The organism is Pseudomonas sp. 8 R 14 (genome assembly GCF_900005955.1).
Lineage (GTDB): Bacteria > Pseudomonadota > Gammaproteobacteria > Pseudomonadales > Pseudomonadaceae > Aquipseudomonas > Aquipseudomonas marginalis.
The window spans coordinates 422,519-516,900 of sequence record NZ_CVTH01000087.1 but is presented as its reverse complement, the minus strand read 5'-3'; the positions used below and the strand labels follow the sequence as shown (position 1 = coordinate 516,900).

The following is a 94,382-nucleotide window of genomic DNA, read 5'->3' as shown; positions in this document are numbered from 1 at the left end:
GGATCAGGCCATTGGGGTGGTAATCAAGTCGGTAGGTCTCGCCGACCTCGTTTTCGATCTCGGTCAGCAATAACCGCACGTTGTCGTAGCGGTAGTTGACCTGAGTGCCATCAGCGTTGATGCGGCGACTGATCAGGTGCAACCCGTCGGCGTATTCGTAGCGGGTGACATGCCCCAGCTCATCGCGTTCGGCGGTGATTTTGCCGTAGGGGTTGTAGCTGTATTCCCGACATGCACCGCCTGGTAATACGACGCGAACCAAGCGACCCACGCTGTCCCACTGATACTGGGTCAGCGCGCCATGCTCATCCTCGCGGGCAAGCTGCCGGCCAAGATCGTCATAGCGATACCGCTTGATCCCGCCGTTGGGCAACTGCTCCTCAACCAGTTGCCCCCGCTCATTCCACACCAGCCGCTGACAACTGTGATCCGGGTACCAAACCCCAACCAGTTGCCCGTATTTGTCGTAGCTGTAATCCGTAACATGTCCGTCGGGATCGATCTTACGAATGACGTCGCCCTGGTCGTTACGCTCGTACTTCCAGACCGCCAGACCCCGCCTTACAACCCGTACGAAGCCATTGTCATGCTCGTAGGACGTCGGCTCATCATCCCCGGGAAACAACGCCACCAAGTGTCCGGCGTCGTCGTACTGATACGCCGTCACCGCCCCCAGCGGATCCTGCTCAACCGTCAGCCGGCCTTTAGCGTCGTAGGATTTGAAATGCTGGGCACCGTCCGGATCAATCCGCTGTACCAGCCGCGCCCGGTCGTCATGGACATACACTTCCTGACTGCCATCGGCGTTGTGCAGCGTGACACGGCCGTCGTCCCCCCAGACATACCGCGTATCCATCTGCGAGAAACTGGCCCAATGCCGAACACATCGCGCCGTTTTGCCGGACCGTTCCCACGCCCAAAAGAAACTCGCCCCACCGGCCAGTCCACGTTCAAGAATCACGTGCTGATCGTCGTAGCGATAAACCTCGCTTTCACCTACCGCATTGGTCGCCGAGACCAGTCGGCCAGCATCGTCATAGGCGTAGGAAACAATGCTCTGCTCAGTAATCCAGACATACGGACCACGGTCTTCGGCCCGCTGCACCTGGTAGTCCACCGCCACGATGCGGTCCGATTCATAGCGCAGGAACAGCGCACACCCCGCACCGTTATCCAGCCGCTCGATACGCCCCAGAAAATCCCGAGCAATCCGCAACCGGTTGTCGTAGGCATCACTGATCGAGACCAGCACACCGTCGCGAAAGTGATAAAACCGCGACGCCTGGGACAACACCAGTTCGTCCGGCGATGCGCCCAAATAGATTGCGGCTTCGGCCAAGCTGTTGGTGATTGCAGGCCGAGCAACGGTCGGCATCGGAAACGAAGTACTGCGGTTCTCATGGTCCGTCCACACCACCGAATCGCCTGAAACAGAAAGCCGATGCGCCAGCGAATGACTCCAGCCAAAACCCAGCCCGCCATCCACTTCCACCGCACTGGTGCGATATAACCGTGTCCACTCGAACGGCAAGATCCCATCCAACGTGCCGTCGGTGAGGGTGAGCAATTCCTCCCCGGTAACCATCGACACGGGGCAGCCGTTGGTGACGGTCTTATCCGAAGGGGCCGCCGCATCCCCGTTCGGGTTCTTCCCTGAAACGGGCACATCATCGACAGGCTCCTGCCTGACCAACACCGTCTGCTGAGTCTTCCTGCGAACCGCCGGCACCGGGTTCGAAACCACATGCTCCCCAACCTTCAACGGCGCAACCGGTACAGTCTTGATCGACGTCGCAGGGCCACCCAGCAGAACCGGTTTGGCGAGCTCGACATGCTCATCCATGGGCGATTTTCCGAACTGCCCAGCCATGCGTTCCAACCATCGGCGCGCACGTTGAGACTTGATGCCGCCCAGCACGTTGGTACTTATTCGAACCGCCATCCCCATCCCGGCAGTGGCGAGACACAGCAACAAGTTGATCAATACGTCGGCGCTGATTTCCCCGAGCAACTCGTTCATATAGGGCGGTGGCAACAGACGCATCCAGCTGACCATTGCCGACAGATAGATGAACAGCAGCGGCTCGTCGCTGAGCACCAACAAGCCCTTGGCGAGGGCGTCGGCGCCGAGGCTCAGCAGCTTTTCAAGTTCGTCCGCTGACAGGTAGTGCAACAGTTGTTCGGCATAAGCCAGCGGGTCGCCAAGCCACTGAAACAGCTGCTTGACAGTGTCCCAGAGTGAATAAAGCGCTTCGCCGAAGCCGCGGGCATAGGCTTGATGCAGGGCGAGGTAGCGCTTGGGGAAGCTGGCTTCGGAGTAACCCTTCCACAACGGTTCGAAGGTGGTCTCCCATTCACTGCGCAACCAACTGTCCAGCGGGGCGATAACCGACTGATAAGAGGCATACAGCGCCTTGAAATGGTCTTTGGAGACGTTGGGGTAGAAGCTGACCCGGTACTGCTGGTTGCGATCACACTCGGTGATTTCGAGGATGCCGCTGGGGCCGATGGTCTTGTGGATCGGCTCGCCCAGGGGGCCGCCCTCTGGATCGATGCGTTGCACCATCACGGGCGTATTGCCAATGGGCACGAACCGAGCGCTCTGGAACATATGCACCAGGGTCAACGTGCCGTTTGCCTGGCACATTGCGGTCGTGCTGCTGGGAAGGATGGCGCGGTTGATCGGCGCGATGAGCGCCACTTCATCCCCGACCTTGAAGACCTGTTCGATATCCAGGGCCGAAAAGCTAAAGAAGCTTTCCGCCCAGGTCTCGTAGGTATTGAGGCAGCGCCCGAAGTCGCTGAGAACGGATTCGACGTCCCGCGTCTTTGAATCCATGGCGGCCAGCACCAGGTAGCCAATGGCTTGGCGGGTCACCTCGATCATGAAACAGCCCCTTCAACCGGGGCTTTAACGAAAACCACCATCTGCAATCCCTCGCACTGTGTATTCAGGCGAGGGACTTTGCAGCGGTTTTCAGGGCAGGGGAGTAGCGCTTATCCGGCGCTTACGTGGGGCGTTTCGACAATTTTTGTCTTCTCCCGCCCCAGCACCAGGCTGCACAGCGCCGGCAGAAACAACAGCGTCAACACCGTGCCCACCACCACCCCGCCAATCAGCACGAATGCCAGGGACGACCAGAACACCGACAACGTCAGCGGAATAAACGCCAGCGCCGCCGCCAGCGCGGTCAATATCACCGGCCGCGCGCGCCGCACCGTGGCCTCGACAATCGCCGCGTGGATCGCCATGCCATGCTCCTGGTTCTGGCGGATCTGGTCGGTAAAGATCAACGTGTTGCGCATCAGGATCCCGCCGATCCCGATCAAGCCCAGGATCGCGTTGAACCCGAACGGCTGGTTGAACAGCAGCAAGGTCGGCACCGCGCCAATCAAGCCCAGCGGCGCGGTGGCGAAGACCATGAACATCACGCCGAAGGAACGCACCTGGAACATGATCACCGTGAGGGTCAGCAGGATCATGATCGGGAACAGCGCCGCCAGCGCAACGTTGGCCTTGGCGCTTTCTTCCACCGGGCCGCCGATGTCGATCCGGTAACCGGCCGGCAGCCGGGCGATCAGCGGTTGCAGGTCTTTGTACACGGCCATTTCCACGTCGGGCGGTTGCACGCCGTCGATGATGTCGGCACGCACTTCCACGGTGCTCGCGCGGTTGCGGCGCTTGAGGATCGGCTCTTCCATCACCGCCTGGAACTGCCCGACCTGGGCCAGGGGCACCGACGTGCCGGCGCTGTTGGTCAGGGTCATGTTGTTGAGGTTGCCGAGGTTCTCGCGCTGGTTGCCCTGGGCGCGGGCGACCACGGACACGGTGCGGTTGCCCTCACGCACTTCGGTGATCGGGTTGCCGCTGAGCAAGGCGTTGAGCTGGGATTTGACCTCGTTGGGGGTAAAACCGAGCAGGCGCAGGCGGTCTTGATCCAGCACCAGGCGATAACCGCTGGTGCGCTCGCCCCAATCGAGAAAGGCGTCCTTGGTCAGCGCGTTGGCGGCAACGACCTTGCGCACGTCCTCGGACACGCCGCGCAGCACCTCCACATTCGGGCCGGACACGCGGAACACCACGGGGAAGGGCACCGGCGGGCCGAACAGCAACTGGGTGACCCGCACCCGCGCCGCCGGAAACTCACCGGCCGCAATTCGCTCACGCATGCGCAGCTTCAAGGCGTCACGGGCGTGAGAGTCCGGCGTCTGCACGATCAGCTTGGCAAACGCCGGGTCCGGCATTTCGGGGTTCAGCGACAGGAAGAAACGCGGTGCACCACCGCCCACATAGGTGTCGACCATGCTGGCCTGCGGCTCTTGCAGCAGCGCCTTTTCCAACTGCGCCGCCACCGCCTCGGTGCTCTTGAAGGCACTGCCGGGCGGCATATACACCTCAAGAATCAGCTCGGAACGGTCGGAGTTGGGGAAGAACTGTTTCTTCACCACGGCCATGCCCAGTACGCACAGTACAAAGGCAGCGATCACCAACCCGGTCACCAGCCAACGCCTGCGTACGCAGGCTTCGACCAAATCACGCAGTTTCTGGTAATAGCGCCCGGCGTAAATCGCGTCGTGGCCACCGGGCACCGGTTTGATCTGCGGCAGCAACTTCACACCCAGGTACGGCGTGAACACCACCGCCACCAGCCAGGACGAGATCAGCGCAAAGCCGACGATCCAGAAGATATTGCCGGCGTATTCCCCCGCACCGGACCGTGCAAATCCCACCGGCAGAAAGCCGATGATCGTCACCAACGTACCGGTGAGCATCGGGGCCGCCGTGGAGCTCCAGGCGAAGGTGGCTGCATGAATCCGGTCAAAACCTTCCTCCAGTTTTACCACCATCATTTCAATGGCGATGATGGCGTCATCCACCAGCAGGCCCAGGGAAATGATCAGTGCACCCAGGGTAATGCGGTCGAACTCACGCCCGGTGAGCAGCATGATCACAAACACCACCGACAAGGTCAGCGGCACCGCAGCCGCCACCACCAGGCCGACGCGAAAGCCCAGGGCCAGCAGGCTGATGAGCATCACCACCGCCAGGGCAACGAAGAATTTGAGCATGAATTCATTCACCGCCAGGCTGATGTTTTTCGCCTGGTCGGAGACTTTGGCGAAGTTCACGCCCAACGGCAGGTCCGCCTGGATCCGGGCTTCCTCGGCCTTGAGGCTTTTGTCCAGCTCCAGACCGTTCCAGTGTTTTTCCATGATCACGCCGAGCATCAGCGCCGGGTCGCCCTGGTGGCGGATGCGGTAGCTGGGCGGGTCTTCATAACCGCGGCTGACGCTGGCTACATCGGCAATGCGCAGCACGCGACCGTTGACTTCCAGGGGCACGTTTTCGATCAGCGCCAGGCTATCGAAGGCACCGTCGATACGGATATAGGCGCGCGCGCCTGCGGTTTCGACAAAACCTGACGGGGCCACGGCGTTCTGCGCGGCGAGGGCAGCGAAGATCTGCTCCGGCTTGATCCCCAGGGTCGCCAGGCGCTCATAGGAGAACTCGACAAAAATCCGCTGGGCCTGCTCGCCGAGGATATTGACCTTCTTCACCCCCGGCAGGTTGAGCAGGCCCTGGCGCAAGGCCTCGGCCATCTGCACCTGTTGCCGATGGGGCAAGTGCTCGGCCTCTAGGGCGTACAGGGCGAAGTACACATCGGAATATTCATCGTTGAAGAACGGCCCGATCACCCCGTTGGGCAGCCTCGCGGCTTCATCGCTGAGTTTTTTGCGCGTCTGGTAGAACAGCTCCTGGATTTCGCTGGGGCGCGTGGACTCCTTGTAGGTCATGCGCATCGACACAAAGCCTGGCTGGGCGATGGTCTCGACGCGGTCGTAGTAGTCCAGTTCCTGCAGGCGCTTCTCCAGGCGGTCGGCCACCTGCTCCTGCATCTCCTGGGCAGTGGCGCCGGGCCAGGCGGCGGTAATGGTCATGACCTTGACGGTAAACGAGGGGTCTTCGGCGCGTCCCAGTTTGCCGAACGAGAAGATCCCGGCGGCGAGGATCGCAATGATCAAAAACAGCGTGACTGCGCGGTGCTTGACCGCCAGTTCCGAGAGGTTGATGCCGCGCATGCTCATTGGTCCTGTTTGCGGTTGAGGGCCAGCACCTGGGCGGGCAACAGGCGCACCGCGTCGCCACCGTGCAACAGGTGCGCACCGAGGGCGACGACGACCTGGCCGGGGTTCACGCCGCTGTCGAGCAGGGCGTCTTCCTGGCCGAGGCTGGCGACCTTGACGGCGGCGAAGCTGACCTTGTCATCCGCGCCGATCAACCACACACCGGTGCCTTGCCCTGCATCGTGCAAGGCGCCGATCGGTACGCGGGTTTGTTGTGCCTGGCCGTCGCCTTGCAGGCGCACGGTGATGGTCGAGCCGAGGGCGAAGCGCTCGACGTTACCGTGCAGCACATAACGGGCGCGGTAGGTGCGGGTGGTGGGATCGGCGCTGGCCGACAGTTCGCGCAAGGTCGCCGTCACCGCCTGGTCCGGGGCGCCGAAGGGGAAGGCCAGGGCTTTTTGCGCGGCCTGGTCGCGCTGGTTTTCCGGCAGGTTGACGATGGCTTCGCGGGCACCGTCATGGGCCAGGCGCGCGACGATTTGCCCTTCGGCGACCACTTGGCCGCGGTCCACCCGCACGTCGGTGATGATGCCGTCGCCATCGGCCTTGAGCACCGAATAAGTGCGGCGGTTCTCGATCTGACTGGCGTCGGATTGCGCCGCGGCCAACTCGGCCTCGGCCACGCGCAAGTTAGTCGCCGACTGGTCGAAGATCTGTCGTGACACGGCACCGGTACTGGCCAGGCGCTGGTAGCGGTTTTCATCGTCACGGCGCTGACGCAGTTGAGCCTGGGCGGCGTTGACGCGGTTTTTCGCCGAACGCAGGGCCAGCTCGAAGTCGCCGATGTCGAGCACCAGCAGGGTGTCGCCACGGGAAACGTGCTGGCCGGGGTCGACCTTGCGTTCGATGACCTTGCCGCTGACCCGGAAGCCCAGGTCGCTTTCCGTACGCGCAGCCACCACGCCGGTATAGGCGCTTTGCTGAGTGCCGGCGGCTTCGACCTTGGCGGCGAGTACCGGACGCGGTTGCGGCGCTTGGGCGGCGGTGTCGGCCTGGCTGTTGCAGCCGCTGAGGATGATCAACAGGGCCAGGGGCGTGAGAAGGCGCGAGGGGAGAGGGATCATGTCGGGCTCCGGGGATTACCATTGGGCAAAAAATTATGGACATAATTTTTTACGCATATTATGGTCGAAATATAAATAAATCCAGCCTCGGATAATCCCCATGTCGAACGCCCCGGCCCCATCGCGAAGCTTGTTGTTTTTACTGGTGGCCCTGACGGCACTGGGTGAAGTCTCGACCCAATTGATCATTCCAGGCTTGGGTCTGATCGAGCACGCCCTGTTGGCGCCACCGGGTTCGGCGCTGATGGCACTGTCGGCGTTTGTCGCCGCCTTTGGCCTGGGGCAACTGCTGTTCGGCCCGCTGTCGGACCGCATCGGCCGCCGTCCGGTGCTGATCGGCGGGCTGTTGCTGTATGTGCTGGCGACCTTGTCGATGCTGCTGGTCAATGACATCCAGCAATTTATCGCCGCTCGCGTCGTGCAAGGCCTCGGCGCCTGCGCTGCGCTGGTACTGGCGCGTACCGTGGTGCGTGACGTGTGGAAGGCCGAGGCGGGGCCGGCGCTGGCGCTGACCATGATCGGCATGCTCTACGCCATCGTCGTCGCCCCGATGGTCGGTGGCCTGCTGATCAAGGTGCTGGGCTGGCGTGCGCCGATCCTGCTGGCACTGGTGATTGGCAGTGGGGTGCTGCTGCTGGCGCTGCTGTTCTTTCGCGAGAGCAACCACTTCCTCGACCCCAAGGCCGGCCACTGGCGCACCCTCGGCGGGCAATACCTGGACCTGCTCAAGGGCCGCCAGTACCGCGCGTTCGCCGTGGCGCTGGCGTGTACCTATGGCGCCATGTTCGCGGTGATCGCCGGTTCCTCGGCGGTGTATATCAATCTGTTGGGCTTGAGCAGCCTGGAGTACGGCATCAATTTTGGCCTGATCGTGTCGATGCTGATCATCGGTTCCACCTACACCCGACGCAACATCCAGCGCCTGGGGCCGCAACGGATTGTGGCGATGGGCGTGACGCTGGTAGCCATGGGCGGGATTGCCGCACTGGTGATTTATGCGCTGTTTGGCCTGTCGGTGCTGGGCCTGGATATTCCCATTGCGCTGGCGACCCTCGGCGGCGGCCTGGTATTGCCCGGGTCTGTGACCGGAGGGGTCATGCCCAACGCTCACCGTGCCGGTTTGGCGGCCGGCTTGATGGGCTTTGCGCAGATGTTCGGCGCGACCTGCAGCGGCCTGTTACTGAGCCATCTGCGTGACGGCAGTGCAACACCGATGATCGTGATCCAGGCGTGTTTTGCCGTGACGGCTTTCGCGGCCTTCCATCTGTTGCGTGAGCGCCGTACCGCAGAGGTCGCGGCGGCTTGAGCTGTCACACTTTGTCCAAGTTATTCGGGGCTGGATGATTACGATTCTCTTTTGAGTCTAATCCGAAGGTCTTCGCCCATGCTGCCTGCTTTTCGTTTCTCGCCCCTGGCCCTGCTGGTTGCCGCCAGTCTTCATGCCCACGCCGATGAGCCTGTTGCACTGGAACTCAATGATGTAGTGGTGACTGCATCCGGTTTTGCGCAAAGTGCGGAAGACGCACCGGCCTCGGTCACCGTGATCGATGGCGAGGCGCTGCGTCGCAAGTCCTACCGCGACCTCGGCGACGCGGTTAAAGATGTGGAAGGCGTGACCGTCAACGGCGGTGCGAATGAAACCGACATCTCCATCCGTGGCATGCCGGCCGACTACACCCTGATCATGGTCGACGGCAAGCGCCAGAGTGCGCGGGAATCGCGGGTCAACGGCAACAGTGGCTATGAACAGAGCTTCGTGCCACCCGCTGCGGCCATCGAGCGGATTGAAGTGGTGCGCGGGCCGATGTCGTCGCTGTACGGCTCGGATGCCATCGGCGGGGTGATCAACGTGATCACGCGCAAGGTCTCACCGACCTGGGGCGGCTCCATCGGGTATGACTACTCGGCGCGTCAGCACAGCGACCAGGGTAATGCACGCCAGACCCAGTTCTACCTCAGTGGTCCGCTCAAGGAAGATTTCCTCGGTTTGCAGGTGTGGGGCCGCTACCTGGATCGCCAGGCCGATGACGACATCGAGCAAACCAATGGCTTCAGCAAGGCTGACCACCGCGACCTCACCGCGCGCCTGGCCTTCACCCCCACTATCGACCACGACATCCTGCTGGAAGCCGGCGCCACGCGCTTGAAGAATGGCGACGGCATGAGCGCCAACTGGGCCACCCGCGAACAGGAAAACAACCGCGATCACTGGTCGCTGTCCCACCAGGGCCGCTGGGGCTGGGCCACCTCGGACATTGCCTTGTCCCAGGAAACCTCCAGCCGTGAAGGCAAGGCGACACCGGCGCAGACTGACATCTACGGGCGCAAACCCGAGATCAAGAACAGCGTGTTTGACGCCAAGCTGGTGGTGCCCACCGCCCATAACGTCAGCACCGTGGGCGTGCAATGGAATAAAAGCGAGCTCACCGACTGGAACCAGGGCCTCGGTGACCGCGTCGACTATAAATTCTCGGTGGTGCAAAAAGCCCTGTTCGCGGAAAACGAGTGGTCGATGACCGACAGCTTCGCCCTGACCACCGGCCTGCGCCTGGATGAGCACGAAGAGTACGGCGCCCACCTCAGCCCGCGGGTCTACGGGGTGTGGCGCGCCACCGAGCAGTGGACGTTCAAGGGCGGTGTTGCACGTGGCTTTAAGGCCCCCGAGCTGCGTGCGGTCGTCGAGGATTACGCCTACCTGCGCCGCAACCGCTTCGTGATGTTCGGCAACCCGGACCTCAAGCCCGAGACCAGCACCAACTATGAAGTCTCGGCGCTGTGGAGCAACCGCGACAACCTGTCCGGCGGCGTGACGCTGTTCTACAACGACTTCCAGGACAAGCTTTCCACCGTCACCACCGACCGGCGCTGGAACGGCTACACCATCATGGAGCGGGTCAACGTCGACAAGGCGATCATCCAGGGCGTTGAGCTCAACGGCCAATGGGACATCAACCCCAGCGTGCTGCTCAAAGCCAACTACACCTACACTGACTCCGAGCAGAAAAGCGGCGCCAACAAAGGCGCGCCCCTGGCCCTCACCCCTGAGCAAAAAGCCAATGTGCGTACCGAGTGGACCATTAACGATCGCACCCAGGCCTGGGCTTCGCTGAGCTACTACGGCGAGGAAACCGGCAACACCATCACCACCGACGAACCGGCGCCGGGCTACACCACCGCCGACCTGGGCGGCTCCTATGACGTGAGCGATTCGTTGACCCTCAACGCCTCCCTGAACAACCTCACCGACAAGCGCCTGGACGATGAAACCTATGGCACGGTGAACTACGGCCGCACCCTGTGGATGGGCGCCACGCTCAACTTCTAGAGCGCGGTGGGCAATCGCACCACCGCGCACAGGCCGGCCGGTGGGCGATTCTCCAAGACCAGTTCACCGCCATGGGCCTGGATGCACGACCGTGCAATCGCCAGGCCCAGCCCCACGCCGCCGTCACTGACACCCCGTTGTACGAAGGGCTCGAAGACTTTGCTCAACCACGCCTCGGGTAGACCTTGGCCGTGGTCGAGAATCTCGATGCGCAGCCAGCCGTTGTCCTCGCGAACCAGGCTCAGGTCGGCATCGCCGGCATGGCGCAGGGCGTTGTCAATCAGGTTGGTCAGTGCACGTTTGAGCGCCAGCGGGCGGCAGGTCAGCAGCAAGGACGGTGCGCCGGCCCAGGTGACGGGCTGCTGAAGGCGTTGGTAACGCTTGGCCAGGTCATCCAGCAGGTCGTTCAATGAAGTCGTAGCGGTAGGTTCCTGCACCGTGTCATCGCGCACGAAATTCAGGGTTTCACGCACCATGGCACTCAATTCCGCGAGGCTTTCGAGCATGTCATCGCGGGCTGCGCCGGGCTCCAGCAATTCCACTTGCAGGCGCAGTTCGGTGATCGGCGTATTCAAGTCATGGCTGACCGCTGCGAGCATCCGCGTGCGGCCTTCGACATGCCGTGCGAGGTTGGCCTGCATGGTGTTGAAGGCGGCAGTGAGGTCGCGGGCTTCCTGTGGGCCGGTTTCCGGCAGCGGGGCGATCCATTCACCGCGGCTGACGCGCTCGGTGGCCTTGGCCAGGGTCTTGATCGGGCGCACCACGCGGGCAATGAAAAACATCACGATCAGCAGCACCGGCAGGGTCGTCACCGGCAGGCTGTAGGCCAGGACGCGACCCCATTCATAGGCGCCGGCGGGGTATTGCACGGCATTCAGGTAGGTACCGTTGGGCAGCGGCACGCTGCTGCGCAGGCGCAACGGCGCCCAGCCGGCGGGGCTGAACACATGGGTGCGGGCGTCGGCGCCGCTGATGCGTTCCAACTGCATGCCGATGGCGGCGCTGTTATCCAGCTGTAATTGGCGCCGCAGCTCGTTGGCCAGGCGCTGTTCTTCCGGGCGTTGCGCAAACGGCGCCACCTCCGGCGTGGGGCCGATCCAGAAGCGCGTGTCGTCGGTGCTCATGCCGGCCAGCAGGTGCGCGGTTTCACTCGAGGTCAGGTCGATTGCCGTGTGATGGGCAATCCCCAGGCGTTCCAGGCTGAAACTGCGCGACAGCGGGTGGATCAGGCTGCCGGTGCGCTGCAGGAACAACATCGCAATGGCGTTCGACGCCAGCAGTGCCAGCAGCAACAACAGGCTCAACTGCCGTGCCAGGGTCCGCGGCCACAGCCGGTTCAGGGCGTGCATTCGCTGACCTCGGCGGCCAATAGATAACCGCCGCCCCAGATGGTGCGTAACAGTTCCGGGGTGGCATCGCCCTGGGCCAGCTTGCGGCGCAGGCGGCTGACTTGCCGGTCGATGGCGCGGTCGCTGACATCGCTGTCGGCGGCGGCGGTGAGGTCGATCAAGCGTTCGCGGGGCAACAGGGTGTTGGGGTGGGCGAGGAACACTTGCAACAGCCGGCTTTCGGCAGTGCTGAGCTGGATGGCCGGGCTGCCGTCGCGGCGCAAGGTGGCGCTGGTCACACTGAAGTGCCAGCCGGCAAACTCATAGGCCCGTGCGCCAGTGCCGGGCGCGGTGGGGCCGGTCGCGCGGCCCTGACGGCGCAGCACGCTGTTGATACGCGCCACCAGCTCCCGGGGCTCGAACGGCTTGGTGACGTAATCGTCGGCACCCAGGTCCAGGCCGCGTATGCGGTCGGCGGCAGTGTCGCGGGCGGTCAGCAGGATCACCGGGGTGTTGCTGCGCCGATGCAACTGGTTGCACAACTCAAAGCCATCGCCATCCGGCAGCAGCACGTCGAGCACCACCACATCGAACGCCTGGGTCTTGAGCAATTGCCACATGCCGGCCGCGTCTTCAGCGGTGCGCACCTCAAAGGTGTAACGTCGCAGGTACGTGGCCAAGGGTTCACGAATCTTGCGGTGGTCATCCACCACCAGTACGCGCGGTGCGGCAGGCGCAGGGGCAAACGGCATTGCAGCCCTCGAGGGTTGAGCGGGAGAGGGCGGATATTACTACGAGTCATTATCATTAACGCTGTTTTTGTGAGGCTGCAGTCGTAGATCGTCCTGCCGGTAGGACGATCAAGGTTATTTTTACCGTCTAGCGCCGAATTGCTGCGAGTTTTAAGGTGTATGCACTTTGGAGGACTACCATGAAAAAACTCATCGGCATCTACACCAGCCCTCGCGCCCATTGGGTCGGCGACGGCTTTCCCGTGCGTACGCTGTTTTCCTACGACTCGATGGGCAAGCACATCAGCCCATTCCTGCTCCTGGACCACGCCGGGCCGGCCGATTTCAACCCGACAGACCAGCGTCGCGGCGTCGGCCAGCACCCCCATCGCGGTTTTGAAACCGTGACCATCGTCTACGATGGCGAAGTCGAACACCGCGATTCCACCGGCGCCGGCGGCAAAATCGGCCCGGGCGATGTGCAATGGATGACCGCCGCCAAGGGCATCCTCCACGAGGAGTTCCACTCCGTCGCCTTCGCCCGCAGCGGCGGTGCGTTGGAGATGGTGCAACTGTGGGTCAACCTGCCCGCCAAGGACAAAATGGCCGACGCGGGCTACCAGACCATCGTCGACGGCGATATCCCCGTGCTGCCCCTGGCCAACGACGCCGGCCACCTGCGCCTGATCGCCGGTGAATTCGCCGGCACCCAGGGACCGGCGCGCACCTTCACGCCGATCGATGTGTGGGACCTGCGCCTCAACGCCGGCAAGCCCGTCACCCTCGACCTGCACGCCGGGCGCAACACTGCCCTGGTGATCCTGCGCGGCACGGTGCTGGTCAATGGCGAAGACGTCGCACGCCAAGGCCAACTGGCGTTGTTCGACCGCGATGGCCGCCAACTCATCCTGGAGGCCAACGACGACGCCAAGGTCCTGCTGCTCAGCGGCGAACCGATTGACGAGCCTATCGTTGGGCATGGACCGTTTGTGATGAATACCGAGCAGGAGATTCACCAGGCGTTTGCGGATTTCCAATCGGGTAAGTTTGGGCGGATGCAGGCCTGACGGATCACCTGAAAACCTGTGGATGCAGGTTTTCAGGGGTGAGTTGAGTGGTGGTGGCAAGCCGACTTGTTGTGGTGAGCGGGCTTGCCCCGCGCTGGGCTGCGCAGCAGCCCCAATAAACTCGACGCGGTTTTCCAGACGTTCCGAGGCAGATGGTTTCAGGGCCGCTTCGCGCCCCAGCGCGGGGCAAGCCCGCTCACCACAACAAGCCCGTTCACCACCGTTGCGCAGCAATACATTTTGTTTGCGCAACCCCCATTTCATGCGATCTTCCCGTCATTCGCCCTGGAGTCGCCTGGATGCCCTCATTTATCGCTGATCACCCGATGTTGTGCGCCGTGGCGCTGATCTTTATCGACATCGCCGTGTGGCGCCTGATCTCTGCCGACCTGGCCAATTGGAAGCTGGCTGCGCGGTTGGCGATTTTTGCCGTGTTCAGTGCCGTGCTGTTCAACGACGGCATGAACCCCATGCAACTTGCGCCCTATGCCGACAGTACCGCCTTGCACCTGGCCGCCACGGCCTTGCAGATCGGCTGGTGGCTGTTTGCGGCGCGCACGCTGACGGTGTTGCTGGGCGCGGTGATGATGCAGCGGGTGGGTCACACCGGGCGATTGTTGCAGGACCTGATGGGCGCGGTGATTTTCCTCATCGCGATCATCGCCGCCATGGCCTACGTGCTCGACCTGCCGGTCAAGGGAGTGCTGGCCACCTCCGGTGCGGTGGCGATCATCGTCGGCCTGGCGTTGCAAAGTACCCTGAGCGATGTGTTTTCCGGGATCGTGCTCAACACCACCAAGCCTTATCAGATCGACGACTGGATCTCCATCGACGGTACCGAAGGGCGGGTCACCGACATCGACTGGCGCGCCACGCGCCTGCAAACCTCCCAGGGCAGCCTGGCGGTGATTCCCAACTCCCTGGCGGCCAAGGCCAAGATCATCAACTTTTCGCGCCCGGCGGATATGTTCGGCCTGGCGGTCAGCCTGCAGGTCAGCCCCCATGCGCGCCCGCAAACCGTGATCGAGGCGCTGGAGCGTGCGATGCAGGGGTGTCGGCCACTGTTGGCCAAGCCGGCGCCGAGCGTGGCGTTCAAGACCTCTGCCAGTGGCGGCGTGGAGTATGAAATCAGCGGCTTCGTGCCAGCCATGGCCCTCAAGCGCGAGGTGCGCAACCAGCTCTATGACCTGGCGTTCCGGCACCTGCAAGCGGCGGGCGTGGCTGTGCTGTCCGCCACCGAAAGCAGCGCGCCGCCGGCCATGTCCGCCGCGCGGGCGTTGCTGGAGCGTTCATCGATTTTCTCCACCCTGCGCCAGGAAGAGAAAGACACCTTCAGCCAGAACATGACCCTGCACACCTACCGCGCCGGCGAGATGATCCTGCCGGCGGGGGAGGTCAGTGATCATTTGTTTATCGTCGAGTCCGGCGTGGTCTCGGTGATGTTGACCAAGGGCGGCCATGTATTCGAAGCCGGGCGCATGGGGCCGGGAGAAGTGATTGGCGAGGCCGGGATCCTGTCCGACCAGGCCGTGCTGGCGGACTTTTCCGCCAAGACGTTCTGCACGCTGTACCGCATCGAGAACGAATACCTGAAACCGTGCCTGGACGCGCGCCGCGACATTAGCGAGGCGATGAAGGCACTCTTGGAATTCCGCCTGCATGCCGCCCAGGTCCTGACCCAGGACGCGCCGGTGGTGCCGGTGAAGAAGGGCTTTTTGCAGTGGCTGCGCAAGCGCGGTCTGTGAGAGGCGAGGGCCTGGAAGTCCTGTACTCGAGGTCGAATGATCGCCAATGTGGGTTTTCTTGACTGTCTCTGACCACGTGAGGGCTCGACCTTGATTCGACTCACCGACTACATCGCCAACCTTGCTCAATCCCCCCTGGCCCCGTGGGCCGGCCTGGCGCCCTGGGCCCTGGTCGCCCAGGCGCCGGCCGTTGTTCGCCAGATGCTCGCCGAACTGCCGGTCGACGAGTACAGCGTGAAGGACGAAGTCGCCATCCACCGTACCGCCATCGTCGAACCCGGTGCCTTGCTCAAGCCGCCCCTGATCATCGGAGCCCATTGCTTTATCGCCAGCGGCTCGCTGCTGCGCGGTGGTTGCTGGGTGGATGAGCACTGCATCATCGGCCCCGGCGCCGAACTGAAAACCACCTTCATGTTCAGTGGCAGCAAGCTGGCCCACTTCAACTTTGTCGGTGATTCAGTGCTGGGCCATGGCGTCAACCTCGAGGCGGGAAGTATCGTCGCCAACTACCGCAACGAGCGGGACGACAAGGAAGTGCTGGTACGGGTTGACGGGGTATTGCAGCGCAGCGGCTGCGACAAGTTCGGCGCGTTGCTGGGGGATCAATGTCGGATCGGCGCTAACGCGGTGCTGGCGCCTGGGGCGCTGTTGGTGCCAGGCAGTGTCGTGGGGCGTGGGCACGTGTTTGATGCCGAGGCGTCTGTATAAACGCGAAGTTGAAAAGATCATGGTGTCCCGGCACGATATTAAATAGAATGAATCTCATTTGAGACTCAATCGCGCCGTGCAGGTTGTTGCCATGAATGATGCTGTTGTCCCCACGCACGCTCCTGAACTGACGCTATCGAGCTTGTACCGTGACCATCGCAGTTGGCTGGAAAGCTGGCTGCGGCGACGCCTGGGCAATGCCTGGGATGCGGCCGACCTGAGCCAGGATACGTTCCTGCGGGTGCTTGCCAGTGCGCAGCCGATTGCGCAGATGCAGGAACCCCGGGCGTACCTGGTGACAGTGGGCAAGCGCCTGCTGGTGAATTTCCATCAGCGCCGCAGCCTCGAACAGGCGTATCTGAATGCCCTGGCTACCTTGCCCGACACCTGTGTGCCGTCGCCCGAACAGCGCTGGCTGGTGCTGGAAACCCTGCAAGCCCTGGATGAATTGCTCGACGGCTTGCCCGTGCTGGTGCGCCGTGCGTTTCTATGGAGCCAGCTGGAGGGCCTGGGTTACCGCGAGATTGCCGAGCGCCTTGACGTGTCCGAACGTACGGTGAAGCGCTACATGGCCCAGGCCTACGAGCATTGCCTGCTGGTGGAGCTGTGAGCCGCGACGTCGCGCGCGCCGCCGCCCAGTGGCTGGCGCTGCTCGAATCCGGCGCGGCCACCGAGCGTGATCACGCCGCCTTGCAGCACTGGCGCGACAGCCATCCCCAGCATGAACAGACCTGGCAAAGAGCCCAAACCCTGCGCCAGCGTTTCAGCGATTTGCCCCAGGCGCTCGCCATGGCCAGCCTCGACCGCCCGCAACCGGGGCGACGTGCCGTGCTCAAGCGCGCCCTGGGGGTGGCGGCGCTGGTGCCGGCGGCCTGGCTGATCAGCCGCCAGTTGCCCATCGAAGCCTGGCGTGCCGATTTGCACACCGCTACCGGCGAACGCAAACGCCTGCCGTTGGCCGAAGGGGGCAGCCTGCAACTCAATACCGCTACAGCCGTAGACGTGGACCTGGCACAACGGCGCATCACCCTGGTCGACGGTGAGCTGGCGCTGAACGTTCCGGGTAAGGCGGCGATGACGGTGCAAACCCGCTACGGCCAATTGCTCGTCAGCCAGGCCGAGGTGTGCGTGCGGCAACTGCCTTCCGGCTGCCTGGTGTCGGTGCTCAAGGGCGCGGTGCAGGTGCGTGATTTGCGCGCAAACCTGGCGACATTGCAGGGGGGCCAGCAAGCGCCATTGAAAGCCGCCGGGCTTGGCGCCTCAGTGCCCTTCGATGTGCTGCAATTAGGCTGGCGCGACGGCGTGTTGACCGCACAGAACCAGTTGCTGGGGGATTTTCTGCGCGAGCTGGAACGCTATCGTCCGGGCGTATTGCGTTGGGATCCCAGCCTGGAAACGCTGCGGGTGACCGGCAGTTTTCGCCTGGATGACACCGACCGCATCCTCAGCCTGCTGGCCTCGACCCTGGGGTTGGAGATGCAATCTCGGACCCGTTATTGGGTGAGCCTGCGCAAGGCGGCATGATGCGGGTTTGTGGCCAGCCTGCTTGCTGTGGTGAGCGGGCTTATTGTGGTAAGCGGGCTTGCTGTGGTGAGCGGGCTTGCCCCGCGCTGGGCTGCGAAGCAGCCCCAATCAGGCTCCCTGTGTTCTGTCAGGTAAACCGCAGCGCCTGGTTTTGGGTCTGCTTCGCAGCCCAACGCGGGGCAAGCCCGCTCGCCACAGGTTAGGAGTAGTCCTCGATCACGTGGGGCGTGGAGGTGCAATCTCGAATGGGTTAGCGGGTGAGCCTGCGCAAGCTTATTGTATGAGCGGGCTTGCTGTGGTGAGCGGGCTTGCCCCGCGCTGGGCTGCGAAGCAGCCCCAATCAGGATGCCTGTGTTCTGTCAGGTAAACCACAGCACCTGGTTTTGGGTCTGCTGCGCAGCCCAACGCGGGGCAAGCCCGCTCACCACAGGTTAGGAGTAGTCCTCGATCACGTGGGGCGTGGAGGTGCAATCTCGAATGGGTTATCGGGTGAGCCTTCGCAAGCTTATTTGGGTGAGCGGGCTTGCTGTGGTGAGCGGGCTTGCCCCGCGCTGGGCTGCGAAGCAGCCCCAATCAGGATGCCTGTGTTCTGTCAGGTAAACCGCAGCGCCTGGTTTTGGGTCTGCTTCGCAGCCCAACGCGGGGCAAGCCCGCTCACCACAGGTTACGAGTAGTCGTCGATCACGTAGGCGCGTGGAGGTGCAATCTCGAATGGGTTATCGGGTGAGCCTTCGCAAGCTTATTGTGGTGAGCGGGCTTGCTGTGGTGAGCGGGCTTGCCCCGCGCTGGGCTGCGAAGCAGCCCCAATCAGGATCCCTGTGTTCTGTCAGGTAAACCGCAGCGCCTGGTTTTGGGTCTGCTGCGCAGCCCAACGCGGGGCAAGCCCGCTCACCACAGGTTACGAGTAGTCCTCAGATCACGTGGGGTGTGGAGGTGCACTCTCGAATGGGTTAGCGGGTGAGCCTGCGCAAGCTTATTGTGGTGAGCGGGCTTGCCCCGCGCTGGGCTGCGAAGCAGCCCCAATCAGCCTCCCTGTGTTCTGTCAGGTAAACCACAGCGCCTGGTTTTGGGTCTGCTGCGCAGCCCAACGCGGGGCAAGCCCGCTCGCCACAGGTTAGGAGTAGTCCTCAGATCACGTGGGCACGCTGCAACTCGGTCAAGGCCAGCGCCTTGAGCCGGGCCAGCAGCGGGTCACGCCGATCCCTCGGATGCGGCAGGTCGACCGTCAGCTCCTGGCGAATGCTGCTGGGCCGGTTGTCCATCACCAGTACCCGGTCACTCAGGTACAGCGCTTCGTCCACATCATGGGTCACCAGCAACAGGGCGATGGCGTGGTGCGCGGCCAGTTGCAGCAGCAAGTCCTGGAGCTTCATGCGGGTGAAGGCATCCACCGCACTGAACGGTTCATCCAGCAACAGCACCTGCGGACGTGAATACAGGCCGCGTGCGATCGCCACCCGCTGTGCCATGCCGCCGGACAATGCCTTGGGCAGCGCCTGGGCGAAGCCCTTGAGGCCGACTTCCTCGATCAATTGTGTGACCCAGGCCCTGTCGTAGCGGTTGTCATCGCTGAAACCAATGTTCTGCTCCACCGTGAGCCAGGGCATCAGGCGCGGTTCCTGGAACACGAACGCCACGTCGCCGTCAGGGCTGCGCAGTTCGCCCTGGAAGTCCTTTTCCAACCCGGCGACGATCCGCAGCAGGGTACTTTTGCCACAGCCGCTGGGGCCCAGCAGGCTGACCGCTTCGCGCGGCTGCAAGGCCAGGCGTACATCTTTCAATACGGTGGTGCTGGCAAAGCTTTTACGCTCCACCTGAATGTCCAATAACGGCTGCGTACTCATTGTTCCGCTCCTTGGCCGGTGAAGGTGTCGCGCCAGGCCAGGCAGCGTTTCTCCAACGCCGCGAGCAGGCCGTCGCTGACCTTGCCCAGTAGCGCCAATACGATAATGGCGGCCAGCACGATGTCGGGCCGAGAGGTTTCCCGCCCATCGCTGAGCAGGTAACCCAGGCCCTTGGTCGCCGCGATCAGTTCGGCCGCCACGAGGAACATCCACGCCAGGCTCAAGCCACTGCGCAACCCGGTAAACAGGCCGGGCAGGGCGGCGGGCAGCAGGATCCGGCGCACCAGGCGGCGGCGACTGAACCCGTACATTTGCCCGACTTCCACCAGCTTGCGATCAATATCGCGAATCGCCGCGACGCCATTGAGGTACACCGGGAAAAACGCGCCAATGGCGATCAGCACAATCTTCGAGGTTTCATCGATGCCCAGCCAAAGCAGCAGCAAGGGCACCCAGGCCAGGCTCGGGATCGAACGCAGGCCGGCGAAGGTCGGTTCCAGATAGGCTTCGGCTTCACGGCTCAAACCGACCCAGGCGGCGAACACCAGGGCCAGGCCGGCGCCGATGGCAAAGCCCAGCAGCACGCGGGCGAGGCTGGCGCTGATGTGTTTCCACAAGGCGCCCTCGGCGAGGTCGGTGAGGGTCACGGCGATCTCGCTGGGCGCCGGCATCTGGTAGGACGGCAGCCAGCCCACCCGCACGACCCCTTCCAGGATCATCAGGATCAGCACCGGCAAGACCAGGCCTTTGAACCGTCGTGGCCAGGCGCTGCGCTGGCTGACTGCGGGGACGGGAAGGGGCAATGCCTGGCTTTTGCTGGTCATCGCGCGCCCCTTATTGCTTCGACAGGGTTTGGCCGAACGAAGGGTCGATCAGTTGATCGATCACCTGGTCCACATTCACCCCGCGACGCACCAATTCCTCGGACACCAGGATCGGCGCCGCCGCCTTCGACGACTGCACATCCTTGGCGCTCAACAACGGCGTGCTCAGATCGGTGCGCGACAATTGCAGCTTGGCCACTTCCAGCGGCAGGCCGGATTCATCCGCCAGCAACCTGGCGAATTCATCGGGGTGCTTCACCGCCCAATCCCGGGCTTTTTCATACGCCCCGAGCACCTTGGTGATGGTCTGTGGGTGCGCCTTGGCGAACTGCTCGGTGACGCTCACCACGCCATAGCTGTTGAAATCCTTGTTGCGGTACAGCAGGCGCGAACCGGCCTGGATTTCACTCGCGGCCATGTGCGGGTCGAGGCCGGCCCAGGCGTCCACGTCACCTTTTTCCAGGGCGGTGCGGCCGTCCGGGTGTTGCAGGTGCACCAGTTCCACGTCGTCTTTTTTCAGCCCGGCCTGTTGCAGGCTGCGCAGGGTGAACAGGTACGGATCGGTGCCTTTGGTGGCGGCGATTTTCTTGCCCTTCAGGTCGCTGACGCTGTTGAGTGGTGAGTCCTTGCGCACCACCAGGGCGGTCCACTCGGCGCGGCTGTAGACGTACACCGATTTGATCGGGCTGCCATTGGCGCGGCTCAACACGGCGGACAAGCTGGCGGACGAAGCGAAATCCACGCCGCCGCTGTTGAGGTATTCCAGGGAGCGGTTGCTGCCCTGGCTCAGGACCCAGCCGACCTTGCTGTGGGGCAGGGCCTGTTCCAGCCAGCCGAAGTGCTTGAGCACCAGGCTGACCGGCGAGTAGTAGGCGTAGTCGAGGTTGACTTCGGCGGGATCGGTTTCGGCGGCATATGCCTGCGCCTGCAGGCTCAGGACGAGGGCGCAGGCGCCGAGTACACGCTGGGTGAAGGGTTTCATGGAACAGCTCCGGACAAGGCGTTGAGAGAAGGCTTTTCTTATATTCAGAAAACTGATTCGGCATGTTCCATCATGCTTTCCAGGAATATGCAGTCTCTATGCCAAGGCCAGCGCTCCCCCGCGTAGATAACGTCTTAACCGTAAATATCGCCTTATCCACATCCGTAGCAGCTGCCGAGCGCAAGCGAGGCTGCGTCAGGCGCGCTGCCGATTCAGGCTCGAGTCGCGGCCGACGCAGCCTCGCCGGGGCTCGGCAGCTGCTACCAGGGGAGCAAATTGTTGATCAGATGTTGGTAAGGCAACAGTGTTCATATGCGTTTATGGAATAAATAAAGAGTTATATATTCCTTTTAATATTCTACGTGATAGCGCACTTTGAGGGCCTGCGCATTCGTGCGGATTGACCCAACAGCCAAAAGGAAAGCCGACATGACTATTAAAGCGATCAACGTGCGCAACCAGTTCAAGGGCGTGATCAAGGAAATCCTGCTGGGGGAGGTGGTGTCCGAAATCGACGTGCAAACCGCGTCCGGCATCGTCACCTCGGTGATCACCACCCGCTCGGTGCGTGACCTGGAATTGAAGGTAGGCAGCGAAGTGATTGCCTTCGTGAAGTCCACCGAAGTGTCCATCGCCAAGCTGTGAAGCCCACCGGATGTGGGAGCGCTGCTCCCACATTCATAAAGTCTGCCTCAGCGCTGCTGCAGCGCACGCTCCATACGTTGCAGACCCTCTTCCAGCAAAGCCCGTGGGCAGCCGAAGTTCAGGCGCACGAACTGCTGGCTGTCGTCACCGAATTCGATCCCCGCACTCAGCCCGACCTTGGCCTGCTCCAGGAAGAACTGCTGTGGGTCGTCCAGGCCCAGGGCGCTGCAGTCCAGCCAGGCGAGGAAGGTGCCTTGCGGCGCATGCATCACCACGCCGGGCAAGCGGGTTTGCACGGCGTCGAGCAGGTAATCGCGGTTGGCTTGCAGGTAGTGCTTCAGCGCGTCGAGCCATTCACCGCACTGGCTGTAGGCGGCGCGGGTGGCTTCCAGGCCCAGGGGGCTGACGCTGTCGACCATGCCGCAGCGGGCCTGGTTGAAGCGCTCGCGGATCCCGGCGTTCTGGATCACCGCAAAGCAGGTCTTCAGGCCGGCCACGTTGTAGGCCTTGCTCGCCGACATCAGCGTGATGGTGCGCTGGGCAATCTCAGGGCTAAGGCTGGCGGTGGGGATGTGGCGGCGGCCGTCGAAGCACAGTTCGGCGTGGATTTCGTCGCTGATGATCAGCGCGCCGTTTTCCAGGCAGGCAGTGGCCAGGGCCAGCAGTTCTTCGCGGGGGAAGACCTTGCCGATGGGGTTGTGCGGGTTGCTCAGCAGCAGTGCGCCGGCGCCGGTCAGGGCCTTGCGCAGGGCGGGCATGGGGGTGATGTATTCGGCGTTGTTCAACTCGAACGGTACTTCGATGCGCGGCAGGTTCCAGTGGCCGGGCGCCAGGCGAATCGGCCGGTAGTTGGGGGTTTGCAGCACCACCGGCTGGCCCGGTTGGACGAAGGCGTGCAGCGCCATATTGAAGCCAGGCTCAACGCCAGGCAGGAACAGCAGGTCGTCGGGCTGCACGCGCCAGGCGTACTTGGCCCACAGGTCGGCCACGATGGCCTCGCGTACATCCGGGCCGGCCACGCTGTAGCCGAGAATCCGCTGGTCGAGGCGCGCGTGCAGGGCTTGCAGCACGGCGGGCGGCGCGGCGATGTCCATGTCGGCGATCCACATCGGCAACACATCGGCCGGGTAGCGATTCCATTTGGTGCTGCCAGTGCCGAGGCGGGGGTGGATCGTATCGAAATCAAAGCTCATGAAGGGGCTCGTGTCAGGGAGGGCAGGCGGGAATGGCGATGATTCTAACGGGATAAAATCCAGATGCCAGCCCCGTCCTTACAGGCCCTGGCTGCCCCGAATCAAGTCATACGCCTTGCGCGCAATGGGGTTCGCCGTATTCGGCCGAATCCACAGGTAATACGTGACCTCCGGCAACCTCGGCAACCCATCCGTTTCGCCCAGCACGCGCATGTCCGGGCCGAGCATTTCCATGCTGCGCGGCGTCACGCCCAGGCCCGCGCGAGTGGCCGCTTTAATCCCGATCAGGTTCGACGCCAGGTACGCCTGGCGCCAGGGAATGTTCGCCCGTTCCAGCGCCTCCAGCGCGTAGCGCCGGTAGATGCTCGGCTCATCCACCAGGATCAGCGGCAGCGGCTCGCTCGGCTGGTGGATGTACTGCGCCGAACAGATCCACCACACCGGCGACGTACGCAGCGCAAAGCCTTCCAGGTTCGGGTCGGCGCGGGTGGAGATCACCATGTCCACCTTGCCCCGGTGCAGGTCGTCCATCAGGAACGGACTGCGGCCCACGTCGATCTCCAGGCGCAGGCGCGGCGCCGAGCGGGCGATATGGCTGAGGATCGGCGGCAGGATGGTGTCGGCAATATCGTGGGGCGAGCCGATGCGCAGCACACCGCTCAGGCTGCTCTCGCGCAGGGAATTCAATGCATCGTCATTCAGCGCGAGCATCTGCCGCGCATGACGCAGCAGTTGCAGGCCGGGCTCGGTCAGTTGTTTTTGCCGGCCGCGCTTCTCGAACAGGCTGACCCCCACTTGCTGCTCCAGGCGCTGCATATGCTGGGTCACGGACGACTGGGTGCGCGCCAGGTGCGTGCCGGCTTCGGCGAAACTGTGGTGGTCGACCACGGCGATAAAGGTGCGCAGGAGTTCAAGGTCGAGGGTCGACATGGCCATTTCCAGGGGCGGTTTTATATCAAGGACGTGAAGTTAAACATTACAGATATTTATGCTTTTCTGAAGATTATTTTTTCGTGGTCCAATAAATAAAGGGTTATGCCAAAAACGAAGGCGGGGCAGATACGGCAAGTTATAACGATATGAGATATTTGCATTTCCGTTGCCCGCGCACTCTCCCTAGCATGCCCCTCCATCAGGTCGGGGTACGCCGATCATTCGCCAGGGGGAAGTCCAATGATGTTCAAGAAATGGTTGCCGGTGGCCCTGGGGTCGATGATCGCCCTGGGCGGCAGTGTGGCGGCGCAGGCCGATGCGACCCTGGACAAGATCGAGCAGCGCCATGTGCTGGTGGTGGGCGTGTTGTTGTCCGGCGGGCCGTTTGGCAGCATCGATCCGGCGACGCAACAGCCCAAGGGCTTGAACGTCGACCTGGCCAATGAGCTGGGTCGTCAACTCAAGGCCGAGGTGCAGCTGGTGCCGGTATTGCCAGCCAATCGCGTGCAGTTCCTGCAACAGGGCAAGGTCGACCTGCTCATCGCCAATATGGAATGGACCGCCGAACGCGGTGAAATCCTCGGCTTCGTGCCGACGCCGTTCTACCGCGTCGGCGGTGCGGCTGCGGTGCTCAAAGACAGCCAGTTCTCCCGCTGGGAAGACCTCAAGGACCAACCCGTGTGCACCTCCCAGGGCAGCAGCTACGTCAAGCCGCTGACCGAGTTCGGCGCGCAGCTCAAGGCGTTCAAGAGCTCGTCCGAATCGCTGCTGGCCCTGCGGGGCAACAACTGCGTCGCGGCGGTGCACGACTCTACCCTGATCAACCCATTGATCAACGACAGTGCCGAATGGAAGGACTACCGCGTCCTTGGTCCGGAGCTCAACCCGGCACCGTCGGTGATCTGGACCCGTCGCGGCGAGAGTGACACCCAGGCCAAACTCGACCCGATCGTCAAGGAACTGCACCGCAGCGGCTGGCTGATCGAGGCCCAGACCCGCAACCGCATCAGTCCGGCATCACCGGCCCTGGTGGAGTTGCAGAAACAGTTCAAGGGTGCTTGAGCCGGCAATGGAGATGAGCCATCTGCTTGAGCTGTGCGTCGATTGGGCCGCGCGTATCGGCCTGAACTACACCTTCCTGCTCGACGCCTATCAGCGCGGCAGCCTGGTCCAGGGCGCGCTGACCACCGGCCTGCTGTGCCTGTTCACGATCCTCGGCAGTCTGCTGGCGGGGATCACGCTGGCGGCGATGCTGACTTCAGGCAACCCGTGGCTGGCCAAGCCGGCGCGGGTGTTTGTGGAAGTCACGCGCAACACGCCGACGCTGGTGCAGCTGTATTGCGCGTTCCTGGTGTTGAACATGCTGTTGACCCAGGCGGTCGGCGCGGCCAACCCGCTGACGCCGTTCGCCTGGGTGGTGATCGTGATCTCGCTGCACAAGGGCGCGTTTCATGCCGAGGCCTTGCGTGCCGGCATCGAAGCGGTGCCTGCCGTCACGCTGGAGGCCGCCAGCTCCCTGGCCTTCAGCCGCCGCCAGTTGCTGTGGAATGTGCAGTTGCCCCTGGCGCTGCGCTTTGCCTTGCCGTCGTTGATCAACAACCTGATTGACCTGGTGAAGATGACCGCCGTGGCCTCCGCGATTGCGGTGGGCGACATCACCTACGCGGCGATCATGATCTGGACCCAGAGTGACAACGTACTGGAGCTGATGCTCCTGATCCTGAGCTTTTTCGGCCTGCTGAGTTTTATCGTCAATTGTGTGGGGCGCTGGCTTGAAGCGCGCCTGAGGATGCCCGGCTATGGCCATTGATTCATTTCCCGTGCTGTCGGCGTTGTGGCAGTGGTCGCCGGCGCTGGTCGCAGGCTTTGGCCAGAATATCCTGATCAGCCTGCTGGCGATCGGCATGGGGTCGGTGCTGGGCCTGGTGATCGGTGCGTTGGCGTTGTCGCCCCTGGGCTTTGTGGCGCGGCTGTGGGTGCAGGTGTTTCGCAATGCGCCGTGGCTGGTGCTGATCTATTTCACTACCTACGTGTTCCCGTTCGAGATTCGTATCGGCAGCAGCTATGTGTCGTTCCCCGATTGGGTCAAGGTCACTATCGGCCTGGCGTTACCGGCCAGCGCCAACGTGGCGGAAATCTTCCGGGGCGCCATCGGTTCGATCCCCAGCACCCAATGGGAAGCCGCGCGGTCCCTGGCATTCACCCGTGGCCAGCTGTTTCGCTCGATCATCCTGCCGCAGTGCTTCAAGCGCATGTTGCCGCCGTGGATGAACCTCTACGCGGTAGTCACCATGGGCACCGCGCTGGCCTCGCTGGTGGGTGTGCATGACGTGATCGACACCGCGCAGATCGCCAGCAACACCGTGAACATGACCGGCTTTACCGTGGTGATCTACCTGAGCCTGCTGGTGCTGTTCTTTGCCTATTGCTACCCGATTTCCCGCCTGACCCAACACCTGGAGCGCCGTTATGCCTTCTACTGAACCCCTGGTGAGCCTGCGGGATGTGCACTTGTCGTTCGGCGCCAACCCGGTGCTCAAGGGCATCGACCTCGACGTGCTGCGTGGCCAGGCCGTGTCGATTATCGGCCCGTCCGGCTCGGGCAAATCCACGATCCTGCGCTGCATCACCGGGCTGTTGCAGCCCCAGCGCGGCAGTATTCGCGTGGGCCAGACCCAGGTCGACAGCCTGGTCCAGGAAGCCCAGCGCATCGAGTTGCGCAAGCGCGTCGGCTTTGTGTTCCAGCAATACAACCTGTTCCCGCACTTGTCGGTGCTGGAAAACCTGGTGATCGCCCCGCGCAAGGTGCTCGGTCGCAGCCGTGCCGATGCGGAAAAAGACGCGCGGGCGCTGCTGGCCAAGGTGCGCATGGAGCACAAGGCCGATGCGTACCCCGGCCAGTTGTCCGGCGGCCAGCAGCAGCGCGTGGCGATTGCCCGCGCCCTGGCGATGCGCCCGGAGCTGATCCTGTTTGACGAAGTGACCTCGGCGCTCGACCCGGAAACCGTCGGCGAAGTGCTGACGGTGATTCGCGAATTGACCGAAGAGGGCATGACCTGCGTGCTGGTCACCCATGAAATGCGCTTCGCCGAAGAGATCAGCGACGTCGTGTACTTCACCGAAAACGGCGTGATTGTCGAGCATGGCAGCGCCACGCAGATCTTCCAGAACCCTGGCAACGAACGCACCCGGACGTTCCTGCGCCATGCCTTGGGCGATTCGGGGCGCCGTGGCCCCATCAACCATGACCCGTACCTGTTGACCCATTTGAGCCGTTACAGCCTGTCAGTCTGATAAGAGGAAAACCGTGATGAGCAACGCAAACCGTGCCGCCGTGATCGAGGCGTTTTTGCAGCAGATCCGCGTCATCAACCAGCGCGGCGTAGACCGCGCAGCCCTGGTGGACATCGTCGGCCTGCTGGAACAATTGGCCGAGCGCCGCGACCTGTTCAACTTCGAAGAATTCCCCGCGCCTGTGCCAGGGCAGGGCAGCACCGCATTCCGCTATCGCCTCAACGACGACGGCGATACGCCGACCCTGTACCTCAACTCGCTGTTGCCGGGCAAAAGCACGCTCCCGCACAACCATGAGACCTGGGCGATCATCAGCGCGGTGGAAGGCCAGGAGATCAACTACGTCTATGCACGCAATGACCAAGGCCACGAGCCGGGCTTCACCACCCTGAGCCTTGAGAAGGAAGTGATTGTGCAGCCGGGCACGTCGATCTCGTTCCTCGGTGAAGACCTGCATGGCATCAAGGTTGAAGGTGAGCAGGCCACGTTGCATTTCCACCTGTATGGCTTGCCGCTGGAATCCCTGAACGGCCGCTACGGTGTGGACGCGGACGGCCGCATCCTCAACTACAACGCTTCGCAGATGGCGCCGTCGATCAAGGCCTATGCCTGACGCGTTGCCGTCACTTTTCTCTTAATTGTTGGGACTTCCATGAGCCAGACCATCACCCCACGTCAACTGCAGCAATGGCTGTTCGATGGGCAGGAAATCGCCGTGTTCGACGTGCGCGAACACGGGCAATACGGCGAAGCCCACCTGTTCCATGGGGTGAACCTGCCCTATAGCCGCCTGGAGCTGGAGGTACGCCGCCTGGCGCCCAACCCGCAGGTGAGGCTGGTGATCTATGACCAGGATGGCGGCGAGGTGGCGGCGCTGGTTGCCGCGCGTTTGCAGGCGCTGGGCTACCGCCGCGCGCATGTGCTGGAGGGCGGTGCCGAGGGTTGGCAGGCGGCGGGGTTGCAGCTGTTTGCCGGTGTGCATGTGCCGTCCAAGGCCTTTGGCGAATTGGTCGAAGAGGCCAGCCATACGCCTCACGTCACCGCCCGGCAACTGGCCGATTGGCAAGCCAGTGGCGAGCCGCTGGTGGTGCTGGACGGGCGACCGTTCGAGGAGTACCGCAAGATGACCATCCCCGGTTCCATCTGCTGCCCCAACGGTGAGCTGGGCTACCGCGTACAGGATCTGGTGCCGGATGAACGCACGCCCATCGTTATCAACTGTGCAGGACGCACCCGCAGCATTATCGGCGCCCAGACGCTGATCAACCTGGGCCTTAAAAACCCTGTCTATGCCTTGGAAAACGGTACCCAGGGCTGGTACCTGGAAGATTTCCAGCTGGAACATGGCAGTACTCGGCGCTATGCCGATCAGGTCAAAGGCGACCTCGCCTCGCAGCGTCTGGCGGCACGGCAGTTGGCGGGGCGGGCAGGGGTGGTCGAGGTGTCAGCGGATCAAGTCCGGCTGTGGGCCGAGGACGCGCAACGCAGCCTGTTCCTGTGTGATGTGCGCACTGCTGAGGAATTTGCCCTCGGCTCGTTGCCAGGCGCGCAACATACGCCGGGCGGGCAGTTGATCCAGGCCACCGACCTGTATATCGGCGTGCGCCAGGCGCGCATCGTGCTGGTGGACAGCGATGGCGTGCGTGCGCCGATTGTCGCCAGTTGGCTGCGTCAACTCGGGCACCAAGCCTATGTGCTCAGCGGTGGTATCGACAGCAGTCTGGCGCTGCCGGTGTTGCCGACGGTGGCGTATGAGCCGTTGCCGCTGATCAGCGCCCAGGCCCTGGCGCTGGAATTGAGCGATGTGAACCTGATCGACCTGCGCCCGAGCATGGCCTACCGCAGGGGCCATATTGCCGGGTCCCGCTGGTCGATTCGTGCGCGGCTCAAGACCGACCATCGTCCCTTGGTGCTGGTGGCGGATGACCCGGCATTGGCGGCCTTTGCTGCCGAAGGCCTGTCGGCCCGGTTGCTCGACGGTGGCTTCGCTGCCTGGGCCTCGGCCGGCCTGCCGGTCAACCAGGATCCGCAGACACCGCCCGACGCCGAGTGCATCGACTTCCTGTTTTTCACCCACGACCGTCACAGCGGCAACAAGGACGCCGCGCGCCAGTACCTGGCCTGGGAAATCGGCCTGCTCGCGCAAATGAGCGAAGCGGAAATCGCCAGCCTCCAGCCGTTGGCACCTGTGTCGCGGGTGCGCACGCGCTTGATCCATGCCGCGCGTACCGAAAAAGGTCATGGCGGCCGCGCAGTCAATGTGCCGATTACGCGCCTGAGCACCGTGCTGTTCGACAACCTGGCGCAGATGCGCGACGCCCGTGCCCGCCGCGACAGCGAGCGGGTGCTGACCTACGGCGCGCGTGGCAACCCGACCTCCCATGCGCTGGAAGACCTGGTCACCGAGCTGGAGGGCGGCTTTCGCACGCGGCTCTACGGCACGGGCCTGGCGGCGGCGGCCCAGGTGTTCCTGGCCTACCTGCGCCCCGGCGATCATGTGCTGATCACCGACGCGGTGTATTCCCCGGTGCGCAAGCTGGCACGTGAATTCCTCCAGCCGTTCGGCATCGAGGTCAGCTACTTCGCACCCGATGGCAAGGGGCTGGAAGCGCAACTGCAAGCCAACACCCGGCTGGTCTACGCCGAAGTGCCGGGCTCACTGTTGTATGAGCTGTGCGATCTGCCGGCGATTGCCGCGTTGTGCAAGCCACGCGACATCCTGCTCGCCGTCGACAACACCTGGGGCTCGGGCTACCTGTACCGGCCACTGGCGTTGGGCGCGGATATTTCGATCATGGCCCTGACCAAATACCTCGGCGGCCACAGCGACGTGATGATGGGCAGCGTGTGCACCACACCAGCGGCCTGGCCGGCGCTGGGCAGGATGAGCGACACCTTCGGCAACGCGGTGAGTGCCGACGACGCCTACCTGATCCTGCGCGGCGCCCGCACCCTGGCATCACGCCTGGATGTGCACGAACGCCAGGCCGTGGACATCGCCCTGTGGTTGCAGGCGCAACCGCAGGTCAAGCGCGTGTTCCATCCGGCCTTGCCCGGGCATCCTGGGCATGGGTTGTGGCGCCGGGACTTCACCGGCAGCAATGGGTTGTTGTCGTTTGAACTGATGAATGCAGACGCCGCTTACGTCGAGCGGTTTATCGACGGCTTGCAGCTGTTCGGCCTGGGCGCTTCGTGGGGCGGCTATGAAAGCCTGGTCACCGTGGCCGACACCGGCGACCGCGACAGTGCGGCCGACCGTGGGCTGAACCCGGTGGTGCGCCTGCATATCGGTCTGGAAGATATGGCGGCGTTGATTGAGGATCTGCAACGCGGCTTTGTACGTGCCGTTCTGTGACCGACAGGTTCTGTAATAAAAACGCCATTGCGCTGGGGATTAAATTCGGGACGGGCTATTTTGGTGCATCTCAATAACTAGAGTAGCCATGGATGAAATACCAACCCTTCAGCCGCACACTGATTGCCACCGCCTTGGTGTTGACGGTCAGCGGCGTACAAGCCGCGTCCCAGGCCCCGGTGGCCGGTGAAAATGGCATGGTGGTGACCGCCCAGCATTTGGCCACGCATGTCGGCGTGGATGTACTCAAGGCCGGCGGTAACGCGGTGGATGCCGCCGTGGCGGTCGGCTATGCGCTGGCGGTGGTGTACCCGGCGGCGGGTAACCTGGGCGGCGGCGGGTTCATGACCGTGCAACTGGCGGATGGGCGCAAGACCTTCCTCGACTTCCGCGAAAAGGCCCCGTTGGCGGCCACCGCCGATATGTACCTGGACAAGGCCGGCAATGTCGTTGAAGGCCTGAGTGCCAAGGGTCACCTGGCCGTCGGCGTGCCCGGCACCGTCTCCGGCATGGAGCTGGCCCTGAGCAAGTACGGCACCCTCAAGCGCGCCCAGGTGATTGCCCCGGCGATCAAGCTGGCGGAAAACGGTTTTGCCCTGGAGCAGGGTGATATCGATCTGCTGCACACCGCCACCGGCGAGTTCGAAAAAGACAAGGATATGCGCGGGATTTTCCTGCACAACGGCCAGCCGATGCAGGTCGGCCAGAAGCTGGTGCAGAAAGACCTGGCGAAAACCCTGAAGGAAATCTCCGCCAAGGGCAGCGACGGTTTCTATAAAGGGTGGGTCGCCAAGGCCCTGGTGGATTCCAGCCAGGCCGGCAAGGGCATCATCACCCAGGCCGACTTGGACAAGTACAAGACCCGCGAACTGGCGCCCATCGAGTGTGACTACCGTGGCTACCACGTGGTCTCGGCACCGCCGCCAAGCTCGGGCGGTGTGGTGATCTGCCAGATCATGAACATCCTCGAAGGCTACCCGATGGCCGACCTGGGCTATCACTCGGCCCAGGGTCTGCACTACCAGATCGAAGCCATGCGCCACGCCTACGTGGACCGTAACAGCTACCTGGGCGATCCGGATTTCGTGAAGAACCCGATCGAGCATCTGCTGGACAAGAACTACGCGGCCAAGCTGCGTGACGCCATCGAGCCGCAGAAGGCCGGGGATTCCCAGGCGATCAAACCCGGTGTGTCGCCCCATGAAGGCAACAACACCACCCACTATTCCATCGTCGACAAGTGGGGCAACGCGGTCTCGGTGACCTACACCCTCAACGACTGGTTCGGTGCGGGCGTGATGGCGAGCAAGACCGGGGTGATCCTCAACGATGAAATGGACGACTTCACCGTCAAGGTCGGGGTGCCGAACATGTACGGCCTGGTCCAGGGTGAAGCCAACGCCATCGCACCGGGCAAGGCGCCGCTGTCGTCGATGAGCCCGACCATCGTGACCAAGGACGGCAAGGCCGTGATGGTGGTGGGTACACCGGGCGGCAGCCGCATCATTACCGCGACCCTGCTGACCATCCTGAATGTCATCGACTATAAGATGAACATCCAGGAAGCCGTGGACGCGCCGCGTTTCCACCAGCAATGGATGCCGGAAACCACCAACCTGGAGACCTTCGCGATCAGCCCGGACACCCAGAAGATTCTGGAAAGCTGGGGCCACAAGTTTGCCGGGCCGCAGGATGCCAACCACTTGGCGGCAATCCTGGTGGGGGCACCGTCCCTGGAGGGTAAGCCGGTGGGTAACAACCGCTTCTATGGGGCGAATGACCCGCGTCGTAACACCGGCCTGTCGCTGGGCTACTAACCACCCCGGTGTTGTAGTGAGCGGGCTTGCCCCGCGCTGGGTGGCGAAGCCGCCCCAATAAAAAACACCGCAGCCTGCCAGACAGGTCGCGGTGTTTGGTTTTAGGGCGGCTTCGCCACCCAGCGCGGGGCAAGCCCGCTCACTACAACAGCTGTTCTACCGCAGCAAAGGCGGCGGTGCGGCGCTCCTCCCAACTCCCCCTGATGACCACCACCGCCTGTCGATGCGCCTGCATCCACGCCAGGCTGTCCTGGAAAAACGCCTGGCGGTCGGCCAGTTCCGGTTGGCAGCGTTGACCGTCGGCGGTCCATTCCACATCATCCGGCGACAGCAGCAGGTGCAGGTCGTAATGCCGCGCCAGCAGTTCATCGTCGAGCCACGCCGGGTAGTCGCCGAACAAGGTCTGGCTCCAGAGTTTGTTGGTCAGCAGGTGCGTGTCGAGGACCAGCAGGCGCGGCTGCCGGGCGCGGGCGGCATCTTCCCAGGCCAGTTGGCCGTGGGCGATGGCCGGAATATCCGCCAGGCTGGTGTCGCGCTGGTGGCGGTCCATGAAATCGCGCACGTATTCACGCACCATCAGCCCGCCGAAATGCGCGTGCAACTCGGCGGCCAGCCAGCTTTTACCGCTGGATTCGGGGCCGGCCAGTACCACCACCTTCATGGTTGCAACGCCGGGTCGGCGCGCCATTCACGCCAGCCTTGCACGGCGATCACGGTGAACAGGGCGTAGAGCGCAGCGGTGAGGTACAAGCCCTTGTAGAGGAACAGCCCGACAAAAATCACGTCCACGGCGATCCACAGCGGCCAGCATTGCACGCGTTTCTGCGCCATCCACATTTGCGCCACCAGGCTGAAACCGGTGAGGGCGGCATCCAGCCAGGGTTGCGCGGCGTCGGTCCAGTGCGCCATCGCAGCGCCCAGCAGCAGGCTGCCGACCGCGCCGATGGCCATGCTGATCATGATTGCCGGCCAACCCAGGCGGGTGACCTGGCGCCCTTGCTTGACCTCGCCGGCGCGGGTCCACTGCCACCAGCCGTAGACTTGCAGGGCGGCGTAGACCACTTGCAGCAGCATGTCGGAATAGAGCTTCACGTCATAGAACACCCAGGTGTACAGCAACACCATCACCAGGCCGATGGGCCAGCACCAGGGGTTTTGCTTGACCGTCAGCCAGACAGCGATCACCCCCAGGGCGGCGGCGAACAGTTCAAGCCCGGACATGGCGGTTCCTTGGGAGAGTGGGAGAGGGCGGGGATTGTAACCAGAGGTGAGCGATCTTCAAAACATCGGAGGGCAAATGTGGGAGGGGCTTGCCCCTCCCACATCTGGAGCGGCGTCAGACCTTGAATTGGCGCAGCAGGCCGTCGAGTTGTTCGCTCAGCCCGCGTAAATGCACGCTGGCCACGTTGGACTGCTCGGCCGCCATTGCGGTGCTGTGGGACAGGCTTGCAGCCTGGGTGACGTTCTGGTTGATGTCTTCCACCACATGGGCCTGTTGCAGGGTGGCGCTGGCAATCGAGGCATTCAAACCGTTGAGGTTGTGCAGCGCCTGGCCGATGGCGGTGAGGCTGGCACCGGCCTGGCCGGCTTGTTCGATGGTCAGTTGCGAGGCGCTGTGGCTGTCGCTGATCACCTTGACCGCGGCTTCCGAGTGACCTTGCAGGCGCTCGATCATCGCCTGGATCTCGGCGGTGGATTTTTGCGTGCGCTGGGCCAGCAGGCGGACTTCATCGGCCACTACGGCAAAACCACGGCCTTGTTCCCCGGCGCGTGCGGCTTCAATGGCGGCGTTGAGGGCCAGCAGGTTGGTCTGGTCGGCGATGGAGCGGATCACTTCCAACACACCACCGATCTGCGTGCTTTCGCTGGACAAGGTGCGGATCACTTCGACGGCCTGGCTGATGGTGGTGGAGAGCTGGTCGATCTGCTGCAGGCTGCTGTCGATATTGACCTGGCCTTGCTGCGCCTGGGCCTGGGCATCGCGCATTTCGCTGGCGGCGTGTTCGGCGTTCTTGGCCACGTCCTGCACGCCGTAGGTGACTTCATTGATGGCGGTGGCCACCAGTTCCATCTGCTGGGACTGTTGCTGGCTGCGGTCATGGGCTTGGGTCGCGTTGTTGCCCAGTTCCGTGGAGGACTGGCCCAGGGCGTTGGCGCACACCTGCAACTGGCTGACGACCTGGCGCAGCTTGGCCGTGAAGGTGTTGAAGTGCTGGGACAGTTGGGTGACTTCGTCGCGGCCGTGGGTATCGAGGCTGCGGGTCAGGTCGCTTTCGCCGCTGGCGATGTTGCCCATGGCGTTCACCGCATCCTGCAGGGGGCGCACGATGCTGCGGGCAATCAGCGAGACCAGCAGGGCCATCACCAATGCGATGCCGAGGACGATAAACGAGGCCTTCCACACTTGGCTGTTGAACTCGGCCTGCACATCGTCCACGTAAACGCCGGAGCCGATGATCCAGCCCCACGGCTCGAACAACTGGATATACGAGGTTTTCGCCACTGGCGCCTCCGCACCCGGTTTCGGCCAGCGGTAGTTGATGATGCCGGCACCCTTGGCCTTGGCCAGGATCACGAACTCGTTGAACACGGCAAACCCGTCGGGATCGCGGATGGCCGAGAGGTTCTGGCCGTCCAGCTTGGGGTTGGCCGGGTGCATGATCATCACGGGGGTGAGGTCATTGATCCAGAAGTAGTCGTCGTGGTCATAGCGCAAGCCGCGCACCGCGCTCAGGGCTTGTTTTTGCGCGGCTTCGCGGGTCATCACCCCGGTGGTTTCGAGGCTGTGATAAAACGTCAGGATCCCGCTGGCGGTCTGGACCACGTGCTGGGTCTGCTGGCGCTTGGCCTGGTACAGGTCGTCGTGAATCTGCTTGAGCATCAGCAAACCCAGGGCCATCAGCATCAGCACGGCGACGATCAGGATCATCCAGAGGCGTCGGCTGATCGACATATTGCGCAAACTGTTCATCGTCCTGTCACTCCGGGCTTTTTATAATTGTGGGCGTCGCATCGACTTTTACGCCTCGTCTGATAGGCTTTCGGCCTGAAATCGCAAAACCTGAGTACTGCCTGATTTTTCACAGAATTTTTGCAGGCCGGCATTGACCATGGTCAACACCGGGCACTTGAGTGCGCTCGTCAGTGAACCATTAAAAGATTGATAAGGCATGCCACAGCGCATGACCTTTGGGGGAAGCATGGATTTTTGGACCGCCATTCAGGCATTGATTCTTGGCGTCGTGGAGGGGCTTACCGAGTTCCTGCCGATCTCCAGCACCGGACACCAGATTATTGTCGCCGATTTGCTCGACTTCGGCGGCGAACGCGCCATGGCGTTCAACATCATCATCCAGCTGGGTGCGATCCTCGCGGTGGTCTGGGAATTCCGGCGCAAGATCCTCGATGTAGTCACCGGCTTGCCCACCCAGCGCAACGCCCAGCGCTTCACGGTCAACCTGCTGATCGCGTTCCTGCCGGCCGTGGTGCTGGGGGTGATCTTTGCCGACCTGATCCACCATTACCTATTCAACCCGATCACCGTGGCCGCCGCGTTGGTGATCGGCGGCATCGTCATGCTGTGGGCCGAGCGCCGCGAGCATGAAGTGCACGCCGAAAGCGTCGACGACATCACCTGGAAAGACGCGCTCAAGGTCGGTTTTGCCCAGTGCCTGGCGATGATCCCGGGTACGTCGCGCTCCGGCTCGACTATCATCGGCGGCCTGCTGTTCGGCCTGTCGCGCAAGACCGCCACCGAGTTTTCATTCTTCCTGGCCATGCCGACCATGGTCGGTGCGGCGGTGTACTCGGGCTACAAATACCGCGACCTGTTCCAGCCGGCGGACCTGCCGGTGTTCGCCATCGGCTTCGTCACCTCGTTCATCTTCGCGATGATCGCGGTCAAGGGCCTGCTCAAGTTCATCGCCAGCCATAGCTACGCGGCGTTCGCCTGGTACCGCATTGCGTTCGGCCTGCTGATCCTGGCGACCTGGCAATTCGGCTGGATCGACTGGGCAGCGGCCAAGGCATGATGATTCAGCATCCGCGCCTGAAAGCGGCGATCTTTGTGCTGCTGTGCGCGGCGCCGCTGGTGGGGGCGGTATTGGTGTGGCAACGCGGCGAAACCGTGATTCCGCTGGTGGCCTATGGGGTGGTCAGCGTCATCGCGTTTTTCCTGTATTGGAGCGACAAGCGCAAGGCCCGCACCGACAGCTGGCGCACCCCGGAGAACATCCTCCACGCCGTGGAGCTGGCGGGCGGCTGGCCGGGGGCGCTGATTGCCCAGCAGGTGTTCCGGCACAAGACGCGCAAGGTGTCTTACCAGGTGCTGTTCTGGGTGATCGTGCTGTTGCACCAGGTGTTCTGGCTGGACCAGTTGTTCCTCGGTGGCACGCTACTGTCCGTTCTCTAGCAACAACCCCACCTGTGTGCGCTTGGGCAGTTTGCTCACCACCAACTGGTGGGAGCGCTGCAACAGGCTACGCAGTTCCTCGGCCCCCAGCGGGTAGGGCGTGTTCATGATGATCCACTGCGCGCGTGCCAGGTACGGCGCCGGGTGGATGCCGGGACGGTCCACATGGCCGAGGAACAATTCCTTGTCGACCTTGAACGCCAGCGAGTCGCCGCGCAGATTCTGCAGGGCGAACATCTTGTTGCCGGCGATCGAGAACACCCGCACGCCACCCCACTTGTAGTCTTCCCGCGCGCCGGGCAGGCTCAGGCAGAACGTCGCGACCTGTGCTTCGGTCATTTTCATAGCAGGCGGTCTCCGCAGCTTTTGAAGCCTTCTTCCAGGTAATCGATCCAGGCGCGAATCGCCGGCAGCACGCCGCGGCGATGCGGGTAGACGGCCTGCAGCCAGCCGCCCGGCAATGACCACTCCGGCAGCAACTGTACGAGCCGGCCGCTGGCCAGTTCTTCTTCGCAGTACATCAGCGGCAGCACGGTAAAGCCCAGGCCCATGATGGCGCTGGCCTTGCGTACGTTGAAGTCATCGACGCCCAGGCGCGCTTCCATCACCAGGTCGTGGGGGTTGCCTTCAGGATCGAGGATGCGTTGGTGCACCATGCGGTCTGCTTCCAGCGCGCCGAGTATCGGCAGTTGCTTGAGGTCGTCGAGGGTGTTGATGTGCCGACCGTGCAAAAAGTTCGGGCTGGCGACCAGGGCCGTCTGGGCGGGGCGCAGGCGCTTGGTGACCAGCAGCGGGTCTTCATCGCCCAGTTCGCGCACGCGCAGCGCCACATCGATGCCTTCGGCTACCAGGTCGACACGGCGGTTGACCAGGGTCATCTCCAGCTGCACCTGGGGGTGGGCAGCCAGAAAACCCGCAACCACATCCGGCATTATGTTTTGCGCCAGCCCCACCGGGCACGTCACCCTCAGCCGCCCGCGCGGTTCACTGGACATGCTGGCGACGGCCTCGTCGGCCATCTCTGCTTCCAGCAGCATCGCCTGGCAATGGCGCAGGTAGCGCTCGCCGACGGCGGTCAGGGTCAGTTGCCGCGTGGTGCGTTGCAGCAGGCGCGCGCCGAGGCGCTCTTCCAGCTCGGCAATGCGCCGCGACAGCCGCGACTTGGGAATGCCCAACAGCCGCCCGGCCGCCGCAAAGCCACCGGCTTCGACGACTTTGGCAAAATAGTAGAGGTCGTTGAGGTCTTGCATGGTCAGCCTATTGTCCTGTCAGTGGGACAAACTATCGCATTTCAGGCGTCTTATCGACTATTGGTTTCATGCGTAGCATCCACTTCATCTGATCGCCACTGTCGATCCCACACTCGGAGATCCACCATGAAACTGTTGCACATCGATTCCAGCATCCTCGGCGACAACTCGGCTTCCCGTCAGCTCAGCACTGGCGTGGTCAAGGCCTGGCAGGCGGCCGAGCCGGGTGTGGAAGTGACCTACCGTGACCTCGCCAGCGAAGGCATCAACCACTTCTCCGGCGCGACCCTGGGCGCCCTGGGCACCGCCGCCGAACTGCGTGACGCCGCACAACAGCACGAGGCCGACCTGAGTGCCAACAGCCTGGCCGAATTCCTCGCCGCCGACGCCGTGGTGATCGGTGCGCCGATGTACAACTTCACCATTCCAACCCAGTTGAAAGCCTGGATCGACCGCATCGCCGTTGCCGGACAGACCTTCCGTTACACCGAAGCAGGCCCTGAAGGCCTGTGCGGTAACAAGAAAGTCATCATTGTGTCCACCTCCGGCGGCCTGCATGTCGGCCAGGCAACCGGTGTGGCCCACGAGGAATACCTCAAAGTGATGCTGGGCTTCCTCGGCATTACCGACATCGAATTCGTCCGCGCCCATGGCCTGGCCTATGGCGATGAGTTCCGCAGCAAGGCCTTGAGCGACGCCAACGTGCTCATCAACGAACAATTGTTCGCTGCTGCGTAAGGCTTGTGTAAATTTCGCCTCTGCTCGGTTTCAATCCGAAGCCGGGCGCCTAAACTCTGTATTCTTGTCGCCTGAAACGACCGGAATACGGAGTTTTTTCGTTTACCCGCTGTCTTTACGTTGGCCCAGGTTATGCACGCATGGGTTTATCACCCGATGCGAGTGCCTTGAACCATGGACTTTTCATATAGACATGCCGCGGGTGTTGAACGTGGTCACGCAGCAAAGGTGGACATCCTCATGATGCGTCTTTGTGCCGTTATGGTTCTTTCCCTGCTGGGCGGCCTGATTTCAGTGCACGCCGCGCCCGCGCCGCACCCCCATTGGAGTGTGGGCTTCCATCGCATGACCTTTCTCGACCCGCTGGACCTGCAGCCAATGAAAGCCGTGGCCTTCTACCCGTCCACCGACGATGAACACAGCACGCAACTGGGTCCCTATCACGTCGCCGCCAGCGAAGATTCCAAGATCGCCATTGGCCGCTTTCCGATGCTGATGCTGTCCCATGGCAACACCGGTACGCCGCTGGCCCTGCATGACCTGGCCACTTCCCTGGCGCGCAAAGGCTTTGTGGTGGTCGCGGTGTTGCATCCCGGCGATAACTACAAGGACCACAGCCGCCTGGGCACGGTGAGTAACCTGTACGGCCGGCCGATCCAGATTTCCGAAGCGATCACCGCGACCCTGGGCGACCCGATGCTGTCGCCGTTCGTCAACGTCGATCAGGTGGGCGTTATCGGCTATTCGGCCGGTGGCGAAACCGCGTTGATCCTGGCGGGGGCCAAGCCGGACTTCGACCGCCTGCGTCGCTATTGCCAGGAACGCCCCGAAGATCGTGATGCCTGCACCACCAAGGGCGAACTGGTGGTGGACCGTGACGACCTGCAACCGCAATCCGACCCGCGCATTCATGCCTTGATGTTGATGGCGCCGTTGAGCCTGATGTTCGGCCGCCACACCCTGGCCGATGTGCATGTGCCGGTGCTGCTCTACAGCGGCGACGGCGACAAGCTGGTGGCGGTCGACAAGAACGCCGCCGCCCTGGCACGCAAACTGCCGGAGCCACCGGACTTCAAGCTGCTGGCGGGGGCAGGGCACTTCGTGTTCATGGCGCCGTGTGACAGCGACCAACTGGCCGCGATGCCGGCGATCTGCACCGATGCCGATGGCGTCGACCGCGAAGGCATCCACCGCGACCTGATCTCCGAGGCCGGGCGTTTTTTCACCCACACCCTCGGCCAGGCTACCCGCGCCGGTTTGCAGACCGCCGATCAGTAAGCGCGGCGCTTGAGCAGCAAGGTCACGCCCAGCGCCGTGACCGATAACAGCGCTGCGCAGAAGAAAATCCAGCTGTAACCCAGGTTCAACGCCACGGCGCCCATCAACGGCCCGGCAATCGCCAGGGCCAGGTCGAAAAACACCGCATAGGCACTCAGGCCCGCACCGCGGCTGCTGTTGGGCACCTGCTTGATGGCCTCCACGCCCAGCGCCGGGTACACCAGCGACAAGCCAAAGCCGGTCAGCCCTGCACCGATCAAGGCTACGCCGGTGGAGGGTGCCAGCCACAGCAGCGTCAGGCCCAGGGTCTCGATGATCATGCAGGCAATCGCTGCCCTGAAGCCGCCAAACCGGCTGATCGCGGAGATGAACAGCAGCCGCGAGAGGATAAAACACACGCCAAACACCGTGAGGCAGTACGCCGCGCCGGCCCAGCCGCGATTGAGGTAATACAGGGTGATAAAGGTGGTCAGGGTGCCGTAGCCGATGGACGCCAGGCACAGGCTGGCACCAAAGGGTGCAATGCGCCCGAACACCGCCCAGAACGGCAGGCGCTCGCCGCGTACCACCGGCACCGAGGGTTTATTGCGGATCAGCACCAGGCCCAGCGCCGCCAATACCGACAGCGCGATACCCAGGCTGGTGTAGCCATATTCGGCGACCATCACCACTCCGAGCGGCGCGCCGATGGCGATGGCGCCGTAGGAGGCAATGCCATTCCACGAAATCGACCGCGCCGTGTGCTCCGCCCCGACCTGGCCCATGCACCAACTGATGGTGCCCACGCCGATCAGGCCTTGGGCCACGCCCAGCAACAGCCGGCCGAGTATCAGAATCCCCAGGCTCAGGCTGGGCAGGCTGTCCACCAGGGTGGCGAAGAACGTCAACACACCGCTGACCAGGATGCCCGCCAGCCCCAGCACAATCGCGCGCTTGGTGCCGACGTTGTCGGACATGCGCCCGGCCATGGGACGGCTGAGCAGAGTTGCCAGGTACTGCGAGCCGATGGTAATCCCGGCCACCACCGCGCTGAAGCCCAGTTGCTCATGGACATAGCCCGGGATTACCGCAATCGGCAGGCCGATGCAGATAAAGGCGATGAAGGTGTAGAAGACGATGGAGACGATCTGCAGGGTGATCGACAGGGAGGAGGAGGCGTTGGACATGGGCACTCGTTCGCGGGCGGGCGGTGAACGCATCATGGCAAGGGCTTGGGGGAAAAGGAAGCAGGCTAACTACTTTGGCTGAGAAACCGGCTTACTGTGGCGAGCGGGCTTTTGTGGTGAGCGGGCTTGTTGTGGTGAGCGGGCTTGCCCCGCTCACCACAACAAGCCCGCTCGCCACAACAAGCATGCTCCCAGGGTTTCAGGTCGCTACTGTTAGAACACCACGCCTTGGCTGCGCAGGTAATCGTCGTAAGTGCCGCTGAAGTCGATCACGCCGTTGGCGCTCAACTCGATGATGCGGGTGGCCAGGGACGATACGAACTCACGGTCGTGGCTGACGAAGATCAGCGTGCCTGGGTAGTTCTCGAGCGCCAGGTTCAGCGCCTCGATGGATTCCATGTCCAAGTGGTTGGTCGGTTCGTCCATGATCAGCACGTTCGGCTTTTGCAGGATCAGCTTGCCGAACAGCATGCGGCCTTGCTCACCACCGGAGATCACCTTGACCGACTTGAGGATCTCGTCGTTGGAGAACAGCATGCGCCCCAGGGTGCCACGGATCACTTGCTCGCCTTGAGTCCACTGGCCCATCCAGTCGAACAGGCTCATGTCGTTTTCGAAGTCGCTGGCGTGGTCCTGGGCGTAGTAGCCCAGTTCCGCGGCGTCGGTCCACTTGATGCTGCCGGCATCCGGGGTCAGTTCGTTGACCAGGGTGCGCAGCAGGGTGGTCTTGCCGATACCGTTCGGGCCGATGATCGCCACGCGCTCGCCGGCTTCAACCTGGAAGCTGAAGTCCTTGAACAGCGGCTTGCCGTCGAAACCTTTGGCCATGCGCTCGACGATGACCGCCTGGCGGTGCAGCTTTTTGGTTTGTTCGAAACGGATGAACGGGCTCACGCGGCTCGAAGGCTTGACCTCGGCCAGCTGGATCTTGTCGATCGCCTTGGCACGGGAGGTCGCCTGCTTGGCTTTCGAGGCGTTGGCCGAGAAGCGGCTGACGAAGGACTGCAGCTCGGAGATCTGCGCTTTCTTCTTGGCGTTGTCCGACAGCAGTTGCTCGCGGGACTGGGTCGCCACGGTCATGTACTCGTCGTAGTTGCCCGGGAACAGGCGCAGCTCGCCGTAGTCCAGGTCAGCCATGTGGGTGCACACGCTGTTCAGGAAGTGACGGTCGTGAGAGATGATGATCATCAGGCTGGAGCGCTGGGTCAGGATGTTTTCCAGCCAGCGGATGGTGTTGATGTCCAAGTGGTTGGTCGGTTCGTCGAGCAACAGCACTTCCGGGTCCGAGAACAGCGCCTGGGCCAGCAACACACGCAGTTTCCAGCCGGGGGACACTTCGCTCATCGGGCCGAAATGCTGTTCCAGGGGAATACCCAGGCCCAGCAGCAGTTCACCGGCACGGGATTCGGCGGTGTAGCCGTCCATCTCGGCGAATTCGGTTTCCAGCTCGGCCACGGCCATGCCGTCGTCTTCGCTCATTTCCGGCAGCGAGTAGATACGGTCGCGCTCGGCCTTGACCTTCCACAGCTCCTCGTGCCCCATGATCACGGTGTCGAGCACGGTGAATTCTTCGTAGGCGAACTGGTCCTGGCGCAGCTTGCCCAGGCGCACATTCGGCTCCAGCATGACCTGTCCGCCGGACGGATCGAGGTCGCCGCCGAGGATTTTCATGAAGGTCGACTTGCCGCAACCGTTGGCACCGATCAGACCATACCGGTTGCCGGCGCCGAACTTGACCGAGACGTTCTCAAAGAGCGGCTTGGCGCCGAACTGCATGGTGATGTTAGCTGTGGAGATCAATTACTTTACCTATCAATGGGTTGCGAGCGTGGCGGCAGGAGCCTTCAGGCATGCATCAACAGCGACATCAAGGCGCGAAACCCGGTCGCTGAGCAAAAAATGGGGGATGTGTGTTGGAATTTGGCGCGCATTGTCGCATATGTCAGGCGACAGTTGTATGGCGGCCGACGACGGATGTTCAGCGCTTTGAATGTGGCAAGCCATTCTCGACGAAGCCGCGCTCAGTAAGTTGTTGCGATTGCCTGCGCGAGCTGCATGTCGGTCATGGGGCGCGTGTGAGGGGCCGAGCGGTAGTGTAGTGATGCCTGCTCAAACTGAGCGCCGCGAATTTCGCCCTCGGAGCCAATGAATGCAAGGGCATCATCCTTCGCTTTTTTCATTACTGAGGGCGAGTAGACCGTAAATGCCGTGGTCCCGCCGAGGACAATGGTCGGGAACAGGGTGGTGGCGCTCAGCGCTCTCTCGACCGGGTTCTCCACATACCATGCCATAGCGTTGGTGCTGATCGATGCCATGAGGGCGATTGCCAGCGTCTTCCAGGAATTCATTCTTCGATGCTTCCATTGCGGTCGAAGGACGCACGATAACAGAGTCGGCTGAGCGCCAGAAACCCGGCCCGTCAGCAATTAAACACAGGCGCATAACGCTCTTCGCGTTTCTTGAAGTGAATCGGGGCCATAGGGACTTTTTCACCGTTGACGAATATGTCCGGGAAGGTAAGCGTGAAATCATCCATGTCGCCTTGGCCCAACGCTGTCCCTTTGAACCCGCTGTGGAATGTTTTCCTGGGGTCGAAACCGGTTTTGAGTTGTTCAATGGTGACAGGATAGCTTTGCCCATTCGCCAGGGTGACCGTGACAACGGGCGACGCTGCACTGACCCAAAGCGTCGGGTCGGCCTGTTTGACGGCTGCTGTGTTATTGGATGGGTAGAGCCGTCCGAACAGGCGCAGTTCAGCAGCGGTTGAGCGCTGGTTACCCGGCCAGCTGGATGTGCCGGGTGGCGCAACATAGACCAGCACATGAACCCAGTTGAGTTCTTCTGCCAGTGGGGCATAGCTCATCGCCGCTTTCGGGCCGGGGCAGGTGCGCGAAAGCAGGGCGTTGCTGCCCACCGTCGACTCCGGATGCAGATAGGGCCCCGTGCTGCATCCTGCGAGCAGAAGCAGTAGCGGATACAGGAAGTATTTCTTCATAGGGGCAACTCCATTTGCTGTTTGGGTTCGGCGCACAGTGTCGCTTATATCAGGCCGCAGATGCGTGAGGCGCGAAGAAGGGTTTGGCCAGCGTCTCCGGCATCGCCAGCCATAACAGCGCCAACGCGACGCCCGCCACCCCGGCCAGGGTGAGGAAGGCCGCATTGTAGCCAGCCTGCTGCACCACAAAACCGGCCAGGCTGCTGCTCAATGCCGCACCCAGGCCAAATACCGTGGACAGCGCACCCAGGCTGACGTTGAAACGCCCGGTGCCCTGGGTCAGGTCCTTGACGATCACCGGGAACAGCGCACCGAAGATCCCCGCGCCGATACCGTCGAGCATCTGCACGGCCACCAGCCAGTAGGGATCGCTGGACAGGGTATAGAGCACGCCACGCAGCGGCAGGATCATGAAGCCGAACAGCAACAGCGGCTTGCGCCCCCACACGTCGGCCTTGCTGCCCACCAGCCAGGCCATCGGCACCATCACCAATTGTGCGGCGACAATACAGGCCGAGGTCAGCGGCGTGGCCATCTGCAGGTTGATCTGCGAGAGCTTCTGGCTGACCAGTGGCAGCATCGCCGCATTGGCCAGGTGGAAGAGGGCGCAGCAGACGGCAAACAGCAATAACGGCCGGTTGGCCAGCAAGACCGCAATGCCGGACGGCTGCTCATGGTCGCTGTGGTGGGCAGGGTCGAAGCCCCGGGCCACCTCATGGTCGATCGCCTTGGCGGAGACGCAACTGACCGCGACGACGCTGGCCACTGCCATAAAGGCCATCAGGTAGAACACCACCACGGGTCCGAACAGGTACGCCAGGCCACCGGCCAACAGCGCCGCCACAGCGTTGCCGGCATGGTTGAAGGTTTCGTTGCGCCCGGTGCGCCGGGTGAACGCACGTGGCCCGGTAATGCCCAGGGAAATCGCGGAGATCGCCGGGGCGAACACCGAGGCAGCGATGGCACTGGCCGCCTGGGTCAAGGCAACCAGGCTGAATGAACTGACGAAGGGCAGCAGCAGGCAACTGCCGGTCACCAGCAGGGCGGCAACGGCAATCACAGCGCGTTTGCTGCGCGTGCGGTCGATCAGGGCACCCGCCGGGCCCTGGGTGATCAGCGCGGCGATACCTGCCAGGGTCATGACTACGCCGATACTGGCCGGATCCCACTTGTGCACCGCCAGCAGATAGATGGCCAGGTATGGACCGAGGCCGTCGCGCACATCCGCCAGGAAAAAATTCAGGCTGTCCAGGGACAGGGTATTACGCAGGTCGGCGTGTTTGGCCACGATCAGGACTTCGCAGGGGGGGCGTTCAAAGGCTGAACACTCATTGCGCTAGTGACCTGCGCGCAGTTCATTTAGTTTCGCCTGCTGCTGGGGTTTTAATCTGCGGGCTTGTGGCTTATTTTCTTTGCCTCGCCGTATGACTTATCTGGAGACGCAATGGACATGCCCTCAGCTCAACAGGCGATTGCCTGCAACAAGGACGCCTGGGATCAATCCGCCGACCTGCATAAAACCACCGAGACCTGGAGCGCCCTGCTTAACGGGGTCCGCGACCCTGGGTTTTCGTGCCTGGACCCCACCCTTACCGGGCTGTTGCAAGACATCGGCGTTGCCGGCAAAGAGGTGGTGCAGGTGTGCTGCAATAACGGTCGCGAAAGCCTGTCGCTGTTTGGCCTGGGCGCGTGCTCGGTGGTCGGTGTGGATCAATCCCGGGCGTTCCTGCAGCAGGCCCGTGAGCTTGCCGACGTTTCGCCCCACAACCCGGAATTCATCGAAAGCGATATCCACCAGTTGCCATCCCGCTTGCACGAGCGCTTCGACATTGCCTTGGTGACTATCGGCGTGCTGGGCTGGATGCCGGATGTGGCGCTGTTCATGCGCCATGTTGCGAGGACCTTGAAACCCGGTGGCACGCTGGTGATGTATGAAACCCACCCGTTTCTGGAAATGTTCGACCCGCGCGCGCCAGACCCACTGTTGCCGGCCAGTTCGTACTTCCAGCGTGAGCCTTTTGTGCTGCAGGAGTCGATTGTCTATGAGGGGCAGGGCGAAGTGGCGGGGCCGACCTCCTATTGGTATGTGCACACCCTGGGGGATGTGGTGAGCGCGGCGATTGCTGCGCAATTGCAGATCGACCATCTGCAGGAATATGCCCACTCCAATCGCGAAGAACTTTACGACCAGTACGAGCACCAGCCTGCCCAGTTGCCCCTGTGCTTCACGCTGGCCGCCACCAGGCGTCCCGCCTGAGCCGATTGGCGCCAGGCAAAAAAAGCCCGCGAACGGGCGGGCCAAGGGATTTACTGGAGTAGGTAGGCTTCACCTATAGGCATAGGTATCTACACAACTCTTAAAGGCTGACACATAACTCTGTGGTGAGCGGGCTTGCCCCGCGCTGGGTTGCGAAGCGGCCCCAATAAGGTCACCGAAGAGTGCCAGAATCAATCGAGGTGAAGGTTTTGGGGCTGCTTCGCAACCCAGCGCGGGGCAAGCCCGCTCACCACAGAAGCCTAATTGCCATAGATTCCGTATTCACTGGAAGTTGTGTAGATACCCATGCCTATAGGGCTGAAAGTGAAGGCTTTGTGAAAATGCTGTCGCGCGTTCGGATGGCGCACAGCATCAAGCGCGGCGCACGAAAGTGCGCATGGTTTGGCCTGGGCCGGTACTGAACACGATGGGCCTGGGCATACCTTCATCCGCAGCAATGAACACAAATGAATCCCCCTCAAGGCGATAACTGGCGGGCAGGTGCTTACCGGCGTCATCGCCCAGGGCGTCCACCCAGGTAATGCTTTTGGGAACCGTGCTGCTGTCGAGGAAAAACCGGCCCGCCAACAACACCTCGCCACTGACGGTCTTCACTTCGAAGCGGTCGCCGCTGATGGTGGTTAAAGCACCCGGAGCGCTGTGGGCATCGATGGGATTGAGTACGCCACTGTCTTCGAGTGAGGTTTGCTCCCAGGCGCCTTGAAGGGCTTGACTATCCGGATCTGAAAGGGCTGACATACAAATTCCTTTTTGCTGAGGGGGTAATTGCCGGACGTTGCCGGCGGTGCAGCCTTTTACCATCTTTCGCCGTTCGATGATCGGTGGTTGCCGTGCCCCAAGGCCTGCCCGTCAAGGCGTCTGCCTGGCACATTCACTAGACAGGTTTTCACAATTCTTGATTAACTTTTGGTTACAAACTGTGGCTAAATAACTGCCACGGACCACGTATCGGGACATTACTCAGCCGGTCGTGCCAATTGTGTGAATTGTGATTTCAGACGCTGCTATCCATCCTCAGCCGTTGTGGGCGCGCAGGAGCAGCCTGTTTTCTTCTGACATGTGAACGAAATTCCTTGAAACTCATCATTGTTGTTCTCTACGTTGCCTCCATTGCGTATGTACACCTGCGTGGTCGGGTGCGGCATAAGCTGGGCCGCCAACTCAGTGATCATTCGACCTTCCTGGCCCCGATCAACTGCTTGCTGTACCTGTGCTCCAGGCTACCCGGCCGCCCCTACCTGTCACCCAGTGACTTTCCTGACTTGAGCCCCCTTGAGGCGCATTGGAAGGAGATTCGCGAGGAGGGCCTGAACCTCATGCAGATGGGTGAAATCAAGCGCTCGGACCAGTACAACGATGTAGGTTTCAACTCGTTCTTCAAGTCTGGCTGGAAGCGCTTTTACCTGAAATGGTACGGCGAAAGCCATCCTTCGGCGATGAAACTATGCCCGCGTACCACCGAGCTGTTGCAGGGCATCGGCTCGATCAAGGCGGCAATGTTCGCCGAGTTGCCACCGGGCTCCAAGCTGGTGCGCCACCGTGACCCCTACGCCGGTTCGTACCGTTATCACTTGGGTCTGGTGACCCCGAATGATCCGGGCTGCTATATCAATGTGGACGGCGAGAACTATTACTGGCGTGACGGTGAGGCAGTGATGTTTGACGAGACCTACATCCACTACGCCGAAAACACCACGCAGCAGAACCGCATCATCCTGTTTTGCGATATCGAGCGGCCGATGAAATATCGCTGGGCTGCCACGTTCAACCGTTGGTTCAGTCGTAACGTCATGGCCGCTGCAGGCTCGCCCAACGATGCAGGCGACAAGACTGGCGGGCTCAATCGCGCGTTTAACCGGCTGTACAAGATTCGCTTGCGTGGTAAAGAGCTGAAAAAACGCAACCGCACACGTTACTACCTGGAAAAATGGGCGATCTTCGCGGCACTGGCACTCATCTTCATACTGATTTGATGTCGACCCGGGCGTTAGTCACTCCGGTGGCTTTGCGCCCAACTTTTCCCACATTTTTTTATTGATCTTCTGCCGATTGGCGTAGCCGGCCCAAGGATCAACCTTCAGCCCGTGCAAGCGTTGGTGCAGGTTGGCCACCGTCCATTGCTGAGCGCCGCGCAATCCCTTCAATTCCTCGCGACTGACCGGCACCGACACCGGCAGCCCAGGGCGTGCGCGCACCGAATAGGCCGCCACGGTGCTCGCGCCTCGTGCATTGCGCAGGTAATCGATAAAGATCTTGCCTACACGGTTTTTCGGCCCGGAGGTGGCGGTGAAGCGCTCGGGCAGTTGCTCGGTCATGAATTGGGCAATGGCCTTGGCAAAGGCCTTTACGCTGTCCCAGCCATCCCGCCGCGCCAACGGTATGACCAGGTGCAAGCCTTTGCCGCCGCTGGTCTTGACGAAGGCTTCCAACCCCAGCTCGTCGAGTACCGACAAGGTGAGCTGAGCGGCTTCCAGCATGGTTTTCCAGGGCAGCGCCGGGTCCGGGTCAAGGTCCAGCACAAACAGGTCCGGGGTTTCGATCTTGTCCGAGGTGGCGCCCCAGGTATGCAGTTCGAGGGTGCCCATTTGCACGGCCCCAATCAGCGCTTTCGTCGTGTCGATCTCCATCAGGCGCGCATGGCCTGGATCCAGTGCCGGGTCCAGTTGCTTGATGTTCGGAATCGCCAGGCGCTCCGCGTGCTTCTGGAAGAACTGCTCGCCCTCGATGCCTTCCGGAGCCCTGAGCAGGGACACGGGGCGATGGCGCAGGAAGGGCAGGATCCATTCGCTGATGCCTTCGTAGAACTGCGCCAATTGCTGTTTTTGTGTGCCGCTTTGCGGGTCGATGACGCGCTCGGGGTGAGTGATGTTCACGCCGCTGCTGGGCTTCTGGCTTTTCAGCGCTTTGAGGGATTTTGCCGTGCGCGGCTGTTCATGGATGATCTGCCCTGCGGGCTTGTCGGTGCGCAACCCCACGAAGACCGCCTGGCGCACCACGCCTTCGCGGGTCCACTCGGCAAATTGCACTTCGCCGACCAGGCGCGGTTCCACCCAGTGCACACCCCGTGCCTGGGCGGCGGTGAGGGGTTTTTCCAGAGGCGATGCCTTGCGCTCCAGAGGGGTGAGTTGGGCGTAGATGTTTTTCAATGAGGCCTGGTCGAACCCGGTGCCCACCCGCCCGGCGTAGACCAGCCCGCCATCGTCATTGACTGCCAGCAGCAGCGCGCCGAAACCACTGCGCGAACCCTGGGGGCGGGTGTAGCCGACAATCACGAACTCCTGGCGCAGGCGGCATTTGAGCTTGATCCAATCGGTATTTCGAGTGGAGACGTAGGGGCTGCCCTTGCGCTTGCCGATCACGCCTTCCAAGGCCAGGTCGCAGGCGCTTTCGAAAATATCCTGCTGGTTGGCGGCAAACGCTTCGGAGAAGCGCAGCAGTTTGCTGCGGCTGCCGGACAAGGCGTCTTTGAGCGCGGCGCGACGCTCCTCCAGCGGCGCCTGGCGCTGATCGCTGCCGTTTAAAAACGGCGCGTCGAACAGGTAGTAGACAATGTCCAGGCTGCGGCCGATATCAAAGGCATTTTGCAGCGCCTGAAAGTCCGGCAGGCCATCACCATTGAGGCTGACCACCTCGCCATCGAGCCAGCTGTCCTTGAGCTTGAGGGCGTGCAAGGCCTTGGCCTGGCGTGGCAGGCGTTCGGTCCAGTCGTGGCCGTTACGCGTGAACAGGCGAACCTCGCCGTCGCGTATGCGGGCGAGCATGCGGTAACCGTCGAACTTGATTTCGTAGTGCCAATCGCCCTCGGGCGCGCGGTCAACCAGGGTTGCCAATTGCGGCGCGAATTGATCGGGTAAGGCGGCTGTGGCTTTCTGTGTTTTTGCGCGTGGTTTGGGCTTGGTTTTGCCCACGGATGCGCCGCTGAGCACGCTTTTGGGTTGGGCCTGGACAATGTCGTAGTCGGCGGCGGGGCGTGCCTGCTGGTCTTTTTCCTTGATCAGCAGCCACTGCTCCTTGTCGCCGCTGCCCTTGAGGCGCGTACGCACCAGCGCCCAGTCACCCGAGAGCTTCTCACCGACCAGGGTGAATTTGAGTTTGCCGGCGGCATAGGCCTTGTGCGGGTCGTCGTGGGGCTTCCACACACCGCGGTCCCACACGATCACGTCGCCGGCGCCGTATTGGCCGGCCGGGATACTGCCCTCGAATCCGCCATAGCTGATGGGATGATCTTCAACATGGACAGCCAAGCGTTTCTGGCTCGGGTCCAGACTCGGGCCTTTGGGCACCGCCCAACTAAGCAGCACGCCGTCCAGTTCCAGGCGGAAGTCATAATGCAGGTTGCGCGCATCGTGCTTCTGGATCACGAAGCTCAGTGCCGATGCCTTGCGTTTACGGCCCGGTGAGCTGCCTGATGGCTCGGCGGTGACCTCGAAATCGCGTTTACGGTTGTATTCGCTCAGGGGCTTTGCCATGGGGTTCTCCTGTAGATGGCAGGCTCAAGAGGCCTTTTTGCCGGCTTTTTTTGCCGCCGGTTTTTTCGTCGTCGGTTTGCCGGCCAGGCTGCGTTTGAGCAACTCGGTCAGGTCGATCACATCGGCCGACTTGCGCTCCTCACTGCCTTCCTGGGATTCGACGTCTTCGATCTTGCCGGCCTTGGCCTTCTTCGCCACCAGCGCCATGATTTTTTCCTGAAAACTGTCGCGATAGTCCTCGGGCTGCCAGTCTGCACTCATGTCTTGCACCAGACGCTTGGCCATGTCCAGCTCGCCCTTGGCCAGGCTCGGTTTGGTCACGTCGTTGGGGAGTTCCAGTTCATCCAGGCCGCGCACCTCGGCGGGCCAGCGCAGCATCACCAGCACCAGCGCCGACTCCAGGGGCATCACTGCCGCCAGGTGCTGCTTGGTATGCAGCACCACGTTGGCCAGGGCGACCTTGCGGGTTTTGTTCAGGGTTTCGCGCAGCAGCGCGTAGACCTTGCCACCGCGTTTGTCCGGGGCCAGGAAGTAGGGGGTGTCGATGTTCGGCAGCGGGATCTGGTCGCTGTCGACGAAGGCGATGATCTCGATGGTCTGGGTCGATTTAGGGTGGGCCGAGCGAATTTCCTCTTCACTGAGCACCACATAGCGGCCTTTCTCAAACGCCACGCCCTTGACGATATTCTCCTTGGTGACTTCCTTGCCGGTGGTCTTGTTGATGCGTTTGTAGCCCACCGGGTCCATGCTGCGCTTGTCCAGCCAGTCGAAATCCACGCCCTGGGCGGACGTGGCCGAGACCAGCGATACCGGAATATGAACCAGGCCGAAACTGATGGCGCCTTTCCAGATTGCCCGTGGCATACGTGCGATTCCTTAACAAGAAGCTGTGTTCTGGTGACTCGAAGGCTGCGTGAAAAGTTTCGCCGGGCAGATGCGCGGACAGATCTCGTTACACCTGATCAGAAACTATTTAGTTACGAAAGCCGAACCCAGGGCGTAGCGTGGTATCGAAAGCACGTACTCCTCGCCCCAGAGAGGCTTTGTCATGAACAGTTGTGTGCGTCATCTCGCGGTGCTGGTGTTGGGCCTGGCACTTGGGCCAGTTGCCCTCGCGCAAAACCTGCCCGGCAGAAGCGATTCCAATACCGGCCCGATCCACCGGGCCAATCCCAACAGCATGCAGGGCACCCAGCCCAATACGCCGGCGGTGCGTGGTATTCAGACCGTGCCGACGCCGCGCGCACCGACCCTGGAAAACGGTGGTATCGGCAATCGCTACCCGCAACGCGATGCGGCCCCCAGCCGCCCAGCCACCGACTCCAAAGCCCCCACCTATGATGCCAACGGCAATCGCCGGTAAGGACGCTGTCTTATGTTTATACGCAAAACCCTGCTCGCCACCCTGTGCGCCACCACCCTGCTTGCGCAGACGGCCGTTTATGCCGCCGATGGGCAGCAGTTCCCCAGTGAACAAGGCAGCATCACCGCGACCCCGATCGCCAAAGGCCTCGATCACCCGTGGGCCGTGGCGTTTCTACCCGACCAGCAAGGGTTCCTGGTGACCGAGCGTCCGGGGCGCCTGCGCCTTGTCAGTCCGGACGGCAAGCTGTCTGCGCCGTTGACCGGCGTGCCTGAGGTGTGGGCCAAGGGGCAGGGCGGTTTGCTCGATGTGGTGCTGTCGCCGGACTTCAAGCAGGACCGCATGGTCTACCTGACGTACGCCGAAGGCGGTGGCAAGGGCGGTACGGCCGGCACCGCAGTGGGGCGCGGGCGCCTGGCTAAGGACATGAGTGGCTTGACCGATTTCAACGTGATCCTGCGCCAGGAGCCGAAACTCTCCACCGGCAACCACTTCGGTTCGCGCCTGGCCTTCGACCGCGATGGCTACCTGTTCGTGACCCTGGGGGAAAACAACGACCGCCCGACCGCCCAGGACCTGGACAAGCTGCAGGGCAAAGTCGTACGGATCTACCCGGATGGCCGCGTGCCCGATGACAACCCGTTTGTCGGTCAAGCCGGGGTACGTTCCGAGATCTGGTCCTACGGCCAGCGCAATCCGCAAGGGCTGGCGCTGAACCCATGGAGTGGCACGCTCTGGGAAAACGAACACGGGCCGCGCGGCGGTGATGAAATCAACATTATCGAGCGCGGCAAGAACTACGGCTGGCCGCTGGCGACTCACGGCATCAACTATTCGCTGACACCGATTCCCGAGGCCAAGGGCAAGACCGCAGAAGGCACCGTGGCGCCCCACCATGTGTGGGAGAAATCACCGGCCATCAGTGGCATGGCCTTCTACGACGCCGACCGGTTCAAGGCGTGGCAGCACAACGTGTTCATCGGTGCGCTGGCCAGCCAGGAACTGATTCGTCTGCAGTTCGATGGCGACAAGGTTATCCATGAGGAGCGCTTGCTGGGTGGCTTGAAGGCACGCATTCGCGATGTGCGGCAGGGGCCGGATGGCTTTCTGTATGTGCTGACGGATGAGGACGATGGCGTGTTGTATCGGGTCGGTCTTAATCAGGATTAAGCGATAAGCCGCAAGCTTCAAGCTTGCGGCTTCAAGCTACAGACCCAGATCGGACAATCCCGGATGCTCATCCGGGCGCCGTCCCAGCGGCCAGTGGAACTTGCGTTCGCTCTCCTTGATCGGCAGGTCGTTGATGCAGGCAAAACGATTGGCCATCAGGCCATTCTCGTCGAACTCCCAGTTCTCATTGCCATAGGAGCGGAACCAGTTACCCGAGTCGTCGTGCCATTCGTAGGCATAGCGCACGGCGATGCGGTTGTCGGTAAAGGCCCATAGCTCCTTGATCAGCCGATAATCCAGCTCCCTGGCCCATTTGCGCGTGAGAAAACCCTTGGCCTCTTCGCGGTCATGGGCGAATTCGGCACGGTTACGCCATTGCGTGTCCAGGGTGTAAGCCAGCGACACCCGGTGCGGGTCGCGGGAATTCCAGCCGTCTTCGGCCAGGCGCACTTTTTCAATCGCCGATTCACGGGTAAACGGCGGCAAGGGCGGACGTGTTTCTGCGGTAGATGACATCAGGCGGCTCCTTAAAACCATACAGCGTTATCGAAAGTTGCCAGGCGGGTGCGTTCACAGTCCCAATAACGTTCGCGCCATGCATTGCGCATTATCGGCAGCTGTTGAATCACCCATGACCAGGGCAACGGTAATGGCGCCATCGATCAGGATCAGCAGTTGCGCGGCCTGCCGTTCGGGGTCGGGGGTACCATGTGCTTGGCACAGTTCGAATGCGTACTCGAACAGTTTCTGTTTATGGGCCTTGGCCAGCAGGCGGACCGGGTCGTGCGGGTCGCCGGTTTCGCCACTGGTGTTGATAAAGGCGCAACCGCGAAAATCCGCCGAGCCGAACCAGGCCTTGAGCGCGTCGAACAGCGCCAGCAAGCGTGCGCCGCTGCCATCGACGCGCTCCACTTCGCCGCGCAGCCAGTGCATCCAGCGCTCGTCACGGCGCTGCAGGGCCGCGATCACCAGCTCATCTTTATTGGCGAAGTAACGGTAAATGCTTTTTCTCGAGACGCCGGCGGTTTTCACCAGGAAGTCCATGCCGGTGGCGGCGATGCCGTGGCGATAGATCAACTTCTCGGTGACGTCGAGGATAATGTCGCGTGTTTCGTTATGAGTCATATCGTTCATGGCTTGAAAAGTAGAACGATCGTTCTTCTTGGTCAACAAGAATTTTACTCTCTGCCACTGCGAGACCTGAGCACCCCCATGGTGTAAGCTCGGGGCCTCTTCGGATTCGACCCATTGCGAGCCTTATGCCGTCGTTCTTCAAACGCTCCCTGTTGCCCAAACTGCGCGGTTTTCCCCTGACTCCCGACGCCATTGACGTGCTGTCCGGCGCTGACGCTTTCCGTCGCTGCCTGCTGGAGAACATCGCCACGGCCACCCGCCGCATCTACATCGTCGCGTTGTACCTGCAGCAGGACGAGGCAGGGCAGGAGATCTACGACGCCCTGCACGCCGCCAAGGCCGCACGGCCGGAACTGGACATCGTGGTGGTAGTCGACTGGCTGCGCGCCCAGCGCGGGCTGATCGGCGCCGGCAAGCAACCGGGCAACAGCGCCTGGTACCAGGCCATGACGCAGCGCCATGCCAGTGAAGTGCCGGTGTACGGCGTACCGGTGCAAACCCGCGAGCTGTTCGGTGTGCTGCACCTCAAGGGCTTTGTGATCGATGACAGCGTGTTGTACAGCGGTGCCAGCCTGAACAACGTGTACCTGCACAAGTTCGATAAATACCGCTTCGACCGTTACCACCTGATCCACAGCCAGCCCCTGGCGGATTCCATGCAGCACTTGGTGGAACACGGCCTGGTGACCTCCAAGGCCGTGCACCGCCTCGACCTGCCCAACCCGCCGACCACCCGCAGCCTGCGCAACGACATCGGCGACCTGCGCAGCCGTCTCAAGCACGCGGCCTACGACACCACGGCAGGGCAGTTGCCCAACGGCCACCTGTCTGTCAGCCCGTTGCTCGGCGTGGGCAAGAACAACCCGTTGAACCGCGTGATCCTCGAGCTGATCGCCAGCGCCCAGCACCAACTGACCATCTGTACGCCGTACTTCAACCTGCCGCTGCCGGTGACCCGGGAGATCAACCGCGCCCTGGCGCGTGGGGTGAAGGTCGACATCATCGTCGGCGACAAGACCGCCAACGATTTCTACATCCCGCCCAGCGAGCCCTTCAAGGTGATCTCGGCACTGCCGTACCTGTATGAAATCAGCCTGCGCCGCTTTGCCAAGCGTCATCAACCGGTGATCGACAGCGGCCAGTTGAACCTGCACCTGTGGCGCGACGGCGACAACACCTACCACCTCAAGGGCATGTGGGTCGATCAGCGCTACACCTTGCTCACCGGCAACAACCTCAACCCACGGGCGTTTCGTCTCGACCTGGAAAACGCCTTGCTCATCGATGACCCCCAAGGCCAGTGGCTGGAGCCGCGACGCACGGAACTGGCGCAGATCTTCCAGCACACCACGCGGATCGAGCGTTACCAGGACTTGCAAACCCTGGTGGATTATCCGCAGGCGGTGGGCAAGTTCCTGCGTCGCGTCAGCCGGGTGAGGATTGAGCGATTGCTGTACCGAATCCTTTAAGCCGCCTTGTGAAATCATCAGCAATGCAATCGTAGAGGGTATCGGACAGTTCCTATATCCAGCCTGGGATAAGCGTCTTTACAGTGCCTCTCACCGTTCACGGATGGACGGATCCATTCTTAATGGACTCATCCGAGAGAGCGATGACTATGTTGATGCTACTGCCTCACAGCCGCCCATCCGTTCCGGAGTTTCCCACCCCACCCAGCGCAGTGCCTGCTGCGCCTGATCCCATACCGACTCAACCACCCGCCCTGCGCAGGCGGCGATCCACTGCCGATGCAACGCCGGCCGCGGCTGGCCCGTGGACGCGACTGCCTCCCCGGGATCAGGCCCGCACTGCCGCCGCCGACACTCAGTTGGCTGAGCGCGTTGCCGCCGCTGAAAGCAGCGGCTACACGATGGTCGAGGTGCCGCCGGACAGCAGTCCGGGCATGGCAACGCGCTTGTACCAACACCTGCTGAACCGACCAGCGTTGCAACAGTGGATTGCCGAGCAGCGCCTTGAACCTGCGACCCTGACCTTTCACCGCGATCATATCGAGGGTTATGCCAACCATAATGGTGTACGCAGCACCGTCAGATTCAGCCTGACCGATAACTCCGGCTGGAACGAAGTTTCCCGCACCCTGAGGCCGATTCGAGAACTGCTGGACCCCTCGGACCAGGGGCTGCCTTTTATCGGGTCAGACGACGCATTGTGGCTGCCGCGCCAAGGGCTCGGCCAGATCACTGCCGGCAACCTTGAGCAGACCTGGCAAGTGGTCAGCGAACTGGAGGAGCGCCTTGCCCTGGCCGATCGCCTTGAAGCAGAACTTGAAGAACTGCCGGACACTGCGCGTACGGACTGGTCGGATCATGAGACCGAGCTTTCACCGGCATCGTCATTGCCCCGGCATAGCCAGGCTGCGGTGGAGCGTTTGCAGCGGTTTGTCACGTGCCCGCAAATGGTTCGCCTGCTGGAGCAGGAGGGCTTTGCCTGGGCCGGTGCGCCATTCAGGGTGTCTGAAGGCAGGCTTGAGCGCCTGAGTCCGGTAGGCGGTTGGGTGAATCTGACCCGCTATGTGGAAGCCGTACCGGAACTGAACGATGAGCTCGAGGCACTGGCGGCGCTCAGCGTGCCCTTGGGCAACGCCCTGTACTCGACGCCACGCTACGACATGCGCCAGCTCCTGGATTTCAAGGGCTTGGGCTCGGCGCGTACCGTGAGTGACACGCGCAACCTGGTTGCCTGGTTGCGCACTGCCTTGCCAACGCCGCCGCCATTGGGGGACTACGGCGCGTTGTTGCCCCGGGACTGGAAGCCGGGCACCTTGACCGCAGACGATCAAAAGCACATGGGCACCATGGCCGACATCCGCCTGCGCGGTCCCCTGGCTCGTGGGTTCAGCGCATTGTCCGGGGTCACATTGCAGGCGTTGCAGGCCGACCCGCAGGCTCACCTGGACAGGCTGCTGGACAGCCCGGATGCCTTGGCGTTCGGCGAGCAAATGGCTGGCGCGCTGCGCTGGCAGGTGGGCCAGGGCGCTAACTCGACGCTGCCCAGGACGCTGCTCCAGCAACTGGTAACCGCCGCGATCAAGCTGCACGTCGATCCCTCGATGTCCGACAAGCCCGGGGAAGTGGCTGGCTATTCGATCTACCAGCCAACGAACATGGGGCGCTCGTTCAGTCAGGTACGCCGTGATATTGAGCGCCACCTTCAGCACAACAAAGGCCTGGAACCCAAGCTGGCGGTGTTGGCTGCCCAGGTGTGCCTGGCGCAGGCGGCGCCGGAAATGCTCGTGCGCGACGTGCCCGAGTCCGTGAGTATCGGCACGCCGGCCTGGATGGAGCTGCGCCTGGGCTGCGCATTGGCCGATCACAATGCGCCAGGGACGTCGAGGATGATGAATGAACAGCAGGTCACCGACTTGACCACCCTGGAACCCGTCAGTGACGCGCAGACGACGCTGATGCAACTCAATGCCTTGAAAGTCATCGCTGATTGGGGGGTGTTGAACGGCTGTATCAGGCAGCGCAGTGACGGTGAATACTCGTCGGGGGATATCCAGGAGGCTGCGCGGGTATTTTTCCGCCAGCGCGAAGACGTCGCCACCGCCTTCACGGCTGCGAGCAGTGAACTGCCGACGCGCAAGGCGCTGGCGATCAAGGAATTGCTGCGCGTGCTTCCTGGTATCACCCAGGCCGAACTGGAAGGCATGACCGTGCATGTGGCCAGTGCAGAGGATCGTCGCAACCTGCCGATCTCGGAACCGCGCACCCGCTCGTTGGTGGAGACCTATATGACCGGCGACCTGGCACCGGGCAAATGGGTGCTCAGTGACGACATGCCTGCTTTCCCGGCGGCGGCGAAAACGCCTTACCAGCACGCGCGGCCCCCCCAGGTAACCGAGGCGGCGCGGGCCAGGCTCGATACACGTATTCGCCGTCTGCCCGAGCTGGATAAGTTGCTGGAAAACCCGGTGCTCCAGCACCGGAAGAAGCTCCAGGACGCGTACGCCACCAAGCTTAAGCTGATGTTTGCCGAGTTGCCTCTGGAGGATCGCAAGTTGCTTGAACTGGGCAAGGTCGAACTTTTCACCTTGCGCCGGGAAACCGGGGAGATCCAGGCCAAGGAGACCGACGCACTCAAAGACGCCAGCAGGGCGCGCCACGGCACCCTGATGCGCGTTGAGCATGGACCCACGGTCGTGCATTTCGAGGTGTTCGCCAACGGCAAGATCATCAAGCGTACGGATCTAACCGACGCGATGGAGCTCGACGGCGTCATTCACCGCGAGGGTTTTCCATCACCCCACGGCCTGGTGTATTTACCGGTGGTGCGCGGCGCGCAGATGAACCTTGATTTGGACGCCTATGCCAACGGCTCCCATCCTGATCCCAACCCAGCGTTCCAGGCGGTGATCGTGTCGGCGTTGGGCGGCGCATTTGCTGCGCGAGAATTACCTCTCAGCCATACGCCGGAATCGTTCGTCCCGGACACCTACAGTTCGCGAAAAACAGCGAGCATCGTCAACAGGATCGCCCAGGACAACTTTTACGAGCCCACCGAAAGCATGTTGCAACGCGCAAGCGAGTCACTGCCGCTGGAGAAGCATCGTGAGGCGCGGGCACGCGATCATGCCTTTCTATTGGGGTTCGTGCCGTTCGTGGGGGCGTATCAGGAGTTCAAACAAGGCAATATCAGCGCAGGTCTGACCAACCTGGCACTGGATGTAGTCGGCGTGGCCATTGGTGCGGGTAGCCAGGCCCGGGCGCTGATCCGCTCTGCCAGGGCCCTGGTGCCCAGCCGCCTGACCCAGCTTGTTACACGACTCAAGCCATCGGCGATTGCAGTGCCCCAGGTGAAAGCTGGAGCGAGTTTCAGCGATCGAGCATTTGACTTCATCAAGCAGTCCGGTTTGTTTACCAGTGCGGCGCTGAACCCGCTGGATGGTTACCCGCAGATGATCAATGCCGCGACCAAGGGACTGGTAAAACTGCCGGCGTTGCTGGCGGGTGGGGCAATGAAGTGGGGCAAGACGGTCCCACACCTGGTGACCGCCGAGGAGAAATTGCGTGCGTATCTGCTGGTTGCAGCCGGGCAGGCGAGCGGCGCGGAGGCGCCCGTGGTGACACCGACAGCGGGCAAGGCGGGGCGTTATCGGGAGGTCGACATGCACGCCACGCCATACAACGGCCGCTGGTATGCGATTGACCCGCGCAGCGGCGCGCCTTTCGGCACGCCACTGAACGGCTTCGAGCCAACCCGTTGAGCCGACGACCTCCCGCGCCAGGCGCGGGAGGTCGTATCAGTTCAGGCCCAGCTTGCCGCGCAGGGTCGACAGGTCTTCGGCCAGGGTGTTGACCGGGCCCACCAGCGCCTTGCGGTCGTTTTCCTTGACCTTGTCGTAGGTCTGGAAGCCGCCGTCCTTGGTCTTGTACTTGGCCAGGATCTTGTCCACGCTGGCGAAGTTCTTGTCGACCTTGGCCAGGAAAGCCTTGTCCTGTTTCTCGATCTGGCCACGGAACAGGTCGACGATTTTCTTCGCACCGTCGATGTTGCCCTGGAAGTCATACAGGTCGGTGTGGCTGTAGCGGTCTTCTTCACCGGAGATCTTGGTGGCGGCAACTTCTTCCAGCAACGCAGCGGCCCCGCCGACGACTTTCTCCGGCGGGAAGGTCAGGCCGTCGACACGGGTTTTCAGGTCGTTGACGTCAGTGTTGAGCTTGGCCGTCAGGGCTTCCAGGCCTTTGGTGGTGTTCTTGGAGAACAGCGCGTACTCGATGCGGTGGAAACCGGTGAAGTCTTCGGCGGTCACGCCTTTTTCGTGGTCATCGACCCGGGAGTCAATCGATGCATCCAGGTCGCTGAACAGCTCGGCGATCGGCTCGATGGACTCATAGTGCACACGGGTCGGCGCGTAGAGCTTCTTGGCGGTGGCCAGGTCGCCTTGGTTGATGGCGTCGGTGAACGCCTGGGTCTGGGTGACCAGTTCGCCGATTTCTTCGGTGACGTAGATCTTGTAGTCCGACACCGGGCCTACCAGGTCCAACGGCGCGGTAGCGGCAAACGCTGCCAGCGGCGAAAGGGTCATTAACAACGACAACGCGATAGTCGACTTCTTCATGGGACGTGTTCCGCTCTGGTTTGTTTTAGGTGTGGGCAGTGGTTTGAAAAGGCGTTGCAGCGAGCAGCGTGCGCCCGATGAAATCCTTGGGCCCCGTGACCCCCGGCAAGGTGAAGAAATACCCGCCGCCGACCGGCTTGAGGTATTCCTCCAAGGGTTCGCCGTTGAGCCGGGTTTGCACGCTGATAAAGCCTTTCTCCAGGTCAGCCTGGTAGCAGATGAACAACAGCCCCATGTCCAACTGACCGTTTTTATTGACGCCGTTGGAGTAGTTGAACGGCCGACGCAGGATCAGGTTGGCCTGGGTCTGCGGGGTGCGCGGGTTGGCCAGGCGGATATGGGCATCGAGCTTGGTCAGCTTGCCTTCCGGGTCCTTGCTGTAGTCGGGCACCTGGGATTCTTTCTGGCCATCCATGGGCGCGCCGCTGGTCTTCACACGGCCGATGATGCTTTCCTGCTCTTGCAGCGGCGTGCGGTCCCAGCGTTCGACGAAGTTGCGGATGATGCGCACCGCCTGATAGCTGCCATGGGCCGCCCAGCTCGGTTCGTCGCTGCCGGGTTGGACCCACACAATTTGGTCCATGGCCTTGTTGTCGTTGGAGTTGGGGTTGGCCGAGCCGTCGCGGAAACCCAGGAAGTTGCGCGCGCTTTGTGCCGGTTCGCCGGGCTTGGCCGGTGCCTGGGGCGGCACGCTGCCTTCCTGCTTCCAGCGCACCAGCAGCAGGTCGGGCAGGTTTTTCACGATGTCGCGCAGGGCGTGGATATTGGTGTCCGGGGTGTTGGAGCTGAATTGCAGGCTCAGGTCGCCGTGGCACTGCGCCGGTTCCAGCGCATCGTTGGGGAAGCCCACCATGCGGATCAGGCGCTTGGGTTTGACGGCGGCCAGGCCGAAGCGCTCATCGAACAACGATGCGCCGACGGACACGGTGATGGTCAGGTTATCCGGCGTGACCACCGGGCCGAGGATGCCGGAATCGGTGGGCGGCAGCTTCGGGTCGACCTGGGGTACGGTGCCGCCGGTCATCAGGAAGCCGATGCGCTCGTTCAAGGTGCGGAACAGGCGCTCCAGGTCTTCGCGGTCGCTGGCCAGGACATCGAACGCCACGAGCATGCCGCAGGCCGGGCGTGGGGTGACGATGCCGCTCTGGTGCTGGCCGAAAAAATCGTGGTGGTCCTGGGTCTTGTCGCTGCGCGGTGCGGTGGTGACTTGCTCGGCGGCGGCCGCCATGGCCGGGCAGGTCAGGGTGCTGCCGGCGATGGCGGCACCGGTGGCGGCCATGCCCAGGAGGACACGGCGACGTTGTGCTGAAAACTGTTCTGAATCACTCATGTGTGCGGTCGTCTTCACTGCAGGCCGGAAAGGCCAAGGGCGGGGTCGATTCCATCGAGTGCGGCGGCCAGAGCCATGGCCTTGTCGGCGATCTGCTTGCGCTGATCGGCGGTAACGCTGTCATACGTGGCGTAGCCTTTGTCGAGCTTGAAGCCCTGGAGCTCGGCATCGAAGGCGGCGAGGGCGCTGTCGACTGTCGGCAGCAGGTCGGCGGCGGACTTGGTCAGCAGCGGACGCATCAGTTCGACCACCTTGTGCGCGGCCTCCAGGTTGGCGGCGAAACCATTCAGGTCGACATGGCTGTAGCGCTCTTCTTCACCGCTGATGGCGCGTACATCCGCCAGGCTGTTGAGGTTGCGCACCACGATGCTCACCAGTTGTTCCGGCGGCAGCGACTGCGCCAGCAACTGCTGTTTGAGGCGGGTGACATCGGTGACCAGGCGCTGCGCAATCGGCCCCAGGCCATCAAGGCTGCGTTGCTGGAACAGGCTGTATTCGAGGCGATGGAAGCCGCTGAAGGCCGGGTCTTGCTCACGTTTTTCAAAGTAATCGGCCCGGGCGTTGATGGCGTTGTCCAGCTCGGCCAGGCGCTGCGAGGCCGGGGCCAGACGTTGGTAAGCCTCACGGGCCGGCACGTACAGCGCTTGCGCCTGGGCCAGGTCACCGGCGTCGATCGCCTGTTGCAGGGCGGTCACGGCCTTGACCAGGGCACTGCCCTGGCTGCTCAGGTACACGCGAAACTCCGACAGCGGGCCGATAAACGCTACCATCGACGGCTTGGCCTTGGCCTGGGCGTCGGATTCTGCGGTTGGCGTCACATGCAGGGTGCCGCGCGGGTTGCTCAGCAGGCCGCACGTGATCGCATAGTCGCCTGGCAGCAGGTTGGCGTTGATCACCTGGCTCAGGCCGGGGGCGATGTTTTCGCGCTCTTCGACCACCAGCACGCCGTCGAGGATTTCCCACTCCACCGCCCGGTCAGAGCGGTTGATGATGCGAAAGCTCGCACGGCCGGCCGGCACCGTCAGTGCATTGGGCTCGCAGGCATGGCCATGGATGGTCACGGCGATTTCATCGTGGTTGGTCTGGCGCTTGCTGGCCGCCAGCTGCGAGGCGTAATAGAACAGGCCACCGGCGGCGATCATCACGACCACCGAGCCGGCTACCGCCCAGCGCAGGGCGCGGGGGGGCGAAGCGGGTTGAGGCGTTGGGTTGGACAAGAGACGGTCCTTACTGGCTGGAAACGGAAGAAGGGCTGGCGGCAGGCTTGGGCGGTGCCGCGGGCAGGAAAAACATCACCAGCGCCACCACCAGATACATCAGATAGGCGCCCAGGGTGCTGACGGTCGGCGCTTCCTGGTAGCCGAACATGCCGGCCAGTACCGAACCGAGCGGGCTGTCCATCGGCAGCTCGGCGCTGAAATCGAACAGCACGGTCTGCCAGTGGTTCCACACGCCCGCTTCATGCAGGGCTTGCACCGAATTGGCGAGGATGCCGGCGGCGACCACGAGGATGAACAGGCCGGTCCAGCGGAAAAACGCACCGAGGTTCAGGCGCATGCTGCCGGTGTAGATCAGGAAGCCGACGATGATCGCCAGGACCAGGCCGAGCAGGGCGCCAATCGGTGCGCCTGGGCCTTCGCTCTGTTGGAACACAGCCAGCAGGAAGAACACGGTTTCCAGGCCTTCACGAGCGACGGCAAAGAACACCATGAGGATCAGCGCCGTGACCTGGTGTTTGGAACCGGTCAACGCCTGGTCAAGGGAGGCGTGCAGCGAATGCTTGATGGAGCGCGCGACCTTGCGCATCCAGAACACCATGGAGCTGAGGATGCCCACGGCGACCAGGCCGACGATGCCCTCGAACAATTCCTGCTGCTTCTGCGGAAACTCGGCACTGACCAGTTCCAGGCCACCGCCCACCAGCAAGGCCAGGGCCGCGGCGAGGAACACGCCGATCCATACGGCGGGCATCCACTGGCCGCGGCCGGTTTGTTGCAGGTAACTGGCGATGATGCCGACGATCAGCGCCGCTTCAATGCCTTCGCGCAGCATGATTAAAAAGGGAACAAGCATCGGGCACCGCAGCTTAAGTAGGTAGGAAGCTAAGTTGTAACATAATGATACTCATTGCTAAACAGGAAAACTTGACGTTTGCTGAACAATGGCTGAACGGTGGTGGCGAATCGCAACCCACCTTATGATGCACGGCATCTCGAGTGCCGCCGGATTGCCCAACCTCCCATGTCGGAAAAAGACACCATCTCCATCCATCTCGTGCGCGAAGCCTTGTTGCAGAGCTGCGCACCGGGGCCGGCCACCGTCGAAGCCTTGAGCAAGGTCGGGATCGATCCGGCATTGCTGGAACAGCCCGTGGCCCGCGTTCCGGCCACCGCCTACGCCCGTTTGTGGCGTCTGCTGGCCAGGCGCATGGACGATGAGTTCTTCGGCATGGACCCGCGCAAGCTCAAGTCCGGTAGCCTCGAGTTCCTTTGTCGCGCCGCCATTGCACAGCCCAGCCTGGCAGCGGGCCTGCAAACCGGCCTGGGGTTCCTCTCGCTGATGCTGGAACACCTGCCAGCCCAGCTGGTGCGCCAACAGAGCCTGGCGGAAATTGTGTTGCAAGAACCCGAGCCAGCGCCCAAGCGCGCATTCACCTATTTCACCTACTGGATGATCGTGCACGGCGTCGCCTGCTGGCTGGCAGGCCGGCGCATCCCGATCCTGGCCATCGAACTGCGCTGCCCGCAGCCGGACTTTTGCGATGACTACCAGGTGATGTTTTCCGACAACCTGCGTTTTGATCGGCCACGCACGCGGATGATCTTCTCCGCCGACTGCCTCGACCTGCCGATCAAGCGCAGCCCGGAAGAACTCAAGCGCTTCCTCGGCCATGCGCCGGCCAACATCCTGGTCAAATACCGCAACCCCGACAGCCTGGCTACACGCATCAAGCACGACCTGCGGCAAATGCCTCCCGACACCTGGCCTGAGACCGAGGGCCTTGCGGCCACGCTGTGTATCTCCGCTTCCACGCTGCGCCGCCGCCTGGCGGAAGAAGGGCAGAGCTACCAGGGGCTCAAGGACAGCGTGCGCAAGGAGTTGGCGATTGTGTGGCTGGCCGAACCGCAGATCAGCTTTGCCGAGATCGCGGCGCGGTTGGGGTTTGCCGATACCAGTTCGTTTTATAAGGCGTTTCGCAAGTGGGTGGGGTCCAATCCTGGGCATTACCGCAGTTTGATCCTGGGGGAACCTCGTTGAGTCGCGCACAGGCTGCTGGCGGCCAGGACTTTTCCGATCCCATCCATTCGTTTTCCGGGGCAGGGTAGACACTCTTCAATCGTGAAAGCGAGTTCTCCTGATGTCCAAGGTCGTTGCTACGCCTGAACCCGTTGCAGTGGGTTTTCCATCCACGGCCACCGGGATTCAGCCAGATCGTTACCCGGAGGTCATCCGTCCGGAGCCTTTGCTGCGCCCTTCGACGCTGGTTCATCACATCCCCGGCCAATTGCAGGGCATCAGCGATTTTTCGCAAGCCCTGCTCGACACGGCGATACTGGAAGCCAGAAATAAGGAACGCTGGATCGCTGCCTTGGAGCGCCACGTGCAGGGCAAGGCGGATCAGGACACTATCGACCTCGCCGAGACCCGCTTTTCAAGCGTCACGAGATCCACGCTGGCGACCGATGTACAGCGTGGGCGCAAGGCCCTGGCCGCTTTGGCAAATCGTCCAGGCATGCAGGCGGCCTGGGAAAAATATGGAATCGACAGCCAGACCGCCCATCTACGCATCTTCGATGGACGCTTGGAGGTATTGGACAGTGCAGGGCGCTGGATCGATTTGAGCGAGCCTGTATCCGCCCGGCCAGGCTTGAAGAAACGCTTCGACACGCTGTTGGACATGGCGCAAACCACCGGACATATCCTCCATTCCACGGGCGAAGTCGATGCATTGCAGATGCTGCGCGTGACGCTACCCAACGCCGACGGGCAGGATGTCCCGCGCTCGGCCAAGGTCATTCGCAACCTGATTGACTGGCAGCGCCATCCGCTTCCCTCCAGCCCGCCGATGGGCAACTATACCGGGCCCTGGCTGGCGCTGGACTCGCCGCTGAAACTGAGCCAGCAAGACCGCCAAACGCTGGTTGGGTCCTTTGAACGCTTCGTCGGCCCGCAGTGGCTGGATAAACAGCAGCCTCTTTCCGGTGATGTCGATGCGCACATCCTTGGGCGGTTACGCAGCCAGAAGAATCTCAATGTGTACCGCCAGCACCGTTTGCTGGAAGGGCTGAACGCTCCCCACGATGGTTTGCGCAAACAGCAGCTCAATCAGTTGCAGGTCACCGCCCATCTGTTGCGTATTGATCCGCACCTGGGGCAGCAGAGAAATCACGTGGCGGGGTATGACCTGTACTCGCTGCAAAATGCCGGGCTCAAGATGGCCGATGCCCGCAAAGACCTGCACATGCACCTGGTGCAGAACAAAGGCGTGAGTCCGGACGCCGTGGAGGTTGTCAGCCATCTATTCCTGGCGACTGTCGCGCCGGAGTTTCTGGTGCGGGATATCCCCGACACCGTGCATATCGGTTCTCCCGCCTGGCTGGTGTTGAGGAAAACCGTTGCCCTGCTTGAAGCCCTCGCGCCAGGATCGAGTCGGACCCTGACCTATGCTCAAGTGCTGGAGCGCGCGGCTCTCCAGCCTCCAACACCCACACTGGTGCCGTTGTTCCAGGCGGCCGAGGCAGATCCGTTGCTGGATTGGGGCGTGCTCAATGGCGTGATCGCGGGCCGTGCCGATGACCGTTACACCGTGGAAGATCTGCGCAAGAGCGCGGGCAAATACAAGGACTATATCCAGACCACGCAAAAGGCCACTGCGGTCCTGCAGACCCCTCCCGTGACGCGCAGAGCCTTGGCCCAGGCGGACCTCAAGGCGGTGTTCCCAGGGCGAGACTTGGATAAGCCCGTGCAAAGAGATACCTATCCGATGCCTTTTTTCATGGCTGATCCCTCCCATGAATTGAGCTTGATCGACCTGCATATGATGGGGGCGTTGAAGAACGGTGAGTATGCGCAAAAAGTGGCCAACGGTCCCTTTGGCGGGACTACGGCAGAAACGGGCGGAGAGCTCGCCGACCTGCAGGCGGGTTTTAATCGGCTTCGGTTTACCAAAGACATGCTCGACCGTTCGGTAAAGTCGGGGGGCGACACGTTCACCTCAGCCATCACCACACGTCTCAAGGAACTGTTCAGCAAAATGCCCTATCAGGACCGACAGCTGCTTGAGCGAGAAGAACTGACGTTTTACCGGGTCGAGGGCGAGTCCATCACCGCCGAAGGAAAGGCCATCAGCGATGCGGCGGAACAAACGGAGCGGGTAAAGGGGCGCTATGGTTTTATCGTCCAGGCGGGACAGGGTGACAATGCGAAATGTTTTGAGTTTTGGCCCTTGAGGGGCGAGTACTTCGAGCGTCCCGATTTCCTCAAGGCACTGGCCCGAGGCGAAGCGCAGGTGCCCCGTGTGTGGGTGACGAAACTGCAATCCCACGCGGACGGCCATGGGGCCGGGGAGTCCGAGGTACAGATACGCGCCTTGCGCGAAACCCTGCCGGCCGGCAGCGGGCGCGGATCATTGGCAGACGGCGGATACTTTTCGCAGAAAACCAGGGATTTTGCCGCCTATGTACGGCGCCATGACCTGGTGCTCAATCGCCAGGAACTCCTGGACTCCGCCATGGGCACGACGCCGCGTGAGCGTTTCGAGGCGCGCACGCAGGAAGCGGTCAATACCATTGAAGACCTGCTTATTCCGTTCAAGGGATGCTACGACGACATCGCCTCCGGGCGCGTGAAGACCGAGCTGGGCGCGCTCACCGGCTGTGCGCTCGACGCTGTGATGATCGGCTCCGTGGTCGCTGGCGAGGTTGTGGAAGGGGCGCAGGCTGTCAGTCGGGCAGAGACTGCCTTGTCCAAGATGTCGGCGGCCACCAGAGCGTTTGGTGCGCTGAGCAATAACCTGTTCAACCCTGTTGCGGGTTTGGAGCAGCCGTTACAGGCAGGCTACGAATGGTTGAGCAGCCGCCCTGTTTTTCGTCTTGGCAGGCCGCTGGGGGAGCTCCGTGCGACCTGGAAGACCGCGATGAAGGAGCAACTGGGCGCGCCGCCTTTTGCCACCGAGCGTCCCCGGAAAATGCGCAGGCCTTCCGTTGACGGTGAGCAACCACGTCCTCACGACCCGGCTCAACTACCCACTCTGGAGACCGCCGGGACGCCCGCCGCGACACCCCTCCTTGAGCAAAGCCGTCAAGCCATTGAACGAGCACTGCCCATCGCCCGGGAGCGACTCAATGGTGCCTTGAGTGCGTTGTCCGATCCTGAGTTCGAGAAAGACCTCAAATTCGTGTGCAAAACCTTCTTCGGCGCGGATTCCGAGGAGGTCGTGGCTGCCTTTACACGCAAGCAGCGCACCATGAAAGTGGATTTGGACAAGCTGGATCTTTCCAACATCAACTTCCTCGAAAACGAAGGCTCGGAGTGGCAGGCCCAGCTCCTGCCGTCGTCCTATAGCCGTTACAAAGCAGGCTATCGCCAGGAAAAATACATAGAGGTTAATGTGAACGGCGCCACGGACTATTACCGCAGCATGGGGAGTAGCGACGATGCCATGGCCAACACACTGATCCATGAGCAGGCCCATGGTTTTCCCGGTGATGAGGATTATGTCTATTCCGGCGCGATCAAAGGCGGACGCGAGGACATTGCAGACTTGCTCAACCTGGGCAACACCACGGACCCCAAGCACTTTCGCCACTTGGGGGACGAGGTGCAGGAGGCGACCTTGAGCTTGTTCGCCAAGGCGCCCCAGGCGCATAACGCCGATTCGACCCTGTTCGGCATTGCGTTGCTGGACCAGGCTAAAAACAACCGGGCGTTGTACGAGGAAAATGTGGAGGCGATTCAACAGGCACTGGACAAGGCCAAGGCCACAGGTGGTGTAATTACCGAACAATTGCCCGTCAGGATTATTCGCAAGCGTGCAGTCAGCAGCGCTCCTTTACCGCGCTTTGTGCTGGTGCGCCATGATCAGACCGGCAAAATCGTCCAGGTGCTGGAGCGGCTCCCCCGGCCGGGCGGGCACGGGCCTCACGCTCCACGGTCTGTCAGCGATGTCGTTCAAGAGGTGTTCAAGTGGCACTGAAGCGCATGTTTGAATGCACTGGGGAAAGACGGATTGGCTGAAATTTGCCGTTTAAAACCACGATAGTTCAACGACTCGACGGCCCCGTGGAAAACCTGGGACGATTCAAGCTTCTTGTTTTTTTAAATGGTCTTTTTGCCCACTTGACAGCAATGTTGTACTTACACCCAATAAACCAACAAAACAGGAGACTGCAACGATGATCAACGTCACCGAAAAACCATATGCATCCAACAAACCGCCGAAAACAGTATAGGAGATGCCGATAATAACTGAGTTAACCAAGTTCGCAACAGATAGGCACGATGCTCGGATGTGTGACTCAATATTGTCATGAATATAGGTTTCGTATGAGGTTTCATATATGGCAGGGAGCGACATGATTAGAAGGAAGCTTGCGACCGAAGTGGTTGTACCGATATTCAATGAAAGAATGAAAAGAAGAAAGGTGGCAATAAGGGTGGTAGAGAAAGCAATTATGCCGAGAGAAAAACGAGAACAAAAAAAGCCAGCAGCCATGAACATTAATGCCGACAGGGCTTCAACAGCAGCATAAATGCCAGCGATGATAGGTACCTCTAAACCCTGCATGGAAAAAAAGGGTTGGCCATAGATGAACAAGGGGATCGTTGAAAGCTCGAATAAAGCATATCCAATAAACAAAGGTATAAGAAATGCGCCTTTTTTAGACCGAAAAAAATTAATCAGCGAGGTGAGATGTCCCTTCGTTTTTTCATTAATTTTGTGACTTTTTTTATTCAAATTCAGTGAGAACGCCGGGAGCTTCATTTCGGGAATGAATGTCACAACAACAGCTCCAATGAGCTTTGATGCCGCAAAACAAATATAAACACTGTTCCAAGACCATGTGTCTTGTAATACGCCACCAAGCAGCATAGATAAGCCTAATGAAATCGCACCAATGGCACGGGCGCGTGAGAGTATTTTAGGATACTCTTCGGCGCGATGCTGGGCCAGTAAGTTATCATACAGTAATGCCCTGTCCGAACCGGAGCCCATGGCAATGCTGGCGCCGAACAGACAAAATATTATGGCGAAAGGAATAAAGGAGGAAAATAGCAGAAATCCAATGCCGCTTATAAATAACCCTAAAAAGCCGAGTATGAGAGAACATTTACGACCATATCGATCCGCGAGCAAACCGGATGGGATTTCTAACGCTACGGAAGAGAAGAATAAAAAAGATTGAAGAATGCCTATTTCTCCTTGTGTGATTCCAAGTTGCAGCAGATAAAGTACAAACAGGCTTCTTTGGACATCAAGGTTCATAAAGATTGATAAGGAGTAATATAGGTTGTCGTGCTTGTTTTTGAGTGGGTTCAGGGTGCTCATTTTTATTTAAATATCTGTCTTTTTAAGCTGACGATATTTAAAGTTTAAGGTGCATCCATTTTTTTTAGAAGGCCTCATTTTCTGTGTTGTAGAAGAAATGGCAGCCGCAATAAAAAGCATGTACTCCTGATTGCCAGGCGCAGCGCGGTATTAGGAAGTGACCTACGAAGGACTTCTTGTTTCGCTTACAGAAGTAACTTTCAACATTTTAGGACGCTCCAAACAAAAAAAGCCCCATGACCAAATAGGCCACGGGGCTAAAAATTGGCTGGATGCGACCAACCAAAGGAGCTCTTTACGTTACTTGGCAGTCGCCACGACGGTGTCTGGCTTCCAGCCACCTCCCAGCGCCTTGTAGATCGCCACAATCCCGCGATACAGGTCCACTTCGGCCTGGGCCTGGGAGTCTTCGGCGGCCAGGCGTTCGCGTTGCGCGTCGAGCAGGACGAGGAAGTCCACGGTGCCTTCGCGGTAGCGGATCGCGGCGAGGTCGGCGGCGGCGCGGCTGGATTCGCTTTGGCGGATCAGCGAGACCAGGCGTTGCTGACGCTTGCCGTAATCGCTGAAGGCATTCTCGGACTCTTCCAGCGCCAGCAGCACTTGCTGCTCGTAGGTCGCCAGGGCGCCATCGGCTTCGGCGTCTGCACCCCGCAGGCGGGCGCGGACGCTGCCCAGGTCGAAGGCGGCCCAGGTGATGCTCGGGCCCAGGGCCCAGGCATTTGCGGCGGATGAACCGATCTGCGAACCGCGCCCGGCGGTGAAGCCGAGGAACCCGCTGAGGCTGACCCGTGGGAACAGGTCGGCCTTGGCTACGCCGATACGCGCGGTGGCGGCGGCCAGTTTGCGTTCGGCGCTGAGGATGTCCGGGCGCCGTTGCAGCAGTTGCCCCGGGTCGCCGATCGGCAACGCCTTGGCAATCGCCGGCAGGTCTTTCGGGCCCAGGTCCACGGTCAGCTTGTCGGGGCGCTGGCCGAGGAGGGTGGCGATGCGGTTGCGCTCACGCACCTGTTCGGCCTGCAGTTGCGGCACGCTGGCCTCCACTGCTGCGAGGCGTGCGTCGGCACGCTCCACGTCGAGTTGGTCACCCACACCGGCGTCGCGCAGGCTGACGGTGATGGTGCGCGAGTCCTGCTGGTTCTTCAGGTTGTCGAGGGCGATGCGTTCACGCAGTTGCGCGCCGCGCAGTTGGCCGTAGGCGTCCACCAGTTCGGCAATCAGGGTGACTTGCAGTTGGTACAGGTCGGCCTCGGCGGCTTGCTGGTCGGCGTCGGTGGCTTCCAGGTTGCGCTGGATGCGCCCGAACAGGTCCAGTTCCCAGGCCATGTCCAGGCCCAGGTCGTAACGCTCGGTCTTGACCCGGCGGGTGGTCTGGCCGGGGATCTGGCCCTTGCCCTGGTCGCTGCTGACGCGGCTGGTAATGGTCGGCATGGCGTCGTTGCTGGCGTCATCACGAATCGCCCGCGCGGCCCGCAGACGGGCAAACGCCACGCGCAGATCACGGTTGCCTTGCAGCGATTGTGTGACCAGCTGGTTGAGGGTCGGGTCGTCGAACTGCTGCCACCAGATGCCTTCGAACTTGGCGTGGTCATACTGCTTGGCGTCCGCGGCGGCGGTGATGTTCGCCGCCTCCGGGGTCTGGGTCTTGTAGTCCGGGCCCACGGCACAGGCGCTCAGCGCCAGGACCAGCAAGCTCGGCAGGAATACTTTCACACTCATTGCTGTGTCTCCAGCTTCAAGGCCTTGGCCGCTTTGCGCGCTTCGCTGCGCTCCACATAGCGACGGATCAGTACGTAGAACACTGGTGTCAGCAACAGGCCGAAGAAGGTCACCCCGATCATCCCGGAGAACACCGCCACGCCCATGGCATGACGCATCTCGGCACCGGCACCGCTGGACAACACCAGTGGCACCACACCCATGATGAAGGCGAACGAGGTCATCAGGATCGGCCGCAGACGCAGGCGGCAGGCTTCCAGTACCGCAGCGAGCGGGTCGAGGCCTTCCTGCTGTTTGTCCTTGGCGAACTCGACGATCAGAATCGCGTTCTTGCACGCCAGGCCCACCAGTACGATCAGGCCGATCTGGGTGAAGATGTTGTTGTCGCTACCGGAGATGATTACCCCGGTAATGGCCGACAGCAGCGTCATCGGGACGATCAGGATCACCGCCAGCGGCAGGCTCCAGCTTTCGTATTGGGCGGCCAGGACCAGGAACGCCAGCAGTACGCAGAGCGGGAACACGAACAGCGCAGTGTTGCCCGAGAGGATTTGCTGATAGGTCAGGTCGGTCCACTCGTAGGTCATGCCGTTGGGCAGTTCATCCTTCAACAGTTTTTCAATCGCCGCCTGGGCCTGGCCGGAGCTGTAGCCCGGTGCCGCGTTGCCGTTGATCTCGGCGGTGATAAAGCCGTTGTAGTGCATCACGCGGTCCGGCCCCGAGGTGTCGCTGACCTTGATAAAGGTCGCCAGCGGGATCATCTCGCCCTTGTTGTTGCGTACTTTCAGCTGGCCGATCTGGTCGGCGTCCTGGCGGAACTGTTGTTCAGCCTGCACGTTGACCTGGTAGGTACGCCCGAAGCGGTTGAAGTCGTTGGCATACAAGGAACCCAGGTAGACCTGCAGGGTGTCGAAGATGTCGCTGATCGCCACGCCGTGGGTCTTGGCCTTTTCGCGGTCGATGGCGGCATCGACCTGGGGCACGTTGACCGTGTAGCTGGTGAACAGGCCGAACAACTCGGGCACGCCACGGCTCTTGGTGATGACGTTCTGCACTTCTTTGTACAGCTCGTCATAGCCGAGGTTGCCACGGTCTTCGATCTGCAGGCGGAACCCGCCGATGGTGCCCAGGCCCTGTACCGGCGGCGGTGGGAAGATCGCCATGTAGGCTTCTTCGATGTTGGCGTACTGGCCATTCAACGCACCGGCAATTGCCCCAGCGGACATGCTCGGGTCTTTACGCTCATCGAACGGCTTCAGGGTCACGAACACAATGCCGCTGTTCGGGCTGTTGGTGAACCCGTTGATCGACAGGCCGGGGAAGGCAATCGCAGCTTCCACACCGGGCTGCTTCAGGGCGATCTCCGACATGCGCTTCATCACGTTTTCGGTGCGGTCCAGGCTCGCAGCGTCGGGCAGTTGGGCGAAAGCCACCAGGTATTGCTTATCCTGGGCCGGTACGAAGCCGGTCGGGGTGTGGGCAAACCCGAAGAAGGTCAGCACCATCAGGCCGGCGTACACGAACAGGGCAATGCCCGTGCCGCGAATCACCCGGCGTACGGTACTCACGTAGCCATGGCTGGACTTTTCGAAAAAGCGGTTGAAGGGACGGAACAGCCAGCCACCGAGGAGCTTGTCGAGGACCTTCGAGAAACGATCCTTCGGTGCGTCGTGACCGCGCAGCAACACGGCGGCCAGGGCAGGGGACAGGGTCAGCGAGTTGAACGCCGAGATCACCGTCGAGATCGCAATGGTCAAGGCGAACTGTTTGTAGAACTGCCCGGTCAAGCCACTGATAAACGCCGCTGGAATGAACACCGCACACAGCACCAGCGCCGTGGCGATGATCGGCCCGGTCACTTCGCTCATGGCTTTTTCAGTCGCCGGGAACGGCTCCAGGCCCAGCTCGATATTACGTTCGACGTTCTCCACCACCACGATGGCGTCGTCCACCACGATGCCGATGGCCAGTACCAATCCGAACAGCGACAGCGCGTTGAGCGAGAAGCCGAACAGGTGCATCACCGCAAAGGTCCCGATCAACGAGACCGGCACCGCCACCAACGGAATGATCGAGGCGCGCCAGGTCTGCAGGAACAGGATCACCACCAGCACCACGAGGATCAGCGCTTCGAACAGGGTGTGCACCACCGCTTCGATGGAACCGCGCACAAAGATCGTCGGGTCATAGGCGATGCGGTAATCCATGCCGGCCGGGAAGCTCTTTTTCAGCTCGGCCATCTTGGCGCGCACATCGTTGGAGATGTCGATGGCATTGGAGCCGGGGCGCTGGAAAATCGGAATCGCGACGGCCGGCTGGTTATCGATCAGCGAGCGCAGTGCGTATTGGCTCGATCCCAACTCGACCCGGGCGATGTCCCTGAGGCGCGTGATTTCACCGTTGGCGCCGGCGCGGATCACAATGTTCTCGAACTCTTCCTCGGTGACCAGGCGGCCCTGGGTGTTCACCGATAACTGGAAGCTGGTGTCAGACGGTGCAGGCTGGGCGCCCAGGGCACCGGCTGCCACCTGGCGGTTCTGCTCGCGGATCGCGGTGACCACATCGGTGGCGGTCAGGTTGCGCGAGGCGGTCTTGTTCGGATCCAGCCATACACGCAGGGAGTAGTCGCCCATGCCGAACAACTGCACGTCGCCGACGCCGCCCAGGCGGGCCAGCTCATCCTTGATATTGAGGATCGCGTAGTTGGACAGGTACAGCATGTCGTAGCGCTGATCCGGGGAGGTCAAGTGCACCACCATGGTCAGGTCGGGGGAGGCCTTGTCCACGGTGATACCGATGCGCGTCACTTCCTCAGGCAGTTTTGGCTGAGTCCGTGTCACCCGGTTTTGCACCTGCACCTGCGCATTGTCCAGGTCGGTGCCCAGGGCGAAGGTGATGGTCAGGGTCAGCTTGCCGTCGGCCGTCGATTGCGAGGACATGTACAGCATGCCCTCGACGCCGGTGATGGCTTGCTCCAGCGGCGCGGCCACGGTTTCACCGATGACCTTGGGGTTGGCGCCCGGGAAGTTGGCGCGCACCACCACGGTCGGCGGCACCACCTCCGGGTATTCGCTGATCGGCAACTGGAACAGCGAGATCGCACCGGCGATCAGGATCAGCAGCGACAGCACCGCTGCGAAGATCGGCCGTGAAATGAAGAACTTGGAAAAATTCATCTTGAGTCGTATCCCTTAACCGCGTGGAGACGCAACGGCTGCGAGCTTGGGCGCGGTTTTTTCCGGCGCCACTTGCTCCAGGTTGCTGGCTTCAAGCGCTTGTCGTTGTTGGGCCAAGGCGGCGAGGGTTTCCTTGCTGGCCATCGGGATGGTTTCCGGGGCGACCGGCGAGCCGGGGCGTGCGCGTTGCAGGCCCTTGACGATAATGGTGTCGTCCTTATTCAGGCCGCTGCGCACGATGCGCAGGCCTTCGATCTTCGGCCCCAGTTCTACCGCGCGATACGCCGGCTTGTCGCCTTCCATCACCAGCACGAACTTCTTGCCCAGGTCGGTGCCGACGGCCTCGTCGTTGATCAGCACGGCGGAGTAGGTGCCGCTGCCGACCAGCTTCAGGCGCGCATACAGGCCAGGGGTGTATTCGCCCTTGCTGTTATCGAACACGGCGCGCCCACGGATGGTGCCGGTGGCCGGGTTGACCTGGTTGTCGACGAAGTTCATCTGGCCCAGGTGCGGGTTGCCGGTTTCATTCGACAGGCCCAGGTACACCGGGGTGGTAGCGCCACGACGGCCTTGGCGAGCGAGTTCGGTGTACTTGAGGTACACACGTTCATCGGCGTCGAAGTAGGCGTAGACCTTGTCGGTGGAGACCACGCTGGTCAGCGCGGTGACGTCGGCGGTCACCAGGTTGCCGGCGGTGATTTCGGCACGGCTGACGCGGCCGCTGATCGGCGAAGTCACGCGGGTGAAGCTCAGGTTCAGCTTGGCCAGGTCCAACTGCGCCTGGATCCCGGCGACGGCGGCGCGGGCTTCCTGGGCGGCGGTGGTGCGCGAGTCGGCCAGTTCGGCGGAGATCGCATTGCTCTGGCGCAGGCGTTCGCCGCGCTGGGCTTCGTTGTCGCTGCGGGTGGCGGCGGCTTTGGTTTGAGCCAGTTGGGCTTCCAGGCGGCGCACTTCGGCCTGGAACGGACGCGGGTCGATCTGGAACAGCAGGTCGCCTTTCTTGACCAAAGCGCCTTCGGTGAAAGCGACTTGGTCAATCTGGCCAGAGACCCGTGGACGAATCTGTACGGTTTCGGGCGCTTCCAGGCGACCGGTGAATTCATCCCACTCGTTGACCGGCTGCTCAAGCACCTTGGCCACGCTGACTTTTGCCGGTGGCATGGCGGCCGCTTGTTCCGGGGTCTTGCCGCACGCGCTCATCACCACCACGGCCAGGATCGCCAGGGGGAAGCGCAAATGTTTGAGTGACTGTTCCATGAGGTGCATCCGCCAATGTATTTGAGATGGGCGGATCATGCGCGGCGAGGCGGTATGTCACGAATCGAATGAAGCAAAGGTAACTATCATTCGGAATGATATAAGCGCGGGGTTAGCCCTCTAGCATGGGGGTTTCGTTAGGGGGCTATCAATGGGCGTGATGACAAAAGACTGTTGTTGCGTGTGTAACGAACCTCTCAGGTCCTTTGTGTTGAGGCTACATATCCAGATTGCGGTGTAGCTTGACGTCTGCGCGATCAGTCGAATGCAAGCTGTTCCTGGATAGCGCGAATGGGATCATGAGCGAGTTGCTGTTTGCGTGACCGAGTGTGTTTGCGGCCCGATGTTTTAGGTGCAGCATCTTTGGTGGCGTCATCTGGAACCACCCACAGTGCGCTGGCCTTGCCGCCGTCGTTCAGCCGTTCGGCAATCGTTATTTCCATGGCATGGCGAAAGGCTTGCAGTTCTGGGCGGTCTGTTGAGTCGCCCTGGGCATCCAAGTCGTCGATGGTGCGTTGCCAGCCCGCCAGCGCGGGGTAGCTGCGCTTAAGGCTGCGCTTACCGACCACAGCGCTGAGTAATTGGGTGCACAGGTGTTGTCCTTGGGGCGTGAGGCCGTGATAGCTGACGAACTCCTGGCGATTGGTTTCCATACGGATGAAGCGGATATGTTCATCGTAGCGATGGTGACGGGGATGAAAGAAGGTCATGACGTCTGCCGTGGGGTAAAGCGCCGGGGCGCCAGGGAACTTGCCCCAGTCGGCCTTGCCCTTGACCGAATTGCAATCGACACACGCAATCGCCAGGTTGCGCGGATGCAAGGCGAATTGAGGATAGGTGTCGCGTGACAGCACGTGTTCGATGGGTGCTGCACTCGCATGGTTAAGCAACCAGCGCTTGCAGTAACAACACCTGGGCTCCTGGCGGCTTTTCAGCGCTACGCGCAAGCGTTTTTTGAGCGCCGCACAGTCGGCTTTGGCAGGGTCGCCCAGCTTGCCCCAGATAGTTTTATCAAAAGCTTTTGCCCCCTTGCGCAATGCGTGCAGAAACTTGCGCTGTTCGCTGTAGGGGAGCGCTGCCTTCGGCTCGCCGGTGGGGCGGGTCATGCTGGCAACGCCTGTTGCGCAAGGGCAAAGGTTTCGGTGATGGCAAGACTCGCGTGGTCGATGAGTTGCAGGTCCTGTTGGTAGCGCTTGTCTTCGGCGTCACCGGAGGTCTTCATGATGGTTGTCATGTATTCCAGTGCTTTCCTGAGGTCTTCATGTTGTTGGGCATACTTACCCGCCTGGCCCCGGTTGGTTGCTCGAATCGCCTCTGTCACAAGCGCCGCGCAGCGCTCGGCGACTTCCCGGTTGTGCGGGGTGTAGGTCTCGAAGCCCTTGAGCAGGATGGTCTCTACTGAGTGGCGCTGTTCAGGCGCAATTTCTGTCAGTTGATTGTCCTTGGCCATAAAACAATGGCTCAGGTTGTCCTTGGCATTGGCAACCAGCGTCGGTGAATGGGTGGCAATCACGAACCGGGTTTGCAGACGTTCTGCCATCAGGCTGAACAGGCTCGGCAGCAACTGCTGCCAACCGACATGCAGGCTCACTTCTGGCTCATCGATCAGCAGCACTTTGCCGGGGCCGGCGCTTGCCATGATTTTGGCGAACAAGAGCAGCACCTGTTGTTCGCCGGAGCTGAGGTCGGTGAATTTCAGCAGGTTGGAATGGCCTTGGCGACTCAATGCGAGACTCAGTCCCTTGAGGGAAACATGTTCACTGACCGCGAGGGCAAGGGGAATGACTTGGGCGGCCAGGTCGAGTGGTCGCAGCAGTTCGTTGAATGCACCATTGGGCGCAAGGTACAGGCGCTGTTTGAGGCCCATGCGCTCAAGCAGGTTTTCCAGCAACGCCAGGCGCTCAGGTATCTCGACCGTTTCGACCAACAGGTCGATCAACTTGCGCTCGATGGTTTGCGATGAATACCCGGTACTCGTCCGGTCGCCCAGGTAGCGATAATGAGGATACTTCTCGCGATTGCCCAAGGGAAAACGGTCAATCGGCCCGACCACAATGGCCACACTGGCGGTGGACTGTTGCTGCAGGTGGTCAACCAGAGAAGCCAACAACAGGCTTTTGCCGGCGCCATTGTTACCGATGACGTAGGTGCAGGAAGATACGCTGCCTGGTTGCGCGAGCAGGTGCTCCAGCGGGCGCCGGTCGAGCAGTGAAATTTCCCGTACTCGATCAACGGACGGAACCCGAGTCCCGCCGATGCGGGTCCTGAGCACATCCTTGGTGTCCAATTCTACGCAAACGCCGTCGACATCCTCATACCCAGTGTCGAACCATTGGGCAAACAGCCCTTTGAGTGAACCCAGCAGCTTCGACTCAGGGTATTGGCTAAAGCGCAACGCTCCATCTGACCTCCATATCTGGTAAATCGCTGCTGAGAAGTAGGCGAGCTCTTCTGCGCTGACCCCCCGAATCCCAGACAGCAATTTGCGTGTGTCGATGCACAACGTTCTGTCTGCCTGGGATTTTTGGCTATTCAACAACCAGGCGTAGTAGCGGGTGGCGTTGCCAGCGTCGTTATAGCTCGTGAAATCGAACACGGCTTCAAGCAGGTCATTGCTGGACAGGTGTTGCTTGAGTTTATCCAGGGAGGCGGGGGTTGGGGTCCGGCCAGGCGTGAACACCATCAGTGTTCGCCCCGTTAACGTGCCTTCTTCGGTCCGTTGTAACAGTGAGACGAAGGGCTGTTTCAAGTCGACCGGGTTATCCAGCAGTGACAGGCCCTCACGTTTGAAGTCATTCGGCAGACCTTGGATCAGTTCGGCATTGACGCCTTGCACGATCAGTCTGAGTCGGGTCAAGTGGTGTAGGGCCGCGCTACCTTCAACAAGCAAGTATGCAAACCGGCCCTGATGGAGGTCGAAATGCTTGACGAAGGCTTCGCCACTATAGGGCTCCAGGTCGATCAGCCCTTCATCGCGCGCCAAGCCGGTGGCGAGTGCTCCGCTGATCTGGGCATGGCGGCGGTCGAAACGGGCTTGGGTGGCAAGAAAATAAAAAAGTGCGTCGAACAGGTTGAGGCACTCTTCTCCGTCCAGTTGCTCCGTGACCTCATCCAACAGCACTGATAGCTGTTCGTAGGTCTGTTCGTCGCATGCAGTGATTTTTTCGGCGAGGCCACAGTGCTCCATCAGCATGTGCACGCAGGCCTGAATGGTGTCGTGGTAGACCCAGTACTTAGTCTCCCGCTCCTTGACCCATTTAGGGCTGTCCCAGTCCACGATTTGCACGGCGAGGACATAGAGCAAAACCTGCTGGAATTGAGCGTCCGTCATCTCGCTCTGAAGCTGACTGGCCTGTGCGCGTGCTAATAGCTCGCCGAGCCAGATATGACTTTCTTCCATGAATGTCCACCTGTTTCCTATGACATTAGAGACCGGGGACCACCCCCGAGGTGCATGGGTTTGAAGTTTACCTATCGATTCAAGTAGTGGCGAGTAGCCATTTTCGACTGTCTGCCAGCCACCTAAAAAAAATGGGCTGCGGGTTTTCCCCGCAGCCCAGGACCCTACGTGGTACCGAACCCCACCTGCACCGTCAGCGCCCCCTGGTTATCCCCCAACCCAATGCCATAACGCCCCTCCAGATCATCGTTGATGCACAGCTGCAATTCCCCGGTCTGCCCCGCCGGAATCTCCGCCAGGTCACCCACCAGAAACGGTGTCCCGCTGCTGCTCACACGGCCAATCAGCGCGCCCTCATTGGCTCCCGGCAAGGTGTAGCCCGCCTTGGCGATCAGCCCGGGGCTGCCGTTGCCATCGACCATGCCGCCCACCGGGCTGGCCAGCCACTTGCTGCTGACATACCGCACCAGGCGCGGGCTCGGGCCGCTGATCTGCACGCCAGTGCCTTGCCATGGCTGGTTGGCCTGCACCTGTACTGTCGCGGCCTTGAGCTCGTTGCACAGGGTGTCGCCGGCCTGGATCGACAGCGCGGCGATGGTCAGGCTGGGGTTGGAGGTGCCGGTGGTGGGGAACACGCCATCACCCACCAGGAACAGGTTGTTGTGGTCCCAACTGCGTTGGGTCTTGTCCACCACCGAGGTCTTGGGGTCGTCCCCCATGCGGTAGGTGCCCATCAAATGCCCGGCACCCTGGAACGAATAGGATTGCCCTTGGTAGGTGAACACCCCGGGCGGGATGTCGGCAGTCAGTTCGGTAGCCCCGAGCAGTTCGGTGATGACATGGCTGGCCAGGATCCGCGCCTGTTTGAAGCCTTCCTTGGTGTAGTCGGACAGGTCGTAGTGGATTTCCGGGCGGGGTATGCCCAGGCGGTCCTTGTATTGGCCGGAAGGCACGATATAGCAGTTGGCGTTATTGGGATCTTCCTCCACTTGCTCCACCAGGAAGCCTATCCGAAATTGCCGCGTGAGCAGGTTGTTCAGCTGTTGCACCAGCGCCGTGCCGAACAGCACCTGGGGCGCGCCCGGTGTGTTTGGCAGCGGGTTGGTCTTGCTGACGTTGGTGCCATCAATCAGGTCGGCGACGGTGGTGTAGGGATCGCCGATCGGCCAGTTGAAGCCCTCGTTGCCGATCTCGATCCGCCAGGCCGCGCGCTGGCTGCGGAACGCGCCGTCGCGCAGGCTTTCGATGCCGGAGGTGGACACCGGGCCGCGATACGGGAACACCGTCTTGCCCTCGGGCATCAGGCCCCAGGCCAGGTAGATCGGGTGGTCCGCCAGGCTGCGCCCGACCTGGCCGCTGCTGTTGGCCACGCCGTTGGGCCAGGCGCTGCTGGTGGAATTGAGCAGCAACTTGGGCGTCTCGATGGCATGGGCGGCGATCACATAACGTTGCCCCACCGCAACGCCGGTGCCGGTCGGTGGTCCGTCACCAAGCTGGTACTGGATGAACTCGATACCGCTGATGCTGTTGTCCGCCCCCACGGTGACCTTGCTCGCCACGGTCTTGTACAGCACCCGCACATTGCCGGTGTTGAGCGCGTTGTTCATGGTCACCGTGGCATCGTACTTGGCCTGGATCGGGCAGATCGGTGTGCAGTTGGTGTTACCCGCGCACACCCGTCGCCCGGCATACGGCTGCGAGTTGCGCCCGGCCGGCGTCGGACTGACCACCAGGGGCAGGCCCTCGAATGACTGGCCCTGCACCGCGCTGACGAAGCTGCCATCGACCAGCGACAGCGGGATGCTGGTCATCGGGTATTCATAGTTGGCCGGGAAGGTAATGCCCAGGTACGCCTGGTCGGCCACGTTCGCCGCCACACCGATCTCCGCTTCGGCACGGCAATAGGCGCTTTGCAGGTCGTTGTAGCTGATCGGCCAGTCCACCCCCACGCCGTACAGGGATTTCATCCGGAAATCATTCGGCAGCATGCGCAGGCAGGTGGCGACCCAGTGCCAGGTAGTGCCGCCGCCCACGCGCTCATAGGTACTGGTGAACGGCAGCGGGCCTTTTTGCACCAGGTAGCTGACCTCGGGGTTTTTCCAGTTGTCATTGATCAGGTCGGCGATGGTCGCGCGCGGTGCGTTCTGTTCGGCCGGCTTGCGCAGCGGGCTCAAGGTGCTCACCGGCGGGTAGGGTGATTCGGGCGTCTTCAACGTCGCGGTATAGAAACGCTCCAGGTACTGGTTGCGATTGGGCGGGATCTCCGGCCCCGATTCCAGCACCAGCACTTGCACCCCGGCCAGGCCCAATTGATAGGCAATGAGGCTGCCCGCAAGGCCCGCACCGACAATCACCACATCTGCTTGTTCGCTACTCATGACGATGCTCCTGGCTGCGTGCTGGCGTTAACCCCGGTGAAGTCTTCCAGGCTGGGCGGCGGGCTGTTCCAGTAGCCGAAGAAGAACTCGCTGTAGCCCATGGGGTGGGCCTGGGCAATACTCCACGCCCAGCTCTGGGTGTAGGCCTCGTCACTCACCACGGTTTGCTCGCCGAGCGGGAACGCGCCCTGGGTATACGGCTGGTACCACACGCCCAGCAGCCAGAGCTTCATGATCGCGCGTGCCACCTGGGCGGTTTGCGTCGGTGCCGGTTGGCCGTTCTGCATCAGGATCGCTGTGCCGATTTGCTGCGGTGTCGCCTGCTCGGCCGCCAGCGTGGCGTACTGGGCCAGCAGGGCGCTGAGCACGCTTTGCCCGACACGCGGGCCGATGAAGTTGAGAAAGGTGCTGGGCAGGCCGATGGGGTCTACCGACGGCGCCAGCAGTTCCTGATCGATGCCGGTGAGCACCACGCTCAGGCCAGTGAAATTGTCCAGGTCGGTACTCATGGCTGACTCCTTGTCACACCGGTGGATTGGGCGCGTTCGAGCAGGTAGGTGAAGTCCGCGAAGCTGGTGCGCGGCGACTGGGTCACGTGGGTGGCGGCATTGCCGTGACAGGCGATGCAACTGGACGACGCCTGGGGTACGGTGCCCTGGATATAGGTCTCCAGCGTGGCATTGGCGAGGAACGACGGTGCCGGGTTGCCCAGCGGCTTGGTGGCGGAGATCTGGCACGGCGGCTGGCCGCTGAGTGTTGGCCACTGGGTGCTGATCAACTGGTAGTTGGCCCATACACTGTTGGGATTCACCGTGCGCAGCAGGGTCTGGTAGGTGGTGTTGAGGGCCTTGGTTTCATCCGTCAACGGTATCTCGCGCACGATCTGCGAGGGCGTGGCCTTCACCGCCGGGTTCCATGGCCGGGGCGGCGGCTGGTTGACCTCGGCCTGGCTGCTGGCGTTGTAGAACAGGTACGGGCCTTTGCGCTCGGCGGGCGGCGTGGTCTTTTCCGGCACATTGTCGACGTGTTCGAAGGTCGACCACACCCACTGCGGCGCGCTGGTGGTCTTGTGCACGATATGCAGGCCCACCAGCCCGACCGGCTCGGCCACGCAGGACTCGGCCACCACCGGCCCCTTGCTCGGGTCGCTGTTGCCCGGCGTATACACCAGGGCATCGACACTATGGAAGCTGGCGGGATTGTCGTTGCCGTCCAACACCTTCCACGCGGCCTTGACCATCAGCGAACCCACCTCACTGGTGCTCGGGTTACCGCAACTGAACGCCACGGCATTGGTCGGGCTGGCGGCAAAAAACGCCTGTTGGCCCTGGATGCTGTAGAGGCCGTTGTTGACGATGCCGTCGAACATGGCTTGGTTGACCACGATTTCATTGCGCGTGTACACGCCGCTCTGGTCCACCAGGGGGCCGCTTTCAAACGGCTGGATAAACTCGTCGAGCACATCCGGAACCTTGCCCATCTGTTGCAGCAAGCGCCCGGAACCCTTGCCTTCACAGGCTTTCGGCACGCTGGCGGGCGCATGAAAGGGCAGCGGCTTCTGCCCTTGGGCCAGGAATATCTGATAGCTCTCCTTATAGCTTTCCCACACGGTGGCCGCGTCCTGCTGGCCGATCTGCACAGCGCTGTTGGGTTGACCCGTGTCCAGGGCCGGCCAGTTCAGCGCGATGAACGTCTGCCACGACATTTCATCGAAGTTGGCTTGCAGGCTGGACAGGGAAAAGGGCGGGGTCGCCGTGACATCGAAGGGTATTTGCGTAGACAACGTGGGGGCCGCGACGACCAGGGGGCTCAGCAACGCGCCAAACAGCGCACAGCCGAACCCGGGCCGGGGGCGATGGGTTTCCATTCTCATCGGTATCTCCTAGGCATCAGGCGCCGGGAGACAGTGGGTCCGTCATGGACTCTTCAATGCGCCTCCTGGCACGGGCTAGAGCGTAGATAAGGTTGGCAGCGCAGGTGTATGGGCGGCTAGATTTGTTCGTAATAAAAACAATCGCCAAGCAGGCTGTGGAGCAGACGCGCGACTTTCCGTAAACATTTTGACCTCGCTACTATCCAAGCCTTAAGCACTGATGGCAGTATGAAATCACTTTCAAGGGAAGGAATTTCAGCACGTGGTACCCACCAACTTTACCCGTGACCAATTCGCATGCCTGAGCGAATGGCACGAAAAGGTCTTCGACAAGACCGATACCACCCATCGCGACGCTTACAGCCAACTGCGCAACGCCTATGACATCACCAAGCGGTGGGCTGAGACTTTACAGGAACGTCTCTTCCCCCAAGGCTCCACTAAAACCATTCGCCGACCCATAGACCAGTGGAACAGAAAGTTCGTGGCCTACAACTGGTCGCGTATCTATCCGTACGCGGATGCTCCCCTGGAGCTGGCCTACACCGTAGGCATCGACGCCGTTGACGGTTTCTTCGTCAAGATCGATCTGGTCGACGCCAAACTCGACGATGCCTCCCTGCGCAGGCGCTACGACGAAATCCGTGGGCCTTACCACGACTCGCCGATTGTTGCGCTCATGTCGGCCGAAGAAGGCCTGGCGATAGGCCTCTCGGGAATCATCGAGTGGAGCGCACACGCCATCAACCATTTCCCAATCGGGTACAACCAAGTGGCCGAACAACTGGGTTTGATTACAACGCCGAACGCTGCGCAACTGTTGCAGCATTTTCAGTGCTGCAAGGATTTCAGAGAACGGCAGCCAAAGTGGAGCAGCGAAATGACGCAGTTGTTTGTGCGTCTTGCCATCGCGGTTCATGAGTTGGGTTTTGACTGGTGGGCCACGAAAGCCACCAACACTCAGTTGGTATTCGGCGGGAAAGAAAAAAGCGCCATTCGGGGATCGACGATGGCGGCACTGTTTGTGCGCTTTGATTGTGTCGAAGTCCGATGGTTGGCGTTTGACGGCCTGGATGCCGTGCCGCTGAACCAGAAGTTGAGCCCTGAACTGGTGGCGTTGGTTGAAGCGGCCAATGCGCAGAAACAGGGCGTTTCGGCAAAACGAGGCCAGCGTTCCAGCCGCATTGGCTATTGGCCGGATCAGTACCGCATCGAAGAGGTTGTCGCCATGGAAGAGGACGTATTGCTGGGTGACAGTGCGCTGTCTGAGGCCAATATCATCACCCGCAATCAAATCTATTTCGGGCCGCCCGGCACGGGCAAAACCTGGACCTTGCAACGTCTGCTCGAGGCCGACTACCCTTCGCAACGCTTCGAATTCGTTACCTTCCACCAGTCTTACGGCTACGAAGAATTTGTCGAAGGGCTGCGTCCGGTGATTTTCGACAGCACCGCTGCTCATGCGGATGCGACCACCACCGGCGACGTTCGTTATGAGATTAAACCGGGTGCTTTCTTGCGCCTGTGCGAGCGGGCCAGGAAGGACCCTGCGCATCAGTACGCGATGGTGATCGACGAAATCAACCGAGGCAACATCAGCAAGATTTTCGGCGAACTGATCACCTTGATCGAACTCGACAAGCGTGAAGGTGAGGTCAATTCGGTGACACTGACACTGCCCTATTCAGGCAAGCCGTTCAGCGTGCCTTTGAACGTCGACGTGATCGGCACGATGAACACCGCCGACCGTTCGTTGGCGCTGGTCGATACCGCCTTGCGCCGCCGCTTCGAGTTCATCGAACTGATGCCGGATCCCCGTGTATTGAAGGGTGTCACGGTGTCCAAGGGCGATCACCAGATTGACCTGGAACAACTGTTGACCGCCCTGAACATGCGCATCGAAGCGTTGTATGACCGTGAGCACACCATCGGGCATGCCTATTTCACGCCATTGAAAGGCATGTCCTCGGAGCAGCGTTTCGGGGCCTTGGCCACGCTTTTCAGAACCCGGATCATCCCGCTGCTGGAGGAGTACTTTTTCGACGATTGGCAGAAAATAAGGCTGGTACTGGGCGACAACCAAAAGAAAGCGCCTGAGCTCCAGTTTGTACGCGATGTTGAGTCGGGCAGAGGGGCCACGAACCTGTTTGGTTCGAGTGATGAGTGGGACGAGTATGCGCTACGGCCACGCTATAGCCTGAATGCTGACACCTTCAACATACCGCAAGCGTACATCGGTATCTATTCGACGCTATTCAAGCCTGTCGCCGAATGAGTGCCGTACAGATCTTTGAGTACGGCAGGCTGGTGGAGTCTGGCGACGGGGTGAGCGCAACGGTAATCCCCGGGCGCGTATTTGCCTGGCTGGAAGAGCAATGCCTGAAAGCCGACGAGCACGCACCTGCCTGGCTCAGACTGACCAGCCGCCGAGGGCAGCGCGTTATCCAGGTGACCAGCTATGTGGGCGTCCTGCGTGCACCTTGCGGTTTCCAGATCGAGATCCTGCCCAAGATCGGCAGCGAAACATCAGCGTCCCTGGCGCGCCGGAAACTGATCGAGATGCTCAAGTGCCTGCGCGGTTTTCGTCACCTCAAGACGCTGAATGCCGATCTTCAGGCTGACCGAATGCCGCTACTCGAGGTGTTCCTGCAACAGTTTCTCGAGACGGTCAGGCATGTCGTCAGGAAAGGGCTGCGCAGTGATTACACCGCCCGGCAAGCCAACTTATCCAGCCTGCGCGGCAAGCTGGTGATGGCGCGTCACCTCTCGGAGAATCTGGTGCGGCGCGACCGGTTCTTTACCGAGCACGATGAGTTCACTCCGGACCGTGCTGAAAATCGCCTGATTCATGCGGCCCTGCGCAAAGCACTGGGTATGTGCAGCGCGCCCGCCAATCAGCGTCTGGCGCGCGAGTTGTGTTTTGTTTTCGCTGATGTGCCGCTGCCCACCGATGTGGCGCAGGACTTCAAACGCATCCGGCTGGACCGGGGCATGGCATATTACGAACCTGCCCTTGAATGGGCGCGGCTCATCCTGCAGGGCAACAGCCCCGTACCGGGCGCCGGCCAGCATCACGTGCCGTCGTTGTTGTTTCCGATGGAGGCGGTTTTTGAGGCCTATGTGGCGAAGCATCTGGCGCGCCAGTTGGAGGACGGCTTTGGCCTGAAAACCCAGGTCAGCCGCGAGCACCTGGTGGTGCACAAGGACGAGAACTGGTTCCGCCTGAAGCCCGACCTGCTGGTTCAAGAGGGCACGCAGCCGCGAATGGTGCTCGACACCAAATGGAAGTTATTGGATCGCGCCAAAGGCAACCGTTTCGAGAAGTACAAGCTCAGCCAGGCCGACTTTTACCAGCTCCATGCGTACGCCCACCTCTACTTGAAGGACGCCGGGCACGCCGTTCTGATCTATCCATGGACAGAGTCGTTCTGCGAACCCTTGCCCGTTTTCGATTTCAAGAGCGCCGAGGGCTTGAAACTCTGGATCCTGCCGTTTTGCCTTGAGCGCAGTAAATTGCTGCTCCCCGAGGCATCCCCCCTGGGGAGATTTATCAGCACTGAGGGGGCTCAGGCCGGCTCTGCATCCGCCTCAACCCGAATATAAGTGCGAAACACATGGTCCCACAGCGGCGAAGACACACCGAAGTTCTTCTCGATGCCTTTGCGGTGATGCAGGTCGTGATTGGCCACCAATCCCGGAATAAAGGCGTAGGCCCAATGCTGCGGGCGGTGCATCACGTAGTGCAGCGAGATGTAGACGAAATAGCCCGTCACCGCGCCGATAAACGCCGAGGTGAGGCCGATGGACCAGGCGAGCAACAACAGCACGGCGAAGGTCGAACTGGTTTTCCAGCTGGACACGCCGATGTAGGCCAGCACGTCGATATGGTGGGTCCAATGCTCGCGGCGATACAGCGAATGGAACAGGAAACGGTGCGCCGAATACTCCACCAGCGTCCAGGCCAGCAGGCCCGACAGTGCCAGCCAGGGCTCAAAGGGCGCCAGATAGAGGGCAGCTACCACAAACAGCGGAACGGTGAAGAAATCGAGGTAATAAGCAACCGATGACATCAGCCATTTATTGGAAGCAGCCATGCGCGGAATATCCCTGTAGTGCGAAATGGACGGGCGCGGGATTGTCCGGTGTCGGGCCGCCGTATACAACATCCCGGCGTGGCGACGTGGTGGATTTGTGAGCCAATCGCCCTAGCAGCGTCGAATAGCCGTTGATCCGCTACGTTGCAACAACTCAATCCGGTCCGCCGGCACCAGCGTACGCAAGGTCTTGTACAGCACCCGGGTTTCCAGCAGGTTCCATACCCGCAGCATGGTTTCCAGCGCGTCCAGGGGTTTGCTGATGAAGTCCCGGGCGCCCAGGGCCAGGGCACGCAGGCGCGTGTCGCGGGTCGCGTCGGCAGTGAGTACCAGGATCGGCAGGTATTCACCCTGGGGGATGCGCCGGTTGAGTTGCTCCAGCACCGCAAAGCCGTCGAACTCCGGCATGTGCAGGTCGAGGATCACCAGGTCCGGCTCGAAGCTGTTGAACAACTCCAGGGTGCGCAGCGGCTGGGTGCTGCTCAGCACGTTGGTCAGCCCTTCGCGTGCCAGCAGTTGCTCCACCAGGTCGAGGTTCGGGCGTTGGTCGTCGATGATCAGGATACGCAGGTCGAGGTTCACGCGGGCTCCGGAAAAGCTTGGTCGAGGTGGGCGAGAAACGCCGGCACGTTGATCGGTTTGTTCAATACCGCGGTGGCGCCGGCTTCCTGCAAGGTCTGGCGGGTAAGGTCGCTGGTGTCGGCGGTGATCATCAGCACCGGTGTTTCGCGGGTGATCGGTGACTGACGCAGGCGTTGCAGCACCTTCAAACCATTGATGTCCGGCAGCGACACATCCAGCAGAATCAGCTGTGGCGCATGCTGCGCGGCGAGGTCCAGGCCCAGTTGGCCTTGCATGCTCGACAGCAGGCGTATGCCGGGCCGACGTTGCAGCAGGGTTTCGATCAGCGCCAGGCTGGAGAGGTTGTCCTCGATGCACAACACCTTGCCCTCGAAGGTGCTGACGACGGGAGCAGGGCGCTTCAATTCGGTGTCGATGCCGGGCGTGGCAATACTCTGGGCGTGGGCCACGCGCACGAAGGGCAGTTCCAGGGTGAAGCGCGAGCCGACGCCGGGCTGGCTCTGCACCTTGAGTCGGCCGTCCATGTTCTCCAGCAGGCTTTTACTCAGTGCCAGGCCCAGGCCGCTGCCTTCCACATTCGGGTCGGCCCCCAGGCGTTCGAAAGGCTTGAACAGTTGCCCCATATGATCGGCTGCGATGCCGTTGCCGGTATCGCACACAGCCACGCTGACTCGTTGTCCACGGATATCGACCTCAAGGCTCACCTGGCCATCGCGCCGGTTGTATTTGATCGCATTGGACAGCAGGTTCAGCAGCACCTGGGTCAGGCGCTGGCGGTCGGCAACGATGCCCGTATCCGCCGCCAGTGCTGGCAGCGGCCGCAACTGCACGCCTGCGTCGGCGGCCATGGGCGACACCAGCGTCAGCGCCTCTTGCAAGGTGCCCGCAAGCGGGATCGGCACGATATTCAACGCCAGGCTTCCGGCCTCGATCTTGGCGATGTCCAGCACTTCATTAATCAGCGTGAGCAGGTGCTGGCCGGCGCGCAGAATATGACCGACATCGGCCTTTTGCGCCTTGGGCGCGTCCATGTCCAGCAGTTGCGCAAAGCCCAGGATCGAGTTGAGCGGGGTCCGCAGTTCGTGGCTCATGCGCGACAGGAATTGGCTTTTGGCGCGGCTGGCGCGTTCGGCTTCCTCGCGGGCGGTGCGCAGGGCGATCTCCGCCGCGCGGCGGTCGGTGATGTCGCGGGTGATCTTGGAAAAACCGCGCAGGGCGCCGGTGCCGTCGTATTGCGCCGTGATCACCACGCTGGCCCAGAACCGCGTGCCGTCCTTGCGGCAGCGCCAGCCTTCTTCGGTGTAATCACCGTTGCGGGTGGCCTCGCGCAACGCCATGTCCGGGTGCTGCGGGCATTCCTGGGGCAGGTAGAACAGCGAGAAATGCTGGCCGATTATCTCTTGTTCGGTATAGCCCTTGATCCGCTCGGCGCCGTTGTTCCAACTGGTGACATGGCCCGCCGTGTCGAGGGCGAAGATCCCGTAGTCCTTGACCCCATCGATGATCAGCCGCAAGCGTTCTTCGTTGTCGCGCAAGGCGCGTTCGCGTTCGGCCAGCAACAGTCCGGCCTCCACCAGGCTGGTGCCCAACTGGCCGATTTCGTCTTTTTCCGGCGGCTGTGGCAGCAGCGGCGAGCCCAGGGCCAGGCGTTGGGCATTGCGCTGCACATTCTGCACCCGGGCGACAATGCCCTTGGACAGAAACAGCACCGCGACAATCGCCCCGAACAAGCCGCAGATCGCCGCCAGCCAGGTCGACAGCAACAAGCGTTGGCGGGTTTCGGAGGCGGCGGCGCTGCGCTCGGCCAGCAACGACGCCTCAAGGGTGAGCATGGTGCTGATGTGCTGGCGCAGGGCATCGAGGATGTGCTTGTTGCTGATCAGGATGGCACTGATGGACTCCGGTGTGGCGTCGCTGTCCTTGAGCATTTCCTCCAGCCCGTCGACCTTGCCGTCGATCAGCGGCTTGATCGCGCTGAGCTGCTCGCGCACCCGTTGATCGCGTACGTTGCGGTCCAGTCGGCGCAGGGCCGACTCGATCTGGGGCTTGGCGTTCAGGTAGCTGGGCAGGAAGTCTTCGCGGCGGGTGAGCAGGTAACCGCGCACACTGGCGGCGGCTTCCGCGAGCAGGGTATGCACGGCCTGGATATCGCCTTGCACGCGTAAAACCCGGCGCACATCCTCTTCGGCACGGGCGGTCTGGCGTTCCGTGGTGTAGATCAGCACCAGGGACAGCAACAGCACCACCAGTGGCAGTGAAATCACCACCAGCGCCTTGCCGCGCAGCGGCAGGTCGGCCCAACGCTTTCTCATTTGGGCCGCCTCATGTGGGTGTCACCAGGCCCAAGGCGATGCCCCGCACGGCGGCCTGGGTACGGTCAGCCGCGCCGAGCTTGCCGATCACCCGCTCGACATGGGCCTTGGCCGTGCCGGTGGTAATGCCCAGGTGTTCGCCGATGGCGCGGTTGCTCATGCCGTTGGCGACCAAGCCGAGGACCTGGCGTTCCCGTGGGGTGAGCGGTTCGCCGGGGGCGGCACCGCTGGCCTGGCGTTCGGTCATGCGCCGCAACAGCCGGGCGCTGACCGCCGTGTTGAGCGCCTCGCCACCGGCGGCCACTTGTTGTAGCGCATGGATCACCTCGGCGCGGCTGGCGTCTTTGAGCAAGTAGCCCACCGCACCGGCATTCATGGCCGCCTCCAGGTACTCGGGGCTGTCGTCCATGGTGAACATCACCACCTTCACCGCCGGCAGGCGTTGTTGCAGCAAGCGTGCGGCGCCCAGGCCGTTGAGCCCGGGCATGCGGATGTCGAGGATGACGATATCCGGCAGAAGCTGTTCGCACAGCTCCACCGCCTGCAGGCCATCACTGGCCTGGCCGACCACCTCGAACTGCGGGTGGCCGGCCAGCAGGGAGACAAAGCCGGTGCGCGTGACTTCATGGTCGTCCGCCAGCACCAGGCGCAGGACGTGGGTCATTGCGGGACTCCAATCAAGTGCGCAGGCACGCGGGCGTGCAGCCGGGTACCGCCGTCGACGGTGCTGACGCAGGTGAAGCTGCCGCCCAACAGGCTGGCGCGCTCCTGCATGGTGGCGAGGCCCAGATGCTGGACGTCATCTGCTGATGGCTCTGCCTTGAAGCCTCGGCCATTGTCGTCCAGCCGCAGGGACGCCTGGCCGTCGTGCAGCGCCAGGACCAGTTGCACTTGGCTTGCGCGCGCATGCTTGAGCACATTGTTGATGGCTTCCTGGCCGATCCGGAACAAGGCGATTTCCACCTGGCTGGGTAAGCGCGTCTCACAGTGCGCCAGCCACACCACGTTGATGCCGGCGTCACGCAGGCGGTCGGCTTCCTTATCGAGGGCTTTGAACAAGCCGAAATCATCCAGCACCGTGGGACGCAGGCCCGCAATCAGTTGCCGGCCCTCGCCAACCGAGTGTTGGGCCAGGGTAAGAATCGCCTCCAGGTCGGCGGCCAATGCCTCCGGCAGCGGCGGGCAGCGCCCGGCAAAGCCTTGCAGCCGCTGGTGCAGGCCCGCCAGGGTTTGCGCCAGGCCATCGTGGAGGTCGTAGGCGACGCGTTTGCGTTCGTCTTCCTGGGCGCGAAGCAAGCGGTTGACCAGGTCGGACAGGGTTTTGTCGCGCAGCTTGAGGGTGCTCAGCAGCCGGTCGTTTTCCAGGTGGGCGGCCAGTAATGTGGCGAGCAGTTGCAGGGACTCGCTGTCTTCGTGCTCCGGCGCCCGCAGGCTGACGCTATTGCCCAGCACCAGTACACCAAAGGCATCGCCGTCACCGGCGCGCAACGGCACTTGCAAGACGCTGGGCACGTCCTCAGATGGACGCTCCTGCCAGCACGCCGTGCGCAGGCTGCGGTCGGCGAGGGCGGCCAGGCTGCCCAAGCGCGACGGGGTGCCATGGCGGGCGCTGGTATAGGCGATGCCCTCGGCGTCCCACTCCTGCAGCAGCCCGTGGTCCATGGCCAGAAACGCGCAGGCCCGCGCGAGCACGCGTTCGCGCATGGCGTCGGGGGCCAGTTGGCGCAATTCCTGGCCGGTATCCACCAACAGGCGCAGGCGCGCCGTACGACTTTGCGATTGGCGAAAGTGCGCGCGCATGGCCAGGGCGCTGCCGGGATCATGGGGCGTGTCATGCATGGTTGATGCTCCATTGCTGCGGGCGCGAGGGGGATCTATTAGACATGGTCGGACCCCTTGGGCGCTATCTGCCAAATGGCATAGGTAAATACCTCCGGTTGGCCGATGGCGGCTGGCGGGCAGGTTGGCAAAGTGGCCTCAACGACGACCACTGGAGTAATGCAATGAAATTCGATATCGCCCCGATCGCCCTGATGTTTGCCCTGAGCGTACCGTTTGTTCATGCTGCCGAGACGGCCCCGTATGTCTACCGTGAAGTCGCCCAGGCGCCGGCCAATGTCAAAGACCGCGAGATTGCCGGTTTATTCGATCGCTGGAACAGCGCCCTGCAGACCGGCAACGCGAAATCCGTGGTCGACCTCTACGCGCCGGGCGCTGTGTTGCAGCCGACCGTTTCCAACCAGGTGCGCACGACGCCGGAGCAGATCACCGACTACTTCGACCACTTCCTGGCGCTCAAGCCGGTGGGCCAGATCAACTACCGCGAGATCCGCCAGCTGGGCAGCAACGTGGCCATGGACAGTGGCGTCTACACCTTCACCCTGACCGAGTCGGATGGCAAGGTGCGTCAGGTGCAGGCGCGCTACACCTTCGTCTATGAGCAGGTGGGTGGCCAGTGGAAAATTCTTAACCATCATTCTTCGGCGATGCCTGAAGTACAGGCCAAGCACGCCAAGCAGTAATGGTTGGAGGGAAAATGCCCATCCCTTGGCGGGGGGGGCATTTTTTTGTTGGGGCTGGGAGATTGTTGCTGTGACGGCTCGGGATCCGGCGCCTATCCAACTGATGCCCTGCGACCTAAATGTGGGAGGGGGCCTCCGATGGTCATAGGTATCTACACAACTTTCAGAGGTCTGTGGTTTGCTTCCGTGGCGGCCTTCGGGCCGACCATGTCGTTGGCTTTGACCGAGTACATATCCGTTGCTGCGGTCACGACCACTTAGGGTTCCGCTCTTACAGCGGGTCACTTTTGGAAGAGCGCCAAAAGTAACCAAAAACGCTTCGCCCCAACACTCGGCACCTCGCCTAGGCTCGGTG

Annotated in this window: 73 protein-coding genes; 30 read left to right on the top strand and 43 right to left on the bottom strand. The window is 61.8% G+C overall.

The window, feature by feature from the left end:
* The 3 genes from BFQ01_RS27740 to BFQ01_RS27730 all read right to left on the bottom strand — a co-directional run.
* A partial coding sequence (locus BFQ01_RS27740; RefSeq protein ID WP_141691318.1) for a DUF6531 domain-containing protein occupies positions 1 to 2,887 on the bottom strand: 2,887 nt, incomplete at its 3' end.
* A 110-nt stretch (positions 2,888 to 2,997) separates the two neighbouring features.
* A complete protein-coding gene (locus BFQ01_RS27735; RefSeq protein ID WP_065927782.1) occupies positions 2,998 to 6,081 on the bottom strand; it encodes an efflux RND transporter permease subunit in 3,084 nt (1,027 codons plus the stop codon).
* Between the two features lie 2 nt (positions 6,082 to 6,083).
* On the bottom strand, positions 6,084 to 7,190 hold the full coding sequence (locus BFQ01_RS27730; protein WP_065927781.1) for an efflux RND transporter periplasmic adaptor subunit: 1,107 nt from the start codon (positions 7,188 to 7,190) through the stop codon (positions 6,084 to 6,086).
* Positions 7,191 to 7,290: 100 nt separating this feature from the next.
* Between BFQ01_RS27730 and BFQ01_RS27725 the strand changes: the two genes are divergently transcribed.
* Both BFQ01_RS27725 and BFQ01_RS27720 read left to right on the top strand, forming a co-directional pair.
* Positions 7,291 to 8,496, top strand: a complete 1,206-nt coding sequence (locus tag BFQ01_RS27725; protein ID WP_065927780.1) for a multidrug effflux MFS transporter — start codon at positions 7,291 to 7,293, stop codon at positions 8,494 to 8,496.
* A gap of 78 nt (positions 8,497 to 8,574) precedes the next feature.
* Positions 8,575 to 10,515 carry a TonB-dependent receptor domain-containing protein gene (locus BFQ01_RS27720; protein ID WP_065927779.1) on the top strand — a complete coding sequence of 647 codons (1,941 nt, stop codon included), beginning with the start codon at positions 8,575 to 8,577 and terminating at the stop codon, positions 10,513 to 10,515.
* On the opposite strand, the gene BFQ01_RS27715 is transcribed toward BFQ01_RS27720, so the two are convergent.
* Together BFQ01_RS27715 and BFQ01_RS27710 are read right to left on the bottom strand one after the other, a co-directional pair.
* The gene (locus BFQ01_RS27715; RefSeq protein WP_065927802.1) at positions 10,512 to 11,831 is read right to left on the bottom strand and encodes an ATP-binding protein; all 1,320 of its coding nucleotides are present in this window, start codon (positions 11,829 to 11,831) and stop codon (positions 10,512 to 10,514) included. The two genes, BFQ01_RS27720 and BFQ01_RS27715, sit on opposite strands and share 4 nt — an antisense overlap.
* 20 nt (positions 11,832 to 11,851) lie before the next feature.
* Positions 11,852 to 12,595 (bottom strand): response regulator, encoded by a 744-nt coding sequence (locus BFQ01_RS27710; protein WP_065927778.1) that lies wholly within the window; start codon positions 12,593 to 12,595, stop codon positions 11,852 to 11,854.
* 179 nt (positions 12,596 to 12,774) lie between these two features.
* On the opposite strand from BFQ01_RS27710, the gene BFQ01_RS27705 reads away from it, so the two are divergent.
* From BFQ01_RS27705 to BFQ01_RS27685, 5 genes are all read left to right on the top strand, one after another.
* Positions 12,775 to 13,641 (top strand): pirin family protein, encoded by an 867-nt coding sequence (locus BFQ01_RS27705; protein WP_065927777.1) that lies wholly within the window; start codon positions 12,775 to 12,777, stop codon positions 13,639 to 13,641.
* A 299-nt stretch (positions 13,642 to 13,940) separates the two neighbouring features.
* Positions 13,941 to 15,386: a mechanosensitive ion channel domain-containing protein gene (locus tag BFQ01_RS27700; RefSeq protein ID WP_065927776.1), complete on the top strand. Its 1,446-nt coding sequence runs from the start codon at positions 13,941 to 13,943 to the stop codon at positions 15,384 to 15,386.
* Positions 15,387 to 15,476: 90 nt separating this feature from the next.
* Positions 15,477 to 16,094: an LpxA family transferase gene (locus tag BFQ01_RS27695; RefSeq protein WP_065927775.1), complete on the top strand. Its 618-nt coding sequence runs from the start codon at positions 15,477 to 15,479 to the stop codon at positions 16,092 to 16,094.
* Positions 16,095 to 16,185: 91 nt separating this feature from the next.
* Positions 16,186 to 16,704 (top strand): sigma-70 family RNA polymerase sigma factor, encoded by a 519-nt coding sequence (locus BFQ01_RS27690; RefSeq protein WP_027607930.1) that lies wholly within the window; start codon positions 16,186 to 16,188, stop codon positions 16,702 to 16,704.
* Positions 16,701 to 17,618, top strand: a complete 918-nt coding sequence (locus BFQ01_RS27685) for a FecR domain-containing protein (protein ID WP_065927774.1) — start codon at positions 16,701 to 16,703, stop codon at positions 17,616 to 17,618. Before BFQ01_RS27690 ends, BFQ01_RS27685 begins: the two co-directional genes overlap by 4 nt.
* A 1,127-nt stretch (positions 17,619 to 18,745) precedes the next feature.
* Here the strand turns inward: BFQ01_RS27685 and BFQ01_RS27680 are convergent.
* Genes BFQ01_RS27680 through BFQ01_RS27670 form a run of 3 tightly spaced genes read right to left on the bottom strand, consistent with a single transcriptional unit; the run spans position 18,746 to position 21,268 of the window.
* The gene (locus BFQ01_RS27680; RefSeq protein ID WP_065927773.1) at positions 18,746 to 19,462 is read right to left on the bottom strand and encodes an ABC transporter ATP-binding protein; all 717 of its coding nucleotides are present in this window, start codon (positions 19,460 to 19,462) and stop codon (positions 18,746 to 18,748) included.
* On the bottom strand, positions 19,459 to 20,286 hold the full coding sequence (locus tag BFQ01_RS27675; RefSeq protein ID WP_065927772.1) for an ABC transporter permease: 828 nt from the start codon (positions 20,284 to 20,286) through the stop codon (positions 19,459 to 19,461). The genes BFQ01_RS27680 and BFQ01_RS27675 overlap by 4 nt, the downstream gene beginning before the upstream one ends.
* A 10-nt stretch (positions 20,287 to 20,296) precedes the next feature.
* Complete coding sequence (locus tag BFQ01_RS27670; protein ID WP_065927771.1) at positions 20,297 to 21,268, bottom strand: aliphatic sulfonate ABC transporter substrate-binding protein; 972 nt, start codon at positions 21,266 to 21,268, stop codon at positions 20,297 to 20,299.
* Between the two features lie 429 nt (positions 21,269 to 21,697).
* On the opposite strand from BFQ01_RS27670, the gene BFQ01_RS27665 reads away from it, so the two are divergent.
* Positions 21,698 to 21,913 carry a TOBE domain-containing protein gene (locus BFQ01_RS27665; RefSeq protein WP_003173733.1) on the top strand — a complete coding sequence of 72 codons (216 nt, stop codon included), beginning with the start codon at positions 21,698 to 21,700 and terminating at the stop codon, positions 21,911 to 21,913.
* 47 nt (positions 21,914 to 21,960) lie between these two features.
* Here BFQ01_RS27665 and BFQ01_RS27660 read toward each other — a convergent pair whose 3' ends face one another.
* Together BFQ01_RS27660 and BFQ01_RS27655 are read right to left on the bottom strand one after the other, a co-directional pair.
* Positions 21,961 to 23,106, bottom strand: coding sequence for a MalY/PatB family protein (locus BFQ01_RS27660; protein WP_065927770.1), 1,146 nt, complete (start codon positions 23,104 to 23,106; stop codon positions 21,961 to 21,963).
* A gap of 78 nt (positions 23,107 to 23,184) precedes the next feature.
* Positions 23,185 to 24,036 carry a LysR substrate-binding domain-containing protein gene (locus BFQ01_RS27655; protein WP_370671275.1) on the bottom strand — a complete coding sequence of 284 codons (852 nt, stop codon included), beginning with the start codon at positions 24,034 to 24,036 and terminating at the stop codon, positions 23,185 to 23,187.
* Between the two features lie 243 nt (positions 24,037 to 24,279).
* Between BFQ01_RS27655 and BFQ01_RS27650 the strand changes: the two genes are divergently transcribed.
* The 7 genes from BFQ01_RS27650 (at position 24,280) to ggt (ending at position 32,505) form a co-directional block, all read left to right on the top strand.
* Positions 24,280 to 25,101 carry a transporter substrate-binding domain-containing protein gene (locus BFQ01_RS27650; RefSeq protein WP_065927769.1) on the top strand — a complete coding sequence of 274 codons (822 nt, stop codon included), beginning with the start codon at positions 24,280 to 24,282 and terminating at the stop codon, positions 25,099 to 25,101.
* Between the two features lie 13 nt (positions 25,102 to 25,114).
* On the top strand, positions 25,115 to 25,849 hold the full coding sequence (locus BFQ01_RS27645; protein ID WP_065927801.1) for an amino acid ABC transporter permease: 735 nt from the start codon (positions 25,115 to 25,117) through the stop codon (positions 25,847 to 25,849).
* A complete protein-coding gene (locus tag BFQ01_RS27640) occupies positions 25,839 to 26,522 on the top strand; it encodes an amino acid ABC transporter permease (protein WP_065927768.1) in 684 nt (227 codons plus the stop codon). The genes BFQ01_RS27645 and BFQ01_RS27640 overlap by 11 nt, the downstream gene beginning before the upstream one ends.
* Positions 26,509 to 27,333, top strand: coding sequence for an amino acid ABC transporter ATP-binding protein (locus BFQ01_RS27635; RefSeq protein ID WP_065927767.1), 825 nt, complete (start codon positions 26,509 to 26,511; stop codon positions 27,331 to 27,333). The genes BFQ01_RS27640 and BFQ01_RS27635 overlap by 14 nt, the downstream gene beginning before the upstream one ends.
* Positions 27,334 to 27,349: 16 nt before the next feature.
* A complete protein-coding gene (locus tag BFQ01_RS27630) occupies positions 27,350 to 27,946 on the top strand; it encodes a cysteine dioxygenase family protein (RefSeq protein WP_065927766.1) in 597 nt (198 codons plus the stop codon).
* Between the two features lie 39 nt (positions 27,947 to 27,985).
* Positions 27,986 to 30,688, top strand: coding sequence for a cystathionine beta-lyase (metC, locus tag BFQ01_RS27625; RefSeq protein WP_065927765.1), 2,703 nt, complete (start codon positions 27,986 to 27,988; stop codon positions 30,686 to 30,688).
* Positions 30,689 to 30,780: 92 nt separating this feature from the next.
* Positions 30,781 to 32,505, top strand: coding sequence for a gamma-glutamyltransferase (ggt, locus tag BFQ01_RS27620; protein WP_065927764.1), 1,725 nt, complete (start codon positions 30,781 to 30,783; stop codon positions 32,503 to 32,505).
* A 142-nt stretch (positions 32,506 to 32,647) separates the two neighbouring features.
* On the opposite strand, the gene BFQ01_RS27615 is transcribed toward ggt, so the two are convergent.
* The 3 genes from BFQ01_RS27615 to BFQ01_RS27605 all read right to left on the bottom strand — a co-directional run bounded on the left by BFQ01_RS27615 (position 32,648) and on the right by BFQ01_RS27605 (position 35,476).
* Positions 32,648 to 33,166: an AAA family ATPase gene (locus BFQ01_RS27615; protein ID WP_065927763.1), complete on the bottom strand. Its 519-nt coding sequence runs from the start codon at positions 33,164 to 33,166 to the stop codon at positions 32,648 to 32,650.
* Entirely contained in the window at positions 33,163 to 33,726 is a 564-nt protein-coding gene (pnuC, locus tag BFQ01_RS27610; RefSeq protein ID WP_065927762.1) for a nicotinamide riboside transporter PnuC, read from the bottom strand. Before pnuC ends, BFQ01_RS27615 begins: the two co-directional genes overlap by 4 nt.
* 115 nt (positions 33,727 to 33,841) lie before the next feature.
* Positions 33,842 to 35,476 carry a methyl-accepting chemotaxis protein gene (locus BFQ01_RS27605; protein ID WP_065927761.1) on the bottom strand — a complete coding sequence of 545 codons (1,635 nt, stop codon included), beginning with the start codon at positions 35,474 to 35,476 and terminating at the stop codon, positions 33,842 to 33,844.
* A gap of 229 nt (positions 35,477 to 35,705) precedes the next feature.
* Between BFQ01_RS27605 and BFQ01_RS27600 the strand changes: the two genes are divergently transcribed.
* Together BFQ01_RS27600 and BFQ01_RS27595 are read left to right on the top strand one after the other, a co-directional pair.
* Entirely contained in the window at positions 35,706 to 36,536 is an 831-nt protein-coding gene (locus BFQ01_RS27600; protein WP_027607910.1) for an undecaprenyl-diphosphate phosphatase, read from the top strand.
* Positions 36,533 to 36,916, top strand: a complete 384-nt coding sequence (locus BFQ01_RS27595; RefSeq protein ID WP_065927760.1) for a DUF1294 domain-containing protein — start codon at positions 36,533 to 36,535, stop codon at positions 36,914 to 36,916. Before BFQ01_RS27600 ends, BFQ01_RS27595 begins: the two co-directional genes overlap by 4 nt.
* On the opposite strand, the gene BFQ01_RS27590 is transcribed toward BFQ01_RS27595, so the two are convergent.
* Together BFQ01_RS27590 and BFQ01_RS27585 are read right to left on the bottom strand one after the other, a co-directional pair.
* Complete coding sequence (locus BFQ01_RS27590; protein WP_027607908.1) at positions 36,899 to 37,261, bottom strand: MmcQ/YjbR family DNA-binding protein; 363 nt, start codon at positions 37,259 to 37,261, stop codon at positions 36,899 to 36,901. The two genes, BFQ01_RS27595 and BFQ01_RS27590, sit on opposite strands and share 18 nt — an antisense overlap.
* Positions 37,258 to 38,166, bottom strand: coding sequence for a LysR substrate-binding domain-containing protein (locus BFQ01_RS27585; RefSeq protein ID WP_065927759.1), 909 nt, complete (start codon positions 38,164 to 38,166; stop codon positions 37,258 to 37,260). Before BFQ01_RS27585 ends, BFQ01_RS27590 begins: the two co-directional genes overlap by 4 nt.
* Before the next feature lie 126 nt (positions 38,167 to 38,292).
* Between BFQ01_RS27585 and BFQ01_RS27580 the strand changes: the two genes are divergently transcribed.
* On the top strand, positions 38,293 to 38,904 hold the full coding sequence (locus tag BFQ01_RS27580) for an FMN-dependent NADH-azoreductase (protein WP_065927758.1): 612 nt from the start codon (positions 38,293 to 38,295) through the stop codon (positions 38,902 to 38,904).
* A gap of 240 nt (positions 38,905 to 39,144) precedes the next feature.
* On the top strand, positions 39,145 to 40,182 hold the full coding sequence (locus BFQ01_RS27575) for an alpha/beta hydrolase family protein (RefSeq protein WP_065927757.1): 1,038 nt from the start codon (positions 39,145 to 39,147) through the stop codon (positions 40,180 to 40,182).
* Here BFQ01_RS27575 and BFQ01_RS27570 read toward each other — a convergent pair.
* From BFQ01_RS27570 to BFQ01_RS27550, 5 genes are all read right to left on the bottom strand, one after another.
* Positions 40,176 to 41,348, bottom strand: coding sequence for an MFS transporter (locus BFQ01_RS27570; RefSeq protein WP_065927756.1), 1,173 nt, complete (start codon positions 41,346 to 41,348; stop codon positions 40,176 to 40,178). The genes BFQ01_RS27575 and BFQ01_RS27570 overlap by 7 nt on opposite strands.
* A 213-nt stretch (positions 41,349 to 41,561) precedes the next feature.
* Positions 41,562 to 43,148, bottom strand: coding sequence for an ABC-F family ATPase (locus BFQ01_RS27565; RefSeq protein ID WP_074846575.1), 1,587 nt, complete (start codon positions 43,146 to 43,148; stop codon positions 41,562 to 41,564).
* A gap of 221 nt (positions 43,149 to 43,369) precedes the next feature.
* Positions 43,370 to 43,696 carry a DUF2388 domain-containing protein gene (locus BFQ01_RS27560; protein ID WP_027607902.1) on the bottom strand — a complete coding sequence of 109 codons (327 nt, stop codon included), beginning with the start codon at positions 43,694 to 43,696 and terminating at the stop codon, positions 43,370 to 43,372.
* A gap of 71 nt (positions 43,697 to 43,767) precedes the next feature.
* Positions 43,768 to 44,343, bottom strand: a complete 576-nt coding sequence (locus tag BFQ01_RS27555) for a hypothetical protein (protein ID WP_065927754.1) — start codon at positions 44,341 to 44,343, stop codon at positions 43,768 to 43,770.
* A gap of 49 nt (positions 44,344 to 44,392) precedes the next feature.
* Positions 44,393 to 45,631 (bottom strand): MFS transporter, encoded by a 1,239-nt coding sequence (locus tag BFQ01_RS27550; RefSeq protein ID WP_065927753.1) that lies wholly within the window; start codon positions 45,629 to 45,631, stop codon positions 44,393 to 44,395.
* A gap of 156 nt (positions 45,632 to 45,787) precedes the next feature.
* Here BFQ01_RS27550 and BFQ01_RS27545 point away from each other — a divergent pair, with 156 nt between their 5' ends.
* Complete coding sequence (locus tag BFQ01_RS27545; RefSeq protein WP_065927752.1) at positions 45,788 to 46,600, top strand: class I SAM-dependent methyltransferase; 813 nt, start codon at positions 45,788 to 45,790, stop codon at positions 46,598 to 46,600.
* A gap of 372 nt (positions 46,601 to 46,972) precedes the next feature.
* On the opposite strand, the gene BFQ01_RS27540 is transcribed toward BFQ01_RS27545, so the two are convergent.
* A complete protein-coding gene (locus tag BFQ01_RS27540; protein ID WP_065927751.1) occupies positions 46,973 to 47,359 on the bottom strand; it encodes a TIGR03067 domain-containing protein in 387 nt (128 codons plus the stop codon).
* A gap of 335 nt (positions 47,360 to 47,694) precedes the next feature.
* Here BFQ01_RS27540 and lpxO point away from each other — a divergent pair, with 335 nt between their 5' ends.
* Positions 47,695 to 48,594, top strand: a complete 900-nt coding sequence (gene lpxO, locus BFQ01_RS27535) for a lipid A hydroxylase LpxO (protein WP_065927750.1) — start codon at positions 47,695 to 47,697, stop codon at positions 48,592 to 48,594.
* An 18-nt stretch (positions 48,595 to 48,612) separates the two neighbouring features.
* Here lpxO and ligD read toward each other — a convergent pair whose 3' ends face one another.
* Both ligD and BFQ01_RS27525 read right to left on the bottom strand, forming a co-directional pair.
* The gene (gene ligD, locus BFQ01_RS27530) at positions 48,613 to 51,090 is read right to left on the bottom strand and encodes a DNA ligase D (RefSeq protein ID WP_065927749.1); all 2,478 of its coding nucleotides are present in this window, start codon (positions 51,088 to 51,090) and stop codon (positions 48,613 to 48,615) included.
* Positions 51,091 to 51,114: 24 nt separating this feature from the next.
* Entirely contained in the window at positions 51,115 to 51,954 is an 840-nt protein-coding gene (locus BFQ01_RS27525; RefSeq protein WP_065927748.1) for a non-homologous end joining protein Ku, read from the bottom strand.
* 184 nt (positions 51,955 to 52,138) lie between these two features.
* Between BFQ01_RS27525 and BFQ01_RS27520 the strand changes: the two genes are divergently transcribed.
* On the top strand, positions 52,139 to 52,453 hold the full coding sequence (locus BFQ01_RS27520; RefSeq protein WP_065927747.1) for a hypothetical protein: 315 nt from the start codon (positions 52,139 to 52,141) through the stop codon (positions 52,451 to 52,453).
* 12 nt (positions 52,454 to 52,465) lie between these two features.
* The gene (locus tag BFQ01_RS27515) at positions 52,466 to 53,623 is read left to right on the top strand and encodes a PQQ-dependent sugar dehydrogenase (protein ID WP_065927746.1); all 1,158 of its coding nucleotides are present in this window, start codon (positions 52,466 to 52,468) and stop codon (positions 53,621 to 53,623) included.
* Positions 53,624 to 53,659: 36 nt separating this feature from the next.
* Here BFQ01_RS27515 and BFQ01_RS27510 read toward each other — a convergent pair whose 3' ends face one another.
* Complete coding sequence (locus BFQ01_RS27510) at positions 53,660 to 54,139, bottom strand: nuclear transport factor 2 family protein (protein WP_065927745.1); 480 nt, start codon at positions 54,137 to 54,139, stop codon at positions 53,660 to 53,662.
* Positions 54,140 to 54,193: 54 nt separating this feature from the next.
* Positions 54,194 to 54,757 (bottom strand): TetR/AcrR family transcriptional regulator, encoded by a 564-nt coding sequence (locus tag BFQ01_RS27505; protein ID WP_065927744.1) that lies wholly within the window; start codon positions 54,755 to 54,757, stop codon positions 54,194 to 54,196.
* Between the two features lie 125 nt (positions 54,758 to 54,882).
* On the opposite strand from BFQ01_RS27505, the gene pssA reads away from it, so the two are divergent.
* Together pssA and BFQ01_RS27495 are read left to right on the top strand one after the other, a co-directional pair.
* Entirely contained in the window at positions 54,883 to 56,226 is a 1,344-nt protein-coding gene (pssA, locus tag BFQ01_RS27500; protein ID WP_065927743.1) for a CDP-diacylglycerol--serine O-phosphatidyltransferase, read from the top strand.
* 359 nt (positions 56,227 to 56,585) lie between these two features.
* The gene (locus BFQ01_RS27495; RefSeq protein WP_065927742.1) at positions 56,586 to 59,984 is read left to right on the top strand and encodes a hypothetical protein; all 3,399 of its coding nucleotides are present in this window, start codon (positions 56,586 to 56,588) and stop codon (positions 59,982 to 59,984) included.
* 36 nt (positions 59,985 to 60,020) lie between these two features.
* On the opposite strand, the gene efeO (BFQ01_RS27490) is transcribed toward BFQ01_RS27495, so the two are convergent.
* Genes efeO (BFQ01_RS27490) through efeU form a run of 4 tightly spaced genes read right to left on the bottom strand, consistent with a single transcriptional unit; the run spans position 60,021 to position 64,242 of the window.
* Complete coding sequence (gene efeO / locus BFQ01_RS27490) at positions 60,021 to 60,839, bottom strand: iron uptake system protein EfeO (RefSeq protein ID WP_065927741.1); 819 nt, start codon at positions 60,837 to 60,839, stop codon at positions 60,021 to 60,023.
* 25 nt (positions 60,840 to 60,864) lie between these two features.
* A complete protein-coding gene (gene efeB, locus BFQ01_RS27485) occupies positions 60,865 to 62,169 on the bottom strand; it encodes an iron uptake transporter deferrochelatase/peroxidase subunit (RefSeq protein WP_027607886.1) in 1,305 nt (434 codons plus the stop codon).
* A gap of 14 nt (positions 62,170 to 62,183) precedes the next feature.
* Positions 62,184 to 63,386, bottom strand: coding sequence for an iron uptake system protein EfeO (gene efeO, locus BFQ01_RS27480; protein ID WP_065927740.1), 1,203 nt, complete (start codon positions 63,384 to 63,386; stop codon positions 62,184 to 62,186).
* A gap of 10 nt (positions 63,387 to 63,396) precedes the next feature.
* The gene (efeU, locus tag BFQ01_RS27475; RefSeq protein WP_027607884.1) at positions 63,397 to 64,242 is read right to left on the bottom strand and encodes an iron uptake transporter permease EfeU; all 846 of its coding nucleotides are present in this window, start codon (positions 64,240 to 64,242) and stop codon (positions 63,397 to 63,399) included.
* A 168-nt stretch (positions 64,243 to 64,410) separates the two neighbouring features.
* Between efeU and BFQ01_RS27470 the strand changes: the two genes are divergently transcribed.
* Both BFQ01_RS27470 and BFQ01_RS27465 read left to right on the top strand, forming a co-directional pair.
* Positions 64,411 to 65,427, top strand: coding sequence for an AraC family transcriptional regulator (locus tag BFQ01_RS27470; protein ID WP_065927739.1), 1,017 nt, complete (start codon positions 64,411 to 64,413; stop codon positions 65,425 to 65,427).
* A 100-nt stretch (positions 65,428 to 65,527) separates the two neighbouring features.
* The gene (locus BFQ01_RS27465; RefSeq protein WP_141691316.1) at positions 65,528 to 69,364 is read left to right on the top strand and encodes a hypothetical protein; all 3,837 of its coding nucleotides are present in this window, start codon (positions 65,528 to 65,530) and stop codon (positions 69,362 to 69,364) included.
* A gap of 105 nt (positions 69,365 to 69,469) precedes the next feature.
* On the opposite strand, the gene BFQ01_RS27460 is transcribed toward BFQ01_RS27465, so the two are convergent.
* The 9 genes from BFQ01_RS27460 to BFQ01_RS27420 form a co-directional block, all read right to left on the bottom strand.
* A complete protein-coding gene (locus BFQ01_RS27460; protein ID WP_065927737.1) occupies positions 69,470 to 70,717 on the bottom strand; it encodes an MFS transporter in 1,248 nt (415 codons plus the stop codon).
* A gap of 300 nt (positions 70,718 to 71,017) precedes the next feature.
* Entirely contained in the window at positions 71,018 to 72,433 is a 1,416-nt protein-coding gene (locus BFQ01_RS27455; RefSeq protein ID WP_065927736.1) for an efflux transporter outer membrane subunit, read from the bottom strand.
* Positions 72,430 to 75,609 carry an efflux RND transporter permease subunit gene (locus BFQ01_RS27450; RefSeq protein ID WP_065927735.1) on the bottom strand — a complete coding sequence of 1,060 codons (3,180 nt, stop codon included), beginning with the start codon at positions 75,607 to 75,609 and terminating at the stop codon, positions 72,430 to 72,432. The genes BFQ01_RS27455 and BFQ01_RS27450 overlap by 4 nt, the downstream gene beginning before the upstream one ends.
* 15 nt (positions 75,610 to 75,624) lie before the next feature.
* Entirely contained in the window at positions 75,625 to 76,866 is a 1,242-nt protein-coding gene (gene mexE / locus BFQ01_RS27445) for a multidrug efflux RND transporter periplasmic adaptor subunit MexE (RefSeq protein WP_065927800.1), read from the bottom strand.
* Positions 76,867 to 77,123: 257 nt separating this feature from the next.
* The gene (locus BFQ01_RS27440; RefSeq protein WP_065927734.1) at positions 77,124 to 77,972 is read right to left on the bottom strand and encodes an HNH endonuclease; all 849 of its coding nucleotides are present in this window, start codon (positions 77,970 to 77,972) and stop codon (positions 77,124 to 77,126) included.
* Positions 77,969 to 80,266 carry an AAA family ATPase gene (locus BFQ01_RS27435; protein WP_065927733.1) on the bottom strand — a complete coding sequence of 766 codons (2,298 nt, stop codon included), beginning with the start codon at positions 80,264 to 80,266 and terminating at the stop codon, positions 77,969 to 77,971. Before BFQ01_RS27435 ends, BFQ01_RS27440 begins: the two co-directional genes overlap by 4 nt.
* Positions 80,267 to 80,430: 164 nt before the next feature.
* Positions 80,431 to 82,644, bottom strand: coding sequence for a GMC family oxidoreductase (locus BFQ01_RS27430; protein ID WP_065927732.1), 2,214 nt, complete (start codon positions 82,642 to 82,644; stop codon positions 80,431 to 80,433).
* Positions 82,641 to 83,153, bottom strand: coding sequence for a sorbitol dehydrogenase (locus tag BFQ01_RS27425; RefSeq protein WP_065927731.1), 513 nt, complete (start codon positions 83,151 to 83,153; stop codon positions 82,641 to 82,643). Before BFQ01_RS27425 ends, BFQ01_RS27430 begins: the two co-directional genes overlap by 4 nt.
* Positions 83,150 to 84,517, bottom strand: a complete 1,368-nt coding sequence (locus BFQ01_RS27420; RefSeq protein ID WP_065927730.1) for a cytochrome C — start codon at positions 84,515 to 84,517, stop codon at positions 83,150 to 83,152. Before BFQ01_RS27420 ends, BFQ01_RS27425 begins: the two co-directional genes overlap by 4 nt.
* 262 nt (positions 84,518 to 84,779) lie before the next feature.
* Between BFQ01_RS27420 and BFQ01_RS27415 the strand changes: the two genes are divergently transcribed.
* Positions 84,780 to 86,792 (top strand): McrB family protein, encoded by a 2,013-nt coding sequence (locus BFQ01_RS27415; RefSeq protein WP_065927729.1) that lies wholly within the window; start codon positions 84,780 to 84,782, stop codon positions 86,790 to 86,792.
* Positions 86,789 to 88,120, top strand: coding sequence for an McrC family protein (locus BFQ01_RS27410; RefSeq protein WP_065927728.1), 1,332 nt, complete (start codon positions 86,789 to 86,791; stop codon positions 88,118 to 88,120). Before BFQ01_RS27415 ends, BFQ01_RS27410 begins: the two co-directional genes overlap by 4 nt.
* On the opposite strand, the gene BFQ01_RS27405 is transcribed toward BFQ01_RS27410, so the two are convergent.
* The 5 genes from BFQ01_RS27405 to BFQ01_RS27385 all read right to left on the bottom strand — a co-directional run bounded on the left by BFQ01_RS27405 (position 88,084) and on the right by BFQ01_RS27385 (position 93,344).
* Positions 88,084 to 88,611: a sterol desaturase family protein gene (locus tag BFQ01_RS27405; RefSeq protein ID WP_065927727.1), complete on the bottom strand. Its 528-nt coding sequence runs from the start codon at positions 88,609 to 88,611 to the stop codon at positions 88,084 to 88,086. The genes BFQ01_RS27410 and BFQ01_RS27405 overlap by 37 nt on opposite strands.
* Before the next feature lie 111 nt (positions 88,612 to 88,722).
* Complete coding sequence (locus BFQ01_RS27400; RefSeq protein WP_065927726.1) at positions 88,723 to 89,193, bottom strand: response regulator; 471 nt, start codon at positions 89,191 to 89,193, stop codon at positions 88,723 to 88,725.
* On the bottom strand, positions 89,190 to 91,505 hold the full coding sequence (locus tag BFQ01_RS27395; RefSeq protein ID WP_065927725.1) for an ATP-binding protein: 2,316 nt from the start codon (positions 91,503 to 91,505) through the stop codon (positions 89,190 to 89,192). The genes BFQ01_RS27400 and BFQ01_RS27395 overlap by 4 nt, the downstream gene beginning before the upstream one ends.
* Positions 91,506 to 91,515: 10 nt before the next feature.
* Positions 91,516 to 92,169 (bottom strand): response regulator, encoded by a 654-nt coding sequence (locus BFQ01_RS27390; RefSeq protein ID WP_065927724.1) that lies wholly within the window; start codon positions 92,167 to 92,169, stop codon positions 91,516 to 91,518.
* Positions 92,166 to 93,344 carry a sensor histidine kinase gene (locus tag BFQ01_RS27385; protein WP_065927723.1) on the bottom strand — a complete coding sequence of 393 codons (1,179 nt, stop codon included), beginning with the start codon at positions 93,342 to 93,344 and terminating at the stop codon, positions 92,166 to 92,168. The genes BFQ01_RS27390 and BFQ01_RS27385 overlap by 4 nt, the downstream gene beginning before the upstream one ends.
* A 164-nt stretch (positions 93,345 to 93,508) precedes the next feature.
* Between BFQ01_RS27385 and BFQ01_RS27380 the strand changes: the two genes are divergently transcribed.
* Positions 93,509 to 94,027: an SgcJ/EcaC family oxidoreductase gene (locus tag BFQ01_RS27380; protein ID WP_065927722.1), complete on the top strand. Its 519-nt coding sequence runs from the start codon at positions 93,509 to 93,511 to the stop codon at positions 94,025 to 94,027.
* The last annotated feature ends 355 nt before the right edge of the window (positions 94,028 to 94,382 follow it).

Coding starts and splice junctions, on each gene's coding strand:
- BFQ01_RS27735 (WP_065927782.1), bottom strand. CDS start 6,081: ATGCGCGGCATCAACCTCTCGGAACTGGCGGTCAAGCACCGCGCAGTC.
- BFQ01_RS27730 (WP_065927781.1), bottom strand. CDS start 7,190: ATGATCCCTCTCCCCTCGCGCCTTCTCACGCCCCTGGCCCTGTTGATC.
- BFQ01_RS27725 (WP_065927780.1), top strand. CDS start 7,291: ATGTCGAACGCCCCGGCCCCATCGCGAAGCTTGTTGTTTTTACTGGTG.
- BFQ01_RS27720 (WP_065927779.1), top strand. CDS start 8,575: ATGCTGCCTGCTTTTCGTTTCTCGCCCCTGGCCCTGCTGGTTGCCGCC.
- BFQ01_RS27710 (WP_065927778.1), bottom strand. CDS start 12,595: ATGCCGTTTGCCCCTGCGCCTGCCGCACCGCGCGTACTGGTGGTGGAT.
- BFQ01_RS27705 (WP_065927777.1), top strand. CDS start 12,775: ATGAAAAAACTCATCGGCATCTACACCAGCCCTCGCGCCCATTGGGTC.
- BFQ01_RS27700 (WP_065927776.1), top strand. CDS start 13,941: ATGCCCTCATTTATCGCTGATCACCCGATGTTGTGCGCCGTGGCGCTG.
- BFQ01_RS27690 (WP_027607930.1), top strand. CDS start 16,186: ATGAATGATGCTGTTGTCCCCACGCACGCTCCTGAACTGACGCTATCG.
- BFQ01_RS27680 (WP_065927773.1), bottom strand. CDS start 19,462: ATGAGTACGCAGCCGTTATTGGACATTCAGGTGGAGCGTAAAAGCTTT.
- BFQ01_RS27675 (WP_065927772.1), bottom strand. CDS start 20,286: ATGACCAGCAAAAGCCAGGCATTGCCCCTTCCCGTCCCCGCAGTCAGC.
- BFQ01_RS27670 (WP_065927771.1), bottom strand. CDS start 21,268: ATGAAACCCTTCACCCAGCGTGTACTCGGCGCCTGCGCCCTCGTCCTG.
- BFQ01_RS27665 (WP_003173733.1), top strand. CDS start 21,698: ATGACTATTAAAGCGATCAACGTGCGCAACCAGTTCAAGGGCGTGATC.
- BFQ01_RS27660 (WP_065927770.1), bottom strand. CDS start 23,106: ATGAGCTTTGATTTCGATACGATCCACCCCCGCCTCGGCACTGGCAGC.
- BFQ01_RS27655 (WP_370671275.1), bottom strand. CDS start 24,036: ATGTCGACCCTCGACCTTGAACTCCTGCGCACCTTTATCGCCGTGGTC.
- BFQ01_RS27650 (WP_065927769.1), top strand. CDS start 24,280: ATGATGTTCAAGAAATGGTTGCCGGTGGCCCTGGGGTCGATGATCGCC.
- BFQ01_RS27645 (WP_065927801.1), top strand. CDS start 25,115: ATGAGCCATCTGCTTGAGCTGTGCGTCGATTGGGCCGCGCGTATCGGC.
- BFQ01_RS27640 (WP_065927768.1), top strand. CDS start 25,839: ATGGCCATTGATTCATTTCCCGTGCTGTCGGCGTTGTGGCAGTGGTCG.
- BFQ01_RS27635 (WP_065927767.1), top strand. CDS start 26,509: ATGCCTTCTACTGAACCCCTGGTGAGCCTGCGGGATGTGCACTTGTCG.
- BFQ01_RS27630 (WP_065927766.1), top strand. CDS start 27,350: ATGAGCAACGCAAACCGTGCCGCCGTGATCGAGGCGTTTTTGCAGCAG.
- metC (WP_065927765.1), top strand. CDS start 27,986: ATGAGCCAGACCATCACCCCACGTCAACTGCAGCAATGGCTGTTCGAT.
- ggt (WP_065927764.1), top strand. CDS start 30,781: ATGAAATACCAACCCTTCAGCCGCACACTGATTGCCACCGCCTTGGTG.
- BFQ01_RS27615 (WP_065927763.1), bottom strand. CDS start 33,166: ATGAAGGTGGTGGTACTGGCCGGCCCCGAATCCAGCGGTAAAAGCTGG.
- pnuC (WP_065927762.1), bottom strand. CDS start 33,726: ATGTCCGGGCTTGAACTGTTCGCCGCCGCCCTGGGGGTGATCGCTGTC.
- BFQ01_RS27605 (WP_065927761.1), bottom strand. CDS start 35,476: ATGAACAGTTTGCGCAATATGTCGATCAGCCGACGCCTCTGGATGATC.
- BFQ01_RS27600 (WP_027607910.1), top strand. CDS start 35,706: ATGGATTTTTGGACCGCCATTCAGGCATTGATTCTTGGCGTCGTGGAG.
- BFQ01_RS27595 (WP_065927760.1), top strand. CDS start 36,533: ATGATGATTCAGCATCCGCGCCTGAAAGCGGCGATCTTTGTGCTGCTG.
- BFQ01_RS27590 (WP_027607908.1), bottom strand. CDS start 37,261: ATGAAAATGACCGAAGCACAGGTCGCGACGTTCTGCCTGAGCCTGCCC.
- BFQ01_RS27585 (WP_065927759.1), bottom strand. CDS start 38,166: ATGCAAGACCTCAACGACCTCTACTATTTTGCCAAAGTCGTCGAAGCC.
- BFQ01_RS27580 (WP_065927758.1), top strand. CDS start 38,293: ATGAAACTGTTGCACATCGATTCCAGCATCCTCGGCGACAACTCGGCT.
- BFQ01_RS27575 (WP_065927757.1), top strand. CDS start 39,145: ATGATGCGTCTTTGTGCCGTTATGGTTCTTTCCCTGCTGGGCGGCCTG.
- BFQ01_RS27570 (WP_065927756.1), bottom strand. CDS start 41,348: ATGTCCAACGCCTCCTCCTCCCTGTCGATCACCCTGCAGATCGTCTCC.
- BFQ01_RS27560 (WP_027607902.1), bottom strand. CDS start 43,696: ATGAATTCCTGGAAGACGCTGGCAATCGCCCTCATGGCATCGATCAGC.
- BFQ01_RS27555 (WP_065927754.1), bottom strand. CDS start 44,343: ATGAAGAAATACTTCCTGTATCCGCTACTGCTTCTGCTCGCAGGATGC.
- BFQ01_RS27545 (WP_065927752.1), top strand. CDS start 45,788: ATGGACATGCCCTCAGCTCAACAGGCGATTGCCTGCAACAAGGACGCC.
- BFQ01_RS27540 (WP_065927751.1), bottom strand. CDS start 47,359: ATGTCAGCCCTTTCAGATCCGGATAGTCAAGCCCTTCAAGGCGCCTGG.
- ligD (WP_065927749.1), bottom strand. CDS start 51,090: ATGGCAAAGCCCCTGAGCGAATACAACCGTAAACGCGATTTCGAGGTC.
- BFQ01_RS27525 (WP_065927748.1), bottom strand. CDS start 51,954: ATGCCACGGGCAATCTGGAAAGGCGCCATCAGTTTCGGCCTGGTTCAT.
- BFQ01_RS27520 (WP_065927747.1), top strand. CDS start 52,139: ATGAACAGTTGTGTGCGTCATCTCGCGGTGCTGGTGTTGGGCCTGGCA.
- BFQ01_RS27515 (WP_065927746.1), top strand. CDS start 52,466: ATGTTTATACGCAAAACCCTGCTCGCCACCCTGTGCGCCACCACCCTG.
- BFQ01_RS27510 (WP_065927745.1), bottom strand. CDS start 54,139: ATGTCATCTACCGCAGAAACACGTCCGCCCTTGCCGCCGTTTACCCGT.
- BFQ01_RS27505 (WP_065927744.1), bottom strand. CDS start 54,757: ATGAACGATATGACTCATAACGAAACACGCGACATTATCCTCGACGTC.
- pssA (WP_065927743.1), top strand. CDS start 54,883: ATGCCGTCGTTCTTCAAACGCTCCCTGTTGCCCAAACTGCGCGGTTTT.
- efeO (WP_065927741.1), bottom strand. CDS start 60,839: ATGAAGAAGTCGACTATCGCGTTGTCGTTGTTAATGACCCTTTCGCCG.
- efeB (WP_027607886.1), bottom strand. CDS start 62,169: ATGAGTGATTCAGAACAGTTTTCAGCACAACGTCGCCGTGTCCTCCTG.
- efeU (WP_027607884.1), bottom strand. CDS start 64,242: ATGCTTGTTCCCTTTTTAATCATGCTGCGCGAAGGCATTGAAGCGGCG.
- BFQ01_RS27470 (WP_065927739.1), top strand. CDS start 64,411: ATGTCGGAAAAAGACACCATCTCCATCCATCTCGTGCGCGAAGCCTTG.
- BFQ01_RS27465 (WP_141691316.1), top strand. CDS start 65,528: ATGTCCAAGGTCGTTGCTACGCCTGAACCCGTTGCAGTGGGTTTTCCA.
- BFQ01_RS27460 (WP_065927737.1), bottom strand. CDS start 70,717: ATGAGCACCCTGAACCCACTCAAAAACAAGCACGACAACCTATATTAC.
- BFQ01_RS27455 (WP_065927736.1), bottom strand. CDS start 72,433: ATGAGTGTGAAAGTATTCCTGCCGAGCTTGCTGGTCCTGGCGCTGAGC.
- BFQ01_RS27450 (WP_065927735.1), bottom strand. CDS start 75,609: ATGAATTTTTCCAAGTTCTTCATTTCACGGCCGATCTTCGCAGCGGTG.
- mexE (WP_065927800.1), bottom strand. CDS start 76,866: ATGGAACAGTCACTCAAACATTTGCGCTTCCCCCTGGCGATCCTGGCC.
- BFQ01_RS27440 (WP_065927734.1), bottom strand. CDS start 77,972: ATGACCCGCCCCACCGGCGAGCCGAAGGCAGCGCTCCCCTACAGCGAA.
- BFQ01_RS27435 (WP_065927733.1), bottom strand. CDS start 80,266: ATGGAAGAAAGTCATATCTGGCTCGGCGAGCTATTAGCACGCGCACAG.
- BFQ01_RS27430 (WP_065927732.1), bottom strand. CDS start 82,644: ATGAGTAGCGAACAAGCAGATGTGGTGATTGTCGGTGCGGGCCTTGCG.
- BFQ01_RS27425 (WP_065927731.1), bottom strand. CDS start 83,153: ATGAGTACCGACCTGGACAATTTCACTGGCCTGAGCGTGGTGCTCACC.
- BFQ01_RS27420 (WP_065927730.1), bottom strand. CDS start 84,517: ATGAGAATGGAAACCCATCGCCCCCGGCCCGGGTTCGGCTGTGCGCTG.
- BFQ01_RS27410 (WP_065927728.1), top strand. CDS start 86,789: ATGAGTGCCGTACAGATCTTTGAGTACGGCAGGCTGGTGGAGTCTGGC.
- BFQ01_RS27405 (WP_065927727.1), bottom strand. CDS start 88,611: ATGGCTGCTTCCAATAAATGGCTGATGTCATCGGTTGCTTATTACCTC.
- BFQ01_RS27395 (WP_065927725.1), bottom strand. CDS start 91,505: ATGAGAAAGCGTTGGGCCGACCTGCCGCTGCGCGGCAAGGCGCTGGTG.
- BFQ01_RS27390 (WP_065927724.1), bottom strand. CDS start 92,169: ATGACCCACGTCCTGCGCCTGGTGCTGGCGGACGACCATGAAGTCACG.
- BFQ01_RS27385 (WP_065927723.1), bottom strand. CDS start 93,344: ATGCATGACACGCCCCATGATCCCGGCAGCGCCCTGGCCATGCGCGCG.
- BFQ01_RS27380 (WP_065927722.1), top strand. CDS start 93,509: ATGAAATTCGATATCGCCCCGATCGCCCTGATGTTTGCCCTGAGCGTA.